Annotated in this window: 106 protein-coding genes and 4 pseudogenes (2 of these 110 cut by a window edge); 45 read left to right on the top strand and 65 right to left on the bottom strand. The window is 61.7% G+C overall.

Annotation, left to right across the window (positions count from 1 at the left end; all coding sequences use genetic code 11):
• The 9 genes in view from icmH to tssB are tightly spaced (at most 56 nt apart) and all read right to left on the bottom strand, a layout consistent with a single transcriptional unit that may run on beyond the window.
• Nucleotides 1-437: the 5' portion of a type IVB secretion system protein IcmH/DotU gene (gene icmH / locus D8767_RS17090; protein WP_016714373.1), read on the bottom strand. Its footprint begins 427 nt before the window's first position; only the first 437 of its 864 coding nucleotides appear in the window; its start codon is at nucleotides 435-437; the stop codon falls past the left edge of the window.
• Between the two features lies 1 nt (nucleotide 438).
• Complete coding sequence (tssK, locus tag D8767_RS17085) at nucleotides 439-1,776, bottom strand: type VI secretion system baseplate subunit TssK (protein WP_016714372.1); 1,338 nt, start codon at nucleotides 1,774-1,776, stop codon at nucleotides 439-441.
• A gap of 56 nt (nucleotides 1,777-1,832) precedes the next feature.
• Complete coding sequence (tssJ, locus tag D8767_RS17080; protein ID WP_016714371.1) at nucleotides 1,833-2,633, bottom strand: type VI secretion system lipoprotein TssJ; 801 nt, start codon at nucleotides 2,631-2,633, stop codon at nucleotides 1,833-1,835.
• Entirely contained in the window at nucleotides 2,630-3,199 is a 570-nt protein-coding gene (locus tag D8767_RS17075; protein WP_016714370.1) for an FHA domain-containing protein, read from the bottom strand. Before D8767_RS17075 ends, tssJ begins: the two co-directional genes overlap by 4 nt.
• Nucleotides 3,196-4,212 carry a type VI secretion system baseplate subunit TssG gene (gene tssG, locus D8767_RS17070; protein ID WP_016714369.1) on the bottom strand — a complete coding sequence of 339 codons (1,017 nt, stop codon included), beginning with the start codon at nucleotides 4,210-4,212 and terminating at the stop codon, nucleotides 3,196-3,198. The genes D8767_RS17075 and tssG overlap by 4 nt, the downstream gene beginning before the upstream one ends.
• On the bottom strand, nucleotides 4,176-5,942 hold the full coding sequence (gene tssF, locus D8767_RS17065; protein ID WP_016714368.1) for a type VI secretion system baseplate subunit TssF: 1,767 nt from the start codon (nucleotides 5,940-5,942) through the stop codon (nucleotides 4,176-4,178). The genes tssG and tssF overlap by 37 nt, the downstream gene beginning before the upstream one ends.
• Before the next feature lie 3 nt (nucleotides 5,943-5,945).
• On the bottom strand, nucleotides 5,946-6,356 hold the full coding sequence (gene tssE, locus D8767_RS17060) for a type VI secretion system baseplate subunit TssE (RefSeq protein WP_016714367.1): 411 nt from the start codon (nucleotides 6,354-6,356) through the stop codon (nucleotides 5,946-5,948).
• On the bottom strand, nucleotides 6,353-7,843 hold the full coding sequence (gene tssC / locus D8767_RS17055) for a type VI secretion system contractile sheath large subunit (protein ID WP_016714366.1): 1,491 nt from the start codon (nucleotides 7,841-7,843) through the stop codon (nucleotides 6,353-6,355). Before tssC ends, tssE begins: the two co-directional genes overlap by 4 nt.
• Nucleotides 7,844-7,860: 17 nt before the next feature.
• The gene (gene tssB, locus D8767_RS17050) at nucleotides 7,861-8,364 is read right to left on the bottom strand and encodes a type VI secretion system contractile sheath small subunit (protein WP_028699986.1); all 504 of its coding nucleotides are present in this window, start codon (nucleotides 8,362-8,364) and stop codon (nucleotides 7,861-7,863) included.
• Nucleotides 8,365-8,691: 327 nt separating this feature from the next.
• Here tssB and vasI point away from each other — a divergent pair, with 327 nt between their 5' ends.
• From vasI to tssM, 3 genes are read left to right on the top strand one after another with little or no spacing between them, the layout of a single operon-like run.
• Nucleotides 8,692-9,342, top strand: a complete 651-nt coding sequence (vasI, locus tag D8767_RS17045) for a type VI secretion system-associated protein VasI (RefSeq protein WP_028699987.1) — start codon at nucleotides 8,692-8,694, stop codon at nucleotides 9,340-9,342.
• A complete protein-coding gene (gene tssA, locus D8767_RS17040) occupies nucleotides 9,330-10,793 on the top strand; it encodes a type VI secretion system protein TssA (protein WP_016714363.1) in 1,464 nt (487 codons plus the stop codon). The genes vasI and tssA overlap by 13 nt, the downstream gene beginning before the upstream one ends.
• Nucleotides 10,790-14,416, top strand: coding sequence for a type VI secretion system membrane subunit TssM (gene tssM, locus D8767_RS17035; protein WP_016714362.1), 3,627 nt, complete (start codon nucleotides 10,790-10,792; stop codon nucleotides 14,414-14,416). The genes tssA and tssM overlap by 4 nt, the downstream gene beginning before the upstream one ends.
• 18 nt (nucleotides 14,417-14,434) lie before the next feature.
• Here the strand turns inward: tssM and D8767_RS17030 are convergent, their stop codons facing one another.
• From D8767_RS17030 to D8767_RS17015, 4 genes are read right to left on the bottom strand one after another with little or no spacing between them, the layout of a single operon-like run.
• Complete coding sequence (locus D8767_RS17030) at nucleotides 14,435-16,117, bottom strand: FAD-dependent oxidoreductase (protein ID WP_028699989.1); 1,683 nt, start codon at nucleotides 16,115-16,117, stop codon at nucleotides 14,435-14,437.
• Between the two features lie 39 nt (nucleotides 16,118-16,156).
• Nucleotides 16,157-16,477, bottom strand: coding sequence for an NIPSNAP family protein (locus D8767_RS17025; RefSeq protein ID WP_016714360.1), 321 nt, complete (start codon nucleotides 16,475-16,477; stop codon nucleotides 16,157-16,159).
• A complete protein-coding gene (locus D8767_RS17020) occupies nucleotides 16,462-18,195 on the bottom strand; it encodes an FAD-dependent oxidoreductase (RefSeq protein ID WP_016714359.1) in 1,734 nt (577 codons plus the stop codon). The genes D8767_RS17025 and D8767_RS17020 overlap by 16 nt, the downstream gene beginning before the upstream one ends.
• 4 nt (nucleotides 18,196-18,199) lie before the next feature.
• Nucleotides 18,200-19,009 (bottom strand): shikimate dehydrogenase, encoded by an 810-nt coding sequence (locus D8767_RS17015; RefSeq protein ID WP_016714358.1) that lies wholly within the window; start codon nucleotides 19,007-19,009, stop codon nucleotides 18,200-18,202.
• A 155-nt stretch (nucleotides 19,010-19,164) separates the two neighbouring features.
• On the opposite strand from D8767_RS17015, the gene D8767_RS17010 reads away from it, so the two are divergent.
• Nucleotides 19,165-19,935: an IclR family transcriptional regulator C-terminal domain-containing protein gene (locus tag D8767_RS17010; RefSeq protein WP_016714357.1), complete on the top strand. Its 771-nt coding sequence runs from the start codon at nucleotides 19,165-19,167 to the stop codon at nucleotides 19,933-19,935.
• Between the two features lie 112 nt (nucleotides 19,936-20,047).
• Here the strand turns inward: D8767_RS17010 and D8767_RS17005 are convergent, their stop codons facing one another.
• From D8767_RS17005 to D8767_RS16970, 8 genes are all read right to left on the bottom strand, one after another.
• Nucleotides 20,048-21,292 carry an OprD family porin gene (locus tag D8767_RS17005; RefSeq protein WP_016714356.1) on the bottom strand — a complete coding sequence of 415 codons (1,245 nt, stop codon included), beginning with the start codon at nucleotides 21,290-21,292 and terminating at the stop codon, nucleotides 20,048-20,050.
• A 194-nt stretch (nucleotides 21,293-21,486) separates the two neighbouring features.
• On the bottom strand, nucleotides 21,487-22,530 hold the full coding sequence (locus D8767_RS17000; RefSeq protein ID WP_016714355.1) for a polyamine ABC transporter substrate-binding protein: 1,044 nt from the start codon (nucleotides 22,528-22,530) through the stop codon (nucleotides 21,487-21,489).
• Entirely contained in the window at nucleotides 22,527-23,663 is a 1,137-nt protein-coding gene (locus tag D8767_RS16995; RefSeq protein ID WP_016714354.1) for an FAD-binding oxidoreductase, read from the bottom strand. Before D8767_RS16995 ends, D8767_RS17000 begins: the two co-directional genes overlap by 4 nt.
• The gene (locus D8767_RS16990; protein ID WP_016714353.1) at nucleotides 23,660-25,018 is read right to left on the bottom strand and encodes an NAD(P)/FAD-dependent oxidoreductase; all 1,359 of its coding nucleotides are present in this window, start codon (nucleotides 25,016-25,018) and stop codon (nucleotides 23,660-23,662) included. Before D8767_RS16990 ends, D8767_RS16995 begins: the two co-directional genes overlap by 4 nt.
• On the bottom strand, nucleotides 25,015-25,305 hold the full coding sequence (locus tag D8767_RS16985; RefSeq protein ID WP_016714352.1) for a (2Fe-2S)-binding protein: 291 nt from the start codon (nucleotides 25,303-25,305) through the stop codon (nucleotides 25,015-25,017). The genes D8767_RS16990 and D8767_RS16985 overlap by 4 nt, the downstream gene beginning before the upstream one ends.
• 14 nt (nucleotides 25,306-25,319) lie before the next feature.
• Nucleotides 25,320-26,114: an ABC transporter permease gene (locus D8767_RS16980; protein ID WP_016714351.1), complete on the bottom strand. Its 795-nt coding sequence runs from the start codon at nucleotides 26,112-26,114 to the stop codon at nucleotides 25,320-25,322.
• A gap of 4 nt (nucleotides 26,115-26,118) precedes the next feature.
• Nucleotides 26,119-26,988, bottom strand: coding sequence for an ABC transporter permease (locus tag D8767_RS16975; RefSeq protein ID WP_016714350.1), 870 nt, complete (start codon nucleotides 26,986-26,988; stop codon nucleotides 26,119-26,121).
• Entirely contained in the window at nucleotides 26,985-28,004 is a 1,020-nt protein-coding gene (locus D8767_RS16970) for an ABC transporter ATP-binding protein (RefSeq protein ID WP_016714349.1), read from the bottom strand. Before D8767_RS16970 ends, D8767_RS16975 begins: the two co-directional genes overlap by 4 nt.
• Nucleotides 28,005-28,253: 249 nt before the next feature.
• Here D8767_RS16970 and D8767_RS16965 point away from each other — a divergent pair, with 249 nt between their 5' ends.
• Entirely contained in the window at nucleotides 28,254-29,081 is an 828-nt protein-coding gene (locus D8767_RS16965; protein WP_016714348.1) for an IclR family transcriptional regulator, read from the top strand.
• A 3-nt stretch (nucleotides 29,082-29,084) separates the two neighbouring features.
• On the opposite strand, the gene D8767_RS16960 is transcribed toward D8767_RS16965, so the two are convergent.
• Both D8767_RS16960 and D8767_RS28785 read right to left on the bottom strand, forming a co-directional pair.
• Nucleotides 29,085-30,938, bottom strand: a complete 1,854-nt coding sequence (locus D8767_RS16960) for an ABC transporter ATP-binding protein (protein ID WP_016714347.1) — start codon at nucleotides 30,936-30,938, stop codon at nucleotides 29,085-29,087.
• Nucleotides 30,939-31,068: 130 nt separating this feature from the next.
• Entirely contained in the window at nucleotides 31,069-31,410 is a 342-nt protein-coding gene (locus D8767_RS28785; RefSeq protein WP_016714346.1) for a hypothetical protein, read from the bottom strand.
• Here D8767_RS28785 and dapA point away from each other — a divergent pair.
• Together dapA and D8767_RS16945 are read left to right on the top strand one after the other, a co-directional pair.
• Nucleotides 31,409-32,275, top strand: a complete 867-nt coding sequence (gene dapA / locus D8767_RS16955) for a 4-hydroxy-tetrahydrodipicolinate synthase (protein WP_016714345.1) — start codon at nucleotides 31,409-31,411, stop codon at nucleotides 32,273-32,275. The genes D8767_RS28785 and dapA overlap by 2 nt on opposite strands.
• Nucleotides 32,276-32,298: 23 nt before the next feature.
• A pseudogene (locus D8767_RS16945) lies at nucleotides 32,299-33,092 on the top strand (transporter substrate-binding protein); the annotation flags it as partial.
• 35 nt (nucleotides 33,093-33,127) lie between these two features.
• Here D8767_RS16945 and D8767_RS16940 read toward each other — a convergent pair.
• The 4 genes from D8767_RS16940 to D8767_RS16925 form a co-directional block, all read right to left on the bottom strand.
• On the bottom strand, nucleotides 33,128-34,042 hold the full coding sequence (locus D8767_RS16940) for an AraC family transcriptional regulator (RefSeq protein ID WP_016714343.1): 915 nt from the start codon (nucleotides 34,040-34,042) through the stop codon (nucleotides 33,128-33,130).
• 129 nt (nucleotides 34,043-34,171) lie between these two features.
• Complete coding sequence (locus D8767_RS16935; RefSeq protein ID WP_028699996.1) at nucleotides 34,172-34,495, bottom strand: hypothetical protein; 324 nt, start codon at nucleotides 34,493-34,495, stop codon at nucleotides 34,172-34,174.
• Nucleotides 34,496-34,742: 247 nt separating this feature from the next.
• Nucleotides 34,743-35,666, bottom strand: coding sequence for an NADP-dependent oxidoreductase (locus tag D8767_RS16930; protein WP_016714341.1), 924 nt, complete (start codon nucleotides 35,664-35,666; stop codon nucleotides 34,743-34,745).
• A gap of 58 nt (nucleotides 35,667-35,724) precedes the next feature.
• Entirely contained in the window at nucleotides 35,725-36,156 is a 432-nt protein-coding gene (locus tag D8767_RS16925) for a DoxX family protein (protein WP_016714340.1), read from the bottom strand.
• Nucleotides 36,157-36,451: 295 nt separating this feature from the next.
• On the opposite strand from D8767_RS16925, the gene D8767_RS16920 reads away from it, so the two are divergent.
• From D8767_RS16920 to D8767_RS16910, 3 genes are all read left to right on the top strand, one after another.
• Nucleotides 36,452-37,189 (top strand): SDR family oxidoreductase, encoded by a 738-nt coding sequence (locus D8767_RS16920; RefSeq protein WP_016714339.1) that lies wholly within the window; start codon nucleotides 36,452-36,454, stop codon nucleotides 37,187-37,189.
• A 27-nt stretch (nucleotides 37,190-37,216) separates the two neighbouring features.
• Entirely contained in the window at nucleotides 37,217-37,471 is a 255-nt protein-coding gene (locus D8767_RS16915) for an Atu4866 domain-containing protein (protein ID WP_016714338.1), read from the top strand.
• A gap of 208 nt (nucleotides 37,472-37,679) precedes the next feature.
• Nucleotides 37,680-38,579 (top strand): AraC family transcriptional regulator, encoded by a 900-nt coding sequence (locus D8767_RS16910; protein ID WP_016714337.1) that lies wholly within the window; start codon nucleotides 37,680-37,682, stop codon nucleotides 38,577-38,579.
• A gap of 17 nt (nucleotides 38,580-38,596) precedes the next feature.
• On the opposite strand, the gene D8767_RS16905 is transcribed toward D8767_RS16910, so the two are convergent.
• From D8767_RS16905 to D8767_RS16880, 6 genes are all read right to left on the bottom strand, one after another.
• Nucleotides 38,597-39,154 carry a flavin reductase family protein gene (locus tag D8767_RS16905; RefSeq protein ID WP_016714336.1) on the bottom strand — a complete coding sequence of 186 codons (558 nt, stop codon included), beginning with the start codon at nucleotides 39,152-39,154 and terminating at the stop codon, nucleotides 38,597-38,599.
• 79 nt (nucleotides 39,155-39,233) lie between these two features.
• The gene (locus D8767_RS16900) at nucleotides 39,234-39,995 is read right to left on the bottom strand and encodes an SDR family NAD(P)-dependent oxidoreductase (protein WP_016714335.1); all 762 of its coding nucleotides are present in this window, start codon (nucleotides 39,993-39,995) and stop codon (nucleotides 39,234-39,236) included.
• 440 nt (nucleotides 39,996-40,435) lie between these two features.
• On the bottom strand, nucleotides 40,436-41,341 hold the full coding sequence (locus D8767_RS16895; RefSeq protein ID WP_028699998.1) for a LysR family transcriptional regulator: 906 nt from the start codon (nucleotides 41,339-41,341) through the stop codon (nucleotides 40,436-40,438).
• Between the two features lie 309 nt (nucleotides 41,342-41,650).
• Nucleotides 41,651-42,100 (bottom strand): carboxymuconolactone decarboxylase family protein, encoded by a 450-nt coding sequence (locus D8767_RS16890; protein WP_016714332.1) that lies wholly within the window; start codon nucleotides 42,098-42,100, stop codon nucleotides 41,651-41,653.
• A gap of 110 nt (nucleotides 42,101-42,210) precedes the next feature.
• Nucleotides 42,211-42,888 (bottom strand): FMN-dependent NADH-azoreductase, encoded by a 678-nt coding sequence (locus D8767_RS16885; RefSeq protein WP_016714331.1) that lies wholly within the window; start codon nucleotides 42,886-42,888, stop codon nucleotides 42,211-42,213.
• A gap of 30 nt (nucleotides 42,889-42,918) precedes the next feature.
• The gene (locus tag D8767_RS16880) at nucleotides 42,919-43,401 is read right to left on the bottom strand and encodes a GNAT family N-acetyltransferase (protein ID WP_042132629.1); all 483 of its coding nucleotides are present in this window, start codon (nucleotides 43,399-43,401) and stop codon (nucleotides 42,919-42,921) included.
• Between the two features lie 90 nt (nucleotides 43,402-43,491).
• Between D8767_RS16880 and D8767_RS16875 the strand changes: the two genes are divergently transcribed.
• Nucleotides 43,492-44,928, top strand: a complete 1,437-nt coding sequence (locus D8767_RS16875; protein ID WP_016714329.1) for a PLP-dependent aminotransferase family protein — start codon at nucleotides 43,492-43,494, stop codon at nucleotides 44,926-44,928.
• On the opposite strand, the gene D8767_RS16870 is transcribed toward D8767_RS16875, so the two are convergent.
• On the bottom strand, nucleotides 44,921-45,400 hold the full coding sequence (locus D8767_RS16870) for a carboxymuconolactone decarboxylase family protein (RefSeq protein WP_012314955.1): 480 nt from the start codon (nucleotides 45,398-45,400) through the stop codon (nucleotides 44,921-44,923). The genes D8767_RS16875 and D8767_RS16870 overlap by 8 nt on opposite strands.
• 339 nt (nucleotides 45,401-45,739) lie before the next feature.
• Between D8767_RS16870 and D8767_RS16865 the strand changes: the two genes are divergently transcribed.
• Nucleotides 45,740-46,534, top strand: coding sequence for a substrate-binding domain-containing protein (locus D8767_RS16865; RefSeq protein WP_016714328.1), 795 nt, complete (start codon nucleotides 45,740-45,742; stop codon nucleotides 46,532-46,534).
• 277 nt (nucleotides 46,535-46,811) lie between these two features.
• Nucleotides 46,812-46,982 (top strand): annotated as a pseudogene (locus D8767_RS29270) (LysE family translocator); the annotation flags it as partial.
• A 78-nt stretch (nucleotides 46,983-47,060) separates the two neighbouring features.
• Here the strand turns inward: D8767_RS29270 and D8767_RS29675 are convergent.
• Entirely contained in the window at nucleotides 47,061-47,171 is a 111-nt protein-coding gene (locus D8767_RS29675) for a hypothetical protein (protein WP_372237804.1), read from the bottom strand.
• Nucleotides 47,172-47,194: 23 nt separating this feature from the next.
• On the opposite strand from D8767_RS29675, the pseudogene D8767_RS16850 reads away from it, so the two are divergent.
• Nucleotides 47,195-47,377: pseudogene (locus D8767_RS16850) on the top strand (alpha/beta fold hydrolase); the annotation flags it as partial.
• Nucleotides 47,378-47,401: 24 nt separating this feature from the next.
• Here D8767_RS16850 and D8767_RS16845 read toward each other — a convergent pair.
• The gene (locus tag D8767_RS16845) at nucleotides 47,402-47,800 is read right to left on the bottom strand and encodes a tetratricopeptide repeat protein (protein ID WP_016714326.1); all 399 of its coding nucleotides are present in this window, start codon (nucleotides 47,798-47,800) and stop codon (nucleotides 47,402-47,404) included.
• Nucleotides 47,801-48,059: 259 nt separating this feature from the next.
• On the opposite strand from D8767_RS16845, the gene D8767_RS16840 reads away from it, so the two are divergent.
• The gene (locus tag D8767_RS16840) at nucleotides 48,060-49,685 is read left to right on the top strand and encodes a methyl-accepting chemotaxis protein (protein ID WP_016714325.1); all 1,626 of its coding nucleotides are present in this window, start codon (nucleotides 48,060-48,062) and stop codon (nucleotides 49,683-49,685) included.
• A gap of 77 nt (nucleotides 49,686-49,762) precedes the next feature.
• Here the strand turns inward: D8767_RS16840 and D8767_RS16835 are convergent, their stop codons facing one another.
• From D8767_RS16835 to D8767_RS16825, 3 genes and pseudogenes are all read right to left on the bottom strand, one after another.
• The gene (locus D8767_RS16835; protein WP_016714324.1) at nucleotides 49,763-50,989 is read right to left on the bottom strand and encodes an MFS transporter; all 1,227 of its coding nucleotides are present in this window, start codon (nucleotides 50,987-50,989) and stop codon (nucleotides 49,763-49,765) included.
• A 247-nt stretch (nucleotides 50,990-51,236) separates the two neighbouring features.
• Nucleotides 51,237-52,112, bottom strand: a complete 876-nt coding sequence (locus tag D8767_RS16830) for a universal stress protein (RefSeq protein WP_016714323.1) — start codon at nucleotides 52,110-52,112, stop codon at nucleotides 51,237-51,239.
• Between the two features lie 146 nt (nucleotides 52,113-52,258).
• Nucleotides 52,259-52,405: pseudogene (locus D8767_RS16825) on the bottom strand (AzlD family protein); the annotation flags it as partial.
• Nucleotides 52,406-52,549: 144 nt separating this feature from the next.
• Between D8767_RS16825 and D8767_RS16820 the strand changes: the two are divergent.
• From D8767_RS16820 to D8767_RS16770, 11 genes are all read left to right on the top strand, one after another.
• Entirely contained in the window at nucleotides 52,550-53,335 is a 786-nt protein-coding gene (locus D8767_RS16820) for a 2-keto-4-pentenoate hydratase (protein ID WP_016714322.1), read from the top strand.
• Between the two features lie 213 nt (nucleotides 53,336-53,548).
• A complete protein-coding gene (locus tag D8767_RS16815) occupies nucleotides 53,549-53,782 on the top strand; it encodes a hypothetical protein (protein ID WP_016714321.1) in 234 nt (77 codons plus the stop codon).
• Nucleotides 53,783-53,922: 140 nt separating this feature from the next.
• Nucleotides 53,923-54,954, top strand: coding sequence for a phosphate ABC transporter substrate-binding protein PstS (pstS, locus tag D8767_RS16810; protein ID WP_016714320.1), 1,032 nt, complete (start codon nucleotides 53,923-53,925; stop codon nucleotides 54,952-54,954).
• A gap of 70 nt (nucleotides 54,955-55,024) precedes the next feature.
• Complete coding sequence (pstC, locus tag D8767_RS16805; RefSeq protein WP_016714319.1) at nucleotides 55,025-55,990, top strand: phosphate ABC transporter permease subunit PstC; 966 nt, start codon at nucleotides 55,025-55,027, stop codon at nucleotides 55,988-55,990.
• Nucleotides 55,990-56,883 carry a phosphate ABC transporter permease PstA gene (gene pstA, locus D8767_RS16800; protein WP_016714318.1) on the top strand — a complete coding sequence of 298 codons (894 nt, stop codon included), beginning with the start codon at nucleotides 55,990-55,992 and terminating at the stop codon, nucleotides 56,881-56,883. The genes pstC and pstA overlap by 1 nt, the downstream gene beginning before the upstream one ends.
• Before the next feature lie 75 nt (nucleotides 56,884-56,958).
• Nucleotides 56,959-57,720 carry a phosphate ABC transporter ATP-binding protein PstB gene (gene pstB / locus D8767_RS16795; RefSeq protein WP_042131386.1) on the top strand — a complete coding sequence of 254 codons (762 nt, stop codon included), beginning with the start codon at nucleotides 56,959-56,961 and terminating at the stop codon, nucleotides 57,718-57,720.
• Between the two features lie 90 nt (nucleotides 57,721-57,810).
• On the top strand, nucleotides 57,811-58,509 hold the full coding sequence (locus tag D8767_RS16790) for a hypothetical protein (protein ID WP_016714316.1): 699 nt from the start codon (nucleotides 57,811-57,813) through the stop codon (nucleotides 58,507-58,509).
• Nucleotides 58,509-59,108, top strand: coding sequence for a hypothetical protein (locus tag D8767_RS16785; RefSeq protein ID WP_016714315.1), 600 nt, complete (start codon nucleotides 58,509-58,511; stop codon nucleotides 59,106-59,108). Before D8767_RS16790 ends, D8767_RS16785 begins: the two co-directional genes overlap by 1 nt.
• 239 nt (nucleotides 59,109-59,347) lie before the next feature.
• A complete protein-coding gene (locus D8767_RS16780) occupies nucleotides 59,348-60,535 on the top strand; it encodes a porin (protein WP_016714314.1) in 1,188 nt (395 codons plus the stop codon).
• 130 nt (nucleotides 60,536-60,665) lie between these two features.
• Nucleotides 60,666-61,829 (top strand): nitric oxide-sensing protein NosP, encoded by a 1,164-nt coding sequence (nosP, locus tag D8767_RS16775; protein ID WP_016714313.1) that lies wholly within the window; start codon nucleotides 60,666-60,668, stop codon nucleotides 61,827-61,829.
• Nucleotides 61,759-63,696 carry a NahK/ErcS family hybrid sensor histidine kinase/response regulator gene (locus D8767_RS16770; protein WP_371059008.1) on the top strand — a complete coding sequence of 646 codons (1,938 nt, stop codon included), beginning with the start codon at nucleotides 61,759-61,761 and terminating at the stop codon, nucleotides 63,694-63,696. The genes nosP and D8767_RS16770 overlap by 71 nt, the downstream gene beginning before the upstream one ends.
• 45 nt (nucleotides 63,697-63,741) lie before the next feature.
• Here D8767_RS16770 and D8767_RS16765 read toward each other — a convergent pair whose 3' ends face one another.
• The 6 genes from D8767_RS16765 to D8767_RS16740 form a co-directional block, all read right to left on the bottom strand.
• A complete protein-coding gene (locus D8767_RS16765; protein WP_016714311.1) occupies nucleotides 63,742-64,407 on the bottom strand; it encodes a response regulator transcription factor in 666 nt (221 codons plus the stop codon).
• Between the two features lie 54 nt (nucleotides 64,408-64,461).
• Nucleotides 64,462-65,010, bottom strand: a complete 549-nt coding sequence (locus D8767_RS16760) for a PQQ-dependent catabolism-associated CXXCW motif protein (protein ID WP_016714310.1) — start codon at nucleotides 65,008-65,010, stop codon at nucleotides 64,462-64,464.
• 142 nt (nucleotides 65,011-65,152) lie between these two features.
• The gene (locus D8767_RS16755) at nucleotides 65,153-65,944 is read right to left on the bottom strand and encodes an ABC transporter permease (RefSeq protein WP_016714309.1); all 792 of its coding nucleotides are present in this window, start codon (nucleotides 65,942-65,944) and stop codon (nucleotides 65,153-65,155) included.
• Nucleotides 65,941-66,681 (bottom strand): ABC transporter ATP-binding protein, encoded by a 741-nt coding sequence (locus tag D8767_RS16750; RefSeq protein WP_016714308.1) that lies wholly within the window; start codon nucleotides 66,679-66,681, stop codon nucleotides 65,941-65,943. The genes D8767_RS16755 and D8767_RS16750 overlap by 4 nt, the downstream gene beginning before the upstream one ends.
• Complete coding sequence (locus D8767_RS16745; protein WP_016714307.1) at nucleotides 66,678-67,664, bottom strand: YVTN family beta-propeller repeat protein; 987 nt, start codon at nucleotides 67,662-67,664, stop codon at nucleotides 66,678-66,680. Before D8767_RS16745 ends, D8767_RS16750 begins: the two co-directional genes overlap by 4 nt.
• 30 nt (nucleotides 67,665-67,694) lie before the next feature.
• Nucleotides 67,695-68,873 (bottom strand): ABC transporter substrate-binding protein, encoded by a 1,179-nt coding sequence (locus D8767_RS16740; protein ID WP_016714306.1) that lies wholly within the window; start codon nucleotides 68,871-68,873, stop codon nucleotides 67,695-67,697.
• A 161-nt stretch (nucleotides 68,874-69,034) separates the two neighbouring features.
• Between D8767_RS16740 and D8767_RS16735 the strand changes: the two genes are divergently transcribed.
• Both D8767_RS16735 and D8767_RS16730 read left to right on the top strand, forming a co-directional pair.
• The gene (locus D8767_RS16735) at nucleotides 69,035-70,309 is read left to right on the top strand and encodes a histidine kinase (RefSeq protein ID WP_016714305.1); all 1,275 of its coding nucleotides are present in this window, start codon (nucleotides 69,035-69,037) and stop codon (nucleotides 70,307-70,309) included.
• Nucleotides 70,309-70,947 (top strand): response regulator transcription factor, encoded by a 639-nt coding sequence (locus D8767_RS16730; protein ID WP_016714304.1) that lies wholly within the window; start codon nucleotides 70,309-70,311, stop codon nucleotides 70,945-70,947. Before D8767_RS16735 ends, D8767_RS16730 begins: the two co-directional genes overlap by 1 nt.
• A 94-nt stretch (nucleotides 70,948-71,041) precedes the next feature.
• Here the strand turns inward: D8767_RS16730 and D8767_RS16725 are convergent, their stop codons facing one another.
• Together D8767_RS16725 and exaA are read right to left on the bottom strand one after the other, a co-directional pair.
• On the bottom strand, nucleotides 71,042-71,701 hold the full coding sequence (locus D8767_RS16725) for a pentapeptide repeat-containing protein (protein ID WP_016714303.1): 660 nt from the start codon (nucleotides 71,699-71,701) through the stop codon (nucleotides 71,042-71,044).
• Between the two features lie 66 nt (nucleotides 71,702-71,767).
• Nucleotides 71,768-73,663, bottom strand: coding sequence for a quinoprotein ethanol dehydrogenase (gene exaA / locus D8767_RS16720; protein ID WP_016714302.1), 1,896 nt, complete (start codon nucleotides 73,661-73,663; stop codon nucleotides 71,768-71,770).
• 253 nt (nucleotides 73,664-73,916) lie between these two features.
• On the opposite strand from exaA, the gene pedF reads away from it, so the two are divergent.
• The 10 genes from pedF (at nucleotide 73,917) to D8767_RS16670 (ending at nucleotide 85,058) form a co-directional block, all read left to right on the top strand.
• Nucleotides 73,917-74,378, top strand: coding sequence for a cytochrome c-550 PedF (gene pedF, locus D8767_RS16715; RefSeq protein ID WP_016714301.1), 462 nt, complete (start codon nucleotides 73,917-73,919; stop codon nucleotides 74,376-74,378).
• A gap of 5 nt (nucleotides 74,379-74,383) precedes the next feature.
• The gene (locus D8767_RS16710) at nucleotides 74,384-75,259 is read left to right on the top strand and encodes an ABC transporter substrate-binding protein (RefSeq protein ID WP_016714300.1); all 876 of its coding nucleotides are present in this window, start codon (nucleotides 74,384-74,386) and stop codon (nucleotides 75,257-75,259) included.
• Between the two features lie 9 nt (nucleotides 75,260-75,268).
• Complete coding sequence (locus tag D8767_RS16705; protein WP_016714299.1) at nucleotides 75,269-76,030, top strand: quinoprotein dehydrogenase-associated SoxYZ-like carrier; 762 nt, start codon at nucleotides 75,269-75,271, stop codon at nucleotides 76,028-76,030.
• A 39-nt stretch (nucleotides 76,031-76,069) separates the two neighbouring features.
• Nucleotides 76,070-77,011 (top strand): quinoprotein relay system zinc metallohydrolase 1, encoded by a 942-nt coding sequence (locus D8767_RS16700; protein ID WP_016714298.1) that lies wholly within the window; start codon nucleotides 76,070-76,072, stop codon nucleotides 77,009-77,011.
• Between the two features lie 207 nt (nucleotides 77,012-77,218).
• Entirely contained in the window at nucleotides 77,219-79,006 is a 1,788-nt protein-coding gene (pedH, locus tag D8767_RS16695; RefSeq protein ID WP_016714297.1) for a PQQ-dependent alcohol dehydrogenase PedH, read from the top strand.
• A 133-nt stretch (nucleotides 79,007-79,139) separates the two neighbouring features.
• Nucleotides 79,140-80,660 (top strand): aldehyde dehydrogenase family protein, encoded by a 1,521-nt coding sequence (locus tag D8767_RS16690; protein WP_016714296.1) that lies wholly within the window; start codon nucleotides 79,140-79,142, stop codon nucleotides 80,658-80,660.
• A 229-nt stretch (nucleotides 80,661-80,889) separates the two neighbouring features.
• Nucleotides 80,890-80,961 (top strand): pyrroloquinoline quinone precursor peptide PqqA, encoded by a 72-nt coding sequence (gene pqqA / locus D8767_RS16685; protein ID WP_010455123.1) that lies wholly within the window; start codon nucleotides 80,890-80,892, stop codon nucleotides 80,959-80,961.
• A 144-nt stretch (nucleotides 80,962-81,105) separates the two neighbouring features.
• Complete coding sequence (ercA, locus tag D8767_RS16680; protein ID WP_016714295.1) at nucleotides 81,106-82,269, top strand: alcohol dehydrogenase-like regulatory protein ErcA; 1,164 nt, start codon at nucleotides 81,106-81,108, stop codon at nucleotides 82,267-82,269.
• Complete coding sequence (locus D8767_RS16675; RefSeq protein ID WP_016714294.1) at nucleotides 82,253-83,917, top strand: NahK/ErcS family hybrid sensor histidine kinase/response regulator; 1,665 nt, start codon at nucleotides 82,253-82,255, stop codon at nucleotides 83,915-83,917. Before ercA ends, D8767_RS16675 begins: the two co-directional genes overlap by 17 nt.
• A gap of 526 nt (nucleotides 83,918-84,443) precedes the next feature.
• A complete protein-coding gene (locus D8767_RS16670; RefSeq protein ID WP_016714293.1) occupies nucleotides 84,444-85,058 on the top strand; it encodes a hypothetical protein in 615 nt (204 codons plus the stop codon).
• A gap of 47 nt (nucleotides 85,059-85,105) precedes the next feature.
• On the opposite strand, the gene D8767_RS16665 is transcribed toward D8767_RS16670, so the two are convergent.
• The 5 genes from D8767_RS16665 to D8767_RS16645 form a co-directional block, all read right to left on the bottom strand.
• Nucleotides 85,106-86,329 (bottom strand): OprD family porin, encoded by a 1,224-nt coding sequence (locus D8767_RS16665; RefSeq protein ID WP_016714292.1) that lies wholly within the window; start codon nucleotides 86,327-86,329, stop codon nucleotides 85,106-85,108.
• Nucleotides 86,330-86,432: 103 nt separating this feature from the next.
• A complete protein-coding gene (locus D8767_RS16660) occupies nucleotides 86,433-87,815 on the bottom strand; it encodes a tripartite tricarboxylate transporter permease (protein ID WP_028698710.1) in 1,383 nt (460 codons plus the stop codon).
• Nucleotides 87,815-88,267 carry a hypothetical protein gene (locus D8767_RS16655; RefSeq protein WP_016714290.1) on the bottom strand — a complete coding sequence of 151 codons (453 nt, stop codon included), beginning with the start codon at nucleotides 88,265-88,267 and terminating at the stop codon, nucleotides 87,815-87,817. The genes D8767_RS16660 and D8767_RS16655 overlap by 1 nt, the downstream gene beginning before the upstream one ends.
• A 102-nt stretch (nucleotides 88,268-88,369) precedes the next feature.
• A complete protein-coding gene (locus D8767_RS16650; protein WP_016714289.1) occupies nucleotides 88,370-89,290 on the bottom strand; it encodes a hydroxymethylglutaryl-CoA lyase in 921 nt (306 codons plus the stop codon).
• A complete protein-coding gene (locus D8767_RS16645) occupies nucleotides 89,287-90,573 on the bottom strand; it encodes a hydroxymethylglutaryl-CoA reductase, degradative (RefSeq protein WP_016714288.1) in 1,287 nt (428 codons plus the stop codon). Before D8767_RS16645 ends, D8767_RS16650 begins: the two co-directional genes overlap by 4 nt.
• Nucleotides 90,574-90,723: 150 nt before the next feature.
• On the opposite strand from D8767_RS16645, the gene D8767_RS16640 reads away from it, so the two are divergent.
• Entirely contained in the window at nucleotides 90,724-92,091 is a 1,368-nt protein-coding gene (locus tag D8767_RS16640) for a PLP-dependent aminotransferase family protein (RefSeq protein WP_063977578.1), read from the top strand.
• Nucleotides 92,092-92,247: 156 nt separating this feature from the next.
• Here D8767_RS16640 and D8767_RS16630 read toward each other — a convergent pair whose 3' ends face one another.
• The 8 genes from D8767_RS16630 to D8767_RS16595 all read right to left on the bottom strand — a co-directional run bounded on the left by D8767_RS16630 (nucleotide 92,248) and on the right by D8767_RS16595 (nucleotide 101,100).
• Nucleotides 92,248-93,585, bottom strand: a complete 1,338-nt coding sequence (locus D8767_RS16630) for a D-serine ammonia-lyase (RefSeq protein ID WP_016714286.1) — start codon at nucleotides 93,583-93,585, stop codon at nucleotides 92,248-92,250.
• Nucleotides 93,586-93,768: 183 nt separating this feature from the next.
• Nucleotides 93,769-94,491 carry a proteasome-type protease gene (locus D8767_RS16625; protein WP_020371278.1) on the bottom strand — a complete coding sequence of 241 codons (723 nt, stop codon included), beginning with the start codon at nucleotides 94,489-94,491 and terminating at the stop codon, nucleotides 93,769-93,771.
• Between the two features lie 73 nt (nucleotides 94,492-94,564).
• Nucleotides 94,565-95,344: a transglutaminase domain-containing protein gene (locus tag D8767_RS16620; RefSeq protein ID WP_016714284.1), complete on the bottom strand. Its 780-nt coding sequence runs from the start codon at nucleotides 95,342-95,344 to the stop codon at nucleotides 94,565-94,567.
• Complete coding sequence (locus D8767_RS16615; RefSeq protein WP_016714283.1) at nucleotides 95,341-96,291, bottom strand: alpha-E domain-containing protein; 951 nt, start codon at nucleotides 96,289-96,291, stop codon at nucleotides 95,341-95,343. The genes D8767_RS16620 and D8767_RS16615 overlap by 4 nt, the downstream gene beginning before the upstream one ends.
• 3 nt (nucleotides 96,292-96,294) lie before the next feature.
• Nucleotides 96,295-97,704, bottom strand: coding sequence for a circularly permuted type 2 ATP-grasp protein (locus D8767_RS16610; RefSeq protein ID WP_016714282.1), 1,410 nt, complete (start codon nucleotides 97,702-97,704; stop codon nucleotides 96,295-96,297).
• A gap of 372 nt (nucleotides 97,705-98,076) precedes the next feature.
• Complete coding sequence (locus tag D8767_RS16605) at nucleotides 98,077-99,006, bottom strand: LysR family transcriptional regulator (protein ID WP_016714281.1); 930 nt, start codon at nucleotides 99,004-99,006, stop codon at nucleotides 98,077-98,079.
• A gap of 48 nt (nucleotides 99,007-99,054) precedes the next feature.
• Entirely contained in the window at nucleotides 99,055-100,089 is a 1,035-nt protein-coding gene (locus D8767_RS16600) for a methionine synthase (RefSeq protein ID WP_025753160.1), read from the bottom strand.
• A 27-nt stretch (nucleotides 100,090-100,116) separates the two neighbouring features.
• Entirely contained in the window at nucleotides 100,117-101,100 is a 984-nt protein-coding gene (locus D8767_RS16595) for a DUF1852 domain-containing protein (RefSeq protein WP_016714278.1), read from the bottom strand.
• A 492-nt stretch (nucleotides 101,101-101,592) separates the two neighbouring features.
• Between D8767_RS16595 and D8767_RS28780 the strand changes: the two genes are divergently transcribed.
• From D8767_RS28780 to D8767_RS16580, 4 genes are all read left to right on the top strand, one after another.
• Nucleotides 101,593-101,733, top strand: coding sequence for a hypothetical protein (locus tag D8767_RS28780; RefSeq protein ID WP_016714277.1), 141 nt, complete (start codon nucleotides 101,593-101,595; stop codon nucleotides 101,731-101,733).
• A gap of 93 nt (nucleotides 101,734-101,826) precedes the next feature.
• A complete protein-coding gene (locus D8767_RS16590; protein WP_016714276.1) occupies nucleotides 101,827-102,327 on the top strand; it encodes a peroxiredoxin in 501 nt (166 codons plus the stop codon).
• A 381-nt stretch (nucleotides 102,328-102,708) separates the two neighbouring features.
• A complete protein-coding gene (locus D8767_RS16585; protein WP_016714275.1) occupies nucleotides 102,709-103,284 on the top strand; it encodes an NAD(P)H-dependent oxidoreductase in 576 nt (191 codons plus the stop codon).
• A gap of 72 nt (nucleotides 103,285-103,356) precedes the next feature.
• On the top strand, nucleotides 103,357-103,737 hold the full coding sequence (locus D8767_RS16580; protein ID WP_016714274.1) for a MerR family transcriptional regulator: 381 nt from the start codon (nucleotides 103,357-103,359) through the stop codon (nucleotides 103,735-103,737).
• Between the two features lie 196 nt (nucleotides 103,738-103,933).
• Here the strand turns inward: D8767_RS16580 and D8767_RS16575 are convergent, their stop codons facing one another.
• From D8767_RS16575 to D8767_RS16560, 4 genes are all read right to left on the bottom strand, one after another.
• On the bottom strand, nucleotides 103,934-104,293 hold the full coding sequence (locus D8767_RS16575; RefSeq protein ID WP_016714273.1) for a cupin domain-containing protein: 360 nt from the start codon (nucleotides 104,291-104,293) through the stop codon (nucleotides 103,934-103,936).
• Complete coding sequence (locus D8767_RS16570) at nucleotides 104,290-104,898, bottom strand: GNAT family N-acetyltransferase (protein WP_029380308.1); 609 nt, start codon at nucleotides 104,896-104,898, stop codon at nucleotides 104,290-104,292. The genes D8767_RS16575 and D8767_RS16570 overlap by 4 nt, the downstream gene beginning before the upstream one ends.
• A 239-nt stretch (nucleotides 104,899-105,137) precedes the next feature.
• A complete protein-coding gene (locus D8767_RS16565; RefSeq protein WP_016714271.1) occupies nucleotides 105,138-106,721 on the bottom strand; it encodes a rhodanese-related sulfurtransferase in 1,584 nt (527 codons plus the stop codon).
• Nucleotides 106,718-107,320: a cysteine dioxygenase gene (locus D8767_RS16560; RefSeq protein ID WP_016714270.1), complete on the bottom strand. Its 603-nt coding sequence runs from the start codon at nucleotides 107,318-107,320 to the stop codon at nucleotides 106,718-106,720. The genes D8767_RS16565 and D8767_RS16560 overlap by 4 nt, the downstream gene beginning before the upstream one ends.
• 299 nt (nucleotides 107,321-107,619) lie before the next feature.
• Between D8767_RS16560 and D8767_RS16555 the strand changes: the two genes are divergently transcribed.
• Complete coding sequence (locus tag D8767_RS16555; RefSeq protein ID WP_016714269.1) at nucleotides 107,620-108,573, top strand: ABC transporter substrate-binding protein; 954 nt, start codon at nucleotides 107,620-107,622, stop codon at nucleotides 108,571-108,573.
• 112 nt (nucleotides 108,574-108,685) lie between these two features.
• Nucleotides 108,686-110,005: an LLM class flavin-dependent oxidoreductase gene (locus D8767_RS16550; RefSeq protein ID WP_016714268.1), complete on the top strand. Its 1,320-nt coding sequence runs from the start codon at nucleotides 108,686-108,688 to the stop codon at nucleotides 110,003-110,005.
• A 30-nt stretch (nucleotides 110,006-110,035) separates the two neighbouring features.
• Here the strand turns inward: D8767_RS16550 and D8767_RS16545 are convergent, their stop codons facing one another.
• Nucleotides 110,036-112,315 carry the 3' portion of a TonB-dependent siderophore receptor gene (locus D8767_RS16545; RefSeq protein WP_016714267.1) on the bottom strand. It continues 132 nt past the right edge of the window, so only the last 2,280 of its 2,412 coding nucleotides appear in the window; its start codon lies off the right edge, out of view; the stop codon is at nucleotides 110,036-110,038.

Raw genomic sequence — 112,315 nt, 5'->3', positions numbered from 1 at the left:
TGGCTCCAGCAGCTGCTTTTGCCCCAGGGCCGCTCCATGACAGCTTCGTCGATGAACAGGCACAGGCCGTAGGTATACGCCAGCAGCTGAGCAGGCTCGTATCCGTGCTGGCGCATTTCTTCCTGAATGTTGTCGATCTGGTTGCGCACTTGCTGGTGCACATCTTTGATATTTGGCAATTCGTCCAGCGTACGCAGGCGTATGACTAAGCCAAACAGCGGTGATGCGGCATCCAGCATCAGGTTGGCGAACCCGCCCCGCAGTTGAAACTGCGGGTCGGCGGGATAGCCTTCGTAAACAGGCTCAGGCTTTTGCGCAGAGGCTTGTGCGTTGGCCGGCGCGGCCTGGTCGTCGGGTGCTGACGGTTTAAGGGATGTAGTCAGCTGACTGACTTCAGCGCTTGTTGCATCGGTGCGGGTAGTCGTGTCATCTGCCATATCACTGACTCCTGATCGCCCAGAACTGCAGTTCGAGGCCCGGGAATTCGCCCGCAATGTGGAGACCAAAGCCATTGGCCTCGGCCATGCACGCCCAGGCCGGGTCGCGCCTGTTCACTTCGAAGTAACTGAAGCCCGCGTGAAAAGGCAGGTCGCGCGGCGCCACCGGCAAAGGCAACAAGGGGATGCCCGGCAGTTGCAGCGGCACCAGGTCGTACAGCGACTCCAGTGAGGTGATCTTGGCTTTCTGGATGAACATCTGGCGCAACACCTGCGGTGGCAGGTCGGCGCGCACGGCAAGGATGAAGTCGGCTTCGTCGATCAGACGGCGGTCTTCCAGCCTGGTCGTCATCACACCGAACGCTTCGTTCACCAGCGGCAGTGAAACGGCGCGCGGCTGCAGGACGGTGCTCAGGGCGCGGCGCAAGGTGTCTTCCAGCGGCTTGAACGAAGTACGCAGCGCCGTGTGGTGGTACGCGGGGTAATCTTGCGGGAGCCTGTTTTCGTCGGTGAACGTGACAAACTCGCCACAGGCCTGGCTCATGCACAGGTAAAGCTGCTCGGGATGCGTTTGCGCTTGCCGGGCCAGGTGCTGAAAGCACGGCCACCAGCGGTTCATGGCCTGCAGCAGGTTGAAGTCGCGAATGTCGGCGATACCGGACTGGCCCGAGGCGCCAATACGCTTGGCAAGGCCTCGCGCTCGCTCGCGCAGGGTGTTGGTCATTTCGTCTAGGAACCGCTGCAGTGCCGGCACCGCTCGCACCGACACGCTGGTGGGGTAGAAGGTTTCGTCCAGTTGCAGGCTGCCGTCGGGGCGCCGCTCCAGGATGCGTGCCATGGCCAGGCGTGTGTAGGCACTGCTGTCTTCAGCCTTGCGTTTTAGCTGCAGGTTGGGCATGGCAAGGTCTACCTGTACCAGGTCACCGTCCGCAGAATGGGTGTCCTTGATCTCCTGTGGCTGGGCGGTGTAGCGGAAGTTGGCGGCATTGTCGGGCCAGCTCACTTCGCAGCCGCCCTCGGTGCGCAGCGGCAGGCACAGATACACCTCGCTGTCCTTGCACGCGTCGTCGTCGATTTCCAGCGGTGGCGGCGGCGGCAGGTCGGCGGGGATGTCGAACACCGTGCCGTCCGGCATGACGCCCCGCGCCCGGGTGATGGCAATCTTGCCCAGGCTCAGGTACTCGTCGTTCAGCTGTAGCTCGCTAAAGCCGTAGAAGGCTGCGTTCAGGCTGGCAAGGCGCTGGTGGAGGGCTGCTTCACCCGCCCGGGCTGCTTGCTGGAAATGCTGTGGTTTTACGAACAGGCCTTCGGGCCAAAGAACGGGATTGCGTGAACTCATGGGCACTCCGTGTCAGCGTGAGTAAGCGGGAAGGGCAAAGGGGAGTAGACGTGTCATCAATCTTCTTCCTTGAGCACGATGTGCGTGTCGTTTACCAACACCGACAGCATGATCTGGCGGCCACGCGGCGGAATGCGCAGCACTTGCCGCCAGCTGGCGTCCTCAAGGCCTCGGTAGTCGGCAATCACCGCCACGAAACGGGTTTCGGCATGGATGGGTTCGAACGGGATGTACTTGAACTGGCCAGGGTGCAGTAGGTAATCGTCATCACGGATGTAGGTACTGCGCAGGGCTTTGGCCGGGTCCTGGTCCAGCAACTGGTACACGGTGTTACGCAGTAGCGAGTCGTCGCGCAGCTGCAGGATCTTGATGGCAATCGGCGTGGCGACGGGTTCCGAGGCCACGGTTGTGGTGTGCGGCAAGGTCAACGTTACGGTCGGGTCGTCGTAGCTGCCGGGGGTGCTCTCTTCCAGAGGAGAGCGAGCCGGTTCATCGTTGCCTTCCTCGTCCACCTCGACGGGGGACATGGCTGGAAACAGCTCGTGCAGGTACTCCAGTAGGGTCACGATCTTTTCCGTCAGTGCATAAGGGTCGCCCGCACTCAGGGTGACGGCGTAGGGGCTGGGCTCCAGGGTGCTGTGCTGTTCTTCGGCCGCTACCTCAAGGCTGTTCGGATTACCATTGAGGGTAGGGCTCGCGTTGATGCTGAACGCAACTTGGGTCGGGTGATCCTTCGGCGGCCCGATGGGCAACGTGTGGTCCATGGCAACTTGGCCCATCCTGCTTAACGAGGTGCAGCCGGCACCCCCGAACATTGCAACCAGCAGGGCCGCGACCAGCAACGGTTGGCGGGTCATGGGCGGTCTCCGGCAATCAGCCGCAGCAGCGGGCTCGACGGGGAAGCCTCTGACTCAGCGGCTGCATCCAGCGCTGCCAAGGGATCGTTGCCCATGGTGGGCTCGAAGGCCGAGCAGATCTCGGCAGCCGGTTGCGTAGCAGAGGGTTCGATCGGCCAAGAGGCTGCTGTTTCTTCGGCGATCAGGCGGTCGAGTACCCTCTGATCCGGATAGAACATGTCCTCTAGCGAACGCGTGGCGGCGGGGTCCTGGGCGTACTGAACCTGTAGCCGATAAGCACCCACCCGAAGCTGGTCGCCTTCAAGCAGGCGTCTGGGTGGGTATGCACCCAGGCTGGTGGCGCTGCCATTCAGATAGGTGCGCTGGCAGTGATCGATCACACAGAAGCTGCCTTCTATCCAGCGGATTTCGCAGTGGATGGGCGCAACGCTCTGATTAGGATCGTCGAGCTGCCAGCTTGTCTGTCCGCTGCCAATGGTTCCGCCCTTGCAATCGAATCGGTGCCTGGCGATAACGCCATGTCGCAGTTGGTCCAGGTTGATGATGCTCACGGTCAATGTGTTCATGAGCGCCCCCTGAACCGTACAACGGGACTGATCTGGCCATGCCGGTCGTCGATGAAGCTGGTCCAGCCCAGGTAGGCGCCCTGGCTACGGCGCAAGCAGAAGGGTGACAGCGCGTTCTGCTTCAGGCGCAGCTCCAGGTCGTAGGCAAGGCCGTCACGCAGCAGAACGTCGATCAATGCACGCAAACGGCCGAAGTTGATGCCGCTGGGTAGCAGGTCCCGCAGTTGCGCCTGGTCGAGTTCGCTGATCACGATGGTGAACTTGCTGCTGCGTGTGCGTGTACGGCTGCCGATCATGAACGTGCTGCCCAGCTGGCCGTTGGCGCGCCCCAGGCTTACGCGTTGCCCGGCCGCAGTGGGTACCGAGCGGGTTTCAAATTCGCGGATCTGCACATGCTTGAGGTCGAAGCAGTGCGCAATGATGCCGGCCACGGTGCCTGGCGCACGGCTGCGGCTGGCGATGACCCCGGCAAAACTGAGCAGGCGGCTCCAGGGCAGTGCCGTATCCCCTCGCAGTTGCTTGTCGTTAAGCCCCAGCAGGGCAAAAACGTACTGCGAGAACCCGTCACGGGCACCCGGCTGGAAGCGGATGTAGTACCGGTATTTGCGCCAGCTGCGGTGCAACAGGCTGAGCAGGTAGTGGTTGAAAAAGTCGAAGAATGCCGGCCGTACACCGATGCCTTGCGCATGTTCATAGGCCACCTGCTCCAGGTAATAGGTGGGCAATGGTGAATCGGTACCGTGTAACCCGAGGAACGTGGCAACGACCCGGTAGCGCGCCTCTTCGTGGGGCATGCGTTGAGCTTTGTAAACGTCCGATACGGGAAAGGTCAGCCGTGGGTCACAGGCCAGGCGCACGCGCAACCGGGTTGCCTCGTCAGGCCAACGGGGTTCCAGATCGTCGCCATGCAGCCCATGCAGCCGCTCCAGCAACTGGAAGAAGTTGTACTGGTGCGCCTCGGCGAGCAGTCTGTCGGCTAGATCAGCGGTTGTTTGCCGGTCTGTATTGGCCATGTGTAGTGCTCGTTGTTGGTGATGTTGATCACTTCCAGCTGATGGAAGGAATTGATGCTGGCGTACAAGGCAAAGAAGTGGGCAAGCACGCAACTGAACAGGTACAGGTCGCCTTCGCAGAGGAAGGCGGCCTGGTCCAGCTTCAGCCGAGTGTGCAGGCCGCGAATGGGTTGCCCCTTGATTAGCCAGTCCATGGGCTGTGTATGAATATCGCGCATGCCGTCCAGGCGCTTCTGGGTGGTACGCGCCTGCTGAATGTCGTGCAGGGCGACGAAGTCGTAGGCGCGGATCACCGCTTTGAGCGGCTCGACCGAGAGCAGGGACAGGTAGTTGAGCGACATGTTGGAAATCAATGCCCATTGCAACTGGCCGTCCAGCACCGGGCGACAAGGGCGGGTGGGCTTGCAGATGTTGGTGTAGGTGGCCAGTGGCGGCGTAAATTCGGTACGCGCGTTGATGTCACCAATGCCCAACGCCAGCGGCAGGTCTCGATTGGTGCATGTCAGGTCGATGGACGCGGTTTCCAGCTCGCCGATATAGCTGTTGGCATCGGCACGGACGAAGGCGATGCGGTGCGTGACGCCATCGCCGCGCAGGCACGCCTCCAACTGGTAGCGGTAGTACAGCGCAGTGCGTCCTTGAACGTGCTCGATTTCATGGGCGAACGATTCAAAGGGACGGAAAGTTCGCAGGTGCTCACCGACACTCCCGTCGGTCGTCGTGCGGGTGCTGATGACCTGGTCGACACTGAAAATTTCGTAACTGTACGGCTCCGCTCCCTTGGGTTTCAGTGGGACCAAGGCGTCCTCGCTGGACAAGTCGATGGGCTCGGCACTGTGCTGGAACAAGTTGACTGCAGGGGCGCAGAACAAACTGAAATCTGCGTTGCTGACACGCAGTGTGTCGGGTAGCTGGCGCGTGAAGTGAAACTCGAGGCTTACCGTCAGGCTGTCATGCGCTGGCCAGGCTTTATCCAGCCCGGTAACGCTGAAAAAGTGGAAGCGCTGGGGGAAGACAAAGTACTCCTGTAGGATCCGGTAGCCATCAAAGACGTTCTGCGGGTAGGGCAGCAAGGCTTCGTCGGGGCTAAATCCCGGGAAGGAGATGCTGCCGGCCGGCAGCCGACGAACTTCACCCTTGACGATCACGTTGATGTGCTTGAGGTATTGAGAAACCCACAGGTACAACGTGCGGGCGGTGTGAATATCACCACTGAGGTAAAAGTCGAGGCTGGAGCAGCCCAGGCTGTTCAGTGGCCGCTCGACCAGTGCCTGCAGGCCGATGCGGATCGTCGCGTTTTCGAGTGTCTGGGTTGCACTCACCGTGTCGATCTTGAACGGATGAATGTTCACCGCAGTGCACGTGCGGAACTCGCAGGCTACGCCGTCCACGGGTTCCGAGCACAACCTCGATCCCTTCGGAATGTGCTGTGACTGACTGAGGGACTGCTTGACCGGGGTGAACTGGATGATCGTCGCGCTGGGCAGGGGCCGCAGGTAATTGGGCCACAGCAACTGCAGCATGGGGTGAGTCAGCTCCGGTAGGTCGTCTTCCAGTTTGAGCCGCAGTTTGGCCGTCAGGAATGCAAAGGCTTCCATCAGGCGTTCGACATCGGGGTCACAGGCACCTGTGCCAAGCAGTCTTGCAAGTTGCGGGTTGTCCTTGGCGAAGTCGCTCCCCAGTTCGTGCAGGTAACGCAGCTCTTCGCTGAAACGGTCTTTCAGTGACATCGGTCACCTCACTCGGGTGTAGCGGTTGTGCCCGTTGACCAGCAGCTCGAGTTGCAGCTGCTCTGCGTGGTTGTTGACCTGCACCTGGCAATCGAGCCTGAAATGCAGCTCCAGCGGGGCATGGGTATCGGGCACTGCCTTGAGCGTGCGTATCTGGATACGTGGTTCGAAGCGCTGGAGGGTGCGGCGAATATCCGCGCTCACTTGTACGAGCAAGTCGCCGCGGTTCACGTCATGCCCGTTGAAGTCACGCAAGCCCAGCTCAGGACTGCTCTGAGAGCAACCCTGGCGGGCGTTGAGCAGCGTTTCGAGATGGCGCTTGATGGTGGCGAACGTGTGCGCAGCGCTTTCCTGTCGAGTGGCCTGCGGACGGGTACTCTGATCCACCGTCAAGCGTTCAAAAAAACCACTCATTGCGTATCGAGCCGCCCGACCAGAGAGATCTCGAAGTTCGCGCCCATGTACTTGAAGTGCGGACGCACGGCGATCGAAACCTGGTACCAGCCTGGGTCACCGGCAACATCCGAGACCTCAATACGGGCGGCACGTAGCGGCCGGCGGCTGCGAACGTCGGCAGACGGGTTTTCCTGGTCGGCGACATACTGCTTGATCCACTTGTTCAGCTCGGACTCAAGGTCTCGGCGTTCCTTCCAGCTGCCGATCTGTTCGCGTTGCAGCACTTTGATGTAGTGGGCCAGGCGGTTGACGATGAACAGGTAGGGCAGCTGGGTTCCCAGCTTGTAGTTGGTCTGTGCCTGCAGCCCTTCGGGGGTTTTAGGGAAGTTCTTGGGTTTTTGCACCGAGTTGGCTGAGAAGAACGCTGCATTGTCACTGTCTTTACGCATGGTCAGGGCGATGAAGCCCTCTTCGGCGAGCTCGAACTCCTTGCGATCGGAAATCAGCACCTCGGTAGGAATCTTGGCCTGCAATTGCCCCAGTGACTCGTACAGGTGGACTGGCAGGTCTTCGACCGCACCACCCGATTGCGGGCCGATGATGTTCGGGCACCAGCGGTAGCGGGCGAAGCTGTCGTTGATGCAACTGGCCAGCAGGAAGGCGGAATTGCCCCACAGGTAGTGGTCATGCCGCCCGGCGATGTCTTCGTTGTAATTGAAGCTCTCGATTGGCTTTTCTTGCGGGTGGTAGGCGGAGCGCAGCATGAAGCGCGGTCCGGTCAGCGCGACATGACGGGCGTCTTCACTTTCGCGAAAAGCGCGCCACTTGGCATGACGTGGGCCGGCGAAGAGGTCTTTTATTTCCTTGAGGTTGGGCAACTCTTCAAAGCTGCTCAAGTTGAAGAACTCGGGGGAAGGTGCGGCCAGGAAGGGCGCGTGGGACATGGCACCTACGGAGGCCATGTAACTCAAAAGTTTGATGTCCGCAGAGGCGGGGCCAAAGTTGTAGTTACCTACCATGGCCGCAACCGGCTCTCCCCCGAACTGGCCGTACCCGGCGGTGTAAACATGTTTGTAGAGGCCGCTGCAGGTAATGTCTGCTGCATTTTCGAAGTCGTCGAGCAAGTCCTCTTTGCTGATGTGCAAAATTTCGAGCTTGATGTTCTCCCTGAAGTTCGTGCGGTCGACCAGAAGTTTCAGGCTACGCCATGAGGATTCAAGCCGCTGGAACTCGGGTTGGTGCAAAATGGCGTCCATCTGTTTGCCGAGAACCCGGTCAACCTCTGCAATCATCTGATCGACCCGGTGCTTGTTGATCAGTTGATCCGGGTCGTTGCTTTTGAGGATTTCGGCGATGAAGGCAGATACGCCCTGCCTGGCAACCTGATAGCCCTCCTGCGTAGGTACCAGTTTGGTTTCTGCCATGATCTGGTCGAGCAAAGTGCCATTGCCCAATGTGTCTATGGTTGCGTCTGTGGTGACGGTGGTGGTGTTTGGCTTAGGCATGGGGACGCTCCGTTGTCTCAGTCTTTTTCTGGCGCTTCAGGTACCAGGTCCAGTTCTAGTGCGAGCTGTTTACGGGCTTGCTCGTTGTTCAGCAGGTGTTGCAGTTGCTTGCGGAAGGCCGGGACGTTGCCAAGCGGGCCTTTCAGGGCAACCAGCGCTTCGCGCAGTTCCAGCAGCTTGTTCAGCTCGGGTACCTGCCGCGCGATACGGTCCGGCCCGAAATCGTTGATGGACCTGAACTGCAGATGGACCGCCAGCTCGGCATCCGGGGCTGCACTGAGCACGGAAGGCACAGATACCGCCAGGCTCACGTTGGCGTCGTTCAACACGCTGTTGAACGTGTGTTTGTCGACACGCATCACCTGGCGGTCCTCGAGCGCGCGATCTTCATCCAGGCCGAAGTCGCCCAGTACCAGCATTTTGTGGGGCAGCTCCACCTCAGCTTGCTCATCGCTCGTAGCGGGGACGTATTTGATATTGACGCGTTCTTTAGGCGCGACAGAACCCGTATTTCTAGACATCGGTACGTAACTCCCTGTTGGTTTGTAGGATGTTTAATTTTGGGCTTTGTTTAATGTGGTGTTGCTCTTGTAGGAAGTTTCTTACATATGTTTATCTGGCTGGGTGAGTTTCCTTGCTCCTATAAAAACCATGCAGGGTGAAGTGCTGTTTGGTCGAGCGTGAAGATGTAAGTAAATATTTGTTTGTGTACAGTCGTCGCTATGTATTAGTCTCCATTCGGTTTTGTTTTGGTTGGCTGTTTCTTTGCCTGTGGGTCGATATGTTTTTGTAGGAAAGTGGACGCGATCATATAGGGCGTTTGTACTGTTTTTGGAGAGTGGATCAGGATGATTAACCGTTCTGTATATGGCGCCGGTTTCTCGTTGCTGCTTTGTTTGCAGCCAGTACTGGCAGGCCCCACGCGGGACTGTTCACGGATTGTGTCGAACGTCGAGCGACTGGCCTGTTTCGATCAGGCTGCGAACACGCCGGCATACACGACAGAACGGCAGTGGTCTGCACCAGAGCAGCAGGCCCCGAGCGTGCTGCGCGTGATGGCAAATGAAGCGGCGCGGGCGCCGGATGACCTGACGTTTCACATCGGTAGCCGAACCGGTGACGGTGCCGGCGTTTCAGCGCTCGTGATATCAGCGCCTGCCATCGCATCGGGTAACGAACCCGCTTACCTGGCGATCAGTTGCATCCAGGCCATCTCCCGGTTGCAACTGATTGCCAAACGCCCGATCGAGGCAAGCTGGGTCAAGGTACGGCTGACAGGGCAGGGCTGGTCTACCCGTGAAACACCCTGGCAGGTGATGGAGAACGGGCAAGTAATCGATGCCGGCCGGGGCTTGCCGGCGATCGAGCAGATCAGGAAGCTGATTGGCGCCCATCGCATCGAAGTCTTGAGTGAGCACAGCGAGCTCGACGGGTTGATCTTCGATGCACAAGGGCTGACCCCGTTGATCAGCCAGGCGCGAAGCACATGCCGGTGGTAGCGCAGGTGTCAGAGGGCAAGCTCACGCGACTGCTGGCGCCGATCGATCCGGCAGTACCGGCTGGGCTGTTCGATGTCGAGGACGAAACCTACCAGGCGATCGACCAGGAGATGGTCAAGCTGGGCGGGCTGCAGGAGGCGATGATCGACTGGGTTTACATCGAAGAGGCGTCCTGTCAGTACCTGGGCCAGCAATGCAAGCACCTGCGAATCGTCGCGCACTTGAGTGCCGCCTGGTTACGCAACCGCTGCTGGGAGCGTTGGGGCGATACTTTGGCGTTGCTGGCCGGCATGATCGAGTGCTATTGGGAACCCGCCCACCCCAAGCCAGGGCCGAAAGGCTTCCTGACCAAGCGCAAGCTGGTCGGGCTGGTGATCAACCGCTTGACCGAGTCGCTGCCGCGTCTCGACCGTTTCACTTATACCCCTGCCCATGCAGCAGCAGCGCAGGCGGCGTTGAAACACCTACAACAACAGCACGCGGCACAGCTGGAGATTGCTGTTCTCGACGGGTTGGAGCGCCTGCTGTGCAAACACATTGAACGTGTCAGCGGTGCCGGCGAGGCTGCCATGCCCAAGGCGCCCGCTGCAAGCGTGAAGCCTGCGCCGCTGGCCGATGTCATCGCCGCGCCCGTGCCGCGTGTGTCGATGGGCAGTGAACGTGAGACACGACGGGCCATACTGGCCATGGCCGAACTCATCAACCAGCAGGATCCTTACGACCCAACCGGCTACCAGTTACGGCGTTTCGGGTTGTGGGCACACATTCAGGCGGCGCCTCCAGCCAGGCAAGGCACCCGCACGGAATTGATGGCGGTGCCACTGGATATCACGCGGGTCTATGAAGAGGCCATTGCCAGCACAGCGATAGACCCCGCCTTGCTTCAGCGCATCGAAAAAAGCGTGGCGGCGTGCCCCTACTGGATTCGTGGCAGCTTTCTGGCTGCAACCGTCGCCACGCGGCTGGCGATGAGCGATGTGGCTGAGGCCATCCGTTGCGCGACCGCCCGGTTTGTACAGCGCATGCCGGCACTTCAGCAGCTGTGCTTCAGCGACGGATTGGTATTTGTCGATGACCAATGCCTGGCGTGGCTCAAGGGCGCGCAAGGGCCTTCTGGCCAAGCGGCCCCTCCCCATGCGTTTGGTGGCCTGCACGAGGAACTGGCCGGCCAGCTGGACAGCGGCGGCGTAGAGCCCGTGCTGCTGAGGCTGCAAGCGCTGCAAGCGGACCTCGGTACCCCTCGAGACCGCTGCCATACCACCATGATCGCAGCCGATTTGCTGGCCGCACGGGGCGTGTCCTGGTTGGCCCAGGACTTGTGCGCCGGCGTTGCCCGAACGATGCAGCAAACCACCGCCAGTGCGTGGGAGCCAGAGGTATTCCAGCGGCTTCAGCAGTACGCAGCCCCTCCAACGCTGGCTGATCAACACAAGGACCAGGAGCCTCGATGAATCATATATGGAAGCAATTCAAAGCTTGGGGCTTGCCGTGGGTAACGCGCATTGGCCTGGCGTTGCCGCTGTTACTTGGGTTGGCGGCCACGCTGCTCCTGGTCGCCATCTGGTGGCTCGGCCCGCAATGGACGTGGCGTGAGCAACAGCCATTGGCCAGTGTGGCGCACCGCAGCGTCGCAAGTCTGGTACTCATGCTCGTGCCGCTAATAGGTTGGCTGGTGGTGCTGCGTACACGCTTTCGCCGATTGCAAGCGGAGCGAAGGCAGGCACGGGCTGCCGAACAGGATCGCGCGCTGCCGTTGGTGCAGGCGCAAGAGAAGGCGCTGAGCCAGGGGCTTGACCGGTACCTTGACAATGCCGGTGGGCCCCGCGCCTTGTACCGGCTGCCCTGGTACCTGGTGATGGGGGATGAACAGGCCGGTAAAACCAGCTTCATCGACTGCACCGATCAGCGTTTTACCCTGACACGTATCGATCAGGTCCAGGCACAAGGGCGACAGACTGAAGCGCTGGCCTATCCGGTGGGCTGGTGGGTCAGCGACGATGCTGTGCTCATCGACCCACCCGGTGCGTTCATCCGTCAGCAGCCAGCGGCCGGCTCGGCAGCCGACGCTCACGCCGAATCAGCGCCCTCCTGTGTGCCGGGGGCCCAGGCCAGGTTGTGGGACCACCTGTTGGGCTGGCTACTGCGAAATCGCAGCCAGCGAGCGCTTAACGGCGTGGTGCTGGTCGTCGACTTGCCGGCACTGCTGCATGGCACGCCTGAGCAGCGCGTTGCGCTGGCCCACAGGTTGCGCACCCGCCTGTACGAAGTGAGCAGCCACCTGGGATCGCGCTTGCCGCTCTACGTGGTACTGAGCAAATTCGATTTGCTGGACGGCTTCGATCAGTTCTACGGCAAGCTTTCGGCCGCCAGGCGCGAAAACCTGTTGGGGTTTACCTTCAAACTGGATGCGGTTGACGCGTTCGACGTCTGGCTGGATGAGTATGACGAGCACTACGGTCGGTTTCTCGGCACGTTGCAGGAGCAGCTCATCGATCAACTGGATGTACTGGTGAAGGCTCCACCGTGTGGGCGCCTGTTTTCGCTGTATGGGCAGCTGGTCGGGTTGCGCCCCATACTGCTTGCATTTCTGCGCGAAACCCTGGTGAGTGACCGTTACTCCACGCCCGCCCTGGTACGCGGTGTGTATTGGTCGTCTGTGATACAGCAAGGCGACATGCGCAATGCCTTTGTCCGTGAAGCCGCCCAGCCCTACAAGACGAAACTTCCGTTGCGTGAGGGCAAGGCACAAGGCAAGGCATTGGCCTACTTCATTCAGCAAGCCTTCAGACGGGTCATCTATCAGGAGGCCGGCCTGGCGGGCGACAACGTTCGGGTGGCGCGCAGCAAGCGTCAACTGCTGTGGGTCGGCTCGGGCGTGGGCATCCTTGCGTTCAGCATCGCCCTGGCAAGTTGGCAACGCTATTTCGACATCAATGGGTCCAAGGCCGCTAGCGTGCTCGCCAAAAGCCAGGAGTACAGCCATCACCAGGTCGATCAGCGCCTTGACCCGACCGGGCGCAACCTGTTGGCGCCGCTTGACCAGATCCGCGATGCGGTGGCGGTGTTTGGTGACTATCGCGTGGCATGGCCAGGGGTTGCCGATCTTGGCCTTTATCAAGGGCGAAACATTGGCCCCACGGTTGACGAAGCGTACCTCAGCTTATTGTCCAGGCGCTTTTTGCCGGCCTTGGCCAGCGGCGTGATCGATGCCATGAACGCAGCACCACCGGGCAGTGAGCAACAAATGGCGGCGCTCAGGGTTTACCGGATGATCGAGGACCGCCACAGTCGCCGGCCCGAATGGGTGGAAGACTGGATGGCGCGCCAATGGCAAAAGGCGTTTCCTGGCCAGGGGCAGTTGCAGCGAGACCTCATGCACCATTTGAAATACGCCCTGGCCTACGCTGACACCGATTTGCCGCAGTACCGTGAGCGTGTCAGCGAAGTGCAGCAGGCATTGCGTAAATTGCCTTTGCCACAGCGGGTTTATGAGGGGCTGAAGCAACAGGCTCACGAGCAATTGCACACCGGCCTGAACCTGCGTCACCAGGTAGGCCCTGCATTCGATGTCGTGTATCAGCCTTCTTTCGGGGCCAGGCAAGGGGAGGAGGATGTGCAGCTGCCCCCCATGCTCACAGCCAAAGGCTTCAGGGAGTACTTTGAACCGCGCAGCCAGCGGTTCGCTGAAATGGCGATGGTCGATCAGTGGGCGCTCGGGGAGCGCGCCCAGCTCGATTATTCGAGCGTTGATCGAGAGGCGCTAACCGAACGGCTGCACAACCTTTACAGCGCCGATTACGTAGACAGCTGGCGTCGCGCCTTGAACGCCTTCACCGTGGCGGACTTCCGTGATCTGGACCATGGTGTCACCGTTCTGGAACAGTTGACTGGCCCGGCAGCACCGTTGCAGCGGCTGCTGCATACGGTCAGGGATAACACGTCGCTTGCGTCACCGGCTGTTGTCGAGGCACCGGGCGAGGTTGGTTCGTTGCTGCCAGTAACGGGCAAGCCCGAGCAACAGCAAGCACAGGCCATCCAGCGGGCTTTTGCAGGCCTGGGCGCCATGTTGCTGGTGACAGGAGACAAACCGAGCTACTACGACGAAACCCTGGGTGCCGTATCGGCTGTGCTGGACTATGCCAAGGCCGTACAGGACAGCCCGGACCGCGGCAAGGCTGCGCTGCAAGCCGTGCATCAGCGCTTCTCGATGACCGGGCAGGACCCGATTGGCACCCTGCAACGTGTTGCCACAGGTTTGCCGGAACCGATCAACCACCAGGTCAGAAAGCTTGCCGACCAGACAGCCAAAGTGCTGAACGTTGAAGCACTGCGCGAACTGGAGCGACGTTGGGATGCTGAGGTGTACAGCTTCTTCCAGCAACGTCTGGCAGGCCGCTACCCCTTTGTGGTGAGGGCACCTGATGCTTCACTGGATGACTTCGAAGCATTCTTTGGGCCCAAAGGGCGCTTGAAGCAGTTTGATGATCAGTATCTCAAGGTCTTCCTCAAGGACAACCTTGAGGCGTTGCAGTTTGGCCAGCACGGGCATTCCCTGATTCGCCCCGACGTGATCGAGCAGCTAGAGCTGGCCGAACGGATTCGCGAAACCTTCTTCGATCAGCGCGGCAAATTGAGTGTGCAGTTCAGTATCGAACCGTTGGGGCTCAGTGCGAACCAGCGTACCAGCCTGCTGGACCTGGATGGCCAGTTGATCTCCTACACCCATGGGCCTACCCAGATAACCGGTATCGTCTGGCCCAATACCATGGGGCAGCAGGTACGCAGCAACCTGACTTTACTCAGGCAGAACGGCAATAGCAGCAGCCTCGAATACCGTGGCCCTTGGTCGATGTTCCGCTTGCTCAGCCGCGGCTCGCTCAATGGGCGCACGGCGACCAGCGTGGACCTGAGCTTCAGGACGGGCGACGGTGTAATGCGCTATCGGTTGAATGCTGAAAAGGCCTTCAACCCCATTACCCAGCAACCGTTCAAAGGTTTCCGCTTGCCACGCGGGTTAATGCAACAGCCAACCAAGGTTGCTCAAACGGGGCAACCGCATGAACAGCCTTTATGACACCATGTCTCGCTTAGGTCATGCCGAGCCCAAGCCGCTCAACAGCCTGCCGGCCAGATACCCAAAGGTCATCCCCGGCCCAAGGGTAATGCCACCGCTTGGGTAGTGCCCACCCATCACGCTGTGCATGTCGTTGCCCACCGCAAACAGCCCGGGTATCGGCTGCCCTGCGCGGTCCAGCACACGGGCCGAGGCGTCGGTGCCCAGGCCGGCGAAGGTGCCCAGGCTGCCCGGCAGTAGCTTCACGGCGTGAAACGGCCCATGCAGCAAGGGCCGCAGCGACGGGTTGGGGGCTTGCAACGGTTCGCCCTGAGCCCGGTTGTAGGCCGATGCGCCACGCTGGAATACGGGGTCCTCACCTTGGGCTGCATGCCGGTTGAAGTCGTGCACCGTGCGCTGCAGCTGCGCGGCATCGATCCCGCAGCGCTGCGCCAGTTCCGCCAGGCTGGCGCTACTGTGCAAGTAGCCACGGCGTTGATAGAAGCGGGTAGAGAACGGAAAGGGCTTGGCCCAGCCAATGCCATAGCGGCGTTGTGCTGCGTGGTCGCAGATCAGCCAGGCTTCAGGTGCTTCGCCGTGCGGTGTAGCGGCGAACAGTGCGTTCATGAAGTCATGGTAGCAATCGGCCTCGTTGACGAAGCGTCGGCCATCGCGACGTACCGCGATGAAGCCAGGTTTGGCGCGGTCGATCAGGTGCGGGAAATGGCCGAAACCGCCATCGCCGCATGGCACCTTCGATACAGGCGTCCAGGCGCCAGCCTGGGCCAGTGCCGTACTGACCAGGCCACCGGCTTGTTCACCCAACCGCAGGCCGTCGCCGCTGTTTTCCCTGGGTGCAGCGGAGTAGTGCTGGTCACCCTGCGGCGCATGCGGCATCAGTTGCGCGATGCGCTGGCGATCATGCGGGAAGCCACCGCAGGCCAATACCACACCACGGCGTGCCTGGATGACCTGGCCGTCGGCAAACAGTGCGCCACTGACTCGGCCTTCGCCCAGCAGGTGGCTGGCCGGTTTGTCGGTCAGCAGTGTCACATCAAGGTCGAGGGCGCTGCGTAGCAGGCGCGCCACCAGCGCATTGCCATTGACCAACTGCTGGCCGCGACGATGCAGCAGCAGGTCTCGCCCATGGCGCAGCAGGCGCTTGCTGACATGCAGCGCTGCCTTGGCCGAGCGTGTGGCGTTGAAGAAGGCGGCCATGTCGGTGCCACCGGCAATGCCCATGCCGGCCAGGCTGACGATGTCCAGCGGTGGGCGTAATGTGTGCAGCCAAGGACCGAGCTGGCGCCCGTCGTAAGGCAGGGCACACAGTGAGCGCCCTCCGTATGCACTGCCATCGCCTTCACGCATGTCGGGCATGCGGCTGCCGCTCTGGAACTGTACCGCCGTGTGCTGCTGGAAAAACGCCACCATTTCCGGGCCATGGCGCAGGAACGCACGTTGACGCGTGTCCAGTTCGCGGGTGTGGGTTTGCGCACGCAGGTAGCGCTCTGGGGCATCGTCGGCTTCGACGATGCCTTCAGCGATGGCCAGCGGGTTACGCGGTATCCACAACCAGCCCCCAGACCAGGCGCTGGTGCCGCCCAGCTGGCGGGCTTTTTCCGCAACGATCACATGCAGGCCGTGATGCGCGGCGGTTACGGCGGCAGCCAGGCCCGAAGCGCCGGAGCCAATGACGAGTACGTCACATTCGAGGGGGTGCATGAAGGGGTCCGCTCAGGCGTTGGTAGAGGGTGGCGCGCTTTACTGCAGCGGCGAAAAACCGGTGGGCCGCAGCAGCCGCGATTGCAGGCGCACAACGGCCCCGAGCTCGCGGTTAAGCCGCGAAAACGCTGCCCAGCGCGGGTCCGCTGCCATGGCTGTGCGCCGTGCGATGCGATCGTCGAGGCTAGAATAGCCCCAGATGTGCACCACCTGGTTGACGTCGCCGAACTCGCTGGTGAAAAAGCCGACCAGGTTACCCAGGTGTTCGCTTTGCACTTCCAGCGCATGGCTTTGGTACAGGGCTAGCCAGTCGGCCATTTTCAGTGGGTCGAGGGTGTAGGTTCTCAGTTCGTAGTACATGCCGGGGTCTCCGTGTGGGTGGCCGGCGCCTGCAGGCGCGCGGTGATGTGGTTGGCAGCGAGCCAGCCGAAGGTGAGGGCAGGGCCCAGGGTGATGCCGGGGCCGGGGTAGGTGCCCTTCATCAGTGAGTTCATGTCGTTGCCGACCGCATACAGCCCGGCAATTGGCTGGCCGCTACGGTCAAGCACGTTGGCATCGGCGTTGGTCACCAGGCCACGGGCCGACCCGAGGTCGCCGGTGTGAATGCGGATGGCGTAGAACGGCCCGCTGCTCAACGGCGCCAGGCAGGGGTTGGGCGTGTGTTGCGGGTCGCCCATGTAGCGGTTGTAGCTGTTGCCGCCTTTGCCGAACGCACGGTCGATGCCATTGCGGGCATCCGTGTTGAACTGCTCGAGGGTTTGCGCGAACACTTTGGGCTCTACGCCAATGGCCTGGGCCAGGGCTTGCGGTGTCGCGGCCCGGTACAGGTAGCCGGCGTCGATCAACGCCTGGTTGTTCACAGGTTTCGGCCGCGCCAGGCCGAGCCCATAGCGGTTCATCGCCTCGGCATCGCACACCAGCCAGCAGCTGGCAATGCCGTTGGCGAACATGGTCTGCACGAAGTGGTGGTAGGAGTCGGACTCGTTGACGAAGCGCCGCCCGGTCGGGTCTACCGCAATCACGCCAGGCTTGGCGCGGTCGGTGACCAGGTGCGGGAAGCGCTCCCGCTGGCCACCGGGATGGCGCCGTTCGGAAACCGGCGCCCAGAAGAAGTTGGCCGCCAGGCCTTCGCCCTCGGCGGCCGACACCGCCTGACCAAGGCGCAGGGCGGCACCGTCGTTGAAGGCGGGCGACATGGTTAGGTGCGGCGCCTCTTGGGCGGGGCGGTAGCTGGCGGCCAGTGCGCCTGCAGCGAACCCGCCCATGGCGCACACCACACCGCCACGTGCCATTACCCGCTGACGCCGGCCCTCGTGCAGTACAACCACGCCGGTCACCACGCCGTGCTCGACAATCAGCTCTTCGGCTTCGCTGCGCAACCACAGTTGCGTGCCATGGGCGAAGGCACTGGTGGCCAGGCGGGCGATCAATGCGTTGCCGGTGGTAAGCCGAGTGCCACGCGGGTGCTGCAGGCGGTCCCGCGCGTAGCGCACCATCAGTTTCAGGCAATGCCACAGCGAACCGGGCGAGCGGCGAATACTGAGAAAATGCTGGATATCCACGCGGTTGACCATCATGCCGCCGAACAGCAGCATGCCGGGCGGTGGCATCTGCAGGTCCTTGAGGCGCTGGCCAAGGTGCTTGCCGTCGTACTCGACCATTTCCAGTGCCCGGCCGAACTGCGTGGCGCCAGGTGCATCCGGGTAATAATCGGGTGAGTGCGGGCGTAAGGCATAGCGCAGTTCGGTGTGGCGCTCCAGCCAGCGCAGTGCCTGGTGCCCATGCTCGATGAAGGCGTCGCCCAGCATGGGGTCGTAGCCATCACCGATGACGTGTTTGAGGTAGGTGCGCATGGCCTCGGGGGAGTCCTTGGCACCCGCGTCACGGGCTTGATCAGTGCCGTACAGCCATACCGCACCGCCGGAAATCGCAGAGGTGCCGCCAAAGCGTTCGGCCTTTTCCACGACCAGCACCTTCAGCCCGCGGCAGGCCGCCGTGGCAGCCGCAGCCAAGCCGCCTGCGCCACTGCCCAGTACCACAAGGTCAACGCTTTGTTGTGTGTGTTCAAGGGTCGCCATGGCTTCAGATCTCCAGCGGCGTCACGCCCATGAAGGCGCCAAGGTGGCCGAGTTGGGCGTAGGCCATTTCCGGGCCTGTCTGGATCGGGCAGCCGACTTGCCGTGCGCGGTTCAGCAGTGGGGTGATCTCGGGCGAAGTGACCACGTCGGCCACCAGTGTTTCGGGTTGCAGGGTAGCCAGCAGGGCGGCGGGCAGTGGCAGCTCTGCGCTTGTGCCCATGCCGACCGGGGAGGCGTTGGCCACCAGGTCGAAGTCTTCCAGCCCACTGAACTGTGTGCTGACCGTAAGCCCAGGGAAGGCATTTTCGAGCAGCTCGCACACCGCACCCATGCGCGTTGTGCTGGGGTCGCTGAGGGTAATGCTGGCAATGCCTGCCTCGCCCAGCGCATAGGCGATGGCACTGCCAACACCGCCGCAACCGATCACCAATGCCCGCTTGCCCGTCGGTTTGAAGCCATGCTTGCGCGCAGCGCCCAGGAAGCCGGCGCCGTCGACGTTGTCGCCCAGCAAGCGCCCGTCGCGCTCGCGGCGTATCACATTGACCGACCCCAGTGCCGCCGCACGTTCGCTCAGGCTATCCAGGCGGTTGGCCAGGGCCTGCTTGTACGGCACGGTGACCACGCAGCCGCGCAGGTTTTGCCAGCCGCGCAGGGTGTCGGCAAAGCTGTCCAGCGCCGCCTGGTGCAGGTCGATGGGCAGCATGGCGAGGTTGCAGTTGTTGTGGGTGAACCAGGTGTTGAAGTTTTCCGGGGACTTCACCTGGGCGACGGGCGAACCGACGATGGCGACCAGTTCAGTGGAACCACGAATCATGCTGACCTCCTTATTGGCGTTTTTATGGCGGCAAGCGTGAAGCAGCGGGGTGCGGCCAACAATGCGCTAATCGGTGGTTTAGTGCGATAATCGCAATCATGTTCCGGTTATCGCGGTAATCGGCTGTTTTTTTTCCCCACTTGCGAGTTGAAGGCATGAACACCCCCGCCATTCATCCCCGTGACCTGATTGCCGGCTTGCAGAAAGGCCTGGCCCTGATGCAGCTGTTCAGCGCCGAGCAGCCACGCCTGAGCGTGCCGCAGGCAGCCAGGCTGTCTGGCCTTACGCCCAGCGCCACCCGGCGCTTTTTACTGACTTTGGTGCATGAGGGCTTTGCCGAAACCGACAGCCGCGAGTACTGGCTGACGCCCAAGGCGCTGCGCCTTGGCCAGGCGTATGTCGACTCGGCGCAACTGCCGCGCATGCTGCGGCCGATCGTCGAGCAGGTGGCGCGGCAGACCCAGGAGCATGTATCAGTGGGCACCCGCGATGGCGACGAGATCATCCACCTGGTGCGCAGCCGCTACAGCCATGTGGCGTCGTTGTCGATCAGGCCAGGCTCGCGGGTGCCGATGTATTGCACGGCGGGGGGACGGATATGGCTGGCTTGGCTGGATGAAAGCGAGCGGGATGACTACTTTGCACGCAACCCGCTGCGGGCACTGACGCCTTACACACAGACTGACCGTGGGCTGCTGGAGGCGGAGTTGCTGCGGGTGAAAACGCAGGGCTTCTGCATGGTCGACCAGGAATATGAGATGGGTATGCGTGTGTTGGGGGTACCGCTGCTGGATCGGGCCGGGCAGTTGAAAGCAACGCTCACCATCACGACCCATGCTTCGCGCCTGAGCGTGGATGAAATTCGGTTGCGGTATGTGCCGACACTGTATGAAGCGCAGGCGTTGTTGCAGCCAGTGATGGCTTGAGGCGGCATGGCTGGGGAATTGCGTAGCCATCTTCGCGGGCAAGCCCGCTCCCACAGGTATCGTGCAGAGTGCCGGGCTTGCGCAATCCCTTAGGAGCGGGCAGTACATACCCTTAGAAAATATTGAGCGGGTACTCGGTAATTACCCGCACTTCATCAATCTGGCCACCACGCTCCGAGCTACGGTAGCTGGCCTGCCGCACCCGGAACGACAAGTCCTTGGCTACGCCGGCCTGCACCACATAGCGTACTTCAACGTCACGCTCCCAGGCCTTGCCATCGAGGTCGCCGCCGGTGCCGCTCTTGAAGTCGGAGCCTTTCACATAGCGGGTCATGAAGTTCAGCCCTGGTGCGCCATAAGCGGCCATGTTCAGGTCGTATCGGGCCTGCCAGGACTTTTCGTTCTCGTAGTCGAAGTCCGAGTACTGCACCGAGTTGGCAAAGTTGTAGACCGCGTTGCCGTCTGGCCCGTACACGTAGTCGCCGGTGCCGGACACCTTCTGGTAGGCCAGGGTGAAGGCATGAGCGCCCAGCGTCCAGGTCCCCCCCAGGCTCCAGATGCGGTTGTCCAGGTCGCCACTGCGGGCTTGGCCGATGCTTTGCGTGTCGTAGGCGTTGAAGTCGAACTTAAGCGATTGGCCGGAACCCAGCGACAACAGGTAGCGGGTGTTCACGTAGTACTTGCGAAAGTGCTCGGCAGTTTTGGCGTAGTACAGGCTGCTGGAGAGCCGCTCATTGAACGTGTACACCCCGCCCAGGTAGTCCACGGCGGTCATGCGCCCGCTGTCGCGGGATGACTGGTTGCGGTTGGTCAGGCCGGTGAAGTGCCCCGCGTCCAACTGCAGATTGCGGATTTCCTTGCTGGTGAGCGAGAAGCCGTCGACGGTTTCCGGCAGCAGGCGGCTGTCGGAGGTGGCCAGCACAGGCACAGCCATGACCTGCGTGCCGTATTTGAGCACGGTGTTGGACGCGCGCATTTTCAGCACTGCGCCGGCTTTGCTCATGTCTTGCTTGGCGCCATGGCTGTCCTGCTCCAGCAAGCCCGTACCGCCCCCCGTGCGGCCGTCACCCGTGTCGAGCTTGAAGGCGTACTGGCCGATCAGGTCGATGCCAAAGCCGACGGTGCCTTGGGTGAAGCCGGACTGAAAGGTACCGATAAAGCCTTGGGCCCATTCCTCGCCGTAGTTTTGCCGTGCGCCGCTGGCGCGGTTGTCACGCTGCATGTACATGTTGCGTGCCTTGACAGACAGCTTGCTGCCTTCGATGAAACCTGCCGATTCGGACTGCTCGCTGGCCTGCAGCAAGGGGCTGGCAGACGCCAGCAACAGGGCGGTGACGCCGAGTGTGTTGATGCTCATTTCATGCTCCGTTTGCTTGTTCTAGTTAGATGGCAGCGTGATGCAAGGGGTGCCTGAGCCGTTTTGCAGGCGTGCAGAAGCCCTGTCCGCGCCTGTGCAGGGCGGAGCATTCGTACGTTTACAGATGGCTCAAGCGGGTGGTGCGCCCGCTGGCCGGCACCTGAGGTGCCGGCAGCGGGCCAGGTGGCCTCGGCCTATCGCTCGATCTGGCGATTCCAGCGGGCGTTCCATTCCGGACGTTGGGTGTTGACCTGGTCCCAGTCGATGGTAACGGCCGTTTGCAGGTAGGTCTGCATGGCCTCGACCTGGCCACGGGTCTTGTCGCTGGTCGGGGTGTTGGGGTTGGACGGGATCTGGTCACCCAGTTCCAGAGCCGGAGCCTGCGCTTCGGGGCTCAGCAGGAATTCGGCGAGCTTTTGCGCAAGCTCCGGCTGGTCGTTGTTGGCGGTGACGCATTCGGCCTGGTTGAGCACCACGGCGCCTTCCTTGGGCGCTGCGTACTCCACCGGGATGCCTTTGAGCTTCAGTGCCGTCACTTGGGTGGGGGTGAGCGGGAACAGTGCGGCTTCGTCGGTTTGCACCATTTCCGAGAGCTTGGCCGAGTTGGGGATGTACTCCAGCACGTTCGGGCCAACGTTCTGCTTCCAGGCAGCGAAGCCCGGGTTGACGTCGATATCGGTGCCGCCGTGCAGGCGGTTGTACATCAGAAAACCGTGCAGGCCGAAGGTGGACGAGGCCATCGACTGGAACACCACCTTGTCTTTGAAGCGCGGGTCGGCCAGGTCATTCCACGAGGTGGGTGCGGCCCAGCCCTTTTCCTTGAACAGGCGGCTGTTGTAGGCCAGGCCGGTTACCCCCAGGCTGACGGCGGCGGCCTTGTCCTTGATCAGGGCCTTTTCCGGCAGCTGGGCCAGGGTCGGATTGGGCTTGAGCGTGCTGCACAGCCCCATGCCAATGGCGCGGTACATGATGCCGTCATCCAGCACCATCACATGGATCGACGGCTTGTTCGGCGTAGCTTGGACCTTGGCCAGGATGTCGGCCGACGTGCCGGGCACGATCACCACCTTTACATCGTTGGCCTTCTCGAACCGGGGCAGGATGTTGTCGCTGAACAGCCGTTCCATGGTGCCACCGTTCATGCCCAGGTACAGCGTGGGTTGGGCCATGGCGGGCAGGCAGGCGAACAGGCCGGGCACGGTGCAGAACAGGGCGAGCAAACGTTGCTTGTGCGTCATGACAGGTTTTCCTTGTGGTGGTGGTTGGGCTGAAAACGGTGGATGGAAAAGGCCGCGAGGCTGATGGCGGGTGTGCCCTGCAGGATGCATTGCGCCAGTGCTTCACCCGCCGCCGGGCCAATCTGGAAACCCGCGCCGGCAAAGCCGAAGCCGTGCAGCAGGCCGGGTCGTTGCAGGCTGGGGCCAAGCACCGGTTCGTCGTCGGGCAGGTAGCCTTCGGTGCCGCTCCAGGTGCGGATGGCTTGGGCACCGGCCAGGGCCGGGTACAGCTCGGTGGCGTTGCGCAATATGTCGAGCACGGCGGCCTGGCCCGGGCGTGCGGTGGTCGGGGTCAGGGCAAAGCCGCGCCCGCCGCCGAGCACGCAGTTGCCACGCGCTACCTGGCGGGCGTAGATACCGCCGCCTTCTACCCCGGTGCTGGCGGTCATGAACAGCGGCAGCGGCTCGGTGACCAGCATGGCCGGGTGGGCGGCGGTGAGTGGCACCGGTTCGCCGAACTGTTCGGCCAGTTGGGCCGACCAGGCGCCGGCGCAGTTCAACAGCCAGGGTGCCTTGAAGCACTGGCCGTTGCTGGTGTGTACGCTGAAGCGCTGGCCGTCGTGGTCCACATCAAGCACTTTGCACTGCTCGTGCACCTCGGCACCGCTGTGCCGGGCTGCCTGGGCGAACGCCGGCGATACAAGGCGAGGGTTGGCGTGGCCATCCTCGGGGCAATACGAGGCACCGACGGCGATGTCGCCCACCCAGGGAAAGCGTTGGCGCAGCTCGCGGCGTTCCAGCAGTTGCAGGCGCAGGTCAAAGGCCTGGGTACGGCGTGCATAGGCCTTCAGGGCATCGAAATCGGTTTCGCTGCGGGCCAGCTTCAGGTGGCCGCTGCGGGCGTACTCGCCGTCGATGCCGATCCATTCGCGCAGCTGCCCCCAAATGGCATGGGCGCGCATCGACAACGGCAGCTGAGCCAGCGAGCGTCCCTGACGGCGCACGCCACCGTAGTTCACCCCGCTGGAATGCGAGCCGCAGAAGTCGCGCTCCAGCAGCGCCACGTGCTGGCCAGCACGGGCCAGGGTCAAGGCAGCGCTGCTGCCGACGATGCCGCCACCGACGATGATGGCGTCCACTTCAAGCAGCCTCATGGCTTTATCTCCAGACCAAAGGGCAGCGGCTTGACCGGTGCCTGGCCGCGCAAGCGCCCGACCTGATCAATGGGCCGACCGCTTTCGCAGGCAATCAGCTCGGCGGCAGCGGCGCCGCACACACGGCCTTGACAGCGGCCCATGCCAACCCGGCACATGGCCTTGACCCGGTTGATTTCCCAGTGCCCGGCGCGCACGGTAGCGCGGATTTCCCCGGCGCTGACCTGCTCGCAACGGCACACGGTCAGCAGGTCGGAGGCTTGGCTGGCCCATTGTTCGGGGAACGGGAAGGCTTGCTCCAGGCCCTGACGAAAGCGCTGCAACGTGGCCAAGCGCTTTTCCAGCTGTCGCTGGCGTTGCGGGTTGCCACGCTTGCCGAGATCGGCCAGCAGCGTCAGGGCTGCCAGTTCGCCGGTCATTTCCGCACCATCGGCACCCAGGATGCCGGCACCGTCGCCCGCCAGGTACACGCCGGGGCTGCTGGCGCGGCCCTGGGGGTCACGTACCGGTAGCCAAGCGCGGTTGAGGGTGTTCCAGGCAAACTCGCAGCCCAGCAGGTCGGCCAGCTGGGTTTCGCTGCGCAGGGCGTGGGCGAAGGCCACGGCGTCGCAGGGCAGCTGATACTGCTGACCGTTGAGTGACCAGCGAACGCCGCTGGCGCGTTGTTCGCCGTCAATGCCGAGCAGGGTTACTCCCTGGTGCACCGGTATGCCTTTGCGGGCAAGCCATGCGCGGTAGTAAAGGCCTTTGGCAAAGGTGCCCGGCTGCAGCAGCAGGCGTGGCAGGGCACGTACCTGGGCGCTGAACGGCGAGGTGTCGAGCACTGCGCTGACCGTGGCGCCGGCCCTGGCGTACTGATAGGCCACCAGGTACAACAGCGGCCCACTGCCTGCCAGCACCACCCGCTCGCCGATGGCGCAGCCCTGGAACTTAAGGGCAATCTGTGCGGCGCCCAAGGTATAGACCCCAGGCAAGGTCCAGCCGGGGATCGGCAACACGCGGTCGGTGGCGCCGGTGGCGACAATCACCCGGTCGAACGCCAGGCGGTCGGCCAACTCGCCCTGTTGCAAGGTGTCCAGCACCTGCTGCTCAGCGTTCCACACCAAGGTATCCGGGCGGTAGTCGAGTTGCCCGCGCAGTTGCTCAAGGGTGGTATGCACGGCTTGTGCCTTGCCGGCCTCGAAACCGTACAACGCCTTGGCCGACCGGCGAAAGTTGGCTGGCTGCTGGCGGTAGATCTGCCCACCGCCGCGACTGGCTTCGTCCAGCAGCACCGGGCGCATGCCGTGGTCCACCAGGGTTTGCGCGGCGCGGATGCCGGCGGGGCCGGCACCGATGATCACGATTGCAGTCATGGACGGCGCCCCGGGTCGCGGGTGATGCACTGGCCGGCTTCCAGAAAGGTCGAGCAGGCGCGCACCCGGCGCCCATCCTGCAGGCGTACCCAACAGTCCTGGCAGGCACCCATCAGGCAGAAACCGGCGCGCGGCTCGGCGCTGAAGTCGCTGCCGCGCAGGTGCGTGGCATTGGTCAGGATAGCGGTCAGCAGGGTGTCGCCGTTCATGCCCTGGGCTGGCTGGCCGTCGAGCAAAAAGGGCAGCGGCTCGCGGTCGTGCTCGGCCACGCGCTTGAACAGGGGCATAGGGGCATTCCTTGTCATTGCTTGCCCACCAGTACGCGGTCCAGGCCGTAAACCCGGTCCAGGGCGACCATGGTCAGGGCGGTGACGGCGATCACCAGTGCCGAAACGGCGGCCATCATCGGGTCGATCGATTCGGTGGCGTACACGTACATGCGCACGGGCAGAGTCTGCGTGGCGGGTGAGGTGACGAAGATCGACAGCGTGACTTCGTCGAAGCTGTTGATGAACGCCAGCAGCCAGCCACCGGCCACCCCCGGCAAGATCATCGGCAGGGTCACTTTGCAGAACAGCGTGACGCGGCCTGCGCCCAGGCTCTGTGCGGCCTGCTCGGCGCTGCGGTCGATGCCAATGGCGGCAGCCAGCACCAGGCGCAGCACGTAGGGTGTAATGACCACCACATGGGCGAACACCAGCCAGGCGAAGCTGCCATTGACCCCAAGCAAGGCGAACAGCCGCAGCAGGGCTACACCCAGCACCAGGTGCGGGATGATGATGGGTGACAGCAGCAGCCCGTTGACAAAGCCCTGGCCCGGGAAGCTGTAGCGGGTCAGCGCCAGGCCAGCGGGTACGGCGATCAGGGTGGCCAGCGAGGCCGCCAGGGCGGCGAGTTTCAGGCTGTTGTAGAACGCGTCAAGGAAGTCGGCGCGCTCGAACACGGCGCTGAACCAGCGCAGCGAGAAGCCGGCGGTGGGCAGGCTCAGGGTGTTTTCCGGGGTGAATGCCACCAGGCACACCACCACCAGCGGGGCGAGCATGAACAGCATCACCAGGGCGTGAAAAGACAGGGCCAGCGGGCCGTTACGGGTCATGGGTTCAAACTCCAAGTGCGCGTTTGTAGCGGCGTTCCACCAGCCGGTTCCAGCTGAGCATCACCAGCAGGTTGATCAGCAGCAGGGCGACCGCGATGGTGGCGCCCATCGGCCAGTTCAGTTCGGCCAGGTACTGGTCGTAAATCATGGTGGCGACCATCTTCAGTCGGCGCCCGCCCAGCAGCCCGGGGATGGCGAACGAGCTGGCCGCCAGGCCGAACACGATCAGGGTGCCCGACAGCACGCCCGGCATGATCTGTGGCAGCACGATGCGGCGGAACACCGTCCACTGGCTGGCGCCCAGCGACAGTGCAGCCTGTTCGGCGGCCGGGTCGAGCTTCTGCAACGAGGTCCAGACCGGGATGATCATGAACGGCAGCATCACGTGGACCAGGCCGATGATCACCGCGAACGGGGTGTACAACAGCTTTATCGGCTGCCCACCGAGGGCGCTGATGCCTTGGTTGATCAGGCCGTCAGAGCCCAGCAGCAGGCTCCAGCCGAAGGCGCGCACCACCACCGAAATCAGCAGCGGGGTCAGCACCAGGATCAGAAAGATCGAGCGCCACGGCGCGCCCATGCGGCTAAGCACCATGGCCTCGGGGATGCCGATCAGCACGCACAGCAAGGTGACCAGGGCGCTGATCCAGAAGGTGCGAAAGAAAATCTCGTAGTAATAGGTGTCGGTCACCAGGCTCAGGTAATGGCTGAGGGTGTATTGGCCGGCCTGGATGCCGCTGCTGTAGTCGAACGCGTTGAACGACAGCAGCACGGTCAACCCCAGCGGCATTACCAGCAAGGCCAGGAACAACAGCAGGGCCGGGCTGCTCAGGCCGTAGCCCCAGGCGTTGTTGCGCAGTTTTGCCGTACTCATGCCGCCACCTCGGCCGCGTTCAGCACCCGCAGCAGGGCATCGTTCCAGTCCAGGCCAACCGGCGCACCTTCGTCCAGCGGCGCGCTGCCATCGTTGGCGCGGACCACGGCCAGGTTGCCCAGGGCAGTATCAACGCGGTATAGCCACTGGCTGCCGAGGAAGTAGCGGCAGCTGATGCGCCCTGACAGTTTGCCGCTGCCCGCCGGGCCGAGGCTGATCTTTTCCGGGCGCAGGCTGAGGGTCAGCGGCCCCTGGGGCGCTGCCTGCGGTTGGCCGCCAGAGCCGGTGACGCCACGCAGGCGGTTGGCCTTGCCGACAAAGTCGGAAATGAACGGCGTGCCCGGGTGTTCGTAGAGGCGGTAAGGGTCATCGACCTGGGTGATGCGCCCGGCTTCCATCACCACCACCCGGTCGCTGATCGACAAGGCTTCGGCCTGGTCGTGGGTGACCATCAACGTGGTAATGCCGACTTCATTCTGGATACGGCAGATCTCGAACTGCATTTCTTCACGCAGGTGTGCGTCCAGGTTGGACAGCGGCTCGTCCAGCAGCAGCACGGGCGGTTCGATCACCAGCGCGCGTGCCAGTGCTACACGCTGGCGCTGGCCGCCGGACAATTCCCGTGGGTAGCGGTCGGCATGCTTGTCCAGGCGCACCAGCGCCAGCGCCTGGTCCACGCGGCGGGCGATGTCGGCATTGCCTACCTTGCGCATGCGCAGGCCAAAGGCAACGTTGTCGCGCACGGTCATGTGCGGGAACAGCGCGTAGCTCTGGAACACCACGCCCAGGCCGCGGCTGGCTGGTTTGGCGTGGGTGATGTCGCGGCCATCGAGCACGATGCGGCCACTGGTGACCTCGACGAAGCCGGCAATCATCTGCAGGGTGGTGGTCTTGCCGCAGCCGGAAGGGCCGAGCAGGGAGACAAACTCGCCTTTTTCGATGGCCAGTGACGAACTGGCCACGGCCTCCGTGGCGCCATAGCGCTTGCAGAGTTTGTCGATCAACAGAAAGGTCATGGCTGTGCTCCATCGCAAACGGAACCGGGATAAACCGGCAGTTTCAGGGTGGGCAGAGCGCCAGCGGCGAAAAGCAATGCTTTTACGGACGTTGGCGCTCGCTTCTGTGGCGGCGGCCGATGTTGTGATATCGCCCTATGGACCGGAGAGTAGGGCAATGATTAGGATGGCGACAAAGGGTAATTTCACTGAGTGATAGCTATTTTGAAATTATTCCACTCAATGAAATTTGATAGGGTTTAGCGAAAAATGGATTCCGATGAACGAAATGGTCAAGCCAGGGAAGTGGGTGTCAGTGCCGTGTCGCGTTTGTTCGCCGTGTTGCGTGCGCTGGGTGATTGCGGTGGCGAGGGCGAGAAGGTCAGCCAGCTGGCCCAGCGGGTTGGCCTGGCACAGCCCACCACACACCGGTTACTGCGCAGCCTGATCGAAGAGGGCATGGTCGACCAGTGTGCGACCAGCAAGCGCTACCGCCTGAGCCTGGATTTCTTTGCCCTGGCGGCCAAGGCCGGGCAGGCCGGCAATTTGCGCGATGTGGTGCGCCCCAGCCTGCTGCGGCTTTCTGCTTCGCTGGGGGATTCGCTGTTTCTGCTGGCGCGTTCGGGGTTTGACGCGGTGTGCCTGGACCGCAGCGAAGGGCCTTACCCGATCCGCACCTTTACCGGCGACATCGGCGGCCGTGTGGCCTTGGGCGTGGGGCAGGGCAGCCTGGCCATTCTGGCTTTCCTGCCTGAGGAGGAGCGTGACGAGGTGATCCGTTATAACCTGCCGCGGCTCAAGGATTTTCACCATTACGACGAAGTGCTGCTGCGTGCCGAAATCGACAATGTGCGCAGCCTGGGGTATGCCGGGCGCAACACCGGGGTACTCGACGGCATGGCCGGCCTGGCAGTGCCAATTCTGGACCGTAATGGTCATGCGGTGGCGGCCTTGAGCGTGGCGACCATCAGCGACCGCCTTGGGCCTAACCGCATGCCGACTGTGGTGGCCTTGCTCAAGCGGGAGGCGGCGGCGATTGGCGAACGGGTCAACCCGTTCGACCCGGTGCTGCGCCGCCCCTCGCATGTGTTTGGCTAAGGCCTATTCCACCGCCTCGGCCACACCTTGGTCCTCACCCAGGAACCCGCCGCTCTGGTGTTGCCACAGCCGGGCATAGGTGCCCTTTTTCGCCAGCAACTCAGCGTGGGTACCTTGCTCAATGATGCGGCCTTCATCCATCACGATCAGCCGGTCCATGGCCGCAATCGTCGACAGCCGGTGGGCGATGGCGATGACGGTCTTGCCTTGCATCATTTCATCCAGGCTTTCCTGAATGGCCACTTCCACCTCCGAGTCCAGAGCGCTGGTGGCTTCGTCCAGCAGCAGGATCGGCGCGTTCTTCAGCATCACCCGGGCAATGGCAATGCGCTGGCGCTGGCCGCCGGACAGCTTGATACCGCGTTCACCCACCAAGGTGTCGTAGCCACTGCGGCCTTGGCGGTCACTGAGCTGGCTGATGAACCCATCGGCCTGGGCATTGGCCGCCGCAGCGCGGATCTGCGCTTCGGTGGCATCCGGGCGGCCGTAGGCGATGTTGTCGCGGATCGAGCGGTGTAGCAGCGAGGTGTCCTGAGTGACCATGCCGATGGCGCTGCGCAGGCTGTCCTGGGTGACCTTGGCGACGTCCTGCCCATCAATGCGGATGACACCGCTGTCCACGTCATAGAAGCGCAGCAGCAAGTTGATCAAGGTGGATTTGCCTGCGCCTGAGCGGCCGACCAGCCCGACCTTTTCGCCTGGGCGAATGTGCAGGCTCAGGTCGTTCAGGACCTGGCGCTCGCCGTTGTAGTTGAAGCTGACCTTGTCGAACGTTACTGCGCCGCCCTGAGTCACCAGTTCGCCTGCATCGGTTGCATCCTGCACCTTGGGGCCGTGGGTGAGGGTGGCCATGCCGTCCTGCACGGTGCCGATGCTCTCGAACAACGAGGTCATCTGCCACATGATCCAGTGCGACATCCCGTTGATACGCAGGGCCATGGCGGTGATTGCCGCGACTGCACCGGTGCCGACCTGGCCTTGGTGCCACAGCCACAGCGCATAGCCGCCGGAGCCGAAGATCAAGCCCACCACCAGCGCCTGGTTGACGATTTCGAACTGGCTGACCAAGCGCATCTGGCGAAAGCCGGTCTGCTTGAAGTCCTCCATGGCCGCACGGGCGAAGTGCGCTTCGCGCCTGGAGTGCGAGAACAGCTTTACCGTCGTGATGTTGGTGTAGGCATCGGAAACCCGCCCAGTCATCGACGACCGCGCGTTGGCCTGTTCCTGCCCGACCTTGCCCAGGCGCGGCACGAAGTACAGCATCGCCAGCCCGAACAGAGCCAGCCAGGCAATGAACGGCAGCATCAGCTTCAGGGCAAAACCACCCGCCAGGGCAATGATTGCAATGAAGTACACGCCGATACCGGGCAGTATTTCGATGACGGTGAACAGCACCTCGCGTACCGCCAAGGCTGTCTGCATCACCTTGGTGGTGACCCGGCCCGAAAACTCGTCAGAGAAGAACGACAAGCTCTGGCGCAGCATCAGCCGGTGAAAGTCCCAGCGCAACCGCAGCGGCAAGTTGATCGCCAGCACTTGGTGTTGAACCATGGTACGCATTGCCACCAGCCCGATGCTGGCCACCAGGACGATACCGATGCCCCACAACACACGGCTTTCCTCAGCACCTACGGCACCCCCGGCCTGCCAGTTCGAGAGCAGGTCGACCACTTGGCCGAGGAAGGCAAACAGCCAGGCTTCGTAAACCGATACCCCGGCACTGAGCAGGGCCAGGGCAAGAATGTAGCCGCGGGCGCCCCGGGTGCAGGCCCACATGAAGCGCAGCAGGCCCACCGGGGGTGGCGGCACTTCGTCAGGGGGGAAGGGGTCGAGCCAGCGTTCAAAAACACGAAACATGTGGGTCTCCGCAAATCAGGTTTTGCTTACCGGGTAACCATACCGCACATCCAGGCATTCGCCTGCTGGCATAACCTTTTCTCATCAAGTCATCGCCCGAAATGTCGCTGTATGCACGGTGAACGAAAGTTCAGGCTTCTGCACTGAGCCGGCTTCGAGCTTTGCGACGCTGCAGCAAGGTCGAGGGTTGACACCTCGCGTGTCGCTCCACCATTATCCAGCCTAATCCACGCAGCGGGCTTTCCCCCATGTCCATGTCCAACCACGCCATCTTCGCTTCGGGCTTCATTGCCCAGGCAGGCGCATGCGTTGCCGTTGCCAAGAAATCCAAGAAACAGCCGCTCATCTGACCGAGGCGCGCTGTCTCGTCAGGTGGGCTGACGAGACAGAAGGCGCTAGGTATCCCTGCCAGACCACTTCGACTCTTCACCCTCTGACGCTGACTTTCGGTCAACATCAGGAGTTTTTGCATGTCGAATTTCCGTGGTATCTGGATCGCCCTCGTCACGCCAATGCGCGCCAATGAAATCGACTTTGCCGCCTTGGAAAAACTGGTGAAGAAGCTGCTCGAGGACGGCGTGGCCGGTTTTGTGGTGTGCGGTACCACGGGCGAGGCGGCGGCACTGTCCAAGGCCGAGCAACTGGCAGTGCTGGATGCGGTGCTGGCCTGGGTGGAGCCGGGCAGGGTGGTGATGGGCCTGTCGGGTTACAACCTGCGTGAGCTGCTAGCGTTTCAGGCTGAAGTCCAGCAGCGTGACATTGGCGGGTTGCTAGTCCCTGCACCGTGCTACATCCGCCCTTCGCAGGCCGGTCTCGAAGCCTTCTTCGCCACTGTGGCCGATGCCGCCCGCGTGCCAGTGATCGTGTACGACATTCCCTATCGCACGGGCGTGCGCATCGAGCGTGAAACCCTGCGCCGAATCGTGCGTCACCCGCGCATTGCAGCCGTCAAGGATTGTAGCGGCGACAGCGAGACCACCCTGGCCCTGATCGAGGGTGGCCATGCCCAGGTGCTGGCGGGTGAAGACCTGCAGATCTTCAACAACCTGTGCCTGGGTGGTGCTGGGGCTATTTCAGCCTCCGCGCACGTGCGTGCCGACCTGTATGTGCGCATGCTGCAGCAGGTCGACAGCGGTGACTGGGTGGCTGCGCGCGGCACGTTCTACCAGTTGCTGCCCTGGATCAAGCTGGCTTTTACCGAGCCCAACCCGGCGGTGGTGAAGGCAGCGTTGCAGTTGCAAAACCTGATGGCAGACGAGCTGCGCGAACCGATGCAAGCGTGCACGGATACGACCCGGGACAGGCTGCAACGCGTGCTGGGCTCACTCGGCGCCTAAAGAGGCAGCGGCTGTTGCCGGGCATGGATCTGGTGATTTTCCCGGAGTACAGCCTGCTGGGCATCATGTACGCCCCGGCAGAAATGATGGAAACCGCCGTGGCCGTACCCGGCGTGGAAACCGAAGTGTTCGCCCAGGCCTGCCGCAAGGCCAATGTCTGGGGCGTGTTCTCGCTGACCGGCGTGCGCCTGATGCTCGGCTGCTACATGTCGCATACCCGTAAAGCCGTGATGCCGGTGGTCGAGCGCGCTGATGGCTTGCTGTTCTATCCCACGCCTTAAGAGGGTTTCGAGTACTCGCCCAACATCGTCTATGGCGGGCCGACACCTAACCAGAACAGCGCGCCGCTGGCGGCCTACCTGACCCGTCATTATGGTGCCAGGGTCGCCTTCGTCGGCTCGGACTACATCTACCCCCGGGAAAGCAACCACGTCATGCGCCATCTGTACAAGCAGCATGGCGGCGAAGTGGTGGAGGAGGCTTACATGCCACTGTACCCCTCGGCCGATGACCTGGCCCAGGTGGTGGAGCGGGTGGTTCGCTCTGCTCCGGATGTGGTGTTCTCGACCGTGGTCGGTACGGGTACGGCAAGTTTCTATCAGGCATTGGCGCAGCGTTACGGTAATGGTCCTCGGCCGCCCATTGCCAGCCTGACTACCAGTGAGGCCGAAATCGCCGAGATGGGCGCCAAGGTGGCAACATCGTCGTGGCGCCGTATTTCACCAGCGTCGACTCGTCACAAACCCACGCGTTCTTCAGCGCGTGTCGGGCGTTTTTCCCGGCTGATGTGCGCATCACCTTCTGCTCGGCGGCCGCCATCAGGGTTGTTTTAGCCAAGCCTTCAGCAGCACCTTACCCGAGAGACCGAAGCTTCGCGATATCTCGGCTCGGTGGGGCCCCAAACATCCGGCTGTATTCACGGCTGAACTGTGACGGACTTTCATAGCCCACCTTGAATCCGGCTGTAGAAACATCCAGACCCTCTGAGATCATCAACCTGCGTGCATGCTGCAGGCGAAGTTGTTTTTGATACTGCAAAGGACTCATTGCGGTGACAGCCTTGAATCGGTGGTGAAGCGTCGAGTTACTCAAATTGGCATAGCTCGCTAGCTCATCAATATGCAATGGTTGTGCATAATTGTTGTTCAGCCACTCAATGGCCCGAGTAACGCGATGGGTCTGGCTATCGGTTATGGCTATCTCATGTAAACGCTGACCCTGCTGGCCTTTGAGCAGCCGGTAGAAAATTTCTCTTAGTGCTAGCGGCGCCAACGCTGGGATATCCGATGGCACATCCAATAGACGTACCAATCGCAGCATTGCATCGAGCAACGAGCTATCGATCTTATCCAGATATAGCCCTCGGTGGGGCTGTTGGCTCGGCACGCCGATAGGACTGACGTCTGCGATCAGCTGAGCGATTTCTGCCGGATCGATATCCAGGCGGATGCAGAAATAGGGCTTCTCTGAGGATGCCTCTGTCACTTGACCCGCTAAAGGTAGGGTTACCGAGACGACCAGATAGTTCAAAGGGTCGTAGACATAGCTTTCTTCCCACAACTGCACCTGTTTACGGCCCTGCACAACGATGCATAGCCCCGGTTTATGGACAGTATGGATCACATCGGTTGGAGTATCACTGCGTATGAAATGCAGCGGAGCAATTCCCGTCTGAAACACGCCATAGGTGGGAGCATAACGATGCATGGTTGATGCTAGCTCGGCCCTCAGACGCGTCAGCTCTTCGTCCCTATCATCCACTGCCATTACCTCCCATTAGACTGGTTCTATTGCAGAGAATAAATTGGTCCGCAGCCTTTTGGGTAGATGCTAATAGACACCCTTCAAATGCAAGAGCCCGGCGGGCCGGGCTCTCGGTAGGATGGGCTATATGCGTCAGGCATAGGTGGCACGATCCGCATCGACTTTAGCCACTCTACGGGCATTAAGACGTTCCGCACCATCTTCAGCCACACGGCGGTCATTCAGGCGATCAGCACCGTCCTCAGCTACACGGCGGTCATTCAGGCGATCGGCACCGCCCTCGGCCACGCGGCGGTAATTGAGACGATCTCCACCCCCCTCGACAACAAGGGGTGCCATCACTTCTTTGCAGGTCTGATGGGTCCAACTGCCAATCTCTTTGGCTGGCAGTGCCATCGAACTTGCACTGAGAGCAGATAAGGCAATTCCAATCATCATGGTATGTACAGTTTTCATGACAGCGACTCCGTAATTTGCGATGGATTCGTTGCCGGTTGTCAGTGCAAAGCGTGACGTGGATTCCTGTTTGTTGCAGGCTCGGTCGCTCTGATGGCCGGCGGCAGAAGCGGGTTCGCTTTCTGCTTGGGCTCAGATTACGGCGGCGGTGAGCAGGCCGTTATTTGGTTCCTGCGAGGCTTTTGCATATTCCTGCGCCGGGCCGCCTTCCGGCAGATTCACCCGAGCGCAGCGCCTTCGAGATTAATCACCGATTCACATCGAACACCAGTTTGCCGCGAATATGTCCTCCCCGGCTTAGCATCAAAGCCTCAGCCGCGCTGGAAAGCGGAACGACCTCAACCTCGGCGTGTAGCTTCTTCTCAGCAAACAATTTCGCTATCTCCGCTAACTGGCGCCCGTCCGACCGGGTTGCGAAATTTTTGCTGACTACGCCGTACTCACGTGCTTTCTGCGCGTTGGGTGTGCTGACAGGCGAGACTAACGCCCCACCGCGTTTGATCACCGTCCAGGAGCGATCCTGAGTGTCTCCGCCGACCAGATCAATGACGGTATCGACATTGCTGACGAGGTTCTCGAACTGTTGTGCGGTGTAATCAATGAACTGATGGGCGCCGAGTGATCGGAGGTAGTCTCGGTTTCTGGCCGAGCCTGTTGCCACTACATGAGCGCCGGCCAGCCGTGCTAACTGGACCGCGAAACTACCCACCCCTCCTGCTGCACCGTGAATCACAACAGTCTGGCCTGGCTTGATTTCGGCGTGTTCGTGCAGCGCCTGCCAAGCAGTAAGCGCTGCGGCAGGAATTCCACCGGCGTGAAGAAGTGACAACCCATCGGGTTTGTGCGCAAGCCTGTCGGGCGTTGCAAGAGCCTGGGTGGCGTAACCACCGCCTATTCCAATGAATCCGAACACCTCATCACCCAGGGCGTATTCGTGAATATTCTTTCCAACTGCTGCAATGGTGCCGGCAACCTCTACACCCGGCGTGTAGGGGAAGGACATTGGGATGAACTCCTTCATGGCCCCCGAGAGAATCTTCCAGTCAATCGGATTGATTCCGCTGCCGGCAACGTCAATGAGAACCTGGTCATCGTTGGGCACCAGCTCTTCAAGCTCTATCAGCTCAAGCCGTTCAATCTGACCGTACTCTGCCACTTGGATAGCTTTCATGAACTTCCCCGTCTGTAGGTAATGGGTTATCAAGTCGATGTTTGGCAGGGCGCGTCAGTTACTGGCGACGCGCGTCCAAGCTGAAGCGTCCTGCGCCGTAGGCCACGATCTGCAGCAAACCGCCGGCCATCGCGATGTTCTTGAAGAAGTGAATGAATTGGTTCTGATCGGCCAGAGCACTGTGGAAGATCACCGCAGTGAGGACACTGAAAAGCGCCAACCCTGCTGCGACAACACGGGTTTTATACCCGGCGATCAGAGCTACACCGCCGGCTATTTCCACGAGAATGGCAAGCGTCAGCGCTAAGGAAGGAAACGGCAGACCAACTGAACTGATGTAGCCGATCATCATGGCCGGCGCGCCTACCTTGGATACGCCTGAGAGGATGAAGATCGCGCTCAGAAAAATGCGACCTACTAGTGCGGCGGCACCAGCTGTTGCAGCCGAAGGATGAGAGGCTGAGCTTGAAATGGTGATGGCGTGAGGCATGGCATACGTTCCTTGGTGTAAGCATTCCGGAATGGAACGCTGGTATGAGTAAGTCTGGAACAGCCTCACATAGCTGAATAGTCGCTTAATTTCGTGGTTTACGTTCGATGAGATAGATAAGCATGTTTGCTTTTTGCCCGCTGGCATCGCATGAACTCCAACGCCGACCACTTGCGCAGGATCGTGCATGTTGACCGCAGGAATCGGATAACCCAGCCCAGCCAAGGCTTCTTACTCTTGCTTCACCACCTGCCTGTCGGCGGTGGCCCCTCAAGCCAGAAACAGGAGTACGAAAATGCACGGCATCGAACAAAAAGTCATCGTGATCACCGGCGCCAGCAGTGGTATCGGCGAAGCAACAGCCCGCCTGCTTGCCAGCAAAGGCGCTCGCGTGGTCCTGGGCGCCCGCCGCACCGATCGCCTGGAAACTCTGGCCAGGGAGATTCGTTCAGCAGGCGGTATCGCTGATGTCCAGGCGCTGGATGTCACCAACCTTGATGACATGCAGTCCTTTATCGACTTCGCTGTCGAACTGCACGGACGCGTCGACGTGCTGATCAACAATGCCGGCGTCATGCCGCTTTCGAAACTCGAAGCGCTCAAGGTAGATGAGTGGAATCGGATGATCGATGTGAACATTCGCGGCGTCCTGCACGGCATTGCCGCAACGCTGCCGCTCATGCAAGAACAGCGCGCCGGTCAGATCATCAATATTGCCTCGATTGGAGCCTACGCGGTAAGCCCGACCGCTGCGGTGTACTGCGCCACCAAATATGCCGTACGAGCCATTTCCGAGGGCTTGCGCCAGGAGGTGGGCGGTAACATCCGGGTCACCGTCATTGCCCCAGGCGTCACCGAGTCCGAACTGGCCGACAGCATTTCCGATGAGGGCGGGCGTGCCGAGATGCGCGAGTTCCGCAAGATCGCGATTCCAGCCTCGGCGATTGCCCGGGCGATCGCCTACGCCGTAGAACAGCCTGCGGATGTCGATGTCAGCGAACTGATCGTGCGTCCAACCGCAAGTCCATTCTGAACGTCCGGTCGACAGCGAGGAAATGCCATGGGTGAACCACTTGGAGATCAGGATAAATACGTTGGCATGTGGGTGACGGCTGACGGTCGCATTCGCCATGAGCTCCTGCCTGGCGGCCGCTATGACGAAGCCCGCGGAGGGCAACAAAGCGCGTACCAAGGTCGATACTGGCTAGAGGGTGATCACATCGAGTATGTGGATGACACCGGATTTACTGCCGACGGGGAGTTTCGAAGCAACGTGCTGTATCACGCAGGGATGATTCTCTATCCCGAGCGTTGAGGGGCCGGCCGGAATGGAGACATTCCGGCTTTTTTTTCGACTTTTACCTTTCAGAACACGCATCCAGAGCGGATTCTTTACATCCCCTACGGGGCCGCGAACGGCCTTGACTGTTGAAAGCCTAGGCTTGAACTTCAAGTCCACCCTGTGAGACCAATGCCCGAGATGGCTCGTTTGTGTCGGCGTACTAACTGAGGTGACGATTCCCATGGATGTCATAGAGCGGACTTCAGCCCATGGCCTGGAGGCTTACATTCGGGGTGAGCGGCTTGCCGCCTCGGACGTTCTGGCCGATAGGGATATGTTGGTGCAGATCTTTAACCGGGAGCGTAAGGAAGAGAGCTTTATCGTGCCCGCCGTAGCTGAGCCCTTGCTCGTGTGGATCATCTCCGGTAATGCTGCCGTTCAGGAGCGTGAGCTTGACGGCGACTGGCAATGTAGCCAAGTGTCCAAAGGTGATTTCTTCTTGACTACCTCGGCACAACCTTACGAGATGCGCTGGAACGTAGATGGTGTAGAACCATTTGAGGTCATGCATATCTACCTCGGCATCCCGCTTTTGGAAAAAGCCATCCATGAGGTCTTGGGCGGGTCTGTGGAAGCGGTTCGACTAAGTGAAGTCTCGGGCGGGCGTGACGATGGGTTGTCCGTTCTACTGGAGCAAGTTCGCCTGGAACTGACGGGGCACAGGGCTAGCCCTCTTTATCTTCAGGGGTTGGCCCAGTGCATCGCCATTCACCTTGCCCGCAGCTACCTGGACAGCTCAGCGGACGATATCGTGCGCCGCAATGCATTGCCTGCTTACAAGCTGCGCCGTGTGCTGTCGGCAATGGAGGCGAATCTGGCTGATGAATTCAATCTCGGGCACTTGGCCGAAATAGCTGGGATGAGCGAGTACCATTTCAGCCGGATGTTCAAAAAAGCCGCTGGTTATTCCCCGTCGCAGTTCTTTATCAGACTGAGGATGGCAAGAGCCCGGCAGCTCCTAATCGAAACGGATCGGAGCGTGATCGATATAGGCTTGGAGATCGGATACAGCAGCCCAAGCCATTTTTCTCAGGTGTTCAAACGTGAGGTTGGCGTCACGCCCACTCAATACCGTAAATAGTGAGTAGTCCACGCCAGTCAGAGGTTCTGGGGACGGAATTGCTGGCGAAAGTCCAAGATTTCCCCCGCCACCATGAATTGACCGCCTCCCCTGTAGTGCAGCGTTCTAGGCTGCTCCACCGAGCGATCTACATGCGCTTTGACCACTTGCCAGATGAACAGACCGTACTCGTCGATCAGCTTCGAGTCATACAGCTGGCATTCGAAACTGGCATAGCACTCGGCTATCAGCGGCGCTTCAACCTGCGTCGCAGCTGTCGGGGTAAGACCGAATTGGCCAAACTTGTCCACAGCACTGCCCGTATTGTTGCCCACCGCGACGACTTGGTCCGCCAGCTCTAGGGTGGGTACGTTGATCACGCATTGCTGGCTGTTGCGGATCAGTTCGTAGCTATGGTTCCCCGACCAGATGTAGCAGCCCAAAAGGGCTGGATCGAATTGCATCATCATGTGCCAGCCCATGGTCATGATGTTACTTTCGCCGTTCCAGGCTGAGGTCACGAGCACTATGGGCCCGGTTTCCAGATGCTGGCGAACGTTGATGAGGGGGAAGTCGGATTTTCGAAGTGCGGTCATGACGGCTCCGTTGAATAGGTCTGGTAGCAAGAAAACGCGTTGTGCTGCCAATGCAGCACAACGCGGACAAGGCGAAGGATTAACCTACCGGGACGCTCATGCCGCCATCGGCCATGACCACCGAACCGACAATGAAGCTGGCGCGCTCGGAAGCCAGGAAAGAGACAATCTCGGCGATCTCTTCCGGTGCTGCAGCTCGACCGATCGGCGCGGACTTGCCATGCTCTTGCAGGAACCCACGACCGTCTTCCATAAAGTGGTTCAACAGGTTGGTAACCACATCTCCCACGCCAATGGCATTGACCCGAATGCCATGCTCAATCGCTTCCAGCGCCTGGGTACGCGTCAACTGTGCTAAGGCGCCTTTGGACGCGGTATAGGCCGCGATACCGGGAAATGCGAAGTAGGACGCGTACGAGGCGATGTTCACGATCGCGCCACTCTTGTTCTTCATCATCTCCTTCATCGCCTCTCGGGAGTGGAGAAACGCCCCTGTCACGTTAGTTTGCATCTGCCATTCCCAATCTTCGCGGGTCATTTCGACGAGGGGCTTGTACAAGATGCGACCGGCGTTATTGACCAGGACGTCCAGCTGGCCAAACTTCTCTACCGCCAACGCCACCGCTTGCTCGGCAGAGCCGTCAACGGTGATATCGGCGACGAAAGGAACCAGGCCGGGACGCTCAAGTGCGTTGACTTTCGGGTCGATATCCTCGGCAATGACTTTCGCTCCACGGCTGTGAAGGAGCTCGGCGATGGCCTTGCCGATGCCGCTGGCCGCGCCGGTTACCAGCACCACTTTGCCTGCCACTTCGTTTGGGGTTGGGATGAAGTCAGTCATTTTGATGTCTCCAAGTCAGGAATTGGTTGTCACTTTCGACGGTGCCAATTTCTCTCTTTTGGACATTCGACTCCTTGGCGACCTTGCTTTGCCTGTCGGAGTTTTGCTTCTTTCATGCACTCGGCAGCGTGCTAGCCCGGCATCATCACGGGGGAGTCCACGGTGTAAGCCGCCTGGGCAGGATCGAAGTACTCACGAATATGCGTCAGCTTACCCTCACAAACGCTAACTTCATGGTTCTCAACAAACGTTTCGAAATGTTGTTTGAGAAGCTCGGCGGCTGAATACATAGGTTCACCTCGTGGTACCGGAGTCTTGCGACTATTGAGGCCCAGGCACCGCAGCGCGCGGATCTGGTCTATGAGCAACAGCCTAACAGGGGCCTAGCTGGCTAAAAACCAGAAGAATATCGAAGGGTTTATTCTGCTTATTTGACAACGCTAGAGAGCTTCGGCTTGCTGGCCGAAGCGTTTGATGAGCCATAGACCAGCCGGCCCAGGCGGTGAGTCAGTCCGGTAGATAACGTCAAACGCGTAAGAGCCGCCTCTGCAATCGGGTAGATCGAGATGGACAAGATGTCCCGCATTGAGGTCCGCCTGGACCATAGGTAAGGGCATGTTGCCCCAGCCAATGCCTTCCTTGAGTAGCATGTGTTTTGCGCCTAAGTCCGCGAGCCGCCATGTACGGGGGCTCACTACGGCAAAATCTCTGTCCCCGGTAAGCGTTGATCGGTCTGACAACACCAATTGGATGTGATTTCTTGCCGCTCCAGGGTCGTTGCGGCCGGCGAGGGCAAGTGGGTGCGCCGGGGCTGCAACGGGTACCAACTCAACACTGCCTACGCCGACACGCTCAAGGCCATCCCTCCCCAGGTCAAGGGGGCCACTGATCCCAATGCCAGCTTTTTTCTCAAGTACTAGTTGGGTGACCGCACCGAGCGCTTCCATGTGTAGATGCAAAGCCACGGTGGGAAATACCTGTCTAAAAGTCCTGAGCGCATCGACCACCCGCTCCGCTGGCAGCATTACATCCAGAGCAAGATGCACCTCTGCTTCGAGACCGTGCAACAGTCCAGACACCTTCGATCGCAGTCCGTTGACCCCGTTGATGATCGTTCGTGCTTCGGCCAACACTGTACGTCCAGCCTCTGTCAGCTTTGGTTTACGTGTCGTCTTGCGGTCAAAAAGTGATACCCCAAGCTGCATCTCGAGATTGGAAATGGAATAGCTCACCACGGACGTTGCACGATGCAGTTTCCTTGCAGCACCGGCAAAGCTTCCCACCTCTACGACCGTCAGGAGAACTTTCAGCTGGTCTAGAGTTGGTGTGCCAGAATCTGAGATCATTTTTACCAGCTCGGGCATATTGGATTAAGACATGCTATTTGGGGTGCATCAGTATGTCGACAGGTGAGTCGATCCCTCGGCCGATTATGTTTAGAGCGCCTGTCGCTCTACCGAGGCCACGAGCGGCAGCTATGGGTCGATTGCAGCCATTCGCCCGTGACCGCTATCGACCCATAGCGGACGTCCATCAGAGACTGCTTTCGGCTCATACCCGTCGTTCAGAAGGGGCTGCAATGGCCTGAAACAGACTGTAGGCAATACCAGGGCCGTCTCTGAAGTACTGCGTTTGCATGTTGAGTAACTAGGTCATCACGTTTTAGCGGCAGGTTTGAGTCGGAAGCTGACGCCCATACGGTTAAAAGCGTTCATTGCAGCAATGGCCGCTGTCAGGTCGACAAGATCCTTTTCTGCAAACATCGCTGATGCTGCTGCATAAGCTCCGTCGGATACATGTGTCTCGCTTACCCGCGTGACTTCTTCTGTCCAGGCCAATGCTGAGCGCTCCTGATCCGAGAACAAATAGTGCGCTTCATGCCATACCGGTACTAACAGCACCTTGTCCACCGACATACCTGCTTTGATCAGATCGCGTGAGTGCAGATCGATGCAATGGGCGCAGCCGTTGATTTGAGACACCCTGAGAAACACAAGGTGAATCAACGGGGCTGGCAAATTTGTCGCGGTGGTCACGAAATGATGCAGCCCGCCAAGGGCCTTGGCTGCACCCGGCGAAGCTTCAAACCAATTGAGTCGACTCATGATTTCTTTTCCTTTCTTTGAGCAATGAAGAACGTGACATGCGGATTGCCGCTTGACGGCACACCGCCCAGCTGATGTGCAAACCTATACGCTTGAATTCGATGATGGTGTTAAAGCGGGCTGCAGACTTGATCCACGCTATGGCTATCCCTACCAAAGAACGCCTGCACCTCACCGTACCCTGTTTCCCTTCCAGTATTCAGTGACTCCACACCCTTGGCGGTACCTTCAACGGTGAAGTAGTACACGTGATTGAGACCGATGGTGGCGAGGACGGCGGACAGGTAGGGGCGCAGAAAATCGGGTTGACGGGCATGTTGGCCGCTGATGTAGCCTCCGCAAGCTATTGCGACGTAAACCGGACGATCCGTCAGCGTTCCGACTTTGCCTTTGGCGGTGCCCAGAAACGTTTTGCCCACGCGCACCACCTGGTCGATCCACATCTTGAGTGGGGCGGGCACGCTGTAGTTGTGCATCGGCGTGGCAATCAGCAGTACGTCGCATGCCTGCAGTTGGTCGATCAACTCGTCGGAACGGCTCAACGTACCCTCCTGACCGCTTGCTATGACTACGCGCTGATTGGCTAACGCCTGGGCGTAAGGTGCATCGACTGGGGCCAAGGTGTTGAGGTCTAAATCGGTCAACTGGATACCGCTTCTGCCGGCCTGACTGGCCAAGGCAAACAGGATCTGCTGGGACAGTTTCAGACTTTCCGAAGCCTCTGCATTGGGGCTGGCGACCAGGCGAAGAATGCGCAAAGGAGCAAGTGGCTGCTGGGACGATGTCATGAGGTTTGCCTCCTTGGATGTGCATGCGGGTTATGGCGTATCGAACTGTTTTTGAAAGCGCAGTGCACCCGTCAACAGACCTTCACGGAAGTAGAAACGTTGCGCGCGGGCGTTGGCCAAACCCGTGTCGAGCACCAGGCGTTCACAACCGCTGGCGCGCGCCAGTCGTTCCAAGGCTTGCAATAAGCGCGATCCCCACTGGTCACCCCGCTGAGCCTCGGCGGTTACAAGGTCATCGACATACAGGAATGCGCCGTAGACCAGGTTTTCCTGAAAGCGGTAACCAGCCAGTGCCACAAGAACGTCTGCGTCAAAAGCGCCAATCAGGCGATAGCCTTCAAGGCGCATACGCTCGATGCGGCTGACGAAGTCGGCTTCGCTCGTCAGATGAGGGCGCAATTGCTGCATTACCGGGAATGCGCTGCACAGGTCGTGGGTGCTGTCCAGGGGACGCAGGGCGGTGTCGGCCAGGTCGAGCACGCTGGGTATGAAGTTGTGCAAAGGGACTTTCATGGGCGTTGCCCTCTTCAGTAGGTGATGGCGCTATATTGGACTACCATTGACCCACTTGATTGAGCCAAGAAACGGGATATGAACTAGGCCATGATGACCTCCCCCAAGCCGCCTTTTGCTCCCTTGGAAGAGCAGTCCGTCTTGCCCCTGTATCGTCAACTGTACGATCGCGTGCTGGCCGCCGTTGCCGCTGGCACGTTGTCCCCCGGTGACCGCTTGCCGTCGGCGCGCGCCATGGCTAAGGAGCTGGGGGTGGCACGTGGCACCGTCGAACTGGCCTATTCGCTGCTGGCCAGCGAAGGGTACCTCCTGGCGCTCGGGCAGAAAGGCACCGTAATCAATCCTGAACTGCAGAAGCCTGTGTCAGCGGCCACCGCATTACCAGTCAGCAGCCAAGTGATCGAAGACGCGCCTGATTCGCTCTGGCGTCCACCGCAGCTGTTGCCGTTCCAGATGGGGGTACCGGCGCTGGATGCATTTCCGCGCAAGATATGGGCGCGTCTAGGTGCTCGGTATCTCCGTGGGATGCGACTGGGAGATCTGGACTATCCGGCACCCCACGGCCTGGCAGCGTTGCGTAGCGCCATTGCTTCGTATCTGCAGGTGTCCCGAGGTATCGATTGCGGTGCCCATCAGGTGTTTATCACCAGCGGTTGGCGCAATAGCCTGTCCTTAGTCGCACATACCCTGTTGCAGCCAGGCGAGTGCGCCTGGGTGGAAGACCCGGGCTATCCCACTACGCGCCAGGTGCTTCGCCAGTTCGGCCTGGACCTGGAAGCGGTGCCGGTTGATGCCGATGGCATGAATGTAGAACACGCCATCGCGGGTTCTCGGGCTGCTCAGGTCGCCATGGTGACACCGGGACATCAGAGCCCGCTGTCGATGGCACTGTCGCTGCCACGCCGGCAACTGCTACTCGATTGGGCTGCCCGCACCGGTGGCTGGATTGTCGAGGACGATTACGACGGCGAGTATCGCTACGTCAGCCGTCCACTTCCAGCGCTGGCCAGCCTGGATCGCCATGGGCGCGTGCTGTATGCCGGCACCTTCAGCAAGGTGCTGTTTCCCGGTATTCGCCTGGCTTATCTGGTGGTGCCGCAGGCGCAGGTGGCAGCGTTCGAGCGCGTCGGCCGTGCCTTGTTTGCTGCCGGGTCACCGTCAATTACCCAGGCTTTGGTGGCGGAGTTCGTTGCCGAGGGACACTTCGCTCGGCATATCCAACGCATGCGCCGCCTCTACAACGAGCGACGGGCATTGACCATCGAAGCACTGGAGCGGAGTTTGCCGAAGGGTATGCAGGTGGAACGCTCGCCAGGCGGTATGCACCTGGTACTGCGTTTGCCGGAGGACGTAAGCGACACCGCCCTGGCCGAGCAGGTGCTGGCGAGGGGCATGTCGGTACAAGCGTTGTCGCGCTGGGCTGCCTCATCGCAGCGTCAGTCAGGTCTGCTCCTGAGTTTTACCAACTGCGCCACGACTGCTCCAGGCGAGCAGCTTGGCGCGTTGATCAGCAAGTTACTCAGTTGAGGTTGGCCTTGTTCAGGCCGAACAGTTCATCGGACGAGCCCGGGATCGCCTGGAAAGCCACATTGAGGCGATTCCAGCCATTGATGGCGACGATCAGGAACGACAAATCCGACAGCTCCTGCTCGGAAAACTGCTCACGCGCACTCGCATACAAGCTGTTGGAGATACCATGAGGCGGCAGTTGGGTCAGGGCTTCAGTCCACTCCAGCGCCGCCCGCTCTGCTGGCGAAAACAGCTGTGACTCACGCCAGACGGCCACGTGGTGAAGACGCAGCTCGCGCTCGCCATGGATCTTGGCCTCTTTCACATGCATATCCACGCAGAACGAACAGCCGTTGAGCTGCGAAGCGCGCAACATGATCAGGTGGGCAAGATCGGCCAGTAGCGGCTTCTTGCTCAGTTGCAGGGTGAGCTCCACCAGTTTGTTGGACGCTTGGGGAGACAGCTTGAAGTAATCAAGGCGGTTGTTCATGGGTAGTTGCTCGTAGTGGGTGGATGGTTGTTGGAGCCCACTGTAGCAACGCTTGGAATAGCCCCACAGGGCCAAGATGGTAGCTTCGAACTAGGCCATATCTGTATCGAAGTGCGCCATGATCACCTATCGAGCGATAGGGTCGAAGGGGCGCAATAGGCCGTTTATTGGCCTCCACGAATGGCCGCAATGTGTCGAAAATGGTCAGTCGCGGCCTGCTTTCGACCCATACATGCCAATTGCGGGTAGAAAATTAAAACATTCTTAATCGTTGATTAATCAAAAGCTTGAGCTTCGCCCCGGTAAGATTCCGCGGCTTTACTAGTGGAGAAAGCTCCGATGCTTCGAATGCTGTTCTGTGCCACCCTCTTAACCACCTCATTCGTCTGCTCGGCTGCTGACGTTGTACAAGGTGGTGAGGAAACGCTGACCGTTCTTAGTTCCGGCGGTATCATGGGCGCTATCCGGGAAGTGGCGCCAGTTTATGAGAAGACATACGGCGTGAAGCTGGAAGTTCTAGCCGCGCCTTCGATGGGGGAAACCCCACAGGCCGTCCCAAATAGGCTCGCCCGCGGTGAGCAGGCGGATGTAGTTCTGATGGTAGGTTCGGCGCTCGACAACCTGGTCGCCAGCGGTCTAGCCGATAAGACCAGCCGAATTGATCTAGGAAAGTCTTTCATTGCCATGGCCGTTCGCAAAGGCGAATCGAAGCCGGACATAGGCACCATGCAGGCCTTGCGCACAGTGCTGCAAAACAGCAGCTCTGTCGCGTACTCCGACAGCGCAAGCGGCGTCTATCTTTCCAAGACCCTGTTCCCTCGCATGCAGCTCGGTGACCAGTTCGTGGCCAAGGCTCACATGATACCTGCCGAGCCTGTCGGCGCGGTGATCGCTCGCGGCCAAGCACAGATCGGCTTCCAACAGCTCAGTGAGCTTAAGCCAGTAAAGGGGATCGACATCGTTGGTCTGATCCCGGCTGAAGCGCAGAAAATGACGATGTATTCTGGCGCTGTCGTCACCAAGAGCCGGCATCATGCCGCAGCCCAGGCGCTCCTCGACTATCTGGCATCGCCAGAAGCCGACGCAGCGATCAAAGATAGTGGCTTGACGCCGCTACCCCATGCAGCAAGCTGACTGCGAGCGCCGACATCGAAACTGGGGCTCGGCGAAACACAAAGATCTTGCCGCAGTCTTCTTTCTGCGAGCGTCTGCAATGGGTCGAAAGCAGCTGTTCACGAGTGGACGCTTTCGCCCATGGCAGACATAGCGTTCGCTGCTGATTTGGGCACTTCATTAGGTCCAAACCCATCAGAGCCAACAACCCTTGAGATCTCGCCTTGCAATTGGAACATCCCACCGTCAGGATGGATGCTTCATCAGGCTTAAGGAGAGAGCCGTGTTCCCAATGGATGTGTGGTTTGCTGTACTCACAGCCTTTGGTTTTGCCTTGATGGGTATTTGCGCCACTGTGTTATCTCGCTACCTGTACCAGCGGCCACGGCTGGTAAATGGGCTAAACGTGGGCGCAGGCCTCACCTTCGTCGCATCTGGTGTTTCGATTGCGGCTTTGAGCCAGAGATAGTGGGTGGGGGAAAGCGGCGGGGCCTTGGATGAGCCCCGCGTTGTCCATGCAATGAGCCTTCGCCACAATGCGCTCCGATCAAGTGCTAACCAGCAACCCACGTAGCAGCAACTTGAGCGCGTCAGTCGCACTCCTGAAACGTGCAGATGCTTGATCCCCGTCGGCGATCCAGAAGCTGGCTTCAGACAATCTGCCATAGATCAGCAATGCCAACCGTGTATGCCTATGATCCCCTGTATGGCATACCCGCGACCCGTGTTGATGCAACCTTCGCTGATGCCTATGCCGGCACGCGGGGCATCAGTTTCAAGCGGATCGACGGCAGCTTCCACTTCGTCATGCAGGATCAACCCCAGGCGTTCGCCGAGGCAGTGGTCGATTTCCTCGGTCGCTGAGTTTTGCTAGCGCTTGGCCGATCATCAATGCGCAGCCGTCGGCAGCATGCCTGAGCGTTGGGCGTTGTGTGCGGCTTCAATCAACTGCAGGTTGCGATTGCGCAGCGCGTGGTTGGCCCCGACACGCAGGTTGGAACGCAGCGCCAGCGTCTCTGCCTGTTCAAACTGCCCTTGCTGCAGGCGCAGAACGCCAAGGTAGTGCAAGGTTGCCGGGTTGTTCGGCTGGATGTGCAGCGCGCGCTCAAGCGTTGCCGCAGCCTGGTCCAGTTGGCCGTCGGCATACTGCTGCGAAGCCGTTTCGATCAGCACGGTCGATGCCGTATTGCTGCGTGCAGGCGCAGAGCGCTCGCCGGCCAGCGCGTGAGTTGTTGCCCCTACGCTCAACAACAAAAGCAAGGCTGGCAGGGCAGGTGTGCTGGGCATTGGCAGTGAACTCGACAGGTCTTTGGCAAGCCGCTCGCGGGTAAGGGGCGAGGGGTCGATATAGACCGCGAACCCGGGATGAAGTTCAAGCGTGGGCGGCGCACTGCCGCCGCTCCCGCCCCTGGGCTGGGCAACATCTGTTCGGTTACCGCCCATAACCGCTTCCAGGCACCTCAAGCCTGCGCCGGCACCTCCGATAGCAGCACACCCACCGTCGAATCATCGACCAGAAGTGGTGCCAACCAGGAGTACTGCCCGCATGCTTGCCAACCTGAAGATACGTACCGGAATGTTCTGGGTATTGTCGCTGTTCAGCCTGACCTTGCTGTTTTCTACCGTGAGCGCCTGGTGGGCAGCTGTGGGCAGTGACCAGCAGATCACCGAACTGGACCAGACCGCACACCAGTCGGACCGGTTGAACAATGCGTTGCTCATGGCGATTCGTTCCAGTGCCAATGTGTCCTCGGGTTTCATCGAGCAGTTGGGTGGCCATGACGAGAGCGCAGGCAAGCGCATGGCGCTGTCGGTCGAGCTGAACGACAAGAGCCAGAAGCTGGTCGACGAATTTGTCGAAAGCGCGCGCGAGACCGCCCTTCGCACACTGGCTATCGAGCTGCAGGCTACCTTTGCCGAGTACGCCAAGGCAGTGGCGGGGCAGCGGGAAGCGACCCGCCAGCGTTCGCTGGAGCAGTACTTCAAGGTCAACAGCGACGCCGGCAATGCCATGGGCCGGTTGCAGGCGTTGCGTCAGCAACTGGTTGGCGCACTGAGTGAGCGGAGCCAGCAGATCATGCTTGAGTCCGACCGGCGCCTGGCCCGCGCGCAATGGTTGAGCCTGGGCCTGCTGGGTGTGACCTTGCTGTTGGCAGCGCTGTGCTGGGCCTTCATTGCCCAGCGGGTACTGCACCCGTTGCGTGAAGCCGGTCGGCATTTCCAGCGCATTGCCGGTGGCGACCTGAGCGTGCCGGTGCAAGGCCAGGGCACTAACGAGATCGGCCAGCTGTTCCATGAGCTGCAACGCATGCAGCAGAGCCAGCGCGATACCCTTGGGCAAATCGACCACTGCGCCCGGCAGCTGGACGCTGCTGCCACGGCTTTGAACGCAGTCACCGAGGAAAGCGCCAACAACCTGCGCCAGCAGGGGCAGGAGCTGGAGCAGGCCGCTACCGCCGTGACCGAAATGACCACGGCTGTGGAGGAGGTTGCACGTAATGCCATCACCACTTCGCAGACCACCAGTGAGTCCAACCAGCTGGCCGCACAAAGCCGTCGTCAGGTCAGCGACAACATCGACGGCACCGAGGCCATGACCCGCGAGATCCAGACCAGCAGTGCGCACCTTGAGCAGTTGGTCGGGCAGGTACGGGATATCGGCAAGGTGCTGGAGGTGATCCGCTCGGTGTCGGAGCAAACCAACCTGCTGGCGCTCAATGCCGCCATCGAGGCCGCCCGCGCAGGTGAGGCCGGCCGTGGCTTCGCGGTGGTGGCGGATGAAGTGCGCACATTGGCCTACCGCACACAACAGTCGACCCAGGAAATCGAGCAGATGATCGGCCGCGTGCAGGCCGGTACCGAGGCCGCGGTGGCTTCGATGCAAGCCAGTACCAACCGTGCCCAGTCGACGCTGGACGTGACCCTGGCCTCAGGGCAGGTGCTGGAGGGCATCTACAGTGCGATCGGTGAAATCAACGAGCGCAACCTGGTCATTGCCAGTGCGGCCGAAGAGCAGGCCCAAGTGGCGCGGGAGGTGGACCGTAACTTGCTGAACATTCGCGAGCTGTCGAACCACTCGGCGGCGGGCGCACAGCAAACCAGCGAAGCGAGCAAGGCGCTGTCGGGGTTGGTCGGGCAGATGACAGCGCTGGCGGGCAGGTTCAGGTTGTGACGTTCAGTGCAGGGTGCGCCTGTATGCAGACGCGGGCTTGCCTACAAGGGGCTGCACAGCAGCCCCGGCAATACAACTCAGCCTGGCTGCGCCACCAGGCTGTTGCTGACGTTGCGGCCCAGCACCAACACCGTGACAAAGCCGCAGCCTACCAGCGCCGTGGCCAGGCTCAGCAGCACCGCTGTGCCCATGTGGTCGACCACCTGGCCGCCGAAGAATGAGCCCACGGCAATGATCACCTGGAACATGGCCACGAACAGCGGCATGCCACGCTCGACATCCTTGGGGGCTACGACAAACATCCAGATGTTGGCGCAGGCCGGGAACGCACCGAAGGCGAAGCCCCACAGTGCGATCAGCATCGCGGCGCCGGTCATGCCGGTGGCGAAGTGCGGGAACAGGGCAGTGCTGACGGCAATCATCAACGCGACCAGCATCAGGGTATGCCGCACGCTGCGGTTGGCTGCAAAGCCGGCGAAGATGTTACCCATGAAGCCGGCCACACCATACAGCAGCAACAAGGAGCCGATCGTAGGCCCGTCGAACCCGGCATTTTGCTTGAAGAACGGTGCGACATAGGTGTACGCGGCAAAGTGCGCCAGGCCAATCAGCAACACGGCGATCAAGCCGACCCGTGCTTGCGGGTTGATGAACAGCGCCGGCAGGTCGCTGATGCGAATGGCCTTTTCCGGCATCAGCCGCGGCAGCAGGAACACTTGGGCCAGCAGCACAGGCACACCCACCAGTGCGGTCACCAGGAAGGTCATGCGCCAGCCCATCAGGCCACTGAGCCAGGTGCCCACGGGTACACCCACGACGGTTGCCAGGGTTACGCCAGCCATGATGATGGAGTTGGCCTTGGCCACGCCCATGCCATCAGGTGCCAGTCGGCCGCTGAGGGCAATGGCGGTCGCCCAGAAACCACCAATGCTCACACCCAGCAGCACGCGGCCGACCAACAGCAGGTTGAAGTCGCCGGCATAGGCCACGATCGCGTTGGCGATGATCATGATCAGTGTCAGGCCGATCAGCAGGTAGCGTCGGTCCAGCGCACCCACGCCGACGGAAATCAGGGGGGCGGCCAATGCGGCCATGATGCCGGGCAGGGTCACCATCAGGCCGGCAAGGCCGGCACTGATGCCCAGGTCGCTGGCCACATCGTTGAGCACCCCCACCGGGAGGAACTCACTGGTGACCAGGGCGAAGGCACCCACGGCGACCGAGAGGATTGCCAGCCATTGCTGCAGGACACTCTGTTGACTATGTTCGGGAAGGCCGCGAGGGGCCTGGCGGTTGCTTGGCATGGGTTTGGTTCCATGAGGGATATCGCCTGTAGCAGGCGCAGGAGCGGGGGGATTTGCAGGGGATTATAGGGACGGCCTTGTCAGGACGACAGGCAGGCCGCTTGATAGTAAACATCAGCGCAATCGATGAAACACCGTGAGCAGAGCGCTTGCAATGGCAGTGTCACTGTAGGCAGTTGTTGCGGAACCTGGGAATGCTGCGGGTAGGGCAGCATTCGGAAAAAGGCTGCCCGCCTGGTCCGGTGTGTTATGGCGACACCAGCACATCACACTGCGATTCGTTCAGTACATGCTTGGTGACGCTACCCACCAACAGCTCCTCCAGCGCGCTAGTACCCTGCTTGCCGACCACGATCAGGTCGCATTCCAGCTCCTGTTCCTGTTCGGCAATGCGCCAGCCAGGGTCGCCATGCACCACGATCTGCCGTGCATCGGGCATGCCGGCTGCCTGGCTCAGGGCGGCGAGCTGTGTCACAGCATCCTTGCGGATCACATTGCGGTAATGGGTGAGGGTGTCGTGGTCGATATGAGCGAAGCGCACGCTGCTTTCGAACGGTGCTTCGTACACATGTAACAGAATGATCTCGGCCTGTGGGGCAATACGCCTGGCCAACTCGATGGCGCGCAGCGATACGGGGGAAAAGTCGACGGGAACCAGCACGGTGCGGTAGGCATCACGAGGGGCAGGCTTGACCACCAGCAAAGGGCAGGGCATGCGGTTGAGCATTTTCTGCACGGTCGAGCCCAGCAGCAGGCGCCGGGCCACGCTTTGGCCCCTGGCGCCGCACACCAGCAGGCTGCTGTGCTTGTCCTGTACCACCCGGGTGATTTCCGTGGTCACCGAGCCGCTGGCAACCTGCACACCTGCAGAGATGTCGTAGCGCTGGAACAGCATGGCGGCCAGCGCATGGATTTTTTCTCCGGCGCTATCCAGTACGCGCTTCAACAGGTCGTCGTCAGGCACTACCAACTGCTTCAGGCGCTCGAAGGGCGCCGGGTTGGCAACGTAGAGCAGGTCAAGCGAGGCCTGTTGCGCCTTGCTCAGGTAGGCGGCGCGCTCCGCAGCGTTGCGGGCATAGGGGGACAGGTCGGTGGCAACCAGTATGTGTTTCAGCGGGTTCATGTGGGGCTCCTTGTCCAAGGTTGCGCACAAGGGTCAAGGGTGAACCTTGAGCACTGTGCGCCTGGCGGTGCTTGAGTCATTCCGTGCTTGCGACCATCGTCGCGCGAACCCGGCGTGAGGGCTTGATGTGTGTCAATGGAATGGAGAAGCCCCAGCGCAATGAGGTCGGCCGGGTGCCCGGAAACGAACTTCGGTGCGATCACGGCAATCAGCACGCAGCCAGGTGCAGCGTTCAGCACTTGGGTCAGTTGTGGCCCCAGGGTGCGGTTACGCAGCATTAGAAAACCCAGTGCCGATGGAGAAGATCAAGCTGACCACCGAGCTGCCGGTGTAGCCGAACAGTTTGTGATGCCAGGTATCACGACAATATATTTATCCTTATCAACTTCAGGCCCTAGCATCTGTCGTCCGCCATCACCCATCCTCATGAGGTCTTGATGAACAGTCCGCTCTTCGTACACCAACGTACCGCAGCCTTGCTTCTGCAGCACTGGCACAGCGGTGACCTGCTGACGGAGCTGCCCGCCAGCCTCAGGCCCGAGACGCTGACGCAAGGCTACGACAGCCAGGACCAGTTGTTTGCTGCCGCCGCTGGCCCGCGCGCCGGGTGGAAGCTGGGTGTCGGCAGCCCCGCGGGCATGCGTGCAGCCAATTTGTCCCGGCCCCTGATTGGCCAGCTGGAAGCCAAGCGCTGCCACGCAAGCGGTGCTCACATCGCACTGCCTGCTGTAACGCCCGTCACTGTCGAATGCGAGGTCGCCTTCGTGCTTGACCGTGATATCCCCCCGCAAGCCGGGCGGGTACCGGTCAGTGAAGATATCCGCGCCACCTGCGTCACGTTCGAAGTGGTGCGTTCGCGTTTCGTTGACCGCAAGGCTGTAGGCTGGCCGAGCTTTGTCGCGGACAACGTCGGGTTTGAAGCACTGGTGGTCAGCGACAGCCTGGGCGCAGGTATCGACATACCACTGTTGGCCGAACTGGCGCAGACCACCGAGGTTTACGTGGACGGCGAATGTCGGGCGCGGGGTTTGTCTGGCGATGCGGCAACCGATCCGCTGGTATCGCTGGCTCACCTTTATGCCCACGCCGCCGAGCGTGGGCAGACCTTGAAGGCGGGTGATGTGGTGACCACCGGGGCGATGTGCCAACCGTTCGACCTGAATGGTACCGGGCATCAGGTGAGTGCCAGGTTCCTTGGCCAGACGTTGTCGTTCACCCTGTAACGGCCGACCACTGTTCGAATGCCGCCTGCATCCGCTGCCGTTTCAAGCGAGCTGACCGGGGCCGACAGACCTTGCGAGCGCTCGACCAGTGGCGGTTTGTTGAATGAGGGTATTCAGCCTTTACCGTGCCTGATGAGCGCCCGCGCAATTTTGCATGAGTCAGCTTGATGCTTTTCTCTAGCAGTACTAATACTAAAGCACTGCCGAAGAGGGATGATCATGCAGACGCGCTTCGTTGTGGTTCCTGCCGTGCCGCTCCAGAAAGAAATCTACCCACGCCGCCTCGGCTTTCCTGCCGTGTTGGGGGAGGGCTACGACCTTTATGACACGCAAGACAAGATGCGCCTGAGCCTCAACTTCCCGACCCGGGCTGCGGCGGAGTTCGAGTGCCTATGCCGTAACCGCTGCCCTGAAACAGATGAGGGGGGTATTGCCGGCCTTGGTTGATGCCGGTGAGCCGCGCATGGCATCAATCTGCCGTGATGGCGCAACCAGAAAGCTCTAACGTGCGGCCTGCCATTCAATAGTCACAAAGCTGTAACACAGCTGATGCAAAGTGTGCCGGCCATCACACGGAGCACATTTTGATGAAACGCCTGATGAAGTCTGCTGCACTCGCTGTTGCCGTTTCCCTCTGCGCCACTTCGGCAGCCTTTGCTTCCGAAAACGTTCGCCTGACCGGTTCCGGTGCCAGCTTCCCTGCACCCATCTACCTGACCTGGTTCAAGGACTTCAGCAAGAACACCGCTGGCGTCACCGTTGATTACCAGTCCAAGGGGAGCGGGGCGGGTGTACAGGACTTCCTGAACAAGACCGTCGACTTCGCCGCCAGCGACTCGGCCATGAGCGAAGCAGACATTGCCAAGGTTGGCGAAGGCGTGCAGTTGCTGCCAATGACCGCCGGTGAAATCGTGCTGGCTTACAACCTGCCGGGCAACCCTAAAGGCCTGAAGCTGCCGCGCGATGTGTACTCCAACATCTTCCTCGGCAAGATCACCCAGTGGAACGACCCGCAAATCGCTGCGGCCAACCCTGAGCTGAAGCTGCCTGCCACCCCGATCACCGTGGTGGTACGTGCCGACTCCAGCGGTACCACCGCCGTCTTCACCAAGCACCTGTCGGCCATCAACGCTGACTTCAAGCAAGGGCTGGGTGAAGGCAACACCGTTAACTGGCCGGCCACTGACAAGTTCATCAAATCGCCGAAAAACGATGGCGTAACCGCCACCGTCCGCCAGACCCCAGGCGCCATCGGCTACATCGAGTACGGTTTTGCCAAGCTGGCCAAGGTCGACTTCGCCGTGCTGCAGAACAAGGCTGGCCAATACGTCGTGCCGAACGCCGAGAGCGGTGCCGAAGCACTGGCTGCGGTGAACATGCCGGAAAACCTGGTGGCCTGGCTGCCAGACCCGACCGGTGCCAAGTCCTACCCGATCACCTCCTACACCTGGATGATCTTCCGCAAGGACAACGGCAACCCGGCCAAGGCCAAAGCCATGCGTGAAATGGTCGAGTACAGCCTGACCAAAGGCCAGACCATCGCCGATTCGATGGGTTACATCCCGCTGCCACCGTCGGTTGTCGACCAGGTGCGCAAAGCGTCGGCCAACATCCAGTAATACCCAGGCGCTCCCGGTATGGCAGTGAAGCCGTGCCGGGCGTGTTTGTCCCTTGTCCCGGAATTTGCCCATGAACACACCCTTTGCCATACCGGATAACCCCGACTCCGCGTGCCAGCCACCGTCAGCGAAAGACTTCCTGGTTGATCGCACCTTCCGTGCGCTTGCACGCATTGGTGTGGTGCTGGTACTGGCGCTGGTCGTCGCGCTGGTCTACGAAGTGGGCCGCAAGGCACTGCCAGGCATTGAAAAACACGGTTTTGACGTGCTGTTCGGCAGCGTCTGGGATGTTAATCAAGGCAAGTACGGTATTCTGCCAGCGATCTGGGGCACGCTTTACAGCGCCTTCATCGCACTGTTGATCGCCGGTTTCTTCGGCGTCAGCATGGCCATTTTCCTCACCCAGGATTTCCTGCCGGCACGGCTGGCTGCCGTGTTCCGCACCATTGTCGAGTTGCTCGCCGCCATCCCCAGCGTGGTTTATGGCCTGTGGGGCATCTACGTCGTTATCCCGGCCATCCGCCCGTTGACCACCTGGTTGAACAGCGAGCTGGGCTGGATCCCGTTTTTCGGCACTTCCTTGAGTGGGCCTGGCCTGCTGCCTGCGGCGCTGGTGTTGGCCATCATGATCCTGCCGACCATTGCCGCCGTTTCCCAGGATGCGCTTACCAGCGTGCCGATGAAAACCAAGCAGGCGGCCTACGGCATGGGGACTACCCACTGGGAAGCCATCCTCAAGGTGATGGTGCCATCCGCCGCCACCGGCATTTTCGGTTCGCTGGTGCTGGGCCTGGGCCGTGCCCTGGGTGAAACCATGGCGCTGGCCATGCTGGTCGGCAACGCCAACACCATTTCCGTGTCCCTGTTCGCCCCGGCCAACACCCTGGCGGCGCTGTTGGCGCTGAACTTCCCGGAAGCCGGCCCGAACGAGGTCGAAGTACTGATGTACGCCGCACTGGTGCTGATGTTCATCACCCTGCTGGTGAACGTGCTCGGCTCGATGATCATGCTCTACGCCCAGCGGGGTAACAAATAATGACTGACCTCAGCACCCCAACAACTGCTTTGCCCAGCCTGCAGCGCAAGCTGGAAGGCCGTGCCCTGCGCAGCCTGATACTGACCACGCTGGCCTGGGTTGCGGCGCTGGTGGCCAGCGTACCGCTGATTTCCGTGCTTTACATGCTGGTTACCCGCGGCGGTGCACGCCTTAACCTGGAAGTGTTCACCGAGCTGCCGCCCACCGGCTTCGAGATGGGCGGTGGCTTCGGCAACGCCATGGCCGGTACCTTCGTCATGGTCGGTATCGCCGCAGCCATCGCGGTGCCGGTTGGCATCCTGGCAGCGGTATTCCTGGCCGAGCTCGGGCCGGACAGCAAGCTGGCCAACGCCGCGCGCTTTGCCGCCAAAATGCTCACCGGCCTGCCGTCGATCCTGGCCGGTGTATTCGCCTACGCCCTGGTGGTGATGACCACCGGTACCTATTCGGCGCCGGCAGGTGGTGTGGCACTGGCGGTACTGATGCTGCCGATCGTGGTGCTGACCGCCGAAGAGTCGATGAAGATGGTGCCCAAGATCATGAAAGATGCGGCCTACGGCATGGGTTGCACCCGTGCACAGGTGATCTGGAAGATCGTCTTGCCCACCGGCCTGCCTGCCATCCTGACAGGCGTCATGCTGGCCGTGGCCCGCGCCGCTGGCGAAACCGCGCCACTGCTGTTCACCGCGCTGTTCAGCAACTACTGGATTTATCATGACGGCAGCCTGGCGGTCATGAACCCCACGGCCTCGCTGGCCGTACTGATTTACAACTTCTCCGGCATGCCGTTCGACAACCAGCTGGAGCTCGCCTGGGCGGCCTCGCTGGTACTGGTGATGATCGTGCTGGTAATCAACATTCTTAGCCGTGTTTTCGGCAAGCCCAAGTATTGAGAAAGGGAGCATCCAAACTTGAACGTATCCACTGCGCAAAAGGCCGCTCCCGTGGTCAACGAAACCCCCATCGTCATGGACTGCAAGCTGGACAAGATCTTCTACGGCAACTTCATGGCCGTACGCGACAGCCATGTGCCGATCCGCAAGAACGAGATCACCGGCTTCATTGGGCCATCCGGCTGCGGCAAGAGTACCGTGCTGCGTAGCCTCAACCGCATGAACGACCTGGTAAAGGGCTTCCGCTTCGAAGGGCATGTGCACTTCCTGGGCCAGGATGTCTACGGCAAGGGCGTCGACCCGGTAGTCGTGCGCCGCTACATCGGCATGGTGTTCCAGCAGCCCAACCCGTTCTCGATGAGCATTTTTGACAACGTCGCGTTCGGCCTGCGCCTGAACCGCTACAAGGGCGACCTGGGTGACCGCGTGAAGCACGCCCTGCAAGGCGCCGCCCTGTGGGACGAAGTAAAGGACAAGCTCAAGGTCAGCGGCCTGTCCCTGTCCGGCGGCCAGCAGCAGCGCCTGTGCATCGCGCGCGCCATCGCCACCGAGCCGGAGGTGCTGCTGCTGGACGAGCCGTGCTCGGCACTCGACCCGATCGCTACCCGCCGCGTGGAAGAGCTGATGGTCGAACTGAAGAAGGACTACACCATCGCGCTGGTAACCCACAACATGCAGCAGGCGATTCGTGTCGCCGACACCACCGCGTTCTTCTCGGTCGATATCTCCCAGGGTACCCGTACTGGTTACCTGGTCGAGATGGGCCCGACCACGCAGATTTTCCAGAACCCGCGTGAACAACTGACTGCCGACTACATCAGCGGCAAGTTCAGCTGATCACTTTTCAAGGTGGCCGGGCGTTGCAGCCAGGAAGGGTGCAACGCCCGGCCGCGTTACCTTCCGTTAAAGTGTTACCCGGGATTTCCAATGCCAGCGATGCGTCGTCTTGATCTGTCAGCGGTAGAGCGCGCACTGCGCGAGGTGCAAGGCCGCTTTGCCGAACTCAGCCAGCATTTCACCGAACCGAGGGACCCGTTCACCGACGAGGTGCTGCTGAATGTGCTTGAAGGCTATGCCCTGATTGACGACTATGTCGCTCGCGGTATCGACCTGTTCGACCTGCAACAGCTGAACCTGATGCTGGAAATCAATGCCACCGTGCTGTGCGGCAGCGACCCGGCCCGCCGCCTGGAGTTCGCCCCCCACCTGGCTGCAACCGAGGCGCACTTTTTCAACAACGTCGAAGGTGGCATCAAGGATTTGTACAACTGGTACTGCGCGTACCGCAGCGATTCGGTCTGGAAGCGGGCTGCCGGTGTGTATGTACGTATCCTCAGCAAGCCGCAGCTGTTCATCGAAGGCAACAACCGCACGGGCTCGCTCATTGTCAGCTATTTGCTGATGCGTGCCGGGCTGCCGCCATTCGTGCTGTCGCTGGATAACGCCGAGGGTTACTTCAACCCGTCCTCGGTCATTCGCAACTCCGCCAAACACGGTGTCAAGGCTTTGTACGAACTACCCAAAATCAAGAAAAAGTACGCCGCTTTCCTTGAAGCGAAGGCGCCTGAGCTCGGCAAATTCTTCCTGAGCGGTACGTCCGTGCATGCCTGCGAGAGGAGCCGCTGATGCTTCGTTCGTCCATGCTCCAGCGCGGGCGCCAAGCCATCGAGCGCAAGCTCAAACGTGGCCAGGTACGTATTTCCTTCGATATCGACGACACGCTCGCCTGCCTGCCTGAGCACGCTGACGCCGAGGACAGCAAGCTGCCGGGCTTCGTGCACCGCTGGTTGGGCGAACCCCTGCGCAGTGGCACGCGTTCGCTGATCCGCGACCTGCGCCGCCAGGGTTGCAGCATCTGGATCTATACCTCCTCGGGGCGCACCCCGGCCTACATTCGCCGCTGGCTGATGCTGTATGGCATCCATGTCGATGGCGTGGTCAACAGCGACCGGCACCAACACATCCTGGCCCAGAAAGGCCTGGAGAATTCCCCCTCGAAGTTACCCTCGGCGTTCGATATCGACCTGCATGTCGATGACTCCGAAGGTGTGCGGCTGGAAGGTGTCGACCATGGTTTTCGTGTGGTGGTGGTGTGCCCGAAGGATGAGCACTGGGCCCAGAAGGTGAAGGACGCGGTCGTCGATGTGCAGGCACGGCTGGCCTGGCAGCAACCGCACCGCTACCAAATGCCACTGCGCCAGCGTTCGCAGGCGCTTGCTTCCTGAGCACACGTTAATGGGGCCGCAAAGCGGCCCCAGTTCGTTCAGCCGTACTGATACCAGCCGGTTATTCTTGCGTACACCGTAAGTCTTGCATCCCGGTCCCATCAGGTTGCGCTTCCAAATCATCACGCCTCACGAGCCGATCTAAAGCATCCACCACCCCGCCCCAAAGCAGCGTATCTGGCAATTTGCCCTGTTCTGATAATCGCCTCCGACATCCAGTCCCCTGTTTGGAGCGCGCCATGTACAACAACAATAAGCACCTGCCGCCTCGTTTCCTCGCCGCCGCCATCGCCAGCTTTTCTGCCCTGGGCCTGAGTGGCGTCGCCGAAGCCGAGATCATGCTGTACGACAAAGACCAGACCACCTTTTCCACCGACGGCTACATCAATGCCTTCTACGTCAATAGCAAGGTCGACCGCGAAGGCGAGCAGTTCGATCGCCGCCAGTCGCGGGTGAAAATGGGCTTCTTGCCCAACTACCTGGGCTTCAACATGGGCAAGCAGGTGGATGACCTGAAGCTCGGCGCACGTGCCTCGTTCTGGGTCACCATCAACGACAGTGAAACCAACGGCACCGACACCGCCATCGACGTGCGCCAGTTCTACGGCACCGTGGCCAATCCCGAATGGGGCGAGGTGCTGATCGGCAAGGACTTCGGGCTGTTCGCCCGTTCCAACATCCTGCTCGACGAACTGCTGGCCGGCTACGGCCAGGTCAGTGACACCTTGGGGCTGGTGGACGGCGGCGGGGTGTCGTTCGGCAACATCGGCAGTGGCTACCCGTACCCGTTCCCCACCTCGCAGATCACCTACCGCACCCCGGTAATGGACGGCCTGCGCGTGGCGGTGGGCATCATGGACCCGGTGGACACCAACGACAGCAGCCCGACCGGCAAGGCCTACCAGGAAAACCCGCGTACCGAGAGCGAGATTACCTACCAGTTCGACCTGGGCGGGGCGCAGATCTACAGCTGGGTCAACGGCAGTTACCAGACCTCCGACAACACCGACTCGACGGTGGAGACGATCACGTCCAAAGGTGTTGGCTATGGCGTGCAGGCGAAGATGGGCGGGCTGTCGCTGACCGGCTCGGGGTTCCAGGCCAAGGGTATCAACCCGTTCTTTACCAACAATGCCGGCGAACCGGTCTTGCGTAACGTCGACAGTGACGGCTACCTGTTGCAGGGTTCGTACAAAGTCGGCAAGAACCGCATTGCCTTGTCGTATGGCAAGACCAAGGACGACGGCAACGGTGCGGTGGGCAGCGGGGCGGACTACGAGACCCGTGGCGTGGCACTGTTCCATGACGTCAACGACAACCTGAAGCTGGTGGCCGAGTACAACCAGTTTTCCATCGATGGGCATGACACCAGTGCGCAGAACGAAGACACCGATACCTTTGCAGTGGGTGCGGTGTTGACCTGGTAGGCACCCGGGGCCGCAAAGCGGCCCCAACATTTACGCCCATGGAACCGCCCACCCGCTACCCAAGTAGCATTCGTCCCCCGCAAACACCTTCGTACACTGACCCCTCAGCCACCCCGCGCCGGAGACCCCAATGCAGCAGGCTCAAAACGACGGTGTGGTCAGCGCCATGTCCCAGGCCACCGACGCCCGGTTGGCCGCCCAGGACCTGGCGCGGCAATTGCTGCACCCGCACCTGGGTTTCGTGCTGTTCTTCTGTTCCGCCGAATACGACTTGCAGGCCTTGGGCGAGGCCCTGGAGCAAGGTTTCGGCGGCATCCGCCTGGTCGGCTGCACCAGCGCCGGCGAAATCACGCCGCAGGGCTACGGCCGTAATTGCGTCACAGCCGTAGGCTTTGATCACCGGCACTTTTCTATCGCCACTGCGCTGATCGATGAAATGGAGCGCTTCAGCCTGATCGACGCCCAGCAGATGGTCGAGCGCCTGGTCGGCACCTGCCGCAGCAATACGTTAGCCCCCATCAAGGGCCACAGCTTTGCCCTGACCTTGCTCGACGGCCTGTCCAGCCGCGAGGAAATGGTGCTTGCCGCGCTCAGCGCGGCGTTAGGTGACATTCCGCACTTCGGGGGCTCTGCCGGTGACGACAACTACCTGACACGCACCCATGTGTACTACGGCGGCGCCTTTCACAACGGGGCGGCTGTGGTGGTGCTGGTCAACACCTGGCTCGATTTTGAAGTGTTCACCACGCACCACATTTTGCCGCGTCAGGAAAAACTGGTCGTAACCGGCGCTGATAGCGCCCAGCGCCGGGTCTTTGAACTGAATGCCGAGCCCGCAGCCGAAGAATACGCCCGCCACATCGGCGTACCAGTGGCTGCGCTCGACCATCGGGTGTTCGCCGCCCACCCGCTGGCTGTACGTATGCACGACCAGTACTACGTGCGAGCGATCCAGCAGGTGCACCAGGACCTGAGCCTGAGTTTTTACTGTGCAGTGGAAAACGGCATCGTGCTTACGGCCATGACCCCGGGCCCGCTGTTGCCTAACCTGCACCAGCTGTTCGACGGCCTGCGCCAGCGCCTCGGGCCGCTGTTGCTGACCATTGGTTGTGATTGCTTCCTGCGGCGGCTGGAACTGGAGGCCCGGCATGGCCTGGAACCGGTCGGCGCGTTTCTGCGTGAGCAGCGGGTGATCGGCTTCAACACCTACGGAGAACAGTTCAATGGCATGCACATCAACCAGACCTTCACCGGGGTCGCCATTGCCCGCAACCGGCCTCCTGTCGGGCGCTGAGCTGCAGGCCGAGGTCACCCGGCTGCAGCACGAAAACCACAAGCTGCAGCGGATCAACGGTGCGTTGATCGAACGCATCGAGTCTGGAGTAACGCGGGGCAACGACCCCTATGCGGCGTTCCAGCACTCGGTGGTGCTGGCCGAGCAGGTGCGTGAACGCACCGATGCCCTGAACCAGGCCATGGCCGAGCTCAAGGCCGTCAACCGCCTGCTCAGCGAGGCCCGACAGCGGGCCGAGACCGCCCATCAGCACCAGATTCGCCTGATTACCGATAATGTTCCGGCGCTGATCGCTTACCTGAACGCCGATCTGGTCTACGAGTTCACCAACAAGGTGTATGAAGAATGGTATTGCTGGCCCCACGGCGTAATGCTTGGCCAGAGCCTGCGCGAGGCCCACAGCGAACAGCATTACCAGCGCCTGGAAGCCTATGTGGCGCGGGCGTTGGCGGGGGAGAGCGTCACCTTCGAATTTGCCGAAACCAATATCAATGGCCAGGAACGCTACATGCTGCGCTCCTACGTGCCGAACCGCCTGGCCAGCGGCGAGGTGGTGGGCATCTTCGTGTTGATCCGCGACATTACCGAGCGGCGCAACACTGCCCAGGCGCTGCACCAGGCCTATCAGCACCTGGAGCAGCGGGTGCGCGAACGCACCGCCGAACTGACCAGCCTCAACGACCAGTTGCTGCGTGAAATCGAAGAGCGAAGCCAAGCCGAGGCTCGCCTGCGCGAGGCCAAGCGCGAGGCCGAACAGGCCAACTTGTCGAAAACCAAGTTCCTCGCAGCGGTCAGCCACGACCTGCTGCAACCGCTGAACGCGGCGCGGCTGTTCACCAGCGCATTGCTGGAGCGCCGCGACCCGCAAGACAGTGCCCACCTGGTACGTAACGTCAGCAACTCGCTGGAAGATGTGGAGAACCTGCTCGGCACCCTGGTGGACATTTCCAAGCTCGATGCCGGGGTGATCAAAGCCGATGTCGCCCCGTTTGCCCTGCGCGAACTGATGGACAACCTTGCTGCCGAATACGCACAGGTGGCGCGCAGTGAAGGCCTTGAACTGCATTTCGTGGGCTGTTCGGCGGTGGTGCGCAGTGACATCCAGCTGCTGGCGCGGATCCTGCGTAACCTGCTCAGCAATGCCATTCGCTACACCCGCAGCGGGCGTGTGGTGCTGGGCTGCCGGCGCCTGCGTGGCGGCCTGCGGATCGAAGTGTGGGACAGTGGCATCGGCATTGCCGAAGAGCACCTGGACGACATGTTCCAGGAGTTCAAGCGCGGTGATGTGCAGCGTCCGGACCAGGACCGCGGGTTAGGCCTGGGCCTGGCGATTGTAGAAAAGATCGCCGGCATCCTTGGGCATCGGATACGGGTACGTTCATGGCTTGGCAAAGGCTCGGTGTTCGCCGTCGAAGTGCCACTGAGCACCACTGCGCCCAAAACCCAGCCGAGCCAGGTGGTCAGCGAGCCAATGCTCGAACGCCTGCGCGGGGCGCGGGTGTGGGTGCTGGATAACGACGCGGCGATTTGCGCCGGCATGCGCACCTTGCTGGAGGGGTGGGGCTGCCGGGTGGTCACGGCGCTGTCGGAGGAAGACCTGGCACGCCAGGTGGACAACTACCATGCCGAAGCCGACCTGCTGATAGCCGATTACCATCTGGACAACGACTGCAACGGTGTCGACGCCGTGGCGCGGATCAATGCCCGGCGTACCCAGCCGTTACCGGCGCTGATGATTACCGCGAACTACAGCAACGACCTCAAGCAGCAGATTCGCGAGCTGGGCCACACCCTGATGCACAAGCCGGTGCGGCCGATGAAGCTCAAGACGGCGATGAGTCACCTGCTGGCCGGCAGCATGACATAGCCGCTGGCCTCTTCGCGGGCTCGCCCGCGAAGAGGCCAGAACAGGCTAACGCCGCAGGTAGTCGGCAAAATCGATATCCCCGGCACTGAGAATGGCCTGCACCCGGTTATGCACATTGAGCTTGCGCAAGATCGCCGAAACATGCGCCTTCACCGTGGTTTCGGCGATGTCCAGCGTATAGGCAATCTGCTTGTTCGACTCACCCTTGGTCATGCGCTCCAGTACCAGCAGCTGCTTGCGGGTCAGGGCCTGGAGCATTTCCGGCGGGAAGCTCGGCGCCTCGTTGTGGCGCCGGCTGGTGTTGCTTTTCTGGGCGCGGATGATGTCGGGCGGCAGGTAGACATTGCCGTTGAGGATCTGCTCGATCGCTTCGATCATCTGCGAACGGGGCGAAGACTTGGTAATGAAACCCACGGCACCGTAGGTGATGGCCTGCAGCACGATCTGCTTTTCCTGCTCGGCCGAAACGATCACCACCGGGGTGGTTGGCGCCTCGTTGCGCAGGGTAATCAGCCCGTTAAGGCCATGCATGCCGGGCATGTTCAGGTCGAGCAGGATCAGGTCGAGGTCGTCGTGCGCCTGGGTCAGGGCCAGGGCGCTGTCCAGGTCGGCGGTTTCCATGACCTCGCTGCCCTGGAAGCCATCGCTGATGACGTTGTGGATGGCTTCGCGAAACAGCGGGTGATCGTCGGCAATCAAAATTTTGTACATGGCCTTTTCACCTTGTTTTTATTGGAGGGGGCGGGGCACGCATTTACAGGCAGTTCAGGGAAAGGGTACAGGTTGCGCTGGCTGCAGCGGCAGGTTGGCCTGCTGCCAGGCGTCCAGGCCGTCGCGGTACCAGTACAGGTTGTTGTAGCCCAGGGCTTTAGCGCGTTTTACCGCGTTCCAGCTTAACCAGCAATCGGAGCGGCAATAAAAAACCAGGGGGTGCTCCGGGTGCCCGGCAGTGGCTTTTTGCAGGTTGCGCACGAAGTAGTCCTGCCAGGCCGGGCTCAGCTCGCCGTCGCCGGTGTTGGCCAGCCAAAGGCTACCCGGGAGGTTGGCGTGCGGTTCGTCTTCGATGAATTGGCCTTGCAGCCATTGGCGGCGATAGACGTCGATCAGTACTGGCCTGGGGCTTTGTGCCAGCAGGTTTTGCAGCGTGGCGGTGTCGATGACTTGGCCGCCCTCGACCTGTTGCGGGGTCGGGCTGCGGTAGAGGGTGGCGCGGTAGCCTTCGGCGGAAAACAGCGGGGTGGTGTCGGCCTGGGCGATACCCAGTGACAGACACAGCGAAAGGGCAGCCAGCAAAGGGCGCGGGGCACGTGGCATGGTTTTATCCTTTTTGTTATAGGCCCATTACATGCCAGTGGTGGTGTGTTGTGAATGCGACGATCAGACAGCAAAGGCAGTACTAAAGTAGTAGGCACTGCTCAGGAAGATGGGGCCATAAAGCAGCCCCAGGCAGGAGGCTTCAGCGCGGCTTGCGCAGCGCGGCATGCTGAGGGTTGAAAGTGAGTATCGCCAGCAGGGTGAACAGCACGGTCAAGCCAAGGCATACAGCCAGTGCCAGCAGGTTCAACCGCTCATACAGGGCGAACCGCACCAGCTCCACGGCATGGGTGAACGGGTTCACCGCACACAGCCAGTACAGCCACTGGCTGGCCTCGCGCATTTTCCACAGCGGGTACAAGGCCGACGACAGGAAAAACAGCGGGAAAATCACGAAGTTCATCACCCCGGCAAAGTTCTCCAGCTGGCGGATCGCGTTCGACAGCAGCAGCCCCAGGGCACTGAGCATCAACGCTACCAGCAGCATTGCCGGCAGCGCCAGCAGCAGGCCCGCCGCTGGCGGCTGTACGCCGTACAGCCAGGCGATGGCGAGGAAGGCATACACCTGCAGCAGGGAAATCAACGCGGTCGCCAACAGCTTGCTGCCCAGCAGGAACGGCCGTGGCAACGGGCTGGTCAGCAGCACGCGCATGCTGCCCATCTCCCGGTCATACACCATCGACAGCGAGCCCTGCATGCCATTGAACAGCAAGATCATGCAGGCCAGGCCCGGGATGATGTACACCTCATAGGGAATGTAGGTGTCGTAGGGCTCGATGATGGCAATGCCCAGGGCCGCACGAAACCCGGCGGCGAACACCAGCAACCACAGCAGCGGACGCACCAGCGCACTGAGCAGGCGCGTGCGCTGCATCACGAAGCGTAGCCATTCGCGCAGCATGATGCCGTTGAAACATTGCCAGTAAGCGTTCATTGGGCATTGGCTCCTGAGGGCGCGCTGGTCAGCCGGGCAAAGGCATTGTCGAGGTCGCCACCGTGCTCCAGGCTCAGGGCGTCGGCGGTACCGCGTGCTACCAGGCGGCCTTGATGCAGAATCAGCAGGTCATCGCTGGGCTGGACCTCGTCCAGCAGGTGGGTGGTCCACAGCACGCTGAGCTGCTGCTCGCGGCACAGCCGCCGCACGTGCTGGTTGAGGGCCAGGCGGCTGGCCGGGTCGAGGCCGACACTGGCTTCGTCAAGCAGTAGCAGGCGTGGTTCGTGCAGCAGGGCGCGTGCAATCTCCACCCGGCGCCGATGGCCGATATTCAGCGCACGAACACGCTCATGCCGACGTTCGCCCAGGCCTTGACGGGCCAGTTCGGCGTCGACCCGTTGGCTGCCCTGGCGCCGCGACAGGCCATGCAGCGCCGCGTGGTAGCGCAGGTTCTGTTCAACGGTCAGGTCCAGGTCGAGGGTGCTTTGCTGAAACACCACGCCCATCTGGCGCAAAGCCGGGCGTGCGGCGTTGCGCAGCGAGCAGCCGCCTACGCGGATGTCGCCGTGCTGCAGGTCGTACAGGCGTGTAAGCAGGGCGATAAGTGTCGATTTGCCGGCCCCGTTGGGGCCCAGCAATGCGGCGAATCGCCCTGGCGCCAGGCTGAACCCGACCTGTTTGAGTGCCGCGCGCTGGCCGTAGGCAAAGCTTACGTCGCTGACGTCGAGGGCGTTCATGGTGTGACCACCACACCCCAGGGGTAGCGCCCGACCTTCACCGACTTGAGCACTTTGAGGTTTTTCGCATCGATGACCGAAACATCGCCGCTGACGCCGTTGGTGGCCAGCAACTGGCTCTGGTCCGGGGTGAACGCCAGCTGCCAGACACGCCGCCCGACCAGCAGGTAGTCGAGCACCTCGTAGGTGTTGGCATCGATCACCGCCACATGGTTGGCCGGGCCCAGGGCGACGAAGGCGTACTTGCCATCGGCGCTGAGCTTGATGCCCACCGGCTGGACCTTGTCCGGGTGTACGCCCTTGATCTGGAAGTTAAGGGTTTTGAGTACCTGGCGCGTGGCCACGTCGAGAATGGTCACCGTGCCGCCGATTTCCGCCGATGCCCACAGCCGCGAGCCGTCCTTGTTGAACTCGACGAAGCGTGGCCGCTGATCGACCAGGGTGCTGTCGGCCAGGGTCTGGGTGCTGGTGTCGATCCAGTGCAGCATGTTGGTGGTTTCGCTGGTGTTGACTGCCCATTTGCCGTCAGGGCTGACCGCCATGCCTTCGGGTTCGATGCCAACGTCGATCTGCCCCAGCACCTTGTCGGTGACGGTGTCGATCACTGTCACCAGCGCGTCGTCCTCGTTGGACACGTACAGCCAGCGGTCGTTGGGGTGCAAGGCGAACTGCTCGGGGTCCTTGCCGGAGGGCAGCTCCTTGATGATCGTGCGGGTGGCCACGTCCATCACCTGCACCCGGTCCGAATCGCTGGCGCAGATGTACAGCAGTTTGTTGTCGTGGGACAGCAGCAGGCCGCGCGGGCGCTGGCCGACCGGCAAGGTGTCGGTGACTTCAAGCGTTTGCATGTCGATCAGGCTGAGGCTGTTGTCTTTCTCGTTGGAGACCCAGGCAGTGGCAGCCATGGTGTGCCCGCTGGCCAGTGCCAAGGCGGCCGATAGCAGGCTGGGGCAAAGCAGGGCCCTGTGAAAGAGGCGGCGCATGGCGAATTCCTTATTGTTGTGGTGATCGGGTCAGGGGTAGCTGCAGGTCACTTCGGGCCTGTCGTAGCCCAGGCTGTCCATTTCGTTGAAGGGGTGCAGGAAACCTTCCTGCGGTGAGGTGCTGACCAGGGCGCGCGGCTGTACCAGCGGTATTGGCTGGCGCAGTTCGCCGTTCCACGGGCGGTAGCTGAGCTTGCGGCCCTTGAACCCGTCCAGCGGCCACTGTTCGCTGAGCAGCAGTTGCTGCAACGCACGTGCTTCGGTCTGGCGCAGTTTGCTGACTGCACTGGCGACGCTGCGCACGGCCATCCAGGCGGCGAAATCGCGGTCGTTCATCCAGCGCCCGGCCTGGGCTTCGAAGCGTTTTTGCAGCTGCGCGGCGCCGAAGGTTTCCACGGTCTTGTGCCAGCCGGTGGGGGTCAGCCCCTGGGTGCCTGCCACCGGGCGCGGGTACCAGGTCTGGTAGGGCAGGTACTCGCCGAAGTCGCCGCGTTCGTCCGCCACAAGCACCACGTCGTATTCGGCGGTTTGCGTGAACAGCGGCATGTCGGCCTGGGCGCTGCGGCGCTGGTCGTTGTCGAAGGTCCAGGCTTTTTCTGCAACCAGCTGCATACCAAAGCGCTTCATCGCCCTGCGCAGGGCGGCGGCGTACGCCTGGTCGTCTTCGGTCTGGCCGACCACCAACAGTGCCCGCTGCCATTTGCGCAATACCATGAACTGCACCAGGGCGTCGGCCAGCATGGCCCGGCTCGGCAGGCTGTGCAGCACATTGCCCAGGCACTGGCTGCTGCGCAAGCTGTCGTCGGGGCTGCCGGCGTTGAACAGCAGGCTGTCGGGCAGGGCGGCAGACAAGGCGCGCAGGCTGGCGGCCGGGGCATTCACCACGAACAGCCGCAGGCCTTGGTCGTGCTGGGCCTTGGCCGCCTGCAGCAAGGCTTCGGGGCTGTCTGCCGTGGCCTTGGCCAGCTGGAATTGCTGCTTCAGGAAGCGCCCCGTGCTGTTGCTGTCGACAATCGCCAGCTCCGCGCCTTGCAGCCCGGCATCGGCAGGCTCGGGGATGATGTTGGACAACAAAGGGCCTGGGTCGGGGCGATAGCTCAGGTAGCCGATGCGTACCTGCAAGGGTTCTTCGGCGGGTACCAGCGGTGCGCACAGCGCTGCGGCCAGGGCCAGCAGGCAGGTCAGGGCAAGAGGGGCAGGCTGGCGCATAACTTACTCCACGGCAGATGGCGCCAGCATAGGAAGCCCACCGGGAGGGGGAAATATGCAGAAAGTAGCGCCCGGCCGGTACCAAGGTAGTAATTCGGCGTAGGTGCTGCGGCTTTACGATGGGAAACACGATGGGCTACAACGCCCAAGGAGAATCGCCTGTGCGCCCTGTCAACCTGTCGGCCCTGTGGCGGATCAACCTCTGGGTCACGTGCTGCTTCGCACTGGTGACGCTGGCCTGTGCCGGCGTGCTGTTGCACCAGGCGGTGGCTGATGTCGAGCGTGAGTTGCAGTCTGCCGAAGCCGTGGTGGCTTACCTCGGCGACACCGCCGAACGTGACCCGGCAAGCCTGCAACCACGGCTGACCCAAAGCCTGCGCCATGTGCGGGTACACTGGCTGGCGGCGGGGGAAGCACCGCAGCTACCGCCGCAGAGCGGCCTGGATGCCTGGCTGGGCCGCCAGCTGTTGGGTGAGCGGCACAGTAGCAGCAGGCTGCTGGACCTGAATGGCGGGGCCCGGGTGCTGATCGCTGTAGATGCGCGGGATGAGATCGACGAAGTCTGGGATGCCTTGCAGCAACTGCTCGGCTTGTTCGGCCTGGCGTTGCTATTGAGCCTGTTGACCATCCGCTGGGCGGTACGGCGGGGCATGGGTTTGCTGGATGAGCTGCTGCAAGCCTTGCGTCAGGTCTCGGGCGGGCAGTTGACGGCCCGCCTGCGCGAGGCCGGCCTGCCGGAGGCCCGTCAGCTGGCGGAACACTTCAACCGCATGGCCGCCACCCTGGAGCAGACTCAGGCCGACAATACGCAACTGACGCAGGCCCTGCTGGCGGTGCAGGAGCAGGAACGCACCCACCTGGCGCAGACGCTGCACGACGACCTTGGCCAATACCTGGCAGGTATCCGTGCCCAGGTGTGCCTGTTGCGCATGGTGGCCGACCAGCCGACCGTGGTGGAGCAGACGGCGCAAGCCCTGGCACTCAATTGCGAGCGCCTGCAACAGGGGTTTCGTGCGTTGGTGCGCGACCTGTATCCGGTGGCGTTGCAGCACATGCCGCTGGCCGAAGCCTTCGACCTGCTGGTCAACCAGTGGCAGGCCAGCCAGGGCATCGATTGCCGCCTGCGGGTTGGCGAACACCTGCCAACGCTGCCCGGGGCGAGCCGCACGCACCTGTACCGGTTGCTGCAAGAGGCGCTGACCAATGTCGCCCGGCATGCCGGTGCCAGCCAGGTACGGGTACGCCTGCAACGCAGTACCAAGGGTCTGCGCCTGCTGATTCGCGACAATGGCTGCGGAGCCCGTCAGCCGCAACGGCCCGGCGTAGGCTTGCATTCGATGGCCGAACGCGCCCGTAGCCTGGGGGGCGAACTGCGCATTTTCAGCCGCCCCGGGGTTGGCTGGGCACTGGCTCTGAACATTCCCTTGGAGGTGTGATGAATATTGTATTGGTCGATGACCATGCCGTGGTCCGCCAGGGCTATGCCAGCCTGCTGCGGGCGGTGTTGCCCACGATGGAAGTACGAGAGGCTGCCAGTGGCGAAGAGGCCTTGGCCCGGGTTCAGGAGCAAGTGCCTAATCTGGTGATCATGGATTTTGGCCTGCCTGGCATTAGCGGCCTTGAAACCACCCGCCGCCTGCGCCAGCGCCTGCCCCAGTTGCGGGTGCTGTTTTTCAGCATGCATGATGAGCTGCCGCTGGTGCGCCAGGCGCTTGAAGCCGGGGCCTTGGGTTACCTGACCAAAAACTCGGCGCCCGAGGTGTTGATCGAGGCGGTGCAGCGGGTGTTGGCCGGGCATGCCTACATCGAGCAGCCTTTGGCTACCCAGTTGGCTTGCACTTCACCACAAAACGCCAATGACCCGCGTTTGCAGCGCATGACCCAGCGTGAGTTGGAGATTTTCACGATGTTGGCCAAAGGCACTCCGGCGCGGGTGATTGCCGAGCAGTTGTGTATCAGCGCCAAGACCGTGTCCAATCATTTGACCTTGCTCAAGAGCAAGTTGCAGGTCAGCTCGCATGCCGAGCTGGTGCATCTGGGGATTGACCTGGGGGTGGTGCGGGTGGCGGGGTGATTCGACGTGCGGGATGCGGCGCCTGTGAGATCGAGCGCCGCCCGCGCGGCGCTGGATCTCACAGGCGCTGAAGATGCCACGGCGAACCCTTCGCTCATTTATCCCAGGTCTCAGGGCACCCCTTGCACCCCTCCATGTTGGCCTCCTGAAAATTCCCGTAATGCTGCCGCGCCCCGCGCAAATCGGCGCGTTCCAGGTTGCTCTGGCCAAATTTGGCTTCTTGCAGATTAGCGTCCCCCAGGTTGGCCTCTTGCAGGTCCGTCTTGCTCAGCCAGGCCATTTCCAGGTCTGCGGCCTGCAGGTTGGCCTGATGCATCTTTGCCCCTGACAGTCGGGCGAACTGCAAGTAGGCCGCGCCGAGGTCGGCTTTCTTGAACTGCGCGCCTTGGGCGAACATGCCCCAGCCCTGGATGGCGACCAACTTGCTATTGCTCAGGTCAGCCAGGCGCAGGTTGCTTTGCTGCAGGCTGGCGCGGGTCAGGTTGGCGCCTTGCAGGCGGGCCTTTTCCAGATTGGCCAGGTCCAGCCGGGCATGGCGCAGGTCGGCCTCACGCAAGTCGGCGCCGGCCAGGTTCATCTTGCGCAGGTCCTGGTTGGCCAGGTTGGCGCCGCGAAGGTTGGCCCCCGGGCACTGGCTGGCTTCGGCAATCACGCAACCGTTGACGGTCAGGGGGGCATCGTTGCCATCGTCGTCGGCACTAACCGCCATGGCGGGTGACAGTACCAACAGCAAGGCAAATGGCAGGTAGTTCATGGTGAAAGGCTCCTGGCGGAAGATGAGCAAAAGCGGGGAGGGGGTTGGCCCGCTCCCCGCTGGCGATCAACGCTGCGCGGTCTTGTTGTCCCAGCTCGGGATCTTGAACACCCAGAACGAACCACCCTGGGCCACCGGCTTGGTCAGCTCAGCCATATCTCCGCCCCACAACGGCACGGCGCCGCCGTAGCCCACGGTCACGCCGATGTACTGTTCGCCGTCCTGCTCCCAGGTGATGGGCGGCGAAACGATGCCGCTGCCGGTCTGGAACTTCCACAGCTCTTTGCCCGTCTTGGCGTCAAAGGCCTTGAAGAAGCCGTCACCGGTGCCGGTGAACACCAGGTTGCCCTTGGTGGCCAGTACGCCGGCCCATAGCGGCAGGTGCTCCTTGTGTTCCCACACCAGCTTGCCGGTGGTCGGGTCCATCGCCCGCAGGGTGCCGACATGGTCGTCGTACATGCGCTTGATGCGGAAGCCCATGCCCAGGTACGCCGAGCCTTTCTTGTAGTTCACTTCCTCAGTCCAGTACTCCTCCTTCCACTGGTTGCCGGGGATGTAGAACAGGCCGGTGTCCTGGCTGTAGGCCATGGGGTTCCAGTTCTTGCCACCGAGGAACGGCGGTGACACTTCCACCGGTTTTCCCTTGGTTTCACCCGGCAGCGGCTTGGCCGGGCGCTGGCCAGGGTTTTCTACCGGGCGACCGGTTTTCAGGTCGATGTGGCTGGCCCAGGTGATGTTGTCCACGAACGGGAAGGCATTCTGCAGCTTGCCGTTGTTGCGGTCGACCACGTAGAAGAAGCCGTTGCGGTCGGCGTGGGCGGTGGCCTTGACCACCTTGCCGTCCTTGTCCTTGTAGTCGAACAGCACCAGCTCGTTGTTGCCAGAGAAGTCCCAGGCATCGTTCGGCGTGTGCTGGTAGAACCACTTCACCTCGCCGGTGCTCGGGTCGACGCCGACCTGGCCCGAGGTATAGAGGCTGTCGTAGTCGTGGGGGTTGCCATCCTTGGAGGTGCGTGCCCAAGTGTTCCAGGGGCCGGGGTTACCAGCGCCGACGATGATGGTGTTGGTCTCGGCATCGAAGCTTGCACTTTGCCAAGGGGCGCCGCCGCCGTGGCTCCAGGCTTCGACCTTGCCGGTTTCGGTGGTTGGGTCATCTGGCCAGGACGGCGCCTTGACATCGCCGGTCGGGGTACTGTCCTTGCCGTTCAGGCGGCCTATATGGCCTTCGACGAAGGGCCGCATCCACACTTCTTCACCCGTTTCCGGGTCGCGGGCGAACAGCTGGCCAACCACGCCGAACTCATCGCCGGAGCTGCCATGGATCAGCAGCACCTTGCCGCTGGTCTTGTCCTTGATCAGCACCGGGGCGCCGGTCATGGTGTAGCCGGCGCTGTGGTCGCCGAACTTCTTGTTCCACACCACCTTGCCGGTGTGCTTGTCCAGGGCGATGACCCGCGCGTCCAGGGTGCCGAAGTAGATCTTGTCGCCGTAGATCGCCGCCCCGCGGTTGACCACGTCGCAGCACGGGCGAATGTTGTCGGGCAGGCGGTGGTTGTAGGTCCACAGGCGTTTGCCGGTCTTGGCATCCAGGGCGAATACCCGCGAGTAAGAGCCGGTGACGTAGACCACGCCGTCACTGACGATGGCCTGGGATTCCTGGCCGCGCTGCTTCTCGTCACCGAAGGAATAGGACCAGGCCGGGGTGAGCTTGAATACGTTCTTGTCGTTGACCTGGGCCAACGGGCTCCAGCGTTGGGCGTTGGTGCCCATGCCGTATTGCAGCACGTCCTTGGTGGTCAGGTGGTCGTTGGCGATGTCTTCCCAGGTCACGTTCTTGCCGGCAGGCGCTGCCGGGGCGGTGGCCGCGAGGGCCGCGTTGCTCAGGGCCAGGCTACCGGCCAGCAGCAGAGCCCGTACGCTGAGGGCCAGAGGGGAAAGGGCGGGTAGCGATCTTATTGTCATGGTTGCAGTTCCCTGTGGAGTTTTGGCCTGCACAGGGTGCGGCGAGGCAGCCGTGGCCGGATACGGAAAATATCCCGCCCTTGCCGGGAATAGTTCCCGAGCGGCACCTCAATTAGCCCTTCACCACAAGCCCTACTACCAAGGGAGTAAGGCCCGGCCACCAAAGCAGCATTCGGCCGCCTGCGGGCTGTTTTTAAGATGGCGGCACGGCCTCTGTGGTTGAGGCTTTGCGTGCAATGGTGAGGGCATAACAATGACAACAAAACGCAATGTGTTGCTGGCTACGGGGCTGCTGGCTGCGGCTGTGCTGAGCGGTACGGCCTGGGCTCATGGCAACGTGGTGCCCCAGGCGGTAGAGACCAAGGGCCTGACCCCGATCAAGGACGCTGGCGTAAGCCTGGATGGCGACGGCTGGGCGGCGGTCAACCCGTACCGTACTTCGCCGGAGCACGACAAGGCCGTGGAAATCGGTGCCTCTGCCTACAACCAGAACTGCGCCGCCTGCCATGGCCTTGAAGCCAAATCCGGGGGGATTGCGCCCGACCTGCGCATGCTCGATGCGGGTGAGGCGGGCGATGAGTGGTTCGTCGAGCGGGTACGCCATGGCGCGGTTCGCGACGGCCGCGTGTATATGCCGAAAATGGCCGACTACCTGAGCCAGGAAGCCTTGTGGGCGGTACGTACCTATCTGGACAGTGTGCACGTCGAGGAGTGACGGCTATGCGTCTGTGGGCGGTGCTGTTGAGTGGCCTACTGCTGTGTTGCGCAGCGGCCCAGGCGCAGGTGCGCAACTATGACGCGATCATCGCTGCCGGCGAGTTGAAGGTGGCGGTGTACAAGGATTTTGCCCCCTACAGTTTCGAGGACCACGGCAAGCCCCGCGGTGTCGATGTGGAGCTGGCGCAGGCTCTGGCCACGGCCATGGGGGTGCGCCTGCATCTTATCTGGGCGCCGCCCGGGGAAAAGCTCGACGATGACCTGCGCGACTATATCTGGCGCGGCAGCCCGCTGCGCCACCAGCAGTTGGCCGACCTGATGATGCGGGTGCCTTATGACCACGACTATGCGCAGAAACGCAACGAGGTGGGCGAGCTGGAAAACGGCCAGGTGGTGATGTTCGGCCCGTATCAGGCAGAGCGCTGGCAAGTCGCGTACGACCGCCGTCGACTGGCCTCGGTGGCCAGTGTGGCAGTGTTCCAGCAGCACCCCATCGGGGTCGAAGTGGACAGCGTGCCGTCGTTCTACCTGACGTCGGTATTCAACGGCATGCTCAGTGCCAAAACCCATCATTACCCCGGTGTGCAACAGGCGTTCGCCGCGATGCAGGCCGGGCAGGTGGACGCGGTGATGGCCATGCGCGGCGAGGTTGACTGGCAACTGCACCAGGCTGCCGACGCGCAACTGGCCCTGGCGGAAAACGCCTACCCCAACCTGGGCAAGCAGGCCTGGGAGATTGGCATGGCGGTGCATGAAAGCAACCGCCAGTTGGCCTATGCCGTGGAAGAAGGCCTCGAAGCGATGATCCGTGATGGCCGGCTCAAGGCCATATATGCCGCTTACGGCCTGCGTTACGAGGTCCCGGAGATGTATCAATAGGAGCAGGCCATGAACTGGCGAGCGACTTTTTTGCTGGCCTGTTGGATGCCTTGTGCAGCCCTGGCGGCCACGCAAGGTACCCAGACAGACCCGGTACCCTCGGTAATGTGGGACTTCTACCACAAGCAGCTACTGGGCCAGGCCGCATTCGTCTTCGACGACCGGGTCAAGCTGCTGGCGCCGCCGTTTGCCGAGGACGCGCGCCAGGTGCCGCTGGAGATCGATGCCCGGGCGTTTTCTGGCGATGTGGTACGTATCATCGCCTGGGCGGAGCTGAACCCCTTGCCGCGTATTGTCGATTTCCAGCCCGGCGAGCGCGTGCTGCCCTGGTTGTCGATCCGCATCCGCATCGAACAGGCCACACCACTGCGCGCTGCGGTGCAGACGCGCGACGGCCTGTGGCATGTCGGCTCGACCCTGATCGATGCGGCGGGTGGTGGCTGCACCGCACCCAGTGTGGTGCGCACGCAACCTGGCTGGGAGGAGCACCTCGGCGAAGTGCTGGGCGGGCGCTACCCGCGTGGCGACAGCAGCCGCTTGCGCCTGCAGGTGGCTCACCCGATGGACAATGGCCTGGTTAGCGGCATTCCCGAATTCTTCCTCAACCAGGCTGAGTTGCAAGATGCGAACGGCCAGCGCCTGGCCCACCTCGAGCTGTACCCGGCCGTTAGCGAAAACCCCAACCTCGGGTTCGACATCCAGGGCCCCGGGCCGACCCGGCTGGTGCTGCAGGACAACAGTGGCAACCAGTTCGAGGCGGCGGTGCCCTGACCCTGTTGCCCGACTTCACCTGTGAACAGAGGCGCCTGTATGCGTTGGATACCCTTGTTGCTGCTGTGCCTGGGCCTGCCGACCTGGGCTGACCTTGACTATCGGCTTTCACCTCGGCAAATAGCCGCAGATACCTGGCTGCTGGAAGGCAGCACCGACAATTTCGCCAGGAGCAACGGCGGCAATATCGTCAATACCGCGTTCATCGTCACCGACAGCGGTGTGGTGGTGATCGACAGCGGCCCCTCGAAACGCTACGGCGAAGCGCTGCGTCAGGCCATCGCCGCCACCACCGACAAGCCGGTGCTGGAGGTGCTGCTGACCCATCATCACCCCGATCATGTGCTGGGCAACCAGGCCTTCACCGATGTGCCTATCGGGGCCTTGGCGGGTACCGGTGATTTGTTGCGCCAGCAGGGCGATGCCATGGCCGAGAACATGTACCGCCTGGTCGGCGACTGGATGCGCGGCACCGAAGTCGTGCTGCCAACCCGTGTACTGGAGGCGGGTATCCACGAGGTCGGCGGGCACCGGTTGCGTTTGCTGGCCCTGGGCGGGCATACCGGTGCCGACCTGGCGATTCTGGATGAAAAGACCGGCGTGCTATTCGCCGGCGACCTGGTGTTCTACGAACGTGCCCTGACCACGCCCAACAGCCCGGGGCTGGAGGTGTGGCTGAAGGACCTGGACACCCTGCAAGCGCTGCCCTGGAAGCAGCTGGTAGCCGGGCATGGTCCGGTTGCCAGCGATGCCCGGCCCTTTGTGCAGATGCGCGACTACCTGGGCTGGCTGGATGGGTTGATGCGTGACGGCGCGGCGCGTGGCGATGACATGGCCGAGATGATTCGCAGCCCGATACCCGAGCGGTTTGCCGGTATCAGCCTGACGCGGTACGAGTTGATTCGTAGCGTCAGCCACCTGTATCCGCGTTATGAGCGTCAACAGCTGCGGCGCGTCGATCGGGACAGCGGGGATTTTTAGGGCTTGCCACGACATTTTTTGCGCGTGTGAGATCGAGCGCCGCCCGCGCGGCGCTCGATGCGCGCGTCCACACAAATCCCAAGCCTATACCAAGGAACTAGAAATCTCCGCACTGCGGGCAATTGTTGGCAACCGGGTCGGGACCAAGAATTCCCGGCACACCGGGAAATTTTCCCGGATACAACAAAAAAACCAAAGGTAGCCGTCATGACCCGATCCCCGCGTCGCCCCTTGTTCGCCGTGAGCCTGGTGTTCAGCGCCATGCTGCTTGCTGGCGTGGCCCACGCCGCTGTCAGCAACGAAGAAATCCTTCAGGACCCGAAGAACCCGCAGCAGATCGTGACCAATGGCCTAGGCGTGCAGGGCCAGCGCTACAGCCCGCTGGACCTGCTGAACGCCAACAACGTCAAGGAACTGCGGCCAGTCTGGGCGTTTTCCTTTGGTGGTGAGAAGCAGCGCGGCCAGCAGGCCCAGCCGCTGATCAAGGACGGGGTGATGTACCTGACCGGCTCCTACTCGCGGGTGTTCGCCGTGGACGCCCGCACTGGCAAGAAACTGTGGCAATACGATGCGCGCCTGCCGGATGACATTCGCCCGTGCTGCGACGTGATCAACCGGGGCGTGGCACTGTACGGCGACCTGGTGTTCTTCGGCACGCTGGACGCCAAGCTGGTGGCCTTGAACAAGGACACCGGCAAGGTGGTGTGGAGCAAGAAGGTGGCCGACCACAAGGAAGGCTATTCCATCAGTGCCGCGCCCATGATCGTCAACGGCAAGTTGATCACTGGCGTGGCCGGTGGCGAGTTTGGCGTTGTGGGCAAGATCCAGGCCTACAACCCGGAGAACGGCGAGCTGCTGTGGATGCGCCCTACCGTGGAAGGGCACATGGGCTACGTGTACAAAGACGGCAAGGCCATCGAAAACGGTATCTCCGGCGGCGAGGCGGGCAAGACCTGGCCAGGCGACCTGTGGAAGACCGGCGGCGCTGCGCCCTGGCTGGGCGGTTACTACGACCCGGAAACCAACCTCATCCTGTTCGGCACCGGCAACCCGGCGCCATGGAACTCGCACCTACGCCCTGGCGACAACCTGTATTCCTCGTCGCGCCTGGCGCTGAACCCGGACGACGGCACCATCAAGTGGCACTTCCAGAGCACGCCGCATGACGGCTGGGACTTCGACGGCGTCAACGAGCTGATCTCGTTCAACTACAAGGACGGCGGCAAAGAGATCAAGGCCGCCGCCACCGCCGACCGCAACGGCTTCTTCTACGTGCTGGACCGCACCAACGGCAAATTCATCCGTGGCTTCCCCTTCGTCGACAAGATCACCTGGGCCACCGGCCTGGACAAGGACGGGCGTCCTATCTACAACGAAGCCAGCCGCCCAGGCGCACCGGGTAGCGAGGCCAAGGGCAGCTCGGTGTTCGTCGCGCCGGCCTTCCTCGGTGCCAAGAACTGGATGCCGATGGCCTACAACAAGGACACCGGGTTGTTCTACGTGCCGTCCAACGAGTGGGGCATGGACATCTGGAACGAAGGCATTGCCTACAAGAAGGGCGCGGCGTTCCTCGGTGCTGGCTTCACCATCAAGCCGCTCAATGAAGACTACATCGGCGTGCTGCGTGCCATCGACCCGATCAGCGGCAAGGAGGTGTGGCGCCACAAGAACTACGCGCCGCTGTGGGGCGGGGTGCTGACCACCAAGGGCAACCTGGTGTTTACCGGTACGCCAGAAGGCTTCCTGCAGGCCTTCAACGCCAAGACCGGTGACAAGGTCTGGGAATTCCAGACCGGCTCCGGCGTGCTCGGCTCGCCCGTGACCTGGGAAATGGACGGCGAGCAATATGTGTCAGTGGTTTCCGGGTGGGGCGGCGCCGTACCGCTGTGGGGCGGCGAAGTGGCCAAGCGGGTCAAGGACTTCAACCAGGGCGGCATGCTCTGGACCTTCAAGCTGCCCAAGCAGTTGCAGCAAACCGCCAGCGCCAAGCCGTAACGCTGCGGCCCTGCCGCCTACTACCAAATGAGGAGAGCCCCGCTGCCAACGATGCATTCGCCTGGCACGCGGGGCTTTTTACCATCGCTGCATCGCCTGTCGCTGGACAGGCATCGACCCACAGAGGCTCAGCATGATCTACGCACAACCCGGAACTCCAGGCGCCGTCGTGTCCTTCAAGCCACGCTATGGCAACTTCATCAATGGCGCGTTCGTGCCGCCATTGGCTGGCCAGTACTTCACCAACAGCTCGCCGGTCAATGGCCAGCCGATCGCCGAATTCCCGCGTTCCACCGCCCAGGACATCGATCGGGCGCTGGACGCTGCGCATGCCGCCGCCGAAGCCTGGGGCAAGACCTCGGTGCAGGACCGCGCTCTGGTGCTGCTGAAGATTGCCGACCGTATCGAGCAGAACCTGGAGGTGCTGGCCGTTACCGAAAGCTGGGACAACGGCAAGGCCGTGCGCGAAACGCTCAATGCCGACGTGCCGCTGGCGGCCGACCACTTCCGCTATTTCGCCGGCTGCATTCGTGCCCAGGAAGGCGGCGCAGCCGAGATCAACGAAGGCACCGTGGCCTATCACTTTCACGAGCCGCTGGGTGTGGTCGGGCAGATCATCCCGTGGAACTTCCCGCTGCTGATGGCGGCCTGGAAGCTCGCCCCGGCCCTGGCTGCCGGCAACTGTGTAGTGCTGAAGCCGGCTGAACAGACGCCGCTTTCGATCACCATTTTTGCCGAGCTGATTGCCGACCTGCTGCCCGCCGGCGTGCTGAACATCGTCCAGGGCTTTGGCCGTGAGGCTGGCGAGGCGTTGGCCACCAGCAAGCGCATTGCCAAGATTGCCTTCACCGGCTCTACCCCGGTGGGCTCGCACATCATGAAATGCGCCGCCGAGAACATCATCCCGTCTACTGTCGAACTGGGCGGCAAGTCGCCGAACATCTTCTTCGAAGACATCATGCAGGCGGAGCCCGCGTTCATCGAAAAGGCCGCCGAAGGCCTGGTACTGGCGTTCTTCAACCAGGGCGAAGTGTGCACCTGCCCGTCGCGGGCGCTGATCCAGGAGTCGATCTACGAGCCGTTCATGGCCGAGGTGATGAAGAAAATTGCCAAGATCACCCGGGGCAACCCGCTGGACACCGAGACCATGGTGGGCGCCCAGGCCTCGGAACAGCAATACGACAAGATCCTCTCTTATCTGGATATCGCCCGGGAAGAGGGTGCCCAGCTGCTCACCGGTGGTGCTGCCGAGCGGCTGCAAGGCGACCTGGCCACGGGTTACTACATCCAGCCGACCCTGCTCAGGGGCACCAATGCGATGCGCGTGTTCCAGGAGGAAATCTTCGGGCCAGTGGTGGGCGTGACCACCTTCAAGGACGAAGCCGAAGCGCTGGCGATCGCCAACGACACCGAGTTTGGCCTGGGTGCCGGCCTGTGGACCCGCGATATCAACCGTGCTTATCGCATGGGCCGTGGGATCAAGGCTGGCCGCGTGTGGACCAACTGCTATCACCTGTACCCGGCGCATGCGGCGTTTGGCGGGTACAAGAAGTCGGGGGTGGGGCGTGAGACCCACAAGATGATGCTTGACCACTATCAGCAGACCAAGAACTTGCTGGTGAGCTACGACATCAATCCGTTGGGCTTCTTCTAAACCGCGTCGCGTTCTTCGCGGGTAAACCCGCTCCCACAGGGATTGCACAATTTTCAAGACTTGTGCGGTACCTGGGGGAGCGGGTTTACCCGCGAATAGGTCGGCACAGGTGTCTTCTCCCTCCTACCAACGCACCCTGCAACTTCCTTCCAAAGTAGCATTCGGCTCAGTCCGTCCCCGTGCATTAATGCCTCTACCGGAATCCCCCGGCATAAGAAGAGGATTGCCCATGTGGAATAAACCCGCCTTTACCGACCTGCGCATCGGCTTTGAAGTGACGATGTATTTCGCCAATCGCTGATGTGCCGCCCGGCCATCGCCACGGTGGCCGGTCCCCCCTGATTACCTGTGGTGGAGCCAGTGCCACGCTTTGGTCTGGTTGCTTTCGCTGCGGGATGCTTTACGCTGGCAGTTACCTTCCAGAACAATAAGAACAGGCTTCACGATGAGCCAGAGTTTCAGCCCGCTTCGCAAGTTTGTATCGCCTGAAATCATCTTCGGTGCCGGTTGCCGGCATAACGTTGCCAATTACGCCAAAACCTTCGGCGCCCGCAAGGTGCTGGTGGTCAGCGACCCCGGCGTGATTGCCGCCGGCTGGGTGGCGGATGTGGAAGCCAGCCTGCAGGCGCAGGGCATCGACTACTGCCTGTACACGGCTGTATCGCCCAACCCACGGGTGGAAGAGGTGATGCTCGGCGCCGAGATCTACCGGCAAAACCACTGCGACGTGATCGTCGCCGTGGGTGGCGGCAGCCCGATGGATTGCGGCAAGGCCATCGGCATCGTGGTTGCCCATGGGCGCAGCATCCTCGAATTCGAAGGTGTGGACATGATCCGCGTGCCAAGCCCGCCGCTGATCCTGATCCCCACCACCGCCGGCACTTCGGCGGACGTGTCGCAGTTCGTGATCATTTCCAACCAGCAGGAACGCATGAAGTTCTCCATCGTCAGCAAGGCGGTGGTGCCGGATGTATCGCTGATCGACCCGCAAACCACCCTGAGCATGGACCCGTTCCTGTCGGCCTGTACCGGTATCGATGCGCTGGTGCATGCCATCGAAGCCTTCGTGTCCACCGGCCATGGCCCGCTGACCGACCCCCACGCGCTGGAAGCCATGCGCCTGATCAATGGCAACCTGGTGGAAATGATCGCCAACCCCACCGATATCGCCCTGCGCGAGAAGATCATGCTGGGCAGCATGCAGGCGGGGCTTGCGTTTTCCAACGCGATCCTGGGTGCAGTGCATGCCATGTCGCACAGCCTTGGCGGGTTCCTGGACCTGCCCCATGGCTTGTGCAACGCCGTGCTGGTGGAGCACGTGGTAGCGTTCAACTACAGCTCGGCGCCGGAGCGCTTCAAGGTGATTGCCGAGGTGTTCGGCATTGATTGCCGTGGCCTCAACCACCGGCAGATTTGCGGGCGCCTGGTAGACCACCTGATCGCCCTGAAGCACGCCATCGGCTTCCACGAAACCCTGGGCCTGCACGGCGTGCGCACGTCTGATATTCCGTTCCTGTCGCAGCATGCGATGGATGACCCGTGCATTCTCACCAACCCCCGCGCGTCGAGCCAGCGTGATGTCGAGGTGGTCTATGGCGAGGCCCTCTGACGAGCAGCAGCGGGCGTTGGCCGGGTTGCTGGGTCTCGGCGACCACTCCGCGCGCAAAAGCCACTATCCGGAGCTTTCTGCCCGCCTGGACGAACTGGAGGCCGAACGCAACCGCTATAAATGGCTGTTCGAAAACGCCGTGCACGGCATTTTCCAGGCCAGCCTGCAAGACGGCATGCGTGCCGCCAACCCGGCGTTGGCGCGCATGCTTGGCTACGACGACCCGCAAGCGGTGTTGTTTTCCCTGACTGACCTGGCCGCTCACCTGTTTGACGGCGGTGCCGAAGAATTGCAGGCGATTACCGCGATCCTCGCCCGTGACCGCAGCCTGCACGGCTACGAAACCCGCTTGCGGCGCAAGGACGGCAGCCACCTCGATGTGCTGATGAACCTGCTGCTCAAGCCCGGGCAGGAAGGGCTGGTGGAAGGTTTTGTCGCCGACATCACCGAACGCAAGCAGGCCCAGCAGCGTTTGCAACAGCTCAACGACGAACTGGAGCAACGGGTTGCTGCGCGTACCGATGAATTGCTGGAGGCCCGGGATGCCGCAGAGGCCGCCAACCGCAGCAAGGACAAATACCTCGCCGCCGCCAGCCATGATTTGCTGCAACCGCTGAACGCCGCCCGCCTGCTGATCTCCACCTTGCGCGAGCGGCCATTGCCAGAGGCGGAGCATGTGCTGGTGGAGCGTACGCACCAGGCCCTGGAAGGCGCCGAAGACCTGCTGACCGACCTGCTGGATATTTCCCGGCTCGACCAGGCTGCGGTCAAACCGGACGTGGCCGTGTACCGTCTCGACGAAGTTTTCGCGCCGCTGGTCTCGGAGTTCTGCACAGTGGCTGACGCGGCAGGCCTGAAGCTGCACGCGCGCATCGCTGACCATGCCATCAGCACCGACCTGCGGTTGCTGACGCGCATTTTGCGCAACTTCCTCAGCAACGCCTGCCGCTACACCGACGAAGGCCGGATTCTGCTTGGGGCCAGGCGCCGTGGCGAGCATCTGCGGCTTGAGGTGTGGGACACCGGCCGGGGCATTGCGGCGGATCGGCTGGATGCCATTTTCCTCGAATTCAACCAATTGGACGTCGGCCGCGCTGCGGATCGCAAAGGGGTGGGGCTGGGGCTGGCTATCGTTGAACGGATTGCCAAGATTCTGGGTTACCGGATCGAGGTGCGTTCATGGCCGGGGCGCGGCTCGATGTTCAGTATCGAGGTACCGATTGGCAAAGAAGTGCCACTGGCCGTTCACCAGGCTGTGCCGCTGCCAAGTGCCGGCAACCCGCTGCCGGGCCGTCGCTTGCTGGTGCTGGACAACGAAGTGAGCATCCTCGAGAGCATGGGCGCGTTGCTGGGGCAGTGGGGCTGTGAAGTGGTCACTGCAACCGATCAGGAGGCAGCTTTGCTGGCGTTGAAGGGGCGGGCTCCGGAATTGATCCTGGCCGATTACCACCTCGACCATGGTGTGGTGGGCTGCGAGGTGGTCAAGCACTTGCGTGAGCATTTTGCGGTTGCGATACCGGCGGTGATCATTACCGCAGACCGCAGCGACCAGTGTCGTCGGGGCTTGCAGAAATTGGGTGCACCGCTGCTGAACAAACCGGTCAAGCCCGGGAAGCTGCGGGCGGTTTTGAGCCAGTTGTTGGCGTAATTCATCTTCGCCCGTTAACGACGCGCAGCGAACTAGAGAATCAGGGCTCGCCATGAAGTTTGGATCCAGTTGTGAGTAAAAACTTCCTCTTCGGTCAACATTGTAGAATGTTAGTCTACTAACTAACGTGACTTTAAATACCGCTGGTCGGTAGTTGTGTTCAGGCAGTGAACGTTTTTGCTGTTGACGGCTCCTATTTGCCAGCAGGTGTATTTCTCATGAACTGCACCTCGCGCCCCTCTCAGGAAGTCATACACCAACCTCATGCGCATCACGGGATGCACATGGGGATTTTTATTACCTCTGATCATGGAGTAACGCCTATGCCCGACCGAGGCTTAACGGTTGAGCTGCTGTGTATCTAAGTATCAATCCGCTGTTTCAATTAACGATATGAATTGGGTCTTGCCGTAGCGGCCACGCTGTTCGCACGCCTGTAGCAAGGCCATCTAGCGCTAATGCATTACGTGGAGAAGACGTCGTGGAGATTAATACAATTATTAGCCTGTTCGGGCAGAAAGAATCCATGGAGCTGGTGCGGTTGTCGGTTATTTATGTTCACTTGCTGGCCTGCTGTGTCGCCATTGGGCTGGTGTTTGCCAGTGATGCAGAGATGGTCAGGGACTTGCTCAAAGGTCATAAACAGGCCGGGCATGACGGTCAACATATGGCGCGTTTGCAAACGTCTGTGTCCAATGCCTTGATATTCTTGTGGCTCACAGGCGCTGCTGTTATTGGTATTGATTATCTTGAGAAGGGCATGAGCTATTTTGCCAATCCTAAACTTCATGCCAAGATTATTATTGTCCTGTTGTTGACGTTCAATGGCATGTTGTTGCATCGCTATGTATTGCCGGCCTTGCTCAAGGCAGGTTCTTTGCTCGACCTGAATATCGGCGTGCGCATGTTCGCGTTGTTTTCCGGCGCACTGTCGGGCGTGTCCTGGTTGTATGCGGCGATGTTGGGTGTCGGTCGGCCGCTGGCGTGGAAATATTCGCTGACCGAGTTGCTGTTGGCCTACCCGGTCATGATCCTGCTGGGCTTTGCCTTGATGGCCGCCCTCACCCAGTGGGCGCGAAAACGCAGCCAGGCCAAAGAGACGCAAGCGCCTGTGTGGCCGCTGGCGGGTATACCTTGCTGATCGTCTGAGCAACGCCGCGAACCGCAAGCCCGGTTCGCGGCGTTTTGCTACAAGATCGATAGCGGATAACTCACGATTACCCGGTGTTCATCGAACTCATTGCTGCTGAAGTCCCGGCGCAAGGTAGAGCTTCGCCATCTGACTGTCAGGTCTCGCAAACTGCCGCTCTGGACGGTGTAGGCCAGCTCGGTCTCCCGACCCCACTCCTTTCCATCGCGCACACTACCGACTTGCACGTTGTCACCGCTGATGTAACGCGTCATGAACTGCAATCCTGGCAGCCCGTCGACCGCGAAGTTATGGTCGTAGCGCAACTGCCAGGAGCGCTCATGGGCGTTGTCATAGCTGGAGTTGTAGCTGTCGTTGGCCAGGCTGGTGCCGGCAGTGCCGTTGACCCGCATCCAGCCGGTATCGCCGCTGACCCGTTGCAGCCCCACGTAGAAAGTATGGCCGCCGGTACGGGCCGAGAGCAGCAGCGACGTGGTGCGGTTATCCATTTCGCCTGCCAGTGAGCGGCCACTGTCGTTGCCCACGAAGTACCCGAGGTTGGCACCCAGGGTCCAGTTGCCCACGGCCTGGCTGTGGATCAGGTTGTAGTACTGCTGGCGGTAGATGTCTTGCAGGTCCGACTGCCAGATGGCGAGCTGGGTGGCCTTGTCGTTGAACAGGTACTCGGCGCCGAGGATGTCCAGGCGGTCCGCCGTGGCGGCAGGCCGACCAGACATGAACAGGTCTTCCATGCTGGCGTCGTTGCGTGGGCTGTTGCCGCGAAAACGTGCGCCGTAAAGGGTGAGGTTGTCGATCTCGCGTGAGGTGAGCTGGGCGCCCTGGAAGGTCTGCGGCAGCGAGCGGCCGTCGTCCGAGCGCAGCACCGGCAGCATCGGCGACCACTCGCCAACCTTCAACTCGGTGGCCGAAACACGCGCCTTGAGCGCCACGCCCAGGCGGCCGAAGTCATCCGCCGGGTGGCCGTCATCGTGCACCGGCAGCAACTGGGTGCCGGCAGTGCCGCGCCCGCCGTCGAGCTTGACCGAGTACAGCCCCAGTACATCCACACCGAAGCCGACCACGCCCTGGGTAAAGCCCGAACGGGCGTCGAGGATAAAGCTCTGCGTCCATTCTTCGGCCTTGCCTTGCGGATAGGCCGGGTCGACGAAATTGCGGTTGATGTAGAAGTTGCGCAAGGTCAGGCCGACCTTGGCGTCGTCGCTGAAGCCTTCGGCCTGGGCGCTGGCGGCGCCAAGCAACAGGCAAGCGCAAGCCGCCGTCATGCGGCAAGGGGGGCAAAGGATATTCATTGTTGTTGTTCCTTTCTTGCAGGCGAGTGAAGCCACGCAACCGCAGGGGTTGCGTGGCAGAGTGAGGAGGGTCAGTTCAAGCGAACAGGGCGACGATGGCCGGCACGCTGAGCACGGCGGTGTAGTAGCCCATGAATTGCACGCCGATGTTGAAGCCGATGAAGCGGTACAGGAAACCGCCCAGCAGGCCTACCGTGAGGATGACCAGCAGGCCCAGCAGGCCGCCTTCCCACAGGCCGATTACCAGGATCAGGCCGACGAAGGTGGCGATCACCGCCTCGTGGCTGATGCGCCGGGACACGAACGAAGCAGCACGGTGGGCGAAGTTCATCGAGAAGGGGTAGGCGATCAGGATGGCGATCACGACCGCCAGCATGCCGTAGGCAAGAAACTCGCTGGCACTTAGCAGGTTGTGCAGGTTGTTCACCTGGCCGCTGGCACTGTCGACGGTGAAGCGTGGCGGGGCGTTGAACAGCGGAGCGGCCGGCCCGGCAGCTACCGGGCTGAGCGGCAGGCCAAAGGCGATCAGCGGGATCAGCGCCTCGGCAATGTAGGTGGACTCGGTAACACCGTTGCGCACGCTGATGACCGAGGTCAGGCGGTGATAGGCGTGTTTGATGCGTGAACCTACCACTTCACCGAGAATCACCGTCATGGCCACCGGGCTGAACACGAAGGTGGCACTGGACACCGTGGCGGTGGCCAAGGTCCAGCCGGCCTGGCGGCGGTCCAGCACCTTCAGCGGGTTGGGGAACCAGCCGCCCCAGCCCTTGACGTCGGGTGACAGCGCAAAGGTGCGCGGTTCGCTGCGTTTCATCCGCGCCCGCTCTGCCGGGGCGAGCATGGCGAACAGGGCGGCGATCAGTGGGCCGATGGCAATGCCCAAGAAGTAGCTGACGCTGAGCTTGACGCCGTGCTGGCCGGTCAGGGTCTGCAAGGCGATGATCACCAGCACGAAGGGCAGCAGCGCCAGCACCGAGGCCCAGCGGCCAGCCGAGAAATAGGCAATGGTGGTGGCGGCGGCGAGGAACACCCAGGGCGCTGCCCGTTTGATCGCATCACCAAAAGGTGCCAGCAGCACGGCGAACAGCACTGCCAGCGGCACTGCCACCAGGGCAGCGATGACCGCACCGGAGATCATCTTGCGCAGGGCGATATGCGGTACGCCCAGGTTGCGCAGGAAGTTGGCTTCGCGCATCAGGGGTGTGGCCATGGTGTCGCCGGGGATGCCGAGCAACGCCGTGGGGACGGCGTGGGTCATGTGCTTGGCCACCGCACCGGCGAGGAAGAAGGTGAACACCCCGGCAGCGGGCACGCCCAACAGCACGACCAGCAAGGTCAGGGGGGCGAGGGTGGTGGTTTCGTCGCTGCCGGAGATCAGGCCGATGGCGGCAAACACCACGGCGCCAATCACGCCCATCAGCACGGCTATCAGAACCTGGTCGAACAGGGCGTCCATCAGGCGGTACCTCGCTTCAGGGTTGCGGTGCTTGTGCAGGCCACGGCTGCGCTTGCGGGTTCGGCTTCATCGAACAGGCGCTCCAGGCCCAGCTCACGCAACTCGTTGCGCACCTCCTGCGGCAGGTCACCGAGCTGGCCGATGCCGCCGTATTCGCTGCGCAGCTCTTCGATTACTTGCTGGCGCCAGGCCGGGTCGGCTACATGCTCGACCACATGGCGCTTGGGCTTGAACAGGCAGGCGCTGACCCCGCCACCCAGCAGCGAGCCGAGAATGCCCAGCAGCATGGCGTAGGCCCGAGCCATCTGGCTGGACTCGACCCAGCCGGTCAACAGGTGCTCGGCCAGGAAAAAGGTACCCAGGCTGCAAGCGGCGCCGATGGCGATGGCGGCGAGCAGGTGGCGACTGTCCACGGTGTCGCCCCACACTTCATAGAGGTTGTCGTCAGCCATGGTCCACCTCCGGGGGGAGGGGGTGCAGGCGGCATTCAAAGGTCATTGGCATTCTCCTGCCCTTGCGGGCTTGTTGTTTTTGTTCGGGAGCCACAGGCGCTATCAGTGTTCGCGGGCGCTCCTTGCTGCCAGGGCAAGGCCGGCACGGGAGCGGTTGGCGGTGCCCAGCTGCGCGCTGATGCGCACACCAACCTGTGCCACCGCCTCCAGGTCGACACCGGTGCTGTAGCCCAGGCCGTGCAGCAGGTACAACAGATCTTCCGTGGCCACGTTACCGCTGGCACCCGGCGAGTAGGGGCAGCCGCCGAGGCCCGCGACCGAGCTGTCGAAGGTGCGTACACCCTGCGCGAGTGCGGCATGCACATTGGCGATGGCCATGCCCCAGGTATCGTGGAAGTGGCCGGCCAGTGCCGCGACCGGCAGTTGCCGTGCGCAGAGCTCGAACAATTGAGCCGTTTCATCCGGGCGGCCGGCGCCAATGGTGTCACCCAGGCTGATTTCGTAGCAGCCCAGTTCGTACAGGCGGCGTGCGACCTTGGCCACAGCCTCCGGCGCAACGGCCCCACTGAACGGGCAACCGAGCACGCAGGATACATAACCGCGCACCCGGATAGAGGCTTCGTTGGCGGCGCGCAACACCGGGGTGAAGCGCTCGAAGCTTTCATCGATGGAGCAATTGATGTTGTTGCGCGAAAACGCCTCGGAGGCGGCGGCGAACACCGCTACCTCGCGGCAGCCAGCCCGTTGCGCGGCCTCGAAGCCTTGCCGGTTGGGCACCAGGGCCGTGTAACTGACCCCGTCGTTGCTGGGCAACTGGCGCAACACCTCGTCGCTGCCGGCCATCTGCGGCACCCAGCGCGGCGACACGAAGGCGCCGGCTTCGATATGCCGCAGGCCGGTGCCAGCCAGTTCGCCGATCAAGCCCACACGGGCGGCCACCGACAGCGGCTGGCGTTCGTTCTGCAGGCCGTCACGGGGGCCGACTTCAAAGACCTTTACCGCTTGCATCGGGACCACGCTCATTGGCCGCGCTTTTGTTTCAGCAGTGCTACGGCGCGGTCGGCGCGCACGTCGTGGTATTCCACCAACTGCCGGGCAACCCAGTCCACCTCATCGCCTCGGGCGCCCGCCACCACGGCAATATTGCGCGCATGCAGGGCCATGTGGCCGCGCTGGATGCCTTCGGTGGCCAGGGCGCGCATGGCCCCGAGGTTTTGCGCCAGGCCTACGGCCACGGCAATCTCAGCGAGCGCCTGGGCTGTTTTCACGCCGAGGATGCGCAGCGACAGTTGCGCCAGCGGATGGGTTTTGGTGGCGCCGCCGACCAGGCCTACGGGCATCGGCATTTCCAGGGTGCCGACCAAATGGCCGTTGTTGTCCTTTTCCCAGGTGGTCAGCGAGCCGTAGTGACCACTGCGGCAGGCATACGCATGGGCGCCGGCTTCCACTGCACGCCAGTCGTTGCCAGTGGCGACGATCAGTGGGTCGATGCCATTCATGATGCCCTTGTTGTGGGTGGCCGCGCGGTAAGGGTCGACCGCAGCGAAGGCGTAGGCGTCGAGGATGCCTTCGATCACTGCCTCGCCACTGAATTCGGCCGTTTCCAGTTGCTGCGGAGTAATCCGCACCTGGGCCCTGGCCAGGCGCAGGTCGGCCAGGTTGGACAGAATGCGCAGGCGTACCTGGCCCCCGGTGATGGCTTCCATCAGCGGCGCAACGGCCTCGGCCATGGTATTGACGGTGTTGGCGCCCATGGCATCGCGTACATCGACGATCAGGTGCGCCACCAGCATCGGGCCACGCGGGGTATCGGCGAAGGTGTGCACTTCGATGTCGCGGCAGCCGCCGCCGAGGCTGTTGAGCAACTGGTCCTTGCGGTTGGCCAGTTCAATGATTTCGTCTTTGCGGCGCAGCAGGCTCAGGCGTGCATTGAGCGGGTCCTGTATGCCGACGATCTGTACCTGGGCATGCATCAGCGGGGCGCTGCTGGAGGTGGTGAAGCCGCCGTTGGCACGGGCCAGCTTGGCCATGTACGAAGCAGCGGCGACGATCGAGGGCTCTTCCACCACCAGCGGCACCAGCACATCACGGCCATTGATCTGGAAGTTGCTGGCCACGGCATAGGGCAGCTCGAAGGTGCCGATGACGTTTTCGATCATGCCGTTGGCGATGTCCATCGGCAGGGCACCGGCGTTGGCCAGCAGGCTGACATCGTCGTGGCTCAGGCCGAGCAACTGGCCGATGTGGTCCAGGCGCGCGGCAGGGGACAGGTTACGGAAAGCGGGCAGGCGGGAATCGAGGCTCATGAGGGTACCGTTGGCGTCATTGTTGTTGGGCGGCGGCTTGAGCGCGTCGCCGGCGTGGTGCTAAATGTGCAGCCACTGTGCCCTTGATTGAAGGTACAGTTTTGCCCAACAGTACCCAGACTGTACCCATGACAGCACAGGAGCCAGCCGATGCCTCGTGTCACCCTTGCCCAGCAAGTCGCCGATGCGGTCGAGCAGCAGATCCGCACAGGCGTGCTGAAGGTTGGCGACCGCCTGCCGTCGTTACGCGAGTACATGCGTTTGCACGGACACTCGAAAAATACGGTGATCACCGCGTACGAGATTCTCGCCTCTCAAGGGTTGGTGGAGGCGCGCCACGGGCAGGGGTTTTTTGTCGGTGCGCAGGTGCAGGCCGCCGAGCTGGATGAAACACCGCCGTACACCCGGGCCATGGACACCATCTGGATGATGCGGCAGCAGTTCGTTCGCGAACCCGGGCTGGCGCCGTTGGGTGAAGGTTTTGCGCCGGTGGCCTGGCTGCAGGACATGCGCCTCGACAAATTCACCCGGCAAGCGATGCGCAGTGGTGCAGGGAACCTGTTTCGTTATGGCAATCGCCTGGGCAACCCCGGCCTGCGCCAGAGCCTGGTGCGCAAGCTGGCCAGCTACGCCATCAGTGCCACCCCCCGGCAAATCGTGACCACCCACGGCGCCAACCATGCACTGGACCTGATCATTCGCCGCTTCGTGGTACCGGGCGATGCGGTGCTGGTGGAAAACCCGGGTTACTACCCGCTGTTCGGCAAGCTGCAACTGCACGGCGCACGGCTGCTGAGCGTGCCGCGCCTGGCGGACGGCCCGGACATGGAGGCGCTGGAAGCCATGCTGCGCGTCGAACGGCCCCGGCTGTTCTTCATCCAGTCGGTGTGCCACAACCCTACCGGCTCGGATATCTCCCCGGCCAAGGCCCATCGCTTGCTGCAACTGGCCGAGCGGCACGACTTGCTGCTGGTCGAAGACGACGCACTGGCAGACTTCAAGCCCAGCTCGGCGCTCAAGGTGGCGGCGCTCGACCAACTGAGGCGTTCGCTGTACATCGGCAGTTTCTCGAAATCAGTGTCGGCGGCCTTGCGGGTGGGTTACATCGCAGGGAGCAAGGAGGTCATCGACGAGTTGGCCGACCTGCAGATGATGTTGCACACCAGTTGTTCGGAACTGTGCGAACGCACGGCGGATGTGATCCTCAGCGAAGGGCATTTCCTGCGGCACCTGATGCGCCTTCAGGACCGGGTGCGGGAAGCCACCGCCGGTGGGCTGCGGGTGCTGGACGAACTAGGTGCCGAGGTGTTCTGTCGGCCGGAACAAAGCCTGTACCTGTGGGCGCGTTTTCCGGGGATCGAAGACACCGCGTTGCTGACCCGCGAAGTGCAGGGCAGGGGGGTAATGCTGGCACCGGGGGCGATCTTCCAGACCAACCAGAAGGCCGTGACGCCCTGGACCCGGTTGAATGTGGCCTATTTGCAGGAACCGGTGTTTGCGCAGTGCATTCGCGGTTGAGCAAGTGATGTGTCGCCTGTACCGGCCTTTTCGCGGGTAAACCCGCTCCCACAAGGATCGCACCGTTTTCGAAACCTGCGCTGTACCTGTGGGAGCGGGTTTACCCGCGAAAAGGCCAGTACAGGCAACCCATTCAGGGGCTTTGATAAGCGCAGCCTACAGGCTGCGGCCTTTCGCCAGATAAGCCTCAAACTCGGTTTCTGGAACCATGCTGCCGCCCGTACCCCACACAAGGTGAGTGGCATTTTGCAGATGCGTTGGGGTAAAGCCCTGGCGAGCCAGATACTCGTCTGCCCGTAACACCCGTGCCATGCCAGGTACGCCAGCAAGCGCAGAAGGCTCCAGCTTGACCCTGTCCTGCTCGTGGGCGATGACCATCAAGCGGTACAGTTCTTCGTCGGTCACGGTGTAGTAACCATCAATCAGCCGTTGCATGGCTTTGCCGACAAACCCGGATGGGCGCCCGACCGCCAGGCCGTCGGCGGCGGTGATATTGTCGATGCCGAAGTCCTGCACACGGGTTTCATCGTGCAAGCCGGTGTACACCCCCAGCAGCATGCACGGGGAGTGGGTGGGTTCGGCAAAGATGCAATGCACCGCATCGCCGAACACCAGCTTCAGCCCGAATGCGACACCGCCGGGGCCGCCCCCTACGCCGCACGGCAGGTACACGAACAATGGATGATCAGCGTTCACCTGGATGCCGGCCTCGTCGAACTGCCGTGCCAGCCGTTCGGCTGCTACGGCATAGCCGAGGAACAGCTGCGGGGAGTTTTCATCGTCGACAAAATAACAGGCGGGGTCTGAAGCTGCCTGCTGGCGACCTTGCTCGACTGCCACGCTGTAATCGCAGGCGTGCTCTACCACCGTTACGCCGTTGGCGCGCAGCTTGTCCTTCTTCCATTGCCTGGCGTCAGACGACATGTGCACGCTCACCTGGAAGCCCAGCTTGGCACTCATGATGCCAATCGACAGGCCCAGGTTGCCGGTCGAGCCCACGGCGATCTTGTACTGGCTGAAGAATGCGCGGGCCTCATCGTTGGCCAGTCTGGTGTAGTCATCCGACGGGGTGATCAAACCGGCCGCCAAGGCCAGGTCTTCGGCGTGCTTGAGCACTTCATGAATGCCGCCCCGGGCCTTGATGGATCCGGAGATAGGCAAGTCGCTGTCAGCCTTGAGCCACAGGCTGCCCACGTTTTGCAGTGAGCCTTCCTCGATAAGCCGTTGGCGAAGCTGCGGCAGCGGGGTGATGTGCGACTCGATCACCCCGCCGGCAGCTGCCGTTTCAGGGAACACAGTGGCCAGGTAGGGTGCGAAACGCTGCAATCGCGCGCTTGTCGCTTGCACGTCGTCAGCCGTCAGACCTACGTCGTGCAGGGCTTCGGCAGCCTTGGCGATACCAGGGTTGAACCAGCTGGTTTCTTTCAGGGCAACCAGGTCGGCGATGATCGGGTGGCTTTTTTGCCAGGCTTCCAGGGTTTTTCCGTGAATCATGGTTTCACCAGTAGCGCAGTATTCGCCCAATTAGAGCTCAGTGGCCGGTGAGACTCAAACGATGACTCCTCACAGCATGCACAAGATCATCGCAGCCTTCAGGTTATGCGCAGTACTTGTGGGAGCGGGCTTGCCCGCGAAGAGGCCTGCACAGGCAGCAGATGTTTCGAGCCGTGTGTTCATTCAGCCATAAGGCGGTGCAGGCAGCTCCGCCAACAACCGCTTCAACCCATCACTCCACTGCCTGCGAATCTGCTGATAATAGGCATCCTCGTTGGTGATGCGCTTGCGCGTCATGCTTTCGAGGCTGCCTTTGCGATACACCAGCAAGTCCAGCGGCATGCCCACCGACAGGTTGCTGCGGATAGTGGAATCGAACGAAATCAGGCCGCAACGCAACGCTTCATCCAGTGGCGTCTGGTATTGCAGGTTGCGGTCGAGAATAGGCCGCCCGTACTTGCTTTCGCCCAGTTGCAGGAACGGGGTGTCTGGCGTGGCCTGGAAGAAATTGCCCTGCGCGTAGACGTTGTAGATGGCCATGGGGGCGCCGGCTATCTGGCCGCCGACAATGAATGAACTGCTCAGGTCGATGTCGCCCGTAAGCTTGCTGCGGTCACGGTTGACCACTTCGCGCAGGGTGTCGGCGACCAGCACCGTTGCATCGTAAAGCGTGGCAACGTTCAGCAGGTGAGGGCCGCTGCCCTGGCTGCGTTGCTGCAGCAGGTTCACCACCGACTGCGAGGTTGCCAGGTTGCCGGCGGTCTGCAGCACGATCAGCCGCTCGCCCGGCACGCTGAACACGAACAACTTGGCAAAGGTGGAGATCTGGTCAATGCCGGCGTTGGTGCGTGAATCGCTGATGAAGACAAGCCCGTCCTCAAGGTGCATGGCAACACAATAAGTCATGCGGTTTCCCTTGTATTGGGTATGGAGTGGTCTTGCCGCACCTGCGCGGCAAGACCGGCCTGCAGCAAACGTGTCACTGGCGGTGTACGTGAACGCTGGCCTGCATCGATTCGATACCGCCGCCGCGGCGCACGCCCCGGACCGGGCAGGCATCGAGGTAGTCCAGGCCAACCGCCAGCTTCAGGTGACGGTCTGGCCGCGTCAGGCGGTTGGTGATGTCGAAGCTGTACCAGGCGTCGTCGATCCAGGCTTCTGCCCAGGCGTGGCTGGCCAGGTGCTGCTCGTCCTCGGTGCACAGGTAGCCCGAAACGTAGCGTGCCGGCACCCCCAGGCTGCGGGCGCAGGCCAGGAAGGCGTGGGTGTGGTCCTGGCACACCCCGGCGCCGCCGTTGAATGCTTCGATCGCGGTGGTACCCACCGAAGTGGCCCCGGGGCTGTAGGGCATGTGCTCGGCCAAGCCTTGCATCAGCCCCGTCAGTGCCGCCCGGTCGCGGTGCTGGCCACATTGCCGGGTGGCGAACGCCTTGAGTGTGTCATCGGCCTGGGTCAGGCGGCTGACACGCAGGAATGGCAGGGGAGACTGGCTTTCGGCCTCCTGCTCGCAGTCCGGGTCGATCTCTACCTGCCCGCTGGCAGTCAGCGCCAGGTGGCCGTGGGGTTTGTCCAGGGTCAGCACATGCAGGATGTTGCCGTACGGGTCGATCTGGCTCTTGACCTTGCAGGGCAGGCCCAGTTGCCATTCATTGATACGCTGGCGTGCGCTGCTGCGCGGCGTCAGGCGCAGGAACTGGATGCTGTTGCTGACATCGCTGGCATAGCTGTAGCTGGTGTCGTGGCGAATGGACAGTTTCATACAACCTCCAGGTAGGAGTGATGGACCGCCTGGCCCAGTTGGTTGACGCGGCCGATGAAGTCGCTCAGCCAGGGGTGTAACCCTGCATCGAGGATTTCATCGATGGCGGTGTAGCGCAGGCGCGCGTTGAGTTCGGCGGCCATGCGCTGGGCGGCGCGCCCGCTACTGCCCGGCAGACCGGCCAGGATCAGGTCCAGTTCCTCGATGCAGGCATGCAGCGAGCGTGGAACATCCACCCGCAACAGCAGCAGCTCGGACACCGGCCGCGCGCTGGGGGCGGCGCGATAGATCTCGTTGAAGGCTTCATACGAGGTCAGCGCACGCAGCAAGGCGCTCCACTGGTAATAACCACGGGCGGAATCGTCGCTCACCTCTTCGGAGGTTTCGCCGAACATTTCATAGCGCGCATCGAGCAGGCGCAGGGTGTTGTCCGCCCGCTCCAGGAAGGTGCCCAGGCGAATGAAGCTGTAGGCATCGTTACGCATGATGGTGCCGGAGGTGGCGCCACGGAACAGGTGCGAGCGCTCCTTGACCCAGTCGCAGAACTGGCTGATGCCATAGCGGCCAAGGCCATTGCTGGCGATATTGCGCATCTCGATCCAGGTGGCGTTGATGTTTTCCCACATGTCGGCGGTGATGCGGCCACGCACCGCATGGGCATTGGTGCGGGCGGCCTGCAGGCAGCAATAGATGCTGCTGGGGTTGGTCGCGTCGAGGGCGAAGAAGTGCAGCATGCGCTCGGTGTCGAGCTCGGTGTGCCGGCGGATGTAGTCGTCCAGCGTGCCGGATGCTAGCAGCGACATCGCCAGCTCGGCATGGCCATCGCTGTGCCCGGCCTGGGGCATCAACGACAGCGAATAGCTGACCTCAAGCATGCGCGCGAGGTTTTCTGCACGCTCCAGGTAGCGTGACATCCAGTACAGGTCGGAAGCGGTTCGCGAAAGCATGGTTCAGTCCTCCACCACCCAGGTGTCCTTGGTACCGCCGCCTTGCGACGAGTTGACCACCAGCGAGCCTTCCTTCAGCGCCACGCGGGTCAGGCCGCCGGGCACCAGGCGGGTTTCACTGCCCGAAAGCACAAACGGGCGCAGGTCGATGTGGCGTGGCGCGATGCCGCTGTCGACAAAGGTCGGGCAGGTGGACAGGCACAAGGTGGGTTGGGCGATATAGGCGTGCGGGCGGGCTTTGATGCGCGCGCGGAAGTCTTCGATCTGGGCACGGGTCGATGCCGGCCCAACCAGCATGCCATAGCCGCCGGAGCCCTGGGTTTCCTTGACCACCAGTTCGGGCAGGTGGGCCAGGACGTGGGACAGATCAGCAGGCTTGCGGCACTGCCAGGTGGGCACGTTGTTCAGGATCGGCTCTTCGCCAAGGTAGTAGCGGATCATGTCGTCGACATAGGGGTAGATCGACTTGTCGTCCGCCACGCCGGTGCCGACGGCGTTGGCCAGTACCACATTGCCGGCGCGGTACACCGAGATCAGCCCCGGCACTCCGAGCATCGAGTCCGGGTTGAACGACAGCGGGTCGAGGTAGTCGTCGTCCAGGCGGCGGTAGATCACATCGACCTGCTGCGGGCCGGCGGTGGTGCGCATGTAGACATGCTCGTCACGCACGAACAGGTCTGCGCCTTCCACAAGCTCGATGCCCATTTCCCGGGCCAGGAACGCATGCTCGAAATAGGCGCTGTTGAAGCGGCCGGGGGTGAGCAGCACGGCCGTGGGGTTGTCCAGCGGGCTGGCGCTCTTGAGTGTGTCCAGCAGCAGGTTGGGGTAGTGGTCGATGGGGGCGATACGCTGGGCGGCAAACAGCTCAGGGAACAGGCGCATCATCATCTTGCGGTCTTCGAGCATGTAGCTGACGCCGCTGGGGGTGCGCAGGTTGTCTTCCAGCACGAAGTAGCTGCCATCGCCATCGCGCACCAGGTCGACACCGGCGATGTGGGCATACAGCCCTCGGTGCAGGTCCAGGCCCTGCATGGCGATCTGGTAGCCCTCGTTGGCCAGCACCTGCTCGGGCGGGATGATACCGGCCTTGAGGATGCGCTGGTCGTGGTAGATGTCCTGCAGGAACAGGTTAAGCGCCTGCACACGCTGTATGCAGCCACGCTCGACCGTGCGCCACTCGCTGGCGCGGATGCTGCGCGGGATGATATCGAAGGGGATCAGGCGTTCGGTGTCCTGGCTGTCGCCGTACAGGGTGAAGGTGATGCCGGCACGGTGGAACAACAGGTCCGCTTCACGTCGGCGCTGCTCCAGCAGCTCCAGCGGGGTGTTCGCCAGCCAGCGGGCGAACTCCTGGTAATGCGGGCGGCAACTGCCGTTCGCTTCGTACATTTCATTGAAAAAAGCCCGGGACATACCCACTCCTTGCCGCCGTTGCCGGCAGCTTCATTGCGGTTCATCTGCGTTTTTCAGGGTGCTGCCTTGCTGGGGTCGGTGGGTGCCGTGTCTCGCGTGAGCCTCGGTTGCGATTGATTACCTGTGCGGTGAGCACAACAAGCATTGCAATGAAGGTGCCGAAAACGCAGTGCAGCGGGGATGTTGAGGGGGAAGCGCCGCGAAACACGGGATTTGGGCGGGTAGTCCGTGGCAGTACGGGACAGTGTTTGCTCTAGCTACGAGTGAGCAACGCCGGGCCGATAGCCAGGCGTGCATCAAAAAAGGGCGCTTTGAACCCCGTTACCGATTTTGACCCGAATTGGGGCGTGGTCCGCTAAGGCCGCGCAGCTGTCAGCGTACGGGCCCTGACGCCACGCTGACACCTGCCAGCGTGGTGAAGGAGATGTCCTTGGCGGTGAGCAGAAAATCACTCACGTATGGCACTTCCAGCATGTCACTGCGCAGTGCAGCGTAGAGCCTGGCCTGCAAGCCATGTTCGCCAAGGCGCTTGGCGGTTACATAGCCACGCGAGCTGTACTCATGCACTGCCCAGTTGGGCAGGCTGCAGACGCCGCGCCCGGACGCCACCAGCTGCATCATCATCACGGTCAGTTCCGAGGTGCGTACCTGTGCCGGCTCGATGTCGGCCGGGTCGAGAAAGCGGGTGAAAATATCCAGACGAGTGCGTTCGATCGGGTAGGTGATCAGCGTCTGGTGGGCGATATCGGAAGGTTCCAGGTAAGGCTTGTCGCGCAGGGCGTGGTGGTTGTCGATGGCCAGCAGTGCCTCATAAGCGAATAACGGCACATAGCTGATGCCCGGCAGTGTTACCGGGTCGGAAGTGACTACCAGGTCCAGGTCGCCGCGCTCCAGGGCTGGCAGTGGTGCGAAGGAAAAACCGGAGGCGAGGTCCAGTTCCACCTCTGGCCAGGCGCTGCGAAATTCATCCACGCAAGGCATCAGCCACTGGTAGCAGCTGTGGCATTCGATGGCGATGTGCAGCCGCCCGGCCGAGCCCCCGGCCAGCTTGCCAAGGTCCCGTTCGGTACTGCGGATTTGCGGCAACACCTGGTCGGCCAGCTGCAACAGTTTCAGCCCCGCACTGGTGAAGCGCACCGGCCTGGATTTGCGCACGAACAGCGGCATGCCGATACGCTCTTCCATGTCGCGGAACTGGTGCGACAGGGCTGATTGGGTCAGGTGCAGGCGCTCGGCGGCCTCGTGCAGGCTGTCGGTTTCACGCAGTGCGTGGAGGGTTCGCAGGTGGCGTAAATCGATCATGGGTAAAATACGGGTCAGCTCAATATGGGGCTTTTGTCTGCACAGGCTTCAGCGTGCGTTGACGAGTTCCTGGCGCACGATTGCTGCGCCTGCACTCAACGCCTTGAGCTTGCCGCTGGCTACCTGACGAGGCAGCGGTGCCATACCGCAATTGGTACACGGGTAGAGTTTGTCGGCATCGACGAACTGCAATGCCTTGCGCAGGGTGTCGGCAACCTGCTCCGGTGTTTCAATGGCATGGCTGGCCACATCAATGGCGCCGACCATGACTTTCTTGCCGCGAATCAGCTCGATCAGGTCCATTGGAACATGCGAGTTATGGCATTCCAGCGAGATGATATCGATGCCGGACTGTTGCAGTTTGGGGAAGGCTTGCTCATAGTGCCGCCATTCCGAACCCAGTGTCTTTTTCCAGTCAGTATTGGCTTTGATGCCATAGCCATAGCAGATATGGACGGCTGTTTCGCACTTGAGGCCTTCAATGGCCCTTTCCAGGGTGGCCACGCCCCAGTCATTCACTTCGTCGAAGAAGACATTGAATGCCGGTTCGTCGAACTGAATGATGTCAACACCGGCCGCTTCCAGTTCCCGGGCTTCCTGATTGAGAATCCTGGCGAATTCCCAGGCCAGTTTCTCGCGGCTTTTATAGTGGGTGTCGTACAAGGTATCGATCATGGTCATGGGGCCAGGCAGCGCCCACTTTATCGGCTGCGTGGTGTGTTGGCGCAAGAACTTGGCATCTTCGACAAATACGGGTTTCTGTCGAGCGACAGCACCCACCACGGTTGGCACGCTCGCGTCGTAGCGATCGCGGATTCTAACGGTTTCCCGCTGTTCGAAATCAACACCACTCAGGTGCTCGATAAAGGTGGTGACGAAGTGCTGACGTGTTTGTTCGCCATCACTGACAATGTCGATACCGGCGTGTTGTTGTTCTTGCAAGGCCAGGCGCAGGGCATCCTGTTTGCCTTCGATAAGCTGCGCGTCTTGTAACTTCCACGGTGACCAGAGTGTTTCAGGTTGGGCAAGCCAGGACGGTTTAGGCAGGCTGCCGGCAGTGGACGTGGGGAGTAGCGTGTTCATGAGCGATGACCTTGTACTTTGAATGATTCAACGGGTGTATTGAGCGGACCATTGCTCAAGCGTGGCCTGGTAGGGTTTGACAAAGTTCGCCTCGGCAAATTTCCCCTGTTCGATCGCCAGCCGGCTGCGTTCATCCCGATCGTAGACAATACGCGTGAGCGAGTAGTCCTGGTGCTTCAGGCTGGGCTGGTAGGCCTTGCCGGCTGCAGAGTTGGCATTGTAGATTTCGGGGCGGTAGATCTTCTGGAAGGTATCCATGGTGCTGATGGTGCTGATCAGCTCAAGGTTGGTGTAATCCGCGAGCAAGTCACCGGCAAAATAGAATGCCAACGGGGCAACACTGTCCGGTGGCATGAAATAGCGAACCTTCAAACCCATTTTTTTGAAGTATTCGTCCGTCAGCGAGTATTCATCCTGCTGGTATTCAGCGCCCAGTACAGGGTGCTGGTTTTCGGTGCGGTAGTAGGTTTTGCTGCTCGACACACTCAGGCAGATAACCGGCGGTTTTTTGAAGTGCTGCTGGTAGGTTGGCGAATTTACGAAACACTTGAACAGGTTGCCGTGAAGCGTGCCAAAGTGCTCGGGCGTGCTGAAGGTTGCCCGATGCTTGTTGTGCTCCAGCAACAGGACACTGAAGTCGTAGTCGCGAACGTACGAGGAAAGGTTATTGCCTACCATGCCCTCGATGCGGGTATTGGTCGTGCGGTCGACAATATGGGTTTTCAGTATTTCTATCAACGGCAGGGTAGTGCCGTGCTGTTCGGCTTCCATGTTCATTTCCACCGAGATGATTTCCAGCTCGACGTGGTAGCGGTCATTGTCGGGATTATCCCAATGCGCCAGGGCGTTGAAGCGGTTGTTTATCATCGTCAAGGTGTTGCGCAGGTTTTCCTGGCGGTTCGCCCCCCGCGCCAAATTGGCGAAATTGGTGGTAAGGCGGGTGTTATCGGCAGGGTGATAATGTTCGTCGAAGGCAATGCGTTTGAGGCTGAATGTAGGTGCTGTATTCATGGTGCGCGGTGTCCTGATGTTTGAGGTCGAGCACTTCCAGTGCTGTCCAGTTGCACCTTCTGGGGCCTTCGCTCAACAAACTTTATGCTGATGCATGATCAGGACGTAGTTTAAGCAGGGCGTCTACATGAAAGGTATTGAAGATAATTCACAGGTTTTTTAGCGTTGCTCATGATGGGTGTCATGGCCAGTAGCAGGCGTGTGCCTGATGGACGCGCCGAGCGAGCCCTTGGATGACAGCCTGTTCAGTTGATGAACGCTCCTCGGGCCATGCCTGGTTCTCAAGCGCGCTGAAGGTATTTCTGGACTTGGCACGAAAATCTCATGTCAATCCAAAGCCATACTATTCTTTTGCCTTTGCAACCACCCTTCATGGAAGAACAATAAAAGGGGGCTTACATGAGTTGTCTGATCTGCGCAGGGCAGGCTGAAACTGTCGAATGCGCCCACGGATGGGAAGCGCGGTGTTGTTCCCGATGTGGATGTTACCGAATGTCCCAAACGCTCATCCTGACCATGATGGAGGAGGGGCAGATTTTCGATACTGCGCGAATGCGCGAATGGCTGACGGCTCGGCGCGTTCAGGACGCTGTGCCTTCGATCGACCATCATCAGGCGATACTGGCCCGCTGACAGGGTAATCAATCCGGTACGGCAACCCCGGACATTTCGACCAGACTGCGGCATCATGATTTGCTCAATCATCACCTGATGCCGGAGACAACGATGATCAAGACTGGCGATGAACTGCCCGACGTTACCCTTTACGAATACAACAACGATGCTGGCGTCTGCGCGATCGGCCCGAATGCCTTTTCTGTTCGCGACCGGTGCAAGCAGAAAAAAGTGGTTATTTTCGGCTTGCCTGGCGCGTTCACGCCCACATGCTCCGAACGCCACGTTCCGGGTTACGTAGCGCAGGCGCAAGCGTTGTTCGCGGCTGGCATTGACGAAATTTTCTGTGTTTCGGTAAACGATGCCTTTGTCATGAATGCCTGGGGTAACAGCCTGCAGGTGGGCGATGCGGTGAAGATGATCGGCGATGGCAATGGCGAGTTCAGCGACGCACTGGGCTTGATCCAGGACCTGTCGGCCCGCGGGCTGGGACGTCGTTCGCTGCGTTATGCCATGGTGGTCGACGACTTGATCGTCCAGCACGTAGCGGTGGAAGCGCCTGGCAAGTTCGAGGTCAGCGACGCGGGGAGCGTTTTGGCTGCGCTGCGCTAGGTTTACCCGCCCCCAAATCTGACACCCTTGATGAAGCATCCGATGATGACCGCCTTGGGCGGGCCATAGGACGTTGCGCGCGTAAATCCTGACGTAACCCTAAGCCCCGCCACTAATGGGGCGGGGCTTTTTCAGGCTCCGGTCATGATCACCCGTGACAAGGAGCGTGAGCATGTACCCAATGCCACTACGTTCTACCGTCGATGTGGTTATCAGCGGGAGGCTGAAGGAATCTACACCTCGCCTTCAGGGCTTGAGCTGGCCTGCACACCCATGCACAAGCGATTGACTGGATACGCATGGCAGGGATAAAGCCTGAGCAGTTGACTCTCCCGTTAGGGGCAGACTTTACCCTGCACGCTTTCTGTTCAGGATGAAGTGATGATGAGCAAACGAGTACTCGTGGTGCTGGGGCACCCGTCAGGCGAGAGTTTCTGCGCAGCGCTGACCGAGAGTTATGTCGAGGCGGCCAGAACCTCCGGCCATGATGTAAGGGTGTTACGGCTTGATACCTTGAGCTTCGACCCGGTGCTGCGCAGCGGCTACCGGCAAGCGCAGCCATTGGAGCCCGACCTGCTCAGGGCTCAGGCCGACATCACCTGGGCCGAGCACCTAGCCTTTATCTACCCCATTTGGTGGGGCGGTATCCCTGCATTGATGAAAGGCTTTTTCGACCGCGTGTTCTTGCCCGGTTTCGCGTTCCGGTATAGGGCAGGCAAGGCTTTCCCCGAGCAACTGCTCAAGGGCCGTACGGCGCATTTGCTGGTGACGATGGATACACCGCCGTGGTACTACCGTTGGGTGTATCGCATGCCTGGCCTTCACCAAGTCCGCAAGACCACGTTACAGTTTTGCGGTATCAGACCGCTGCGTACCCTGATGTTCGGTCCGCTGCTCGGCTCCAGCGCGCGGCGGCGCGAAACCTGGCTCCAACAGGCACGAAGCATCGCCGGCTGACCTGCGCCTATGAGGTTCCCGAACCGCTGGCGCCGTGCAATGATGCGCCGCCCACTTATGAAAAGGACGTTCATGTACATCGGCAAAGCCGCCCAACTGTCGGGCACCACGGTCAAGACCATCCGCCACTATGAAGCGATTGGCCTGTTGCCGCCGCCCGAGCGCCAGGGGCAGTACCGCGTTTACAACCAGCAGAGTGTCGAGCTGCTTACGTTCATCAAATGCGCGCAGCAGTTGGGTTTCAAACTGAAGGAACTGCAGGCGATTCTGCCGAGGCATCAGGGTGCTGATTTGCCGTGGGAGTTGGCGGGCAAGGCCATTGCCGACAAGAAACGCGAAGTGCTGGGGCAAATCACTGGGCTACAACAGATATACGCAGGGCTCCAGGCGTTTGAAGCACGCCTTGAAGGTACCAGGTATCAGTGCGGGCTTGACCCGCAAGTACGGGCGTAACCCGTGCCAGGCAACCCTATTTCCTGGACTGGCGGCATCAGCGTGAAAGGTGCGGCTCGCAAGTGACCGCTCCCAACCCAAGCGGACACTGAGAGTTAGAGGGCTGTTGTGGCCTGCCGAAAAACATTCGAGCGCCGCCAGCAGGCAAGCATGCAAACTGTCCTTACGCTGCGCTCGATGAAACGTGACCCTGTGCTCAGTTCGCGGGCAAGAGGATCACGAAGTTCTTTTTCATGTCTTCCAGCACGGTCCATTTGCCCTTGGCGCCCGGTTCGATAATGAACGTGTCGCCAGCGGCCAATGTGGTGGGGGCGCAACCCTCGAGCTCGATGACACAGCGTCCACTCAGGACATGGCAGAACTCCCAAACTTTGTAGTCGATGCGCCACGCTCCGGTACTGGCTTCCCACTCTCCGGAAATACGACCTTGCTGTTCATCGTGATAGTACTTGGACGTCAGCGTATGAGGGGTGCCCTCCACGACCTCTTCAAAAAAGGGAAGGTCGCGCACCGGTTGAATGTCCAGTTCGCGGAACACGGTCAGTTTCTTGTTCATGGTTTTTTCTCGAGCACGTTGTGGTTGGGGCGATACATCAAATAGGCTTCACCGGTTACGCCCAGCATCGGGTGCGGAACGATCTGGCAGGTTTTAACAATTTGAAAACCGTGACGTTCATAGAAACGGCGTGCACCGTGGTTTTCTGCATAATCGATCAGGCATAGCCCATCCAGGCCAGCGTCCTCAGCGCGCTGCTGGGCGTGGCGAAGAAACTGGACGCCCAGCCCCTGGCTGCGCCAGGCCTCATCCAGGGCCAGGCTGGATATGTACAAGGTGTCGGGTATTTCCATGTCGGAATACGGCGCGAGGACCGGGTCTGTCTCGACCTGCCTGTCAGAGGTCTCGCGCAAGGCATAGCTGTGCATCATGCCGATGACGTGCCCTTCGTAAGTGGCCATCAGGCAGTTTTTGTAGGAAAAGTTGCCCTGTTCCCTGGCATAGCGAGACGCACCGACACTCAGCAATGCTTCTCCAGGTGCGGCAAGCTTGCTCCAGATGTAATCGGCCATGCCTTCCGATGTCAGTTGAAAGAAGCGCGCAATATCGTGCGCGTCCGAGGCTTGAGCGGGTCTTAAGTCGATAGGCACGTACGGTGCTCCCATGGGATCGGGTGGTTAGTTTTCAAGGATTACGCCTTAGACAGGGAGGCAGGGTAGGCGGGTTGAGCGGTTCCCATCATGCTCTGGGCGAACACCGTCCGTACCGCGTGCGACTACCGACCGGAAACTACCGGTCAGTAGCGATGAAGTCGCAGCGCGCCACGAGGTTGGTGACGGCGTAGCCGCCCTGCGTAAAGGTGTGCAGGGCGGCACCGGTTTGCCGTGAACCCCTGCGTTCAGGTTCAGAGCACCTTGAACCCATGGGTGCCATCGCGCTCGAGTTGCGCGATCAGACCAAACTCCCAGTCCAGATACCCCTGCATCGCCTCGCGAGGATTGTCCGTACCCTCGTAGGGGCGCCGGTAGCGGTCGCTGCGTGGTACGGCAAGCTGCGTTTCGCCGGTTTCCAGCGGTTTCCCGGCAGCGATCCAGCGCGTGGTGCCGCCTTCGAGCAGGTAAACGGGAGTGCGGGTGAGGGCCTGCAGGTCACGCGCGGCGAAGCGTGCCAGCAGGCTGCTGCCGCACGTCAGTACGTAGCGACTGGCCTGTGGCACCCGTTCCAGGGTTTCGGCCAGTTGCGCGCGAATCGCCCAGTGCGCACCGGGGATATGACGCTTGACGTAGTTGGCGCTGGTGGTGAAATCCAGCACCACGGTGCCGTCTTCCTGCAGCCAGCCTTGCAACTGTTCGACACCGATCTCATTGGCCTTGGGTAGCTCCGGCAGCGGCGCCTTCCAATCGCCGATGGCGCTGAAATCTGCCGCCGACAGCCCGTCCAGCACCGCCACCTGCCAGCCCATCTGCGCCAGCCACGACGCGCTCATGTTGGCGCGCACGCCATCGTCGTCCACCAGCACGATGCGCGCGCCGCGCACGCTGGCGACGTGGTCGGTTTCCTGCACCAGCTGCCCGCCGGGCACGCTGCGGCTGCCGGGCAGATGGCCTGCAACGTATTCTTCGGGCGTGCGCACATCGAACAGGTAAGTGGTACGGCTGGCGTCGGCCTGCCAGGCATCAAGCCCGGCGCGCTCCAGGCGCAGCACGCCGGCGCGGTCGGCCACAGCACGAGCCTGGCGGGCGGCGTTGGCACGGGTGCCGGCGCTCACCTGGGCGAAGGTCTTGTCCTGGCCGTGAGCCAACTGCTGCCCGGCCAAGGTCCAGCCGATGGTGCCGTTGCGCAGGGCGGCCACCGGGTTGGGGATGCCGGCGTTGACCAGCGACTGGGTGCCGATGATGCTGCGGGTGCGGCCGGCGCAGTTGACGATCACCTGGGTGGCCGGGTTCGGCGCCAGCTCGGCCACCCGCAGCACCAATTCGGCGCCGGGCACGCTGATGCCACCGGGAATGCTCATGGTCTGGTATTCGTCGAAGCGCCGGGCGTCGAGCACCACCACGTCTGCCTTGTCATCGAGCAGCGCCTGCACCTGCTCGGCGGCCAGCGAGGGGGTGTGGCGCACGCTCTCGACCAACTCGCCGAAGGCTTTGCTGGGGACGTTGACGTCACGGAACAGCTCACCGCCTGCCGCGCGCCAGCCGGCCAGGCCGCCGTCGAGCACGGCCACGTCGCTGTAGCCTAGCGCGAGCAGGCGCTGCGCCGCCACGGCGGCCAGGCCTTCGCCATCGTCGTAGACGGTGATGGCGGTGTCACGTCGCGGCACACGGGCGAAGATTTCCAGCTCCAGTTTCGACAGCGCCAAGTTGGCGGCGAACAGCGGGTGCTCCTGGGCGAACGGGTCCTCTTCGCGCACATCGATCAGGGCCAGTTCCTCGCGGGCCAGCAGGGCGCGGCGGATGTCTTGGTAACGGCGGGTGGTGACTGTGCTCATGGGGCAGGGTTCTCTTTGGACAGGTCCCAGATGTTGGGCAGGCGGGTATTGGAATAGCCGGAAATGAACGCTTTTTCGCTGCCGTCCTCGGCGTAGACCGCGCGCTTGACCGCGCCGATGTTGCCGCCGTAGACGTGGATGCTGATCGACACCTGATCACTGAAGGCATTGCTGACCTGGTGAATGTCACCAATGCGCGGCGACACGGCCTCCACCTGACCTGGCGCCAGGCGCACCGGTGCGCCGCTGGGCTGCAGTGCGCCCTGGGCGTCGCGGGTGAAGTTTTGGGAGTATTCGGCGCCGCGCAGCATCCCGATCAGCCCCCACACCCGGTGATCGTGGATGGGTGTGCGCTGCCCTGGCCCCCAGACGAAGCTCACCACCGAAAAGCGTTGGCGCGAGTCGCAGTGCAACAGGTACTGCTGGTAGCGCTGCGGGTCGGGCTGGGCGAGGTCGTCTGGTAGCCAGTCGTCCTGCGCCACCAGGCTGGCCAGAAGGCCCCGGCCGCGATCGAGAAGGGTGGCTTCGTCGGGCTGCTGTTCGAGCAACTCGGCCAGGCTGTCGATGAAGTGGCGCAGGCGCTCCGGGTTATGGCTCATGGTTCAGGCTCGATGTTCAGGTTTCATATCACCCTAGCAAAGCCTGTTTCTATTCTCAAAATGCAAAATAATCATAAGCTAATATGCAAATAATGCATTTACAGCAGAGCGTTTCTGCTTTCAAATCGCATTACGCCGAAGGCATGAGGTTATGCCCAAAGCGCATTTCACAGCGGCTTGATTGATCTATAGATTATAAAAATCGATCGAGTAAGACTTAAAAGATATAAAACCGTTGCCACGAGACCGCACCTGCGGATCGGCCCTGACATGCCCCAAGCGGGCATCTGGAGACCCCCGTGCGTTACTTCAAGCAACTGGCCGTCACTGTGCTGGCCACCACCTTCAGCCTTGCCGCCGCCGCCCAGACCTTGGTCGTAGGCGACCAGAGTTACAACGCCCGCGCGGTGATGGAAGCGGCCGGCGTACTCGACAACCTGCCTTATGAGCTGGAGTGGAAGCAGTTCACCGCAGGCTCCCCCGTGGCCGAGGCGCTCAACGTCGGCAGCCTTGACATTGGCCTTCTGGGCGATGCACCGCCCTTGTTTTTGGGCGCCTTGGGCGCGCCGATCAAGGTGATCGCGGTCAGCCGCCAGAACCTCGAAGGGGTGGCGATTCTGGCGCGCAAGGATTCGTCGATACACAGCCTGCAAGACCTGCGTGGCAAGCGCGCGGCGATCTGGAAGGGTTCGTGGAGCCAGCAACTGTTGTTCAGTGCCTTGGACAAGGCCGGCGTACCGCGTGATGCATTGGAGCTGCGTTACCTCAGCGCGCTGGACGCTTCCCACGTCCTGGATGGCGGCTCGGTGGACGTGATCGCCACCTGGGAGCCCTACGTTACCCAGCAAGAACGCCAGGGCGCCCGCGTACTGGCCACTGCCGAAGGCGTGATACCGGCGCAGAGTTTCGTGGTGGCCAACGCCAAAGCGGTGGACGCCAAGCGCACGCAGATCGCCGACTTTCTGCAACGGCTGAAAAAAGCCCGCGACTGGACCCTGAGCGACCCGGCCCACACCGAGGCCTACGCCGACGCCTGGGCCAAGCGCACCCGCGCCGACCGCGACATCGCCCGCGCCTGGTTCGCCCGTGCGCGCACTGACCTTGCGCCGCTGAACCCGCAGGTGATCGTCGACGCGCAGAAAACCGTGGACTTCTTCGCCGGGCTCGGGCTGATCCAGACGTATCCGGCCAGCAGCTTGTTCGATACCTCGTTTGGTGCGGCTATCGAGCAGCCGGCTGTCAGCCAGCACTGAAGCTCTGCGCTGGCTTCTTCGCGGGCAAGCCCGCTCCCATAGGCAAGCGCAGATCCCTGTGGGAGCGGGCTTGCCCGCGAAGGCCTCCCCTTGATTGCAAAGGACTCCCCCCATGACCCAACGCAAAATCAAACTCGGCGCCCTGACCATGGGCTGCGGCGGCCCCGGCCGGCACAACCTGTGGCTGGACCCCGAACTGCCGGCGGACGCCAGCGTCAACATCGACTGGTACATCGACATCGCCCGCCAGGCCGAGGCTGCGCTGTTCGACCTGATGTTCATCGTCGACAGCCAGTTCATCACCCCTGGCTCCCCCTCGCACTACCTCAACCGCCTGGAGCCGCTGACCCTGCTGTCGGCCCTGGCCGTGAGCACCCGCCATATCGGCCTGGTCGGCACCCTCACCACCTCCTACAACGCCCCGTACAACGTCGCCCGCCGGCTCGCTTCGCTGGACCTGATCAGCAAGGGCCGCGCCGGCTGGAACGTGGTCACCAGTGGTGATGCCGGCACCGCCGGCAACTACGGGCTGGACGAACACTACGACTACGACACCCGCTACGCCCGGGCTCAGGAGCATGTGCAAGTGGTACAGGGGCTATGGCACTCCTACGAGGACGACGCCTTCCCCCGTGACCGCGCTAGCGGCCGCTTTCTCGACCCCGCCAAGCTGCATGGGCTGAACCACAAGGGCGAGCACTTTTCGGTGGTGGGGCCGCTGAACATCCAGCGCTCGCCCCAGGGCCAGCCTGTGATCTTCCAGGCCGGCGACTCCGAGCAGGGTCGCGACCTGGGTGCGGCCACCGCCGATGTGGTGTTCACGCATGCCGCCAGCATCGAGCAGGGCCAGGCGTTCTACCGTGACGTCAAGGGCCGCGCGGCACGCCTGGGGCGTGATCCGGAGCAGTTGCTTGTGCTGCCGGGCGCGGAGATCTACGTGGGGGATACTGACGAGCACGCCCGTGAGATCGAACGGCACTATCACCAGGCCGATCACAGCTTCGAGCTGGCGCTCAAGGAGTTCGGGCGCAATTTCGGCTGGCACGACTTCAGCCAGTACGAGCTTGACGCCCCATTCCCGCAAGAGAGCCTGGAGTATGCCCGCAGCAGCTTCTTCACCAATGCCAAGCGCATCGCCGACCAGGCGCGGGACAAAGGCTTTAGCCTGCGCCAGGCGGTGGAATTCGGTCGCCAGTTGCGTCCCGGCGCGTTCGTAGGTTCCGCGCAGACGGTAGCGGCGAAGATGGCCGAATGGTTCGAGGCGCGGGCTTTGGATGGGTTCAACATTTATATAGGGCATCCGGGGCAGTTCCGTCGCTTTACCGAGGAGGTGGTGCCGCTGTTGCAGGAGCGTGGGGTGTATCGCACGGCGTATGAAGGCAGCACCTTGCGCGAGAGCCTGGGGCTGTCGATTCCGCGTTTTAGCCGGTAGATCGCCGGGGCTGCAACGCAGCCCCCCTTTTCAGAAGTTGTATGTCACCCGCCCAAAGTAATACCCCCCGGTAAACCCATACGGCGAGTACACCCCATACCCCTTGACCATGGTCTTGCTGCTCGGTGCCTGGCGCTCGGGGTACACATCGAACAGGTTACGTGCGCCCACCGCCAGCTCCAGGTCCTTGGTCAGCTGGTAGCCCACGTCCAGGTCGGTGATCCAGCGCGCTTTGTACTCGCGGTCCAGCGAGCGATCATTGGCGGCGTTGACCTCGCGCCACGAGCCATAGCGCGTCAGCCCCAGGTTGACCCGGTAGCGGTCCAGCCGCCAGTTGCCGCCCAGGATCAGCTTGGTGTGCGGCTGCACCTTGGTGAGCAGGTTGCGGGCCTGGCGGTCCATCAGCGTGTAGGGGGCGCCGAGAATGTTCACGCTTTGCTTGTAATCGAGGATCTCGGTGTCGTTCCAGTTGAACGCTGCGGTCCACTTCACGGTGCCGGCGCTGCCTAGATCCTGGTCGTAGCTGCCCACCAGGTCCAGGCCCTTGGTGCGGGTGTCGGCGCCGTTGGTGAAGTACTGCCCGCCGGAGGTCGAGTCGATGCCGTTGTCCAGCAATGCCTGAGTGACTTCCGGGCCGAGCAGGGTGCCGGTGAGGGTGATGCGGTCGCGCACGTTGACCAGGTAGGCATCGGCGGTGAAGGCCAGGCGGTCGCTGGGTTGCCAGGTCAGGCCGAGGCTGTAGTTGGTGGATTTTTCAGGTTTGAGCGCTTCGGCTCCTAACGCCTTGGCCGCCGCCGAGTCCACCGGCAGTACGCCGTAGTTGATCGACTGATACACGCCATTGACCACACCATAGGTGGTGGAGCGCGCGCTGAACAGGCTGTTGGCCAGTGATGGTGCACGGAAGCCGTTGCTCACCGTAGCCCGCAGTGCCAGTTCCGGGGTGAACTCGTAGCGGGTGGTGAGCTTGCCGCTGCGGGTGGCGCCGATGCCACGGTCGTAGTGCTCGTAGCGCACCGCTGCGCCCCAGTACCACTGCGGCAACGGGTTGAAGCCCACATCCAGGAAGCCGGCGTAGCTGTTGCGGCTCGCGCTGGTAGCCTCGGCCGGTGAGATGCCGTTGGTCACCTGGGCGCCGGAGGCGGCGCAGTTGCCTGGGGTGGGGCAGTAACCGCCGTCGGCCCAACTGGCCCAGTCGCCGGCTTGCACCTGATACGTGTCGCGGCGCTGTTCAAGGCCCCACGAGAAGTCCAGCGGCTTGCTCAGCCCCACCTCGAAGCTGCGGTGCAGGTCGAGGTTGCTGGTCAGTTGCGAGCTGACCCAGGTGCCGGACTCGAAGTGGTTGGGCGTCGCCTCGCCCAGCGAAGGGTTTTGGTTATTCCAGGTGCCTTGGGCGGCTTCGTTGCGCCCGTAGGTGCTCGACAGGTCCCAGTCCCATTCGCCGGCCAGGCCCTTGGCACCGAACGCTGCCTGGTAGTCGTGCTCTTCGATGTACCAGGTGGGCGTGTAGCCGGACGGGCGCCCATTGGGCCCGGTGGTGATGGTGTTGGCGATGGTCGGCAGACGGAAATTCTGGCCCTGCTCGGCCTTGCGGTACGACCAGGTGCTGAACGAATACAGGGTCAGGTCGTCTTGCAGGGGCAGTTCGGCGTTGTAGCCCAGGGTCAGCAGGTTGATCTTCGGCGTGCCGTAGCCGCCGTAGGTGACCTTGCCGGCGCGGTCCAGCGCTTCGGCCTGGCTGTAGCCGTTGGCACTGGCCTTGTTGTCGTCGTTCTGGCTGCGCGCATCCATCGCCAGCTGCAGGATGCCGTCACGGCCGATCTCGAAACCCTTGTTCAGGCTTTGCTGCACGGTCTGCTTCTTGCCGTCGTAGCCCTGGCCGGCAGTCGTCACAGCGGTACCGCTGGTATCGGCCTTGAGGATCACGTTGATCACCCCGGCGATGGCGTCCGAGCCATACTGCGCGGCGGCGCCGTCGCGCAGCACCTCCACATGGTCGATGGCGCTGATGGGGATCAGGTCCAGGTCGCTGGGCGCAGCACCGGCGTTGATGCCGCTGATGTTCAGGGTGGCGCTGGTGTGGCGGCGCTTGCCGTTGACCAGCACCAGCACCTGGGCGGCATTGAGCCCGCGCAGGTTTGGCGCGCGGGCCATGCCGCTGGCGTCCCAGCCGGTCTTTTCCGGCAGGGTGAGCGAGGGCACGCTGGCGCTCAGGGCTTCCATCAGGCCGGGCTTGCCGGTCTCCTGCAATTGCTTGGCGCTGATCACGTCGATCGGCACGGGGCTTGTGGTGACGGTGCGCTTCTCGGC

Origin of the sequence: Pseudomonas sp. LTGT-11-2Z (assembly GCF_003691445.1) — a bacterium.
In the GTDB taxonomy this organism is placed as follows: Bacteria; Pseudomonadota; Gammaproteobacteria; order Pseudomonadales; family Pseudomonadaceae; genus Aquipseudomonas; species Aquipseudomonas monteilii.
The sequence above is the reverse complement of the archived record's forward strand: the minus strand, read 5'-3'. Positions and strand labels throughout refer to the sequence as shown.

Coding starts and splice junctions, on each gene's coding strand:
- tssK (WP_016714372.1), bottom strand. CDS start 1,776: ATGAGTTCACGCAATCCCGTTCTTTGGCCCGAAGGCCTGTTCGTAAAA.
- tssJ (WP_016714371.1), bottom strand. CDS start 2,633: ATGACCCGCCAACCGTTGCTGGTCGCGGCCCTGCTGGTTGCAATGTTC.
- D8767_RS17075 (WP_016714370.1), bottom strand. CDS start 3,199: ATGAACACATTGACCGTGAGCATCATCAACCTGGACCAACTGCGACAT.
- tssG (WP_016714369.1), bottom strand. CDS start 4,212: ATGGCCAATACAGACCGGCAAACAACCGCTGATCTAGCCGACAGACTG.
- tssF (WP_016714368.1), bottom strand. CDS start 5,942: ATGTCACTGAAAGACCGTTTCAGCGAAGAGCTGCGTTACCTGCACGAA.
- tssE (WP_016714367.1), bottom strand. CDS start 6,356: ATGAGTGGTTTTTTTGAACGCTTGACGGTGGATCAGAGTACCCGTCCG.
- tssC (WP_016714366.1), bottom strand. CDS start 7,843: ATGCCTAAGCCAAACACCACCACCGTCACCACAGACGCAACCATAGAC.
- tssB (WP_028699986.1), bottom strand. CDS start 8,364: ATGTCTAGAAATACGGGTTCTGTCGCGCCTAAAGAACGCGTCAATATC.
- vasI (WP_028699987.1), top strand. CDS start 8,692: ATGATTAACCGTTCTGTATATGGCGCCGGTTTCTCGTTGCTGCTTTGT.
- tssA (WP_016714363.1), top strand. CDS start 9,330: ATGCCGGTGGTAGCGCAGGTGTCAGAGGGCAAGCTCACGCGACTGCTG.
- tssM (WP_016714362.1), top strand. CDS start 10,790: ATGAATCATATATGGAAGCAATTCAAAGCTTGGGGCTTGCCGTGGGTA.
- D8767_RS17030 (WP_028699989.1), bottom strand. CDS start 16,117: ATGCACCCCCTCGAATGTGACGTACTCGTCATTGGCTCCGGCGCTTCG.
- D8767_RS17025 (WP_016714360.1), bottom strand. CDS start 16,477: ATGTACTACGAACTGAGAACCTACACCCTCGACCCACTGAAAATGGCC.
- D8767_RS17020 (WP_016714359.1), bottom strand. CDS start 18,195: ATGGCGACCCTTGAACACACACAACAAAGCGTTGACCTTGTGGTACTG.
- D8767_RS17015 (WP_016714358.1), bottom strand. CDS start 19,009: ATGATTCGTGGTTCCACTGAACTGGTCGCCATCGTCGGTTCGCCCGTC.
- D8767_RS17010 (WP_016714357.1), top strand. CDS start 19,165: ATGAACACCCCCGCCATTCATCCCCGTGACCTGATTGCCGGCTTGCAG.
- D8767_RS17005 (WP_016714356.1), bottom strand. CDS start 21,292: ATGAGCATCAACACACTCGGCGTCACCGCCCTGTTGCTGGCGTCTGCC.
- D8767_RS17000 (WP_016714355.1), bottom strand. CDS start 22,530: ATGACGCACAAGCAACGTTTGCTCGCCCTGTTCTGCACCGTGCCCGGC.
- D8767_RS16995 (WP_016714354.1), bottom strand. CDS start 23,663: ATGAGGCTGCTTGAAGTGGACGCCATCATCGTCGGTGGCGGCATCGTC.
- D8767_RS16990 (WP_016714353.1), bottom strand. CDS start 25,018: ATGACTGCAATCGTGATCATCGGTGCCGGCCCCGCCGGCATCCGCGCC.
- D8767_RS16985 (WP_016714352.1), bottom strand. CDS start 25,305: ATGCCCCTGTTCAAGCGCGTGGCCGAGCACGACCGCGAGCCGCTGCCC.
- D8767_RS16980 (WP_016714351.1), bottom strand. CDS start 26,114: ATGACCCGTAACGGCCCGCTGGCCCTGTCTTTTCACGCCCTGGTGATG.
- D8767_RS16975 (WP_016714350.1), bottom strand. CDS start 26,988: ATGAGTACGGCAAAACTGCGCAACAACGCCTGGGGCTACGGCCTGAGC.
- D8767_RS16970 (WP_016714349.1), bottom strand. CDS start 28,004: ATGACCTTTCTGTTGATCGACAAACTCTGCAAGCGCTATGGCGCCACG.
- D8767_RS16965 (WP_016714348.1), top strand. CDS start 28,254: ATGGATTCCGATGAACGAAATGGTCAAGCCAGGGAAGTGGGTGTCAGT.
- D8767_RS16960 (WP_016714347.1), bottom strand. CDS start 30,938: ATGTTTCGTGTTTTTGAACGCTGGCTCGACCCCTTCCCCCCTGACGAA.
- dapA (WP_016714345.1), top strand. CDS start 31,409: ATGTCGAATTTCCGTGGTATCTGGATCGCCCTCGTCACGCCAATGCGC.
- D8767_RS28785 (WP_016714346.1), bottom strand. CDS start 31,410: ATGCAAAAACTCCTGATGTTGACCGAAAGTCAGCGTCAGAGGGTGAAG.
- D8767_RS16940 (WP_016714343.1), bottom strand. CDS start 34,042: ATGGCAGTGGATGATAGGGACGAAGAGCTGACGCGTCTGAGGGCCGAG.
- D8767_RS16935 (WP_028699996.1), bottom strand. CDS start 34,495: ATGAAAACTGTACATACCATGATGATTGGAATTGCCTTATCTGCTCTC.
- D8767_RS16930 (WP_016714341.1), bottom strand. CDS start 35,666: ATGAAAGCTATCCAAGTGGCAGAGTACGGTCAGATTGAACGGCTTGAG.
- D8767_RS16925 (WP_016714340.1), bottom strand. CDS start 36,156: ATGCCTCACGCCATCACCATTTCAAGCTCAGCCTCTCATCCTTCGGCT.
- D8767_RS16920 (WP_016714339.1), top strand. CDS start 36,452: ATGCACGGCATCGAACAAAAAGTCATCGTGATCACCGGCGCCAGCAGT.
- D8767_RS16915 (WP_016714338.1), top strand. CDS start 37,217: ATGGGTGAACCACTTGGAGATCAGGATAAATACGTTGGCATGTGGGTG.
- D8767_RS16910 (WP_016714337.1), top strand. CDS start 37,680: ATGGATGTCATAGAGCGGACTTCAGCCCATGGCCTGGAGGCTTACATT.
- D8767_RS16905 (WP_016714336.1), bottom strand. CDS start 39,154: ATGACCGCACTTCGAAAATCCGACTTCCCCCTCATCAACGTTCGCCAG.
- D8767_RS16900 (WP_016714335.1), bottom strand. CDS start 39,995: ATGACTGACTTCATCCCAACCCCAAACGAAGTGGCAGGCAAAGTGGTG.
- D8767_RS16895 (WP_028699998.1), bottom strand. CDS start 41,341: ATGATCTCAGATTCTGGCACACCAACTCTAGACCAGCTGAAAGTTCTC.
- D8767_RS16890 (WP_016714332.1), bottom strand. CDS start 42,100: ATGAGTCGACTCAATTGGTTTGAAGCTTCGCCGGGTGCAGCCAAGGCC.
- D8767_RS16885 (WP_016714331.1), bottom strand. CDS start 42,888: ATGACATCGTCCCAGCAGCCACTTGCTCCTTTGCGCATTCTTCGCCTG.
- D8767_RS16880 (WP_042132629.1), bottom strand. CDS start 43,401: ATGAAAGTCCCTTTGCACAACTTCATACCCAGCGTGCTCGACCTGGCC.
- D8767_RS16875 (WP_016714329.1), top strand. CDS start 43,492: ATGATGACCTCCCCCAAGCCGCCTTTTGCTCCCTTGGAAGAGCAGTCC.
- D8767_RS16870 (WP_012314955.1), bottom strand. CDS start 45,400: ATGAACAACCGCCTTGATTACTTCAAGCTGTCTCCCCAAGCGTCCAAC.
- D8767_RS16865 (WP_016714328.1), top strand. CDS start 45,740: ATGCTTCGAATGCTGTTCTGTGCCACCCTCTTAACCACCTCATTCGTC.
- D8767_RS16845 (WP_016714326.1), bottom strand. CDS start 47,800: ATGCCCAGCACACCTGCCCTGCCAGCCTTGCTTTTGTTGTTGAGCGTA.
- D8767_RS16840 (WP_016714325.1), top strand. CDS start 48,060: ATGCTTGCCAACCTGAAGATACGTACCGGAATGTTCTGGGTATTGTCG.
- D8767_RS16835 (WP_016714324.1), bottom strand. CDS start 50,989: ATGCCAAGCAACCGCCAGGCCCCTCGCGGCCTTCCCGAACATAGTCAA.
- D8767_RS16830 (WP_016714323.1), bottom strand. CDS start 52,112: ATGAACCCGCTGAAACACATACTGGTTGCCACCGACCTGTCCCCCTAT.
- D8767_RS16820 (WP_016714322.1), top strand. CDS start 52,550: ATGAACAGTCCGCTCTTCGTACACCAACGTACCGCAGCCTTGCTTCTG.
- D8767_RS16815 (WP_016714321.1), top strand. CDS start 53,549: ATGATCATGCAGACGCGCTTCGTTGTGGTTCCTGCCGTGCCGCTCCAG.
- pstS (WP_016714320.1), top strand. CDS start 53,923: ATGAAACGCCTGATGAAGTCTGCTGCACTCGCTGTTGCCGTTTCCCTC.
- pstC (WP_016714319.1), top strand. CDS start 55,025: ATGAACACACCCTTTGCCATACCGGATAACCCCGACTCCGCGTGCCAG.
- pstA (WP_016714318.1), top strand. CDS start 55,990: ATGACTGACCTCAGCACCCCAACAACTGCTTTGCCCAGCCTGCAGCGC.
- pstB (WP_042131386.1), top strand. CDS start 56,959: ATGGACTGCAAGCTGGACAAGATCTTCTACGGCAACTTCATGGCCGTA.
- D8767_RS16790 (WP_016714316.1), top strand. CDS start 57,811: ATGCCAGCGATGCGTCGTCTTGATCTGTCAGCGGTAGAGCGCGCACTG.
- D8767_RS16785 (WP_016714315.1), top strand. CDS start 58,509: ATGCTTCGTTCGTCCATGCTCCAGCGCGGGCGCCAAGCCATCGAGCGC.
- D8767_RS16780 (WP_016714314.1), top strand. CDS start 59,348: ATGTACAACAACAATAAGCACCTGCCGCCTCGTTTCCTCGCCGCCGCC.
- nosP (WP_016714313.1), top strand. CDS start 60,666: ATGCAGCAGGCTCAAAACGACGGTGTGGTCAGCGCCATGTCCCAGGCC.
- D8767_RS16770 (WP_371059008.1), top strand. CDS start 61,759: ATGGCATGCACATCAACCAGACCTTCACCGGGGTCGCCATTGCCCGCA.
- D8767_RS16765 (WP_016714311.1), bottom strand. CDS start 64,407: ATGTACAAAATTTTGATTGCCGACGATCACCCGCTGTTTCGCGAAGCC.
- D8767_RS16760 (WP_016714310.1), bottom strand. CDS start 65,010: ATGCCACGTGCCCCGCGCCCTTTGCTGGCTGCCCTTTCGCTGTGTCTG.
- D8767_RS16755 (WP_016714309.1), bottom strand. CDS start 65,944: ATGAACGCTTACTGGCAATGTTTCAACGGCATCATGCTGCGCGAATGG.
- D8767_RS16750 (WP_016714308.1), bottom strand. CDS start 66,681: ATGAACGCCCTCGACGTCAGCGACGTAAGCTTTGCCTACGGCCAGCGC.
- D8767_RS16745 (WP_016714307.1), bottom strand. CDS start 67,664: ATGCGCCGCCTCTTTCACAGGGCCCTGCTTTGCCCCAGCCTGCTATCG.
- D8767_RS16740 (WP_016714306.1), bottom strand. CDS start 68,873: ATGCGCCAGCCTGCCCCTCTTGCCCTGACCTGCCTGCTGGCCCTGGCC.
- D8767_RS16730 (WP_016714304.1), top strand. CDS start 70,309: ATGAATATTGTATTGGTCGATGACCATGCCGTGGTCCGCCAGGGCTAT.
- D8767_RS16725 (WP_016714303.1), bottom strand. CDS start 71,701: ATGAACTACCTGCCATTTGCCTTGCTGTTGGTACTGTCACCCGCCATG.
- exaA (WP_016714302.1), bottom strand. CDS start 73,663: ATGACAATAAGATCGCTACCCGCCCTTTCCCCTCTGGCCCTCAGCGTA.
- pedF (WP_016714301.1), top strand. CDS start 73,917: ATGACAACAAAACGCAATGTGTTGCTGGCTACGGGGCTGCTGGCTGCG.
- D8767_RS16710 (WP_016714300.1), top strand. CDS start 74,384: ATGCGTCTGTGGGCGGTGCTGTTGAGTGGCCTACTGCTGTGTTGCGCA.
- D8767_RS16705 (WP_016714299.1), top strand. CDS start 75,269: ATGAACTGGCGAGCGACTTTTTTGCTGGCCTGTTGGATGCCTTGTGCA.
- D8767_RS16700 (WP_016714298.1), top strand. CDS start 76,070: ATGCGTTGGATACCCTTGTTGCTGCTGTGCCTGGGCCTGCCGACCTGG.
- pedH (WP_016714297.1), top strand. CDS start 77,219: ATGACCCGATCCCCGCGTCGCCCCTTGTTCGCCGTGAGCCTGGTGTTC.
- D8767_RS16690 (WP_016714296.1), top strand. CDS start 79,140: ATGATCTACGCACAACCCGGAACTCCAGGCGCCGTCGTGTCCTTCAAG.
- ercA (WP_016714295.1), top strand. CDS start 81,106: ATGAGCCAGAGTTTCAGCCCGCTTCGCAAGTTTGTATCGCCTGAAATC.
- D8767_RS16675 (WP_016714294.1), top strand. CDS start 82,253: ATGGCGAGGCCCTCTGACGAGCAGCAGCGGGCGTTGGCCGGGTTGCTG.
- D8767_RS16670 (WP_016714293.1), top strand. CDS start 84,444: ATGGAGCTGGTGCGGTTGTCGGTTATTTATGTTCACTTGCTGGCCTGC.
- D8767_RS16665 (WP_016714292.1), bottom strand. CDS start 86,329: ATGACGGCGGCTTGCGCTTGCCTGTTGCTTGGCGCCGCCAGCGCCCAG.
- D8767_RS16660 (WP_028698710.1), bottom strand. CDS start 87,815: ATGGACGCCCTGTTCGACCAGGTTCTGATAGCCGTGCTGATGGGCGTG.
- D8767_RS16655 (WP_016714290.1), bottom strand. CDS start 88,267: ATGGCTGACGACAACCTCTATGAAGTGTGGGGCGACACCGTGGACAGT.
- D8767_RS16650 (WP_016714289.1), bottom strand. CDS start 89,290: ATGAGCGTGGTCCCGATGCAAGCGGTAAAGGTCTTTGAAGTCGGCCCC.
- D8767_RS16645 (WP_016714288.1), bottom strand. CDS start 90,573: ATGAGCCTCGATTCCCGCCTGCCCGCTTTCCGTAACCTGTCCCCTGCC.
- D8767_RS16640 (WP_063977578.1), top strand. CDS start 90,724: ATGCCTCGTGTCACCCTTGCCCAGCAAGTCGCCGATGCGGTCGAGCAG.
- D8767_RS16630 (WP_016714286.1), bottom strand. CDS start 93,585: ATGATTCACGGAAAAACCCTGGAAGCCTGGCAAAAAAGCCACCCGATC.
- D8767_RS16625 (WP_020371278.1), bottom strand. CDS start 94,491: ATGACTTATTGTGTTGCCATGCACCTTGAGGACGGGCTTGTCTTCATC.
- D8767_RS16620 (WP_016714284.1), bottom strand. CDS start 95,344: ATGAAACTGTCCATTCGCCACGACACCAGCTACAGCTATGCCAGCGAT.
- D8767_RS16615 (WP_016714283.1), bottom strand. CDS start 96,291: ATGCTTTCGCGAACCGCTTCCGACCTGTACTGGATGTCACGCTACCTG.
- D8767_RS16610 (WP_016714282.1), bottom strand. CDS start 97,704: ATGTCCCGGGCTTTTTTCAATGAAATGTACGAAGCGAACGGCAGTTGC.
- D8767_RS16605 (WP_016714281.1), bottom strand. CDS start 99,006: ATGATCGATTTACGCCACCTGCGAACCCTCCACGCACTGCGTGAAACC.
- D8767_RS16600 (WP_025753160.1), bottom strand. CDS start 100,089: ATGAACACGCTACTCCCCACGTCCACTGCCGGCAGCCTGCCTAAACCG.
- D8767_RS16595 (WP_016714278.1), bottom strand. CDS start 101,100: ATGAATACAGCACCTACATTCAGCCTCAAACGCATTGCCTTCGACGAA.
- D8767_RS28780 (WP_016714277.1), top strand. CDS start 101,593: ATGTCCCAAACGCTCATCCTGACCATGATGGAGGAGGGGCAGATTTTC.
- D8767_RS16590 (WP_016714276.1), top strand. CDS start 101,827: ATGATCAAGACTGGCGATGAACTGCCCGACGTTACCCTTTACGAATAC.
- D8767_RS16585 (WP_016714275.1), top strand. CDS start 102,709: ATGATGAGCAAACGAGTACTCGTGGTGCTGGGGCACCCGTCAGGCGAG.
- D8767_RS16580 (WP_016714274.1), top strand. CDS start 103,357: ATGTACATCGGCAAAGCCGCCCAACTGTCGGGCACCACGGTCAAGACC.
- D8767_RS16575 (WP_016714273.1), bottom strand. CDS start 104,293: ATGAACAAGAAACTGACCGTGTTCCGCGAACTGGACATTCAACCGGTG.
- D8767_RS16570 (WP_029380308.1), bottom strand. CDS start 104,898: ATGGGAGCACCGTACGTGCCTATCGACTTAAGACCCGCTCAAGCCTCG.
- D8767_RS16565 (WP_016714271.1), bottom strand. CDS start 106,721: ATGAGCACAGTCACCACCCGCCGTTACCAAGACATCCGCCGCGCCCTG.
- D8767_RS16560 (WP_016714270.1), bottom strand. CDS start 107,320: ATGAGCCATAACCCGGAGCGCCTGCGCCACTTCATCGACAGCCTGGCC.
- D8767_RS16550 (WP_016714268.1), top strand. CDS start 108,686: ATGACCCAACGCAAAATCAAACTCGGCGCCCTGACCATGGGCTGCGGC.